Annotated in this window: 94 protein-coding genes and 2 tRNA genes (1 of these 96 running past the window's edge); 60 read left to right on the forward strand and 36 right to left on the reverse strand. The window is 47.1% G+C overall.

The window, feature by feature from the left end:
- Positions 1-21: 21 nt before the first annotated feature.
- The 8 genes from MHN31_RS11665 to MHN31_RS11700 all read left to right on the forward strand — a co-directional run bounded on the left by MHN31_RS11665 (position 22) and on the right by MHN31_RS11700 (position 12,307).
- Positions 22-97 (forward strand) — tRNA-Lys (locus tag MHN31_RS11665).
- Between the two features lie 131 nt (positions 98-228).
- Positions 229-1,272, forward strand: a complete 1,044-nt coding sequence (gene nadA, locus MHN31_RS11670) for a quinolinate synthase NadA (protein ID WP_239444319.1) — start codon at positions 229-231, stop codon at positions 1,270-1,272.
- 109 nt (positions 1,273-1,381) lie between these two features.
- A tRNA-Ser gene (locus tag MHN31_RS11675) sits at positions 1,382-1,472 on the forward strand.
- 156 nt (positions 1,473-1,628) lie between these two features.
- Entirely contained in the window at positions 1,629-2,657 is a 1,029-nt protein-coding gene (locus MHN31_RS11680) for a GGDEF domain-containing protein (protein WP_125561911.1), read from the forward strand.
- A 155-nt stretch (positions 2,658-2,812) separates the two neighbouring features.
- On the forward strand, positions 2,813-6,112 hold the full coding sequence (gene recC, locus MHN31_RS11685) for an exodeoxyribonuclease V subunit gamma (protein ID WP_239444320.1): 3,300 nt from the start codon (positions 2,813-2,815) through the stop codon (positions 6,110-6,112).
- The gene (gene recB, locus MHN31_RS11690; protein WP_239444321.1) at positions 6,099-9,635 is read left to right on the forward strand and encodes an exodeoxyribonuclease V subunit beta; all 3,537 of its coding nucleotides are present in this window, start codon (positions 6,099-6,101) and stop codon (positions 9,633-9,635) included. The genes recC and recB overlap by 14 nt, the downstream gene beginning before the upstream one ends.
- Positions 9,635-11,551: an exodeoxyribonuclease V subunit alpha gene (recD, locus tag MHN31_RS11695; RefSeq protein ID WP_239444322.1), complete on the forward strand. Its 1,917-nt coding sequence runs from the start codon at positions 9,635-9,637 to the stop codon at positions 11,549-11,551. The genes recB and recD overlap by 1 nt, the downstream gene beginning before the upstream one ends.
- A 234-nt stretch (positions 11,552-11,785) precedes the next feature.
- Positions 11,786-12,307 (forward strand): Mpo1-like protein, encoded by a 522-nt coding sequence (locus MHN31_RS11700; RefSeq protein WP_125561903.1) that lies wholly within the window; start codon positions 11,786-11,788, stop codon positions 12,305-12,307.
- Between the two features lie 12 nt (positions 12,308-12,319).
- On the opposite strand, the gene MHN31_RS11705 is transcribed toward MHN31_RS11700, so the two are convergent.
- Positions 12,320-13,276 carry an FHA domain-containing protein gene (locus MHN31_RS11705; protein WP_010382174.1) on the reverse strand — a complete coding sequence of 319 codons (957 nt, stop codon included), beginning with the start codon at positions 13,274-13,276 and terminating at the stop codon, positions 12,320-12,322.
- Between the two features lie 344 nt (positions 13,277-13,620).
- Between MHN31_RS11705 and MHN31_RS11710 the strand changes: the two genes are divergently transcribed.
- Entirely contained in the window at positions 13,621-14,211 is a 591-nt protein-coding gene (locus MHN31_RS11710; RefSeq protein ID WP_010382172.1) for a CBS domain-containing protein, read from the forward strand.
- Between the two features lies 1 nt (position 14,212).
- Here MHN31_RS11710 and MHN31_RS11715 read toward each other — a convergent pair whose 3' ends face one another.
- From MHN31_RS11715 to MHN31_RS11725, 3 genes are all read right to left on the reverse strand, one after another.
- Complete coding sequence (locus MHN31_RS11715; RefSeq protein ID WP_239444323.1) at positions 14,213-15,124, reverse strand: M14 family metallocarboxypeptidase; 912 nt, start codon at positions 15,122-15,124, stop codon at positions 14,213-14,215.
- A 62-nt stretch (positions 15,125-15,186) separates the two neighbouring features.
- Positions 15,187-15,597, reverse strand: coding sequence for a hypothetical protein (locus tag MHN31_RS11720; protein WP_125561898.1), 411 nt, complete (start codon positions 15,595-15,597; stop codon positions 15,187-15,189).
- A gap of 106 nt (positions 15,598-15,703) precedes the next feature.
- Positions 15,704-16,564, reverse strand: coding sequence for a hypothetical protein (locus MHN31_RS11725; RefSeq protein WP_239444324.1), 861 nt, complete (start codon positions 16,562-16,564; stop codon positions 15,704-15,706).
- 227 nt (positions 16,565-16,791) lie between these two features.
- Between MHN31_RS11725 and MHN31_RS11730 the strand changes: the two genes are divergently transcribed.
- Positions 16,792-17,184 carry a hypothetical protein gene (locus MHN31_RS11730; protein WP_125561894.1) on the forward strand — a complete coding sequence of 131 codons (393 nt, stop codon included), beginning with the start codon at positions 16,792-16,794 and terminating at the stop codon, positions 17,182-17,184.
- A 33-nt stretch (positions 17,185-17,217) separates the two neighbouring features.
- On the opposite strand, the gene MHN31_RS11735 is transcribed toward MHN31_RS11730, so the two are convergent.
- The 5 genes from MHN31_RS11735 to MHN31_RS11755 form a co-directional block, all read right to left on the reverse strand.
- Positions 17,218-18,156: a LysR family transcriptional regulator gene (locus MHN31_RS11735; protein WP_049865864.1), complete on the reverse strand. Its 939-nt coding sequence runs from the start codon at positions 18,154-18,156 to the stop codon at positions 17,218-17,220.
- Between the two features lie 12 nt (positions 18,157-18,168).
- Complete coding sequence (gene aceK, locus MHN31_RS11740; protein WP_239444325.1) at positions 18,169-19,893, reverse strand: bifunctional isocitrate dehydrogenase kinase/phosphatase; 1,725 nt, start codon at positions 19,891-19,893, stop codon at positions 18,169-18,171.
- A 114-nt stretch (positions 19,894-20,007) separates the two neighbouring features.
- The gene (locus MHN31_RS11745; protein WP_194868812.1) at positions 20,008-20,481 is read right to left on the reverse strand and encodes a DUF4124 domain-containing protein; all 474 of its coding nucleotides are present in this window, start codon (positions 20,479-20,481) and stop codon (positions 20,008-20,010) included.
- Between the two features lie 83 nt (positions 20,482-20,564).
- Positions 20,565-22,061, reverse strand: a complete 1,497-nt coding sequence (locus MHN31_RS11750; protein ID WP_239444326.1) for a DUF3413 domain-containing protein — start codon at positions 22,059-22,061, stop codon at positions 20,565-20,567.
- 4 nt (positions 22,062-22,065) lie between these two features.
- A complete protein-coding gene (locus MHN31_RS11755) occupies positions 22,066-22,278 on the reverse strand; it encodes a DUF1414 domain-containing protein (RefSeq protein WP_010382154.1) in 213 nt (70 codons plus the stop codon).
- Positions 22,279-22,344: 66 nt separating this feature from the next.
- Between MHN31_RS11755 and yejK the strand changes: the two genes are divergently transcribed.
- Complete coding sequence (gene yejK, locus MHN31_RS11760) at positions 22,345-23,361, forward strand: nucleoid-associated protein YejK (RefSeq protein WP_138539517.1); 1,017 nt, start codon at positions 22,345-22,347, stop codon at positions 23,359-23,361.
- Positions 23,362-23,424: 63 nt separating this feature from the next.
- On the opposite strand, the gene MHN31_RS11765 is transcribed toward yejK, so the two are convergent.
- From MHN31_RS11765 to MHN31_RS11775, 3 genes are read right to left on the reverse strand one after another with little or no spacing between them, the layout of a single operon-like run.
- A complete protein-coding gene (locus MHN31_RS11765; protein ID WP_239444327.1) occupies positions 23,425-24,420 on the reverse strand; it encodes an LPP20 family lipoprotein in 996 nt (331 codons plus the stop codon).
- The gene (locus MHN31_RS11770) at positions 24,410-25,024 is read right to left on the reverse strand and encodes a penicillin-binding protein activator LpoB (protein WP_125561882.1); all 615 of its coding nucleotides are present in this window, start codon (positions 25,022-25,024) and stop codon (positions 24,410-24,412) included. The genes MHN31_RS11765 and MHN31_RS11770 overlap by 11 nt, the downstream gene beginning before the upstream one ends.
- 5 nt (positions 25,025-25,029) lie before the next feature.
- Positions 25,030-26,739: a hypothetical protein gene (locus MHN31_RS11775; RefSeq protein WP_125561880.1), complete on the reverse strand. Its 1,710-nt coding sequence runs from the start codon at positions 26,737-26,739 to the stop codon at positions 25,030-25,032.
- Positions 26,740-26,941: 202 nt separating this feature from the next.
- On the opposite strand from MHN31_RS11775, the gene MHN31_RS11780 reads away from it, so the two are divergent.
- The gene (locus MHN31_RS11780) at positions 26,942-27,520 is read left to right on the forward strand and encodes an LPP20 family lipoprotein (protein WP_046005920.1); all 579 of its coding nucleotides are present in this window, start codon (positions 26,942-26,944) and stop codon (positions 27,518-27,520) included.
- A gap of 48 nt (positions 27,521-27,568) precedes the next feature.
- Positions 27,569-28,882 carry a transglycosylase SLT domain-containing protein gene (locus tag MHN31_RS11785; RefSeq protein WP_125561878.1) on the forward strand — a complete coding sequence of 438 codons (1,314 nt, stop codon included), beginning with the start codon at positions 27,569-27,571 and terminating at the stop codon, positions 28,880-28,882.
- Between the two features lie 625 nt (positions 28,883-29,507).
- On the opposite strand, the gene rne is transcribed toward MHN31_RS11785, so the two are convergent.
- A complete protein-coding gene (gene rne, locus MHN31_RS11790) occupies positions 29,508-32,966 on the reverse strand; it encodes a ribonuclease E (RefSeq protein ID WP_239444328.1) in 3,459 nt (1,152 codons plus the stop codon).
- A gap of 509 nt (positions 32,967-33,475) precedes the next feature.
- On the opposite strand from rne, the gene rluC reads away from it, so the two are divergent.
- Positions 33,476-34,438: a 23S rRNA pseudouridine(955/2504/2580) synthase RluC gene (gene rluC / locus MHN31_RS11795; RefSeq protein ID WP_125561874.1), complete on the forward strand. Its 963-nt coding sequence runs from the start codon at positions 33,476-33,478 to the stop codon at positions 34,436-34,438.
- Positions 34,428-35,096 carry an HAD-IA family hydrolase gene (locus MHN31_RS11800; RefSeq protein ID WP_125561872.1) on the forward strand — a complete coding sequence of 223 codons (669 nt, stop codon included), beginning with the start codon at positions 34,428-34,430 and terminating at the stop codon, positions 35,094-35,096. Before rluC ends, MHN31_RS11800 begins: the two co-directional genes overlap by 11 nt.
- Here the strand turns inward: MHN31_RS11800 and MHN31_RS11805 are convergent.
- On the reverse strand, positions 35,058-35,645 hold the full coding sequence (locus MHN31_RS11805; RefSeq protein ID WP_125561870.1) for a nucleoside triphosphate pyrophosphatase: 588 nt from the start codon (positions 35,643-35,645) through the stop codon (positions 35,058-35,060). The two genes, MHN31_RS11800 and MHN31_RS11805, sit on opposite strands and share 39 nt — an antisense overlap.
- A 120-nt stretch (positions 35,646-35,765) precedes the next feature.
- Between MHN31_RS11805 and yceD the strand changes: the two genes are divergently transcribed.
- From yceD to MHN31_RS11895, 18 genes are all read left to right on the forward strand, one after another.
- Positions 35,766-36,290 (forward strand): 23S rRNA accumulation protein YceD, encoded by a 525-nt coding sequence (gene yceD / locus MHN31_RS11810; RefSeq protein ID WP_125561868.1) that lies wholly within the window; start codon positions 35,766-35,768, stop codon positions 36,288-36,290.
- Between the two features lie 11 nt (positions 36,291-36,301).
- Positions 36,302-36,472, forward strand: a complete 171-nt coding sequence (gene rpmF, locus MHN31_RS11815; protein ID WP_010382129.1) for a 50S ribosomal protein L32 — start codon at positions 36,302-36,304, stop codon at positions 36,470-36,472.
- Between the two features lie 11 nt (positions 36,473-36,483).
- Positions 36,484-37,527: a phosphate acyltransferase PlsX gene (gene plsX, locus MHN31_RS11820; protein ID WP_125561866.1), complete on the forward strand. Its 1,044-nt coding sequence runs from the start codon at positions 36,484-36,486 to the stop codon at positions 37,525-37,527.
- Positions 37,528-37,586: 59 nt separating this feature from the next.
- The gene (gene fabD, locus MHN31_RS11825) at positions 37,587-38,513 is read left to right on the forward strand and encodes an ACP S-malonyltransferase (protein WP_239444329.1); all 927 of its coding nucleotides are present in this window, start codon (positions 37,587-37,589) and stop codon (positions 38,511-38,513) included.
- A gap of 15 nt (positions 38,514-38,528) precedes the next feature.
- Positions 38,529-39,275, forward strand: a complete 747-nt coding sequence (gene fabG, locus MHN31_RS11830) for a 3-oxoacyl-ACP reductase FabG (RefSeq protein ID WP_125561862.1) — start codon at positions 38,529-38,531, stop codon at positions 39,273-39,275.
- A 209-nt stretch (positions 39,276-39,484) separates the two neighbouring features.
- Entirely contained in the window at positions 39,485-39,721 is a 237-nt protein-coding gene (gene acpP / locus MHN31_RS11835) for an acyl carrier protein (protein WP_010374019.1), read from the forward strand.
- 83 nt (positions 39,722-39,804) lie between these two features.
- On the forward strand, positions 39,805-41,043 hold the full coding sequence (gene fabF, locus MHN31_RS11840; RefSeq protein ID WP_138537717.1) for a beta-ketoacyl-ACP synthase II: 1,239 nt from the start codon (positions 39,805-39,807) through the stop codon (positions 41,041-41,043).
- A 114-nt stretch (positions 41,044-41,157) separates the two neighbouring features.
- Complete coding sequence (gene pabC / locus MHN31_RS11845; protein ID WP_239444330.1) at positions 41,158-41,925, forward strand: aminodeoxychorismate lyase; 768 nt, start codon at positions 41,158-41,160, stop codon at positions 41,923-41,925.
- Positions 41,925-42,935, forward strand: coding sequence for an endolytic transglycosylase MltG (gene mltG / locus MHN31_RS11850; RefSeq protein ID WP_125561925.1), 1,011 nt, complete (start codon positions 41,925-41,927; stop codon positions 42,933-42,935). Before pabC ends, mltG begins: the two co-directional genes overlap by 1 nt.
- A gap of 117 nt (positions 42,936-43,052) precedes the next feature.
- Positions 43,053-44,915: a DUF885 domain-containing protein gene (locus tag MHN31_RS11855; RefSeq protein WP_239444331.1), complete on the forward strand. Its 1,863-nt coding sequence runs from the start codon at positions 43,053-43,055 to the stop codon at positions 44,913-44,915.
- A gap of 242 nt (positions 44,916-45,157) precedes the next feature.
- The gene (locus tag MHN31_RS11860) at positions 45,158-48,163 is read left to right on the forward strand and encodes a TonB-dependent receptor (protein ID WP_239444332.1); all 3,006 of its coding nucleotides are present in this window, start codon (positions 45,158-45,160) and stop codon (positions 48,161-48,163) included.
- Positions 48,164-48,220: 57 nt separating this feature from the next.
- Positions 48,221-49,249, forward strand: a complete 1,029-nt coding sequence (locus tag MHN31_RS11865; protein WP_239444333.1) for a proline racemase family protein — start codon at positions 48,221-48,223, stop codon at positions 49,247-49,249.
- Positions 49,246-50,322: a Xaa-Pro peptidase family protein gene (locus MHN31_RS11870; RefSeq protein ID WP_239444334.1), complete on the forward strand. Its 1,077-nt coding sequence runs from the start codon at positions 49,246-49,248 to the stop codon at positions 50,320-50,322. Before MHN31_RS11865 ends, MHN31_RS11870 begins: the two co-directional genes overlap by 4 nt.
- Positions 50,323-50,332: 10 nt before the next feature.
- Positions 50,333-51,271, forward strand: coding sequence for an ornithine cyclodeaminase family protein (locus MHN31_RS11875; protein WP_239444335.1), 939 nt, complete (start codon positions 50,333-50,335; stop codon positions 51,269-51,271).
- A 40-nt stretch (positions 51,272-51,311) separates the two neighbouring features.
- Positions 51,312-51,521, forward strand: a complete 210-nt coding sequence (locus MHN31_RS11880; RefSeq protein ID WP_239444336.1) for a hypothetical protein — start codon at positions 51,312-51,314, stop codon at positions 51,519-51,521.
- 86 nt (positions 51,522-51,607) lie between these two features.
- The gene (locus tag MHN31_RS11885; protein WP_239444337.1) at positions 51,608-52,021 is read left to right on the forward strand and encodes a hypothetical protein; all 414 of its coding nucleotides are present in this window, start codon (positions 51,608-51,610) and stop codon (positions 52,019-52,021) included.
- 154 nt (positions 52,022-52,175) lie between these two features.
- The gene (locus tag MHN31_RS11890) at positions 52,176-53,186 is read left to right on the forward strand and encodes a substrate-binding domain-containing protein (RefSeq protein ID WP_239444338.1); all 1,011 of its coding nucleotides are present in this window, start codon (positions 52,176-52,178) and stop codon (positions 53,184-53,186) included.
- A gap of 61 nt (positions 53,187-53,247) precedes the next feature.
- A complete protein-coding gene (locus MHN31_RS11895; protein WP_125561842.1) occupies positions 53,248-54,012 on the forward strand; it encodes a transporter substrate-binding domain-containing protein in 765 nt (254 codons plus the stop codon).
- Here MHN31_RS11895 and MHN31_RS11900 read toward each other — a convergent pair.
- Positions 53,997-54,701 carry a hypothetical protein gene (locus MHN31_RS11900; protein WP_239444339.1) on the reverse strand — a complete coding sequence of 235 codons (705 nt, stop codon included), beginning with the start codon at positions 54,699-54,701 and terminating at the stop codon, positions 53,997-53,999. The two genes, MHN31_RS11895 and MHN31_RS11900, sit on opposite strands and share 16 nt — an antisense overlap.
- A gap of 130 nt (positions 54,702-54,831) precedes the next feature.
- On the opposite strand from MHN31_RS11900, the gene MHN31_RS11905 reads away from it, so the two are divergent.
- Both MHN31_RS11905 and MHN31_RS11910 read left to right on the forward strand, forming a co-directional pair.
- Positions 54,832-56,022 (forward strand): AraC family transcriptional regulator, encoded by a 1,191-nt coding sequence (locus MHN31_RS11905; protein ID WP_239444340.1) that lies wholly within the window; start codon positions 54,832-54,834, stop codon positions 56,020-56,022.
- Between the two features lie 109 nt (positions 56,023-56,131).
- A complete protein-coding gene (locus MHN31_RS11910) occupies positions 56,132-56,299 on the forward strand; it encodes a hypothetical protein (RefSeq protein ID WP_156202156.1) in 168 nt (55 codons plus the stop codon).
- A gap of 111 nt (positions 56,300-56,410) precedes the next feature.
- Here the strand turns inward: MHN31_RS11910 and MHN31_RS11915 are convergent, their stop codons facing one another.
- On the reverse strand, positions 56,411-57,910 hold the full coding sequence (locus MHN31_RS11915; protein WP_239444341.1) for an alpha/beta hydrolase: 1,500 nt from the start codon (positions 57,908-57,910) through the stop codon (positions 56,411-56,413).
- Positions 57,911-58,056: 146 nt separating this feature from the next.
- Between MHN31_RS11915 and MHN31_RS24390 the strand changes: the two genes are divergently transcribed.
- Entirely contained in the window at positions 58,057-59,586 is a 1,530-nt protein-coding gene (locus MHN31_RS24390; RefSeq protein WP_239444342.1) for a LytTR family DNA-binding domain-containing protein, read from the forward strand.
- A 44-nt stretch (positions 59,587-59,630) separates the two neighbouring features.
- Here the strand turns inward: MHN31_RS24390 and MHN31_RS11925 are convergent, their stop codons facing one another.
- From MHN31_RS11925 to MHN31_RS11965, 9 genes are all read right to left on the reverse strand, one after another.
- Entirely contained in the window at positions 59,631-60,527 is an 897-nt protein-coding gene (locus MHN31_RS11925; RefSeq protein WP_239444343.1) for a TIM44-like domain-containing protein, read from the reverse strand.
- 291 nt (positions 60,528-60,818) lie between these two features.
- On the reverse strand, positions 60,819-61,550 hold the full coding sequence (locus MHN31_RS11930) for a DUF3379 family protein (RefSeq protein WP_138537731.1): 732 nt from the start codon (positions 61,548-61,550) through the stop codon (positions 60,819-60,821).
- Positions 61,550-62,065: a sigma-70 family RNA polymerase sigma factor gene (locus MHN31_RS11935; RefSeq protein WP_010382077.1), complete on the reverse strand. Its 516-nt coding sequence runs from the start codon at positions 62,063-62,065 to the stop codon at positions 61,550-61,552. The genes MHN31_RS11930 and MHN31_RS11935 overlap by 1 nt, the downstream gene beginning before the upstream one ends.
- 51 nt (positions 62,066-62,116) lie before the next feature.
- The gene (locus MHN31_RS11940) at positions 62,117-63,748 is read right to left on the reverse strand and encodes a BatD family protein (RefSeq protein ID WP_239444344.1); all 1,632 of its coding nucleotides are present in this window, start codon (positions 63,746-63,748) and stop codon (positions 62,117-62,119) included.
- Positions 63,742-65,676, reverse strand: a complete 1,935-nt coding sequence (locus tag MHN31_RS11945) for a VWA domain-containing protein (RefSeq protein WP_239444345.1) — start codon at positions 65,674-65,676, stop codon at positions 63,742-63,744. Before MHN31_RS11945 ends, MHN31_RS11940 begins: the two co-directional genes overlap by 7 nt.
- Positions 65,673-66,662 (reverse strand): VWA domain-containing protein, encoded by a 990-nt coding sequence (locus MHN31_RS11950; RefSeq protein ID WP_138537734.1) that lies wholly within the window; start codon positions 66,660-66,662, stop codon positions 65,673-65,675. The genes MHN31_RS11945 and MHN31_RS11950 overlap by 4 nt, the downstream gene beginning before the upstream one ends.
- Positions 66,655-67,083: a DUF4381 domain-containing protein gene (locus MHN31_RS11955; protein ID WP_239444346.1), complete on the reverse strand. Its 429-nt coding sequence runs from the start codon at positions 67,081-67,083 to the stop codon at positions 66,655-66,657. The genes MHN31_RS11950 and MHN31_RS11955 overlap by 8 nt, the downstream gene beginning before the upstream one ends.
- A 6-nt stretch (positions 67,084-67,089) precedes the next feature.
- Positions 67,090-68,028: a DUF58 domain-containing protein gene (locus MHN31_RS11960; RefSeq protein ID WP_239444439.1), complete on the reverse strand. Its 939-nt coding sequence runs from the start codon at positions 68,026-68,028 to the stop codon at positions 67,090-67,092.
- Positions 68,029-68,052: 24 nt separating this feature from the next.
- A complete protein-coding gene (locus tag MHN31_RS11965) occupies positions 68,053-69,009 on the reverse strand; it encodes a MoxR family ATPase (protein WP_010382063.1) in 957 nt (318 codons plus the stop codon).
- 316 nt (positions 69,010-69,325) lie between these two features.
- Between MHN31_RS11965 and fadI the strand changes: the two genes are divergently transcribed.
- The 6 genes from fadI (at position 69,326) to MHN31_RS11995 (ending at position 76,410) form a co-directional block, all read left to right on the forward strand.
- Positions 69,326-70,636: an acetyl-CoA C-acyltransferase FadI gene (fadI, locus tag MHN31_RS11970; protein ID WP_239444347.1), complete on the forward strand. Its 1,311-nt coding sequence runs from the start codon at positions 69,326-69,328 to the stop codon at positions 70,634-70,636.
- Entirely contained in the window at positions 70,636-72,735 is a 2,100-nt protein-coding gene (fadJ, locus tag MHN31_RS11975; RefSeq protein ID WP_239444348.1) for a fatty acid oxidation complex subunit alpha FadJ, read from the forward strand. The genes fadI and fadJ overlap by 1 nt, the downstream gene beginning before the upstream one ends.
- Positions 72,736-72,882: 147 nt before the next feature.
- The gene (locus tag MHN31_RS11980; RefSeq protein WP_239444349.1) at positions 72,883-74,379 is read left to right on the forward strand and encodes a sensor domain-containing diguanylate cyclase; all 1,497 of its coding nucleotides are present in this window, start codon (positions 72,883-72,885) and stop codon (positions 74,377-74,379) included.
- 72 nt (positions 74,380-74,451) lie between these two features.
- Positions 74,452-75,006, forward strand: coding sequence for an elongation factor P hydroxylase (locus MHN31_RS11985; RefSeq protein WP_239444350.1), 555 nt, complete (start codon positions 74,452-74,454; stop codon positions 75,004-75,006).
- Positions 74,996-76,123: an ATP-NAD kinase family protein gene (locus MHN31_RS11990; protein ID WP_239444351.1), complete on the forward strand. Its 1,128-nt coding sequence runs from the start codon at positions 74,996-74,998 to the stop codon at positions 76,121-76,123. Before MHN31_RS11985 ends, MHN31_RS11990 begins: the two co-directional genes overlap by 11 nt.
- Before the next feature lie 8 nt (positions 76,124-76,131).
- On the forward strand, positions 76,132-76,410 hold the full coding sequence (locus MHN31_RS11995) for a YfcL family protein (protein ID WP_049863908.1): 279 nt from the start codon (positions 76,132-76,134) through the stop codon (positions 76,408-76,410).
- Between the two features lie 41 nt (positions 76,411-76,451).
- On the opposite strand, the gene MHN31_RS12000 is transcribed toward MHN31_RS11995, so the two are convergent.
- Positions 76,452-77,627, reverse strand: coding sequence for a divalent metal cation transporter (locus MHN31_RS12000; protein ID WP_239444440.1), 1,176 nt, complete (start codon positions 77,625-77,627; stop codon positions 76,452-76,454).
- A gap of 166 nt (positions 77,628-77,793) precedes the next feature.
- Entirely contained in the window at positions 77,794-78,639 is an 846-nt protein-coding gene (locus MHN31_RS12005; RefSeq protein WP_040644460.1) for an HDOD domain-containing protein, read from the reverse strand.
- Between the two features lie 215 nt (positions 78,640-78,854).
- Between MHN31_RS12005 and MHN31_RS12010 the strand changes: the two genes are divergently transcribed.
- On the forward strand, positions 78,855-80,408 hold the full coding sequence (locus tag MHN31_RS12010; RefSeq protein WP_010382038.1) for an AbgT family transporter: 1,554 nt from the start codon (positions 78,855-78,857) through the stop codon (positions 80,406-80,408).
- Positions 80,409-80,910: 502 nt separating this feature from the next.
- Positions 80,911-81,813 carry a LysR family transcriptional regulator gene (locus MHN31_RS12015; RefSeq protein ID WP_239444352.1) on the forward strand — a complete coding sequence of 301 codons (903 nt, stop codon included), beginning with the start codon at positions 80,911-80,913 and terminating at the stop codon, positions 81,811-81,813.
- Here MHN31_RS12015 and MHN31_RS12020 read toward each other — a convergent pair.
- Positions 81,810-84,029, reverse strand: coding sequence for a GGDEF domain-containing phosphodiesterase (locus MHN31_RS12020; protein ID WP_125561810.1), 2,220 nt, complete (start codon positions 84,027-84,029; stop codon positions 81,810-81,812). The two genes, MHN31_RS12015 and MHN31_RS12020, sit on opposite strands and share 4 nt — an antisense overlap.
- Before the next feature lie 593 nt (positions 84,030-84,622).
- Between MHN31_RS12020 and MHN31_RS12025 the strand changes: the two genes are divergently transcribed.
- The 9 genes from MHN31_RS12025 to MHN31_RS12065 all read left to right on the forward strand — a co-directional run bounded on the left by MHN31_RS12025 (position 84,623) and on the right by MHN31_RS12065 (position 91,749).
- Positions 84,623-85,393: a hypothetical protein gene (locus tag MHN31_RS12025; RefSeq protein WP_125561807.1), complete on the forward strand. Its 771-nt coding sequence runs from the start codon at positions 84,623-84,625 to the stop codon at positions 85,391-85,393.
- 1,089 nt (positions 85,394-86,482) lie between these two features.
- Positions 86,483-86,992: a hypothetical protein gene (locus MHN31_RS12030; RefSeq protein WP_239444353.1), complete on the forward strand. Its 510-nt coding sequence runs from the start codon at positions 86,483-86,485 to the stop codon at positions 86,990-86,992.
- Positions 86,993-87,487: 495 nt separating this feature from the next.
- Positions 87,488-87,877, forward strand: coding sequence for a VanZ family protein (locus MHN31_RS12035; protein WP_239444354.1), 390 nt, complete (start codon positions 87,488-87,490; stop codon positions 87,875-87,877).
- 139 nt (positions 87,878-88,016) lie between these two features.
- Positions 88,017-88,574 carry a hypothetical protein gene (locus MHN31_RS12040; RefSeq protein WP_239444355.1) on the forward strand — a complete coding sequence of 186 codons (558 nt, stop codon included), beginning with the start codon at positions 88,017-88,019 and terminating at the stop codon, positions 88,572-88,574.
- Between the two features lie 345 nt (positions 88,575-88,919).
- On the forward strand, positions 88,920-89,252 hold the full coding sequence (locus MHN31_RS12045) for a hypothetical protein (RefSeq protein WP_239444356.1): 333 nt from the start codon (positions 88,920-88,922) through the stop codon (positions 89,250-89,252).
- Between the two features lie 793 nt (positions 89,253-90,045).
- On the forward strand, positions 90,046-90,669 hold the full coding sequence (locus tag MHN31_RS12050; protein ID WP_239444357.1) for a LysE family translocator: 624 nt from the start codon (positions 90,046-90,048) through the stop codon (positions 90,667-90,669).
- Between the two features lie 51 nt (positions 90,670-90,720).
- Entirely contained in the window at positions 90,721-91,224 is a 504-nt protein-coding gene (locus tag MHN31_RS12055; protein WP_239444358.1) for a hypothetical protein, read from the forward strand.
- A gap of 14 nt (positions 91,225-91,238) precedes the next feature.
- A complete protein-coding gene (locus tag MHN31_RS12060; RefSeq protein WP_239444359.1) occupies positions 91,239-91,424 on the forward strand; it encodes a hypothetical protein in 186 nt (61 codons plus the stop codon).
- A gap of 88 nt (positions 91,425-91,512) precedes the next feature.
- Positions 91,513-91,749, forward strand: a complete 237-nt coding sequence (locus MHN31_RS12065) for a hypothetical protein (RefSeq protein WP_239444360.1) — start codon at positions 91,513-91,515, stop codon at positions 91,747-91,749.
- A gap of 74 nt (positions 91,750-91,823) precedes the next feature.
- Here the strand turns inward: MHN31_RS12065 and MHN31_RS12070 are convergent, their stop codons facing one another.
- Together MHN31_RS12070 and MHN31_RS12075 are read right to left on the reverse strand one after the other, a co-directional pair.
- The gene (locus MHN31_RS12070) at positions 91,824-92,480 is read right to left on the reverse strand and encodes a VC0807 family protein (RefSeq protein ID WP_125561917.1); all 657 of its coding nucleotides are present in this window, start codon (positions 92,478-92,480) and stop codon (positions 91,824-91,826) included.
- A gap of 187 nt (positions 92,481-92,667) precedes the next feature.
- The gene (locus MHN31_RS12075) at positions 92,668-94,206 is read right to left on the reverse strand and encodes a choice-of-anchor A family protein (RefSeq protein WP_239444361.1); all 1,539 of its coding nucleotides are present in this window, start codon (positions 94,204-94,206) and stop codon (positions 92,668-92,670) included.
- A 361-nt stretch (positions 94,207-94,567) separates the two neighbouring features.
- Here MHN31_RS12075 and MHN31_RS12080 point away from each other — a divergent pair, with 361 nt between their 5' ends.
- From MHN31_RS12080 to MHN31_RS12090, 3 genes are all read left to right on the forward strand, one after another.
- On the forward strand, positions 94,568-95,623 hold the full coding sequence (locus tag MHN31_RS12080) for an acyltransferase (protein WP_239444362.1): 1,056 nt from the start codon (positions 94,568-94,570) through the stop codon (positions 95,621-95,623).
- Between the two features lie 286 nt (positions 95,624-95,909).
- Entirely contained in the window at positions 95,910-102,713 is a 6,804-nt protein-coding gene (locus MHN31_RS12085) for an REJ domain-containing protein (protein WP_239444363.1), read from the forward strand.
- Positions 102,714-103,219: 506 nt separating this feature from the next.
- Entirely contained in the window at positions 103,220-104,647 is a 1,428-nt protein-coding gene (locus MHN31_RS12090) for an MATE family efflux transporter (RefSeq protein WP_239444364.1), read from the forward strand.
- A 46-nt stretch (positions 104,648-104,693) separates the two neighbouring features.
- Here the strand turns inward: MHN31_RS12090 and MHN31_RS12095 are convergent, their stop codons facing one another.
- Together MHN31_RS12095 and MHN31_RS12100 are read right to left on the reverse strand one after the other, a co-directional pair.
- Positions 104,694-105,626 (reverse strand): endonuclease/exonuclease/phosphatase family protein, encoded by a 933-nt coding sequence (locus tag MHN31_RS12095; protein WP_239444365.1) that lies wholly within the window; start codon positions 105,624-105,626, stop codon positions 104,694-104,696.
- 318 nt (positions 105,627-105,944) lie between these two features.
- Positions 105,945-106,985 carry a zinc-dependent alcohol dehydrogenase family protein gene (locus tag MHN31_RS12100; protein ID WP_054015710.1) on the reverse strand — a complete coding sequence of 347 codons (1,041 nt, stop codon included), beginning with the start codon at positions 106,983-106,985 and terminating at the stop codon, positions 105,945-105,947.
- 145 nt (positions 106,986-107,130) lie between these two features.
- On the opposite strand from MHN31_RS12100, the gene MHN31_RS12105 reads away from it, so the two are divergent.
- The 4 genes from MHN31_RS12105 (at position 107,131) to MHN31_RS12120 (ending at position 110,479) form a co-directional block, all read left to right on the forward strand.
- Positions 107,131-107,595 carry an Lrp/AsnC family transcriptional regulator gene (locus tag MHN31_RS12105; protein WP_054015711.1) on the forward strand — a complete coding sequence of 155 codons (465 nt, stop codon included), beginning with the start codon at positions 107,131-107,133 and terminating at the stop codon, positions 107,593-107,595.
- 97 nt (positions 107,596-107,692) lie between these two features.
- Complete coding sequence (locus MHN31_RS12110) at positions 107,693-108,301, forward strand: TetR/AcrR family transcriptional regulator (RefSeq protein ID WP_239444366.1); 609 nt, start codon at positions 107,693-107,695, stop codon at positions 108,299-108,301.
- Positions 108,302-108,461: 160 nt separating this feature from the next.
- Positions 108,462-108,935, forward strand: coding sequence for a DM13 domain-containing protein (locus tag MHN31_RS12115; protein ID WP_194868241.1), 474 nt, complete (start codon positions 108,462-108,464; stop codon positions 108,933-108,935).
- 113 nt (positions 108,936-109,048) lie between these two features.
- A complete protein-coding gene (locus MHN31_RS12120) occupies positions 109,049-110,479 on the forward strand; it encodes a glycerophosphodiester phosphodiesterase family protein (RefSeq protein ID WP_010381987.1) in 1,431 nt (476 codons plus the stop codon).
- 49 nt (positions 110,480-110,528) lie between these two features.
- On the opposite strand, the gene MHN31_RS12125 is transcribed toward MHN31_RS12120, so the two are convergent.
- The 4 genes from MHN31_RS12125 to MHN31_RS12140 all read right to left on the reverse strand — a co-directional run.
- Positions 110,529-111,299 carry a MipA/OmpV family protein gene (locus MHN31_RS12125; protein WP_239444367.1) on the reverse strand — a complete coding sequence of 257 codons (771 nt, stop codon included), beginning with the start codon at positions 111,297-111,299 and terminating at the stop codon, positions 110,529-110,531.
- 120 nt (positions 111,300-111,419) lie between these two features.
- Positions 111,420-112,772, reverse strand: a complete 1,353-nt coding sequence (locus MHN31_RS12130) for a DUF1501 domain-containing protein (RefSeq protein ID WP_125561761.1) — start codon at positions 112,770-112,772, stop codon at positions 111,420-111,422.
- Between the two features lie 11 nt (positions 112,773-112,783).
- Positions 112,784-114,640 carry a DUF1800 domain-containing protein gene (locus tag MHN31_RS12135; protein WP_239444368.1) on the reverse strand — a complete coding sequence of 619 codons (1,857 nt, stop codon included), beginning with the start codon at positions 114,638-114,640 and terminating at the stop codon, positions 112,784-112,786.
- Positions 114,641-114,808: 168 nt separating this feature from the next.
- On the reverse strand, positions 114,809-115,343 hold the 3' portion of the coding sequence (locus MHN31_RS12140; RefSeq protein ID WP_239444369.1) for a HAMP domain-containing sensor histidine kinase. 848 nt of this gene lie beyond the right edge of the window; the window shows 535 of its 1,383 coding nt (coding positions 849-1,383); the start codon falls outside the window, past its right edge; it ends in the stop codon at positions 114,809-114,811.

Below are 115,343 nucleotides of genomic sequence, written 5' to 3' on the forward strand. Positions count from 1 at the left end.
ATTACTTAAGTATCTTCGAGCGGGTCATTAGCTCAGTTGGTAGAGCAGTGGACTTTTAATCCATTGGTCGATGGTTCGAGTCCATCATGACCCACCATTCTTGTTACTTCTCTCCTTTATCATAATCTTTTAAATTTTCCTTCAAAATACCGACTTCAACTAGGATTATCGCCCCGATTTTCGTATAATTCGCGGATATCCCGTATATGTGGACTAGTGGTCGAGAGAATGAGTCTAGCAGAACAAATTATGCCGGAGGATTATATTTTTCCTCCAAAACCTGCCCCTTTAACTAAGCAGGAACAAGCCGAATATAAAACCAGAATTAAAGCGTTGTTAAAAGAAAAGAACGCTGTTTTGGTTGCCCATTACTATACCGATCCCGAGATTCAGGCTCTGGCTGAAGAAACGGGCGGATGTGTCGCTGATTCACTGGAAATGGCGCGTTTTGGCGCCAAGCAACAAGATGCTGATATGATCATCGTTGCTGGTGTACGCTTCATGGGTGAAACGGCCAAGATCCTGACACCAGAAAAAACCGTTGTTATGCCAACTCTGGCAGCAACCTGTTCACTGGATGTGGGCTGTCCTATCGATGCGTTTTCTGCGTTTTGTGATCAACACCCGGACAGAAAAGTGGTTGTGTATGCAAATACTTCAACCGCGGTGAAAGCGCGTGCTGACTGGATTGTGACTTCGTCATGTGCACTTGAGATTGTAGAGCACCTGGATTCTGAAGGTGAGAAAATCATCTGGGGCCCGGATAAACACCTGGGTTCTTACATTCAAAAGAAAACCGGCGCGGATATGATCATGTGGAACGGTGCCTGTATCGTTCACGATGAGTTTAAAACTAAGGCACTGAAAGACATGAAGGCATTGCATCCGGATGCTGCAGTGTTGGTACACCCTGAATCGCCGGCTGAAATTGTTGACCTGGCAGATGCCGTTGGTTCAACAAGCCAGTTGATTAAAGCTGCACAGGATATGCCGAATCAGAAGTTCATTGTCGCGACTGACCGTGGTATTTTTTACAAAATGCAGCAGCTGTGTCCTGAAAAAGAGTTCTTTGAAGCACCTACTGCGGGTGAAGGGGCAACCTGTAAGAGCTGTGCACATTGTCCGTGGATGGCGATGAATGGCCTTAAAGCCATAGAAGAAGCGTTAATTGATCCAAGTGGTAAAGAAGTCTTCGTTGATATGGAACTACGTGAAGGTGCTTTGCGCTCATTGAATCGCATGCTGGACTTCTCAGCAAGTTTGCAAAAGTAGGTCAAGTTGCTTAGATACTAAGCACTTAGCCGTGTTTTTACAAAAATTACTTGCTAAAGTGGTACACTTTTCATAGTATTAGCGCCGCACCTTAGCGGTGCTACAGTGCGGAGAGATGGCTGAGTGGCTTAAGGCGCACGACTGGAACTCGTGTATACGTTTATAGCGTATCGAGGGTTCGACTCCCTCTCTCTCCGCCATTCCTAATTTAAAAAAGGCGTCCATCGGACGCCTTTTTGCGTTTTCTTTTTCCTGTCTTAGTGCCTAATAGTTTTTGGTGACGTTATACTTGGTAGTACACAGTTGGCTAAAAAGCCGTTACTATATTCGGCATTAATCGAGTCTGTGAATATCTAATGCAAGAAGAACTTCTCAATTCAGTCATCAAAATAACTAAAACAAGAGACATAGATTCACTCGAATACAGTCTGCTTTCGACGATTCAGGAGCTGGTAGGGTGTAAGCATCTGTGTGTGTATAAAAACTTTAATACTCAGGAAGATCTTGCGGTAGAGCGAAGTATTGGATTAACCATGCATGGTGAGCGGGAATTTGAATGGCTTGACAGGCAAGTAATTGAGCAACCACAGTCTGAGTTGATTTCTTGTTTGCAGTCTTCCTGCATTATTACGGTGCAAAGTGCAGACGGCATAGAAAAGCGTTGGTTGCCTATCAACATCCATGAAACACCGGTGGGTGCAATTGAAGTACACTCAGGTGGCCTGGACAGTAGCGAGCAAGTGTTGCTTAATGCCTTTGTGCGCATTTACGAAAATTATCTGACCATATTGCACGAAAATGAGCGGGATAAACTAACCGGTTTATTGAATCGTCAGACCTTTGAGAAAAAACTCAAGCAGCTGTTAGAGAAACAGGTCATAAAACAAAACCGCCATATTCGCGATGACCAGGACCCACGTACATTCCATCAGGGCGCTACATCTTGGCTAGCTATGGTAGACATAGATCATTTCAAACAAGTGAACGATAACTATGGCCATGTCTGCGGTGATGAAGTACTCCTGCTGGTTGCGCAAAAAATGCAGCAGTTTTTCCGCTCAACGGACCTGTTATTTCGCTTTGGCGGCGAAGAGTTTGTCTTAGTGTTTGAACCCACAGATCAGGCTTCCATCGAGGCAAAACTAGAAAAGTTCTTAGCCCTTATTCGTAACACGCACTTTCCGTTTGTTAAGAAGCTGACTGTCAGTGCCGGGCTTGCGCGGATCAGCCCTTATGATTTCCCAATCAATGTATTGGAGAATGCAGACAGAGCTTTGTACTATGCAAAAGAAAATGGCCGCGATCAGCTGGCGTTTTTTGAGGCGCTGTTAAACGACCATAAGCTGGAGCGTCATGACGAAGGCTCCGGGATCGACTTGTTCTAAACGGCTCGCACATTCAGCGGTAACATCATTCAGTTACCGCGCCCTTTACTCATTTTCCTCAGGTTACAGGCAATCAGGCACGTTGATATTAGCCTGCGAAATCTCTTACACTGACCAAAGCCCGAATACTTGGTTAAAAAGCCAGAGACATCATTATGTTGCATATAATCCAATCAAATCGCATGGAAGCCCTTCAAGCGCAATTTACGACATTATTGAAGCAGGCTCCGCTTACGGATCCTTTTGCCAATGACATTGTACTGGTGCAGTCGCCAGGTATGTCTCAGTGGCTCAAGAATGGACTGAGCCGGGATATTGGGTATGCCGCACAGGTTGAGTTTCCGTTGCCACTGAGCTTTATCTGGCAGCTGTATCAACAGTTTTTGCCAGATGTACCGAAAGAGTCGCCGTTTAATAAAAATAACATGAGCTGGAAGCTTTTCACTTTGCTGCCACAGCAGCTCTCGAATCCGCTTTACGAGCCGCTCAGAGCTTACCTTGAGGATGCCAGTGACCAGTCACAAAGTGAGCTAAAGCGCTTTGCGTTGTGTGAGAAAATTGCCGACGTGTATGACCAATATTTGATGTACCGGCCAAACTGGTTAGAACAGTGGGAGCAAGGCACGGATATGCTTGAGGATGTCGATATTAATATCGCGCCCTGGCAACCAGATCTGTGGCGGATATTGGTAGCACACACCCATCAGCTGGGACAAAGCCCCTATAACCGGGCAAATATGCACCAGCAATTGCTGACAAAACTGGCCGAAGCCGACCCGACAACCTTACCTGAGCGGATCTGCATATTCGGTCTTTCTGCCATGGCGACTAACCAGTTAGAGATATTTACTGCACTGGCGCAAAAGAGTGATGTCATATTGTTCTTTTTTAATCCCAGTGAGCACTATTGGGGCGATCTGGTTGATGAGAAAACCCAGGCTAAGATCCTTGCCAAGTATCAGGTAAGGCCAGCAGTGGATGCCCAGCTGCAAAAACAATCCGGGGAAGCCAGCTATTACAATACGGGCAACCCCTTGTTGTCCTCCTGGGGTAAGCTAGGCCGAGATTATCTGGAGCAGCTATTACAAACTGATGCACGATGGCTGGATGGCTTTGTTGACCAGTTTGGCGACAGTTTGCTGGCTCAGTTACAGCGGGAAATATATCAACTTGCTTTTAAGGGGGAATCCCTGGTCGATGATCCAAATTGGTACGTAAGTGCCCAAGGGCGCCTGACCATAGAGCAGGCTGACAGCTCGTTACTACTGTGTGACTGCCATACCCCTTTGCGTGAAGTTGAGCTGTTGCATGATCATTTGCTGGGTTTGTTTCACGAAGACCCGACACTGACGCCAAAAGACATCATCGTCATGATGCCAGACGTAGGCACTTATAGTCCTTATATTGAAGCCGTATTTGGCAGTGCATCAGGGGTGAGAAAAATACCTTTTGCACTGGCCGATATGAGCATAGATCAAGAAAAGCCTGTACTGAACTCGTTTGTAACACTGGTTGGCCTGCCATTTAGTCGTTTTAGTGTGTCGGATATACTGGACCTGTTGGGGGTTGAACCCATCAGTAACCGCTTTGCTGTTGAGCAGAGCGAGTTTGTTCAGATCCAGACCTGGCTTCAGCAGGTGGCTGTAAAGTGGGGACTCAATGGTGAACATAAAGGTGATTATGGATTGCCGGAAATTGCCCTCAATACCTGGCAGCATGGTCTTAAACGATTGCTTTTGGGTATTGCCAGTGCCGATGAACTGACGGCGTATAATGAGATATACCCGGCAGACGCGGTAGAAGGCATGGCAGTGAATACATTGAGCAAGCTCATTGCTTTTATTGAAGCGCTGGCGCAGGCGCGCGAGCAGCTATTAGTCGCGACACCGCTCGATGAGAAATGCGCAGTGTTGAGGCAGATGCTGGCAGACTTTTACGATCAGGACACAGAGCAGAGCTGGGATCTGATGCAGTTACATAAGGTGATCGACGGACTGGAAAAGCACCATGAGAATGGCGATTTTGCCGGTGCCGTTGACGCTAAAATTGTGTTGCATCAAGTTCGTCAGGGAATAAAAGATAAGGGCGTCGGACAAAGGTTTTTGGCCGGTGCGGTGAACTTTTGTACCCTGATGCCGATGCGGGCGGTGCCGTTTAAAGTTGTTTGCTTGTTGGGTATGAATGACGCCGATTATCCGCGACAAGTGCAACCCATTGGTTTTGATTTAGTGCCGTATTCGCGTCGTCGTAAAGGTGACCGCTCTCGTAAGCTGGATGACCGTTATTTGTTTTTAGAAGCGTTGCTCAGTGCACGCCAGCATCTCTATATCAGTTACCTGGGACGCTCATGTTATAACAATGAGCCTCAGGTACCGTCCATTCTGGTCAGCGAATTATGCGAATATCTGGACCGCGCTTTTTGCTATCCTGATGAGTCACTCAAACCCAGTGAGCAGGTATATCGTCAGGCCCCTTTGCAGCCGTTCAGCAATCAGCATTATCTGCCAGGCACTTTGCACAGTTTCAATCCCAACTGGTGCCCGTCAAACAGTGAGAAAGACACTGAAGTGGCGCAACAGAACACCGAGTCTGCTATTGAGGTTAAGTTGGCTGAAGAGTTGGAATTACCCGATTTTTTGCGCGCCTGTCTGGCACCGCAGCGCTGGTTTTATCAGCATACGCTGGGCGTGCGTCTGGTCATGCTGGAAGAGGACACACCAGACAGTGAACCATTTGCCTTAGACCCTCTGACGCGCTATCAATATCTGGATGAAATTTTGCACAGTGAACTGAACGATGCCCCTTTGCCTGAAGCCCAGCTGCTGCAGCGAGCTCAGCTGCCACAGGCCAATGTGGGGGTGGTGGAACTGCAAAAGCTCAAAGGGCGTGTTGCTGCCATGTCGGGGCGTTTAAAAGACGTTATGACGGAGCATGTGGAACCCATAGAAATATCGCTGCAAATTGGTACAACCCAGTTACTCGGCTGGCTTGCCAATGTCTATCAGAGCAAACAGGTATTTTATCGTACAGCCAGCATCAAAGGTAAAGATCGGATCCGTGGCTATCTGATGCACTTGATAGCTAACTGCGTGACCCAGGATATAGAAACTCATATTTATGGGCTGGACGAGCAAGTTGTGTTTGCGCCGCTTGGCCATGATGAGGCACATAAGCAGCTGTCAAAATGGCTGGCGTTTTATGCCCAGCTGGTTACCCGGGCTGTGCCGTTTTTCCCGGCCACCAGTTACGAATATTGTAAAACGCAAGATATGAGCAAAGCCCTGAATAAATTTGTGGGTGGTCAGTACATAGGGTTTGGTGACAGTGAAGATCCTTATGTCGCTTTGAGCTTCCCGTCTTTACAGGCTTGTGAAGCTGAGTTTGTTCAGTTGAGTAGTGATCTGCTGACTCCCCTTATTGATCTTGCACAGGAGACCCGCTATGAGACGGCTTGATCCCCAAACCATGCCTCTGTCGGGCCATAACCTGATTGAGGCCAGTGCCGGAACTGGCAAAACTTATACCATCACAGGTTTGTATTTGCGTTATTTACTGGGGTTAATTGATAACCAGACCAAAACTCCCCCCCTTAGCGTTGAGCAAATCCTGGTGGTGACGTTTACCGATGCTGCCACCCAGGAGATCAAAGATCGGGTACGCAAACGGATCGTGCAGGCACGGGATGCTTTGTTGGGTAGCGAATGCAATGACACGCTGATCATTGAGTTGCTGGCACAAGTGGTTGATCAGGAAGCTGCGTATCACTTGCTGGATGCTGCCGCTAAGTCCATGGATGAAGCGGCCATTTTTACTATTCACGGCTTTTGCCAGCGAATGCTCAAGCAGCATGCATTTGAATCTAACCTCAGCTTTAATTTGGAATTTATCCTGGATGACAGCGAGTTATTTAACGCGGCAGTGGAGGATCACTGGCGGCGCTTTGTTTACCCGTTAGATTCAGACAAAACTGAGCTGGTTTTATCACATTTCTCTCACCCACAGGCGCTGGCAAAACGCCTCTATCCCTTGCTCAAGCGCGGTGACGCCCGATTACAGCCAGAACTGGATCTGGCAGTTGTGTTGGCGCAGAGGGCCGAATATCAAAGCCGTGCAGATAAGTTTAAACAGCAACTGTTAAACTCAGACTTTTTTCAGGTGCTGCGCGACTCAGGCATTGCGAAGAATAAAGCGCCCGGGCGACCTGCCAATATCCAGGCGTTAATCGACTACTGTATGGGGGATGGCTGGTATTTTGAGTTTGGTACCAGTAAACATTCTTTTGCTTTATGGGGAGAAGCGCAATTAAGTGATCCGAAGAACTACACTAAAACGGGTAAGCCGATTGTGCATCCGGCGATGAGCTGGTTTGATGAAATGGCACAATTACATCAAAGTGTTGCAAAGGGGCTGCCTATTGCGCTATTGCAACATGCATTGAATGAAGTGCGCGCTTTGATGGCGCAGGCTAAGCTCGAACACAGCCTGATCTCGCCGGATGATCTGCTTCAGAATTTGCATCAAGCATTGCACGGCGCACAAGGTGAGGCGCTGGCAGAGAAAATTGCACAGCTCTATCCGGTCGCTATGATTGATGAGTTTCAGGATACAGATCCGATCCAGTTTGGCATATTTTCACGCGTTTATGGCACTGACAGCAGTTGCGGCCTGACCATGATAGGCGACCCGAAACAGGCCATTTATGGCTTCCGGGGGGCGGACATCTTCACCTATATCGGTGCCAAACATCAGGTCGACGAAGCCCGGCAATTCACACTGGATAAGAACTATCGTTCAGCCAAGCGGGTAGTTGCTGCCGTGAATGCGATTTTTACTGCGCAGGCAGATAGTTTTATATTCAATCGCGACATACCTTTTATTGAAGTTGAGGCGGCAGGTAAAGACGCCGACAATACGTTTACCCTGGATGGTGTTGAACCTGCGGCCCTGCAATTCAACGTACTCGAGGACGACGATTCGCCCGTTACGACCAAAGCCACGGCCTACCCACTGCTGGCGCAGGGATTTGCCGCACAGATTGCGCAGATCCTCACAAAGGCTCAGCAAGGGCATGCTTGTATAGGTCAGCGACCTGTGCTGGCAGCAGATATTTGTGTACTGGTTCGTGACAGGGGAGAAGCGGGCGTTATTAAGCACGCTTTACAGGCGGCAGGCGTGAGCAGCGTATACCTGGCCCGGGACAGTGTTTTTTCGCAGCCCGTGGCCGTTGCTGTGTGGCAGTTATTACACGTGGTGCATGGCAGTTATGATGAAGCCGCTTTGCGTGGCGTACTGGCCGGGCCTTTGTTTGCATTGAGTGAACAGCAAATTTTTGCATTGCGTACCCAAGAAGGGCAGTGGCAGCGTTATCTGATGCAGTTTGCCCACTTGAAACAGCTTTGGTATCAACAGGGAGCCATGGCAACTTTGGAGTCTTTACTGGTAGACAACCAATTAGTCAGACTGTGGCAGCAAGCTGGCTTTGAAGTAGAGCGCTGGCTGACTGATTATCGCCACCTTGCCGAGTTGTTGCAACATAAACAGATCGAACTTGAAGGAACGCAGCGGGTCATGCGCTGGTTACAATCTCAGTGCGCTAATCCTAGCTATGAGGGCACCCAGTTACGCCTGGAGAGTGACGCCGATCTGGTTAAAATTGTCACAATGCATGCTTCTAAAGGATTGGAATACCCGCTGGTCTACCTGCCTTTTGCCAGTGCTTATCGGGAGGTCAGCGAAGCAATTTACCATGATAATGGGGAGTTGGTGCTGGATTTGGATGCCGACGATAGCGCACGGCAAAGCGCTGAGCGGGAACGCCTTGCAGAGGATATTCGGCTGCTTTATGTGGCGTTAACACGGGCGATTCATTTTTGCAGCCTCGGTTTGTATAACTTGCCACTGGGGCGCAGCAAAAAGCCAGGGATCCAGCAATGTGCGCTAGGGCACGTGCTGTTTGGCACCGATAAAATTACCGATGCTGCACAGTGGCATGAACAGCTACGCAGCTTATGTTCAGTCCATGAGGGGATGGCTTATCAGTCATTGCAGGTCGCACCTTGTGTTTATCAACCAGAGCGGACAGAGTCACCTCAGCGTTTGCAAAGTCGAGCCGTCGAAGTGGTGATTGAACAAAACTGGCGAATGACCAGCTTTAGTCAGCTGAGTTATCATGAGACAAGTGCTGATCGGCCTGTGGGTGCACAGGATGAAAACCATAAAATAGATTTGCCTGAGTCCAGTGTGATCAAGCGTTACACCCCCTATACTTTTGTGAAAGGTGCCCGGGCGGGGAGCTGTTTACACGAAATCTTTGAGCAGATTGATTTCACAGCGCCACACGCGCCCACCCGGCCGGACAAACTGACTCTGGCCGAGGCGACTCAGACTTGCCTGGAGAAATATCACCTGGACACTGTCTGGCAGGAAACGCTTGAGCATTGGATCGAGGGGTGTTTAAATGCGCCCCTAATGCCCTTACCAGAGCTGACTCTGGGTCAGTTGTCAGTATCTGACTGCCTGGTAGAAATGGAGTTTCAGCTACCCCTGAAACGTTTGTCCTATACCCGGCTAAATAAATTGGTTGCGCAAATCACAGGTGTGCCCAGCCATTTGCGCTTTGATGAGGTGCAGGGCATGTTAAAAGGCTTTATCGATCTGATTTTTGTCTGGCAGGGGCGATATTTTATCCTCGATTATAAATCAAATTATCTGGGTGACACGGCGGCAGACTATCAGGTTGACAATTTGGCCCTGGCGATGAGCTCGCATCAATACCATCTTCAATATCTGATCTATTCTGTTGCTTTACATCGACTACTAAAGCACCGTCTTACAGACTACAGCCCTCAGCAGCACCTCGGCGGCGTGTATTATTTGTTTTTGCGTGCATTACCAGACGGTGCCGGTTGCTTCTTTACGCAACTGGATGAAAGAACGTTATTGCAATTGGACGCCTTATTTGATGCGGGAGAACAATAATGACACAGGGGATGTTTGAATTTCAGTCTGATGATTTGGATCATCAGGCATATATTGCGCTGCTGGTACATACCCAGCGCGTGCGTGCTGCCGATGTCGCCCTGGCAAAGCTGTTGTGTCAGGAGCAGTATGATGCGGTATTCTATCTTGTTTTGTTGCTGCAACGGGCTGAACAAAGTCAGCATACCTGTTTATTGCTGGCAGACATCGACTGGCAGAACCCCTTTTCGTTGAGTGCTGAAGAGATGACGGTATTTGCGGGTATGTCAGGCGCAGCGCATGCTTTGCCCTACACGCCGTTTGATAGTCCGGATGCTGCCCTCGGTGCGTTGCAATCACACCCTGCGGTAGGAGAAAACAAGCCGTTAAGGTTATTTTCAGGCCGGTTATACCTGGCGCGATTAGCAGAATATGAAGCGTACCTGAGTAGCCGTTTTTTACAGATGGCCCGGCAACCTATCCAACTGAATGAATCACAATTAAGTGGGTTGCTGGATCAGTATTTTCCCAGTGGCAATGCTGAGGGGGTAGACTGGCAAAAGGTCGCTTGTGCAATGGCTGCATCGAGCGGGTTTTGCGTGATCACTGGAGGTCCGGGAACCGGTAAAACCACCACCGTGACTAAGTTATTGGCTATCTTGCAATCTCTGTATACCGAGGTGCCACTGAGTATCAAGCTGGTGGCTCCAACCGGCAAAGCGGCTGCCAGGCTCAGCGAATCAATTATTGGGGCGAAAGGGCGTTTGGCGTTGGCCCCCGAACTGGCCAGTCTGATCCCCGAACAGGCGCAAACAGTGCACCGTTTGCTTGGCGTGATCCCACATACCAATCGTTTTATCCATCATGAACAAAACCCGCTGCATATCGATTTGCTGATAGTAGATGAAGCATCTATGGTGGATCTGGCCTTGATGAGCAAGCTGGTCAGGGCATTACCTTCCCATGCCAGATTGATCCTGTTGGGCGATAAAGATCAACTGGCTTCGGTCGATACGGGGAGCATTCTGAGCGATTTGTGTAATCATCTGAAACTGGGATCACAACCCGCCTATACCGCCAGCCGTGCGGCGTTTTTAAATCAGGTGTGCTTTGCTGGGCAAGCCTTATTAAAAGGTAAAGCAACGCGTTATGCACTGGCTGACGCCACGGCGTTTTTGCAACAAAGCCACCGCTTTAAAAGTGACAGTGGGATCGGCCAGCTGGCGAGTGCGGTGAATCATAACCAGCCCGAGCGACTGCAACAGGTGATCAACCATGGCTTCAGCGATTTGAGTTTTTATGGGCTGAGTGTGAGTCAATACAACGCGCTTTTGGATCGAGCGGCTGATCATTACAGTCGATACCTGGCAGCCATTGTGGATAAACGAGAGCCAGAGGAGGTGCACGGGCTGTTTAGTCAATATCAGCTACTGGCTGCTGTCAGAGAGGGTCCTTATGGTGTTTCTGAGCTGAATAAGCGAATTGAACAAAAGCTTGCTCAGCGTGGACTGATAGCGCCGTTTAACCGTTTCTATGCCGGGATGCCGATTATGATCACGCAAAATGATTATCAGCTAAAACTCTTTAATGGCGATATTGGTATTCTATTGCCTGATGAGCAAGATCAGCTCTACGCAACCTTTATCGACGAGCAAAATACTGTCAGGCACTTTTACCCGGCGAGGCTGCCCAGTTATGAGCTGGTATATGCCATGACGATCCACAAGTCGCAGGGGTCGGAGTTTGATTATACCGCGCTTATTTTGCCGCCTATTCAGCGTGCAGGCAAAGGGGTAAATCGCCAGTTGGTGTACACAGGAATTACACGCGCAAAGCGACATCTGGAGCTCAATTGTCAGCCACAAGTATTACAACTGTCTATGCAAGCGCAAGCCGGACGGCATTCAGGAATGTCGGATAGGTTATGTTTTGGTTAAATTTATGTTTTTATCTTGTTTGTTTTTTTCTTTGGTCTACAGTAGTAGATAACGGAGATGACAGACAGTGTTCATCACCGTTGATAACCCAGTGATTTATGCCGCCAGTCGCCTGGCGGCATTTTTATTTTTCCTTCCCGGACCGTTGTGTAGGCCACATAGTGGTACAGTGTTGACTTTTTCAGCAGATTGTTGCTTTATAAAATAAAGTAATTACTCAAAAGAACTAGAAAGATGAAAACACTTGAGCAACACCTGGTCAATTACGCCTTGTACCACAGAGATAAGCGCAACATTGCGACCCACTTTGTTGGCGTCCCACTGATTGTGTTTGCCGTTGTCTGGATGACATTCTGGCCATTGGGAAGCGTTTTTCAGACGCAACTGAGCTTGTCTGGCTGCTTAATTTTACTGGCTAGTATGTACTATTTATATTTGTCGCCCACGCTTGGCAGCTGGATGATAGCCTTTCTGTTGATTTGTCAGGGTGCCGTTACTTTAGCATTCGATGCGGCCACACATGCCGGTCTGGACGTTGTCTGGTTTTATGTCATGGGGCTCGGCTTATTTGTCATTGGCTGGGTTATCCAGTTTATAGGACATTATTTTGAAGGGAAGAAACCCGCTTTTGCGGATGATCTGATGGGGCTGCTGATTGGACCGCTATTTGTCATGATGGAATTGCTTAACAAAGTTGGATGCTTTAAAGCACTGGAACAGCAGGTAAACAATCAGGCCGGTCCGTACCGGCCCTGAACAACGTGTGCGTTAGATTGAAATACGGGTTTCAAGCTGGCAGCCTTTAACAATGGTAATATTCTGACAGTTCAGACGAATCTTTCCGTTGTTGGTTTCCAGCACATAGGCTAACTCGGGTGCTTTGTCGCCGCCAGCTTCTGTCAGTTGTTTACGAGCACGATGCACCATAATGTTCATATGATTGGTTTGCACGCCAAGTGCTTTGGCCAAATCTTCTCGATAAAGCCACCCCTGAGACTCGGTATCCATCCCATTTTGTTTATCGTCAATGCGTGTTCTTGCCAGCAGCAGCATCAGATAGTGGTGAGTACGACAGCCCAGGTCAATTTCCTGCCCTTCCAGCTCCAGTGTTAAATCGGTTTTTTCTTCATCCTGACTAACGCTAAAGTTGAGTGCAATGGGTTTCACAATCGGCTGATTGTCGAGGTGCTTGGTCATGGTTGATGTGTTGGCGCAGTAAAACAACCATTGTTGGCCAAATAAGGAGACCACTCCTCCGTCAATCAGTGCTTGCCGGTCCGAGGTATTTAAATCTTCGAGAAACCAGTAATTCAATAAGGCATCAAAGTAGACGATGTGACTGGCTTCTTCGTCATTGGGCAGCAGTATTTGGTTTTCAAGTTCGATCACCTGATTGGCGTTCGTCTGTGAAACCAGGTACTGGCAATTGGCATTTAAATTTGCCACAACATAAGAATTTTGCCCAGGTGCAGCAAAGTCAATTTTATCATTTTCGGAGAGTTGATAGGGTAGGTTCTTATCAATTTTCTTGTCGTTGATCCAGATCCCATTGGTGCTGACGTCGCGTATCAACCACGTGTTGTTTGCATGTTCAATGATGGCATGGTGCCTTGATATGCCTGGCTTATCGACGAAGGTATCTACATTAAATTTGTAACGCCCAAAAGTGTGATAACTTTTTAGGTAAATTTTTTCTAGTTTCTGTTCATCGATTAAATATGCCATAAGATTTTCCTAACTTTCCGTATAAGTGACGCACACGAATTTGCACTTCGGTGGAGATTCTACCTTGTTGAAGGGACTATTTCCTTAGTTACCTTCAGTTTATAAAAAGAACCCGCCGAAACGGGTACTGTTATTTCAGGAAGTATTCACAATAATAACAACCGAAGAGACAGGCTATTATCGTGTCCGGGCAAAGACAATTGCGAACATTATCATTGTAACGAGTCAGCTCGTATCTTGCCATTACAGTGGATTACACCGAGCGGGTTAGTCCCTTGCATAAAGTGCAACGATGAACCATATTTTCTGTATGGTTCGGCCACAGGGTCGATAGTGGAGGGGATATGAGTGAGTATAAATCGCTACAAACATTAAAGTTGGAAGGGGTCTATCAGTTTTGTGATTACTACGATGCGGAGCCATTGAGTTTATCCAGTCCTGCGGTTAAGGTGATCACAGATTTTGCCAGACGCCAGCCACAAATGATCTTAAAAGACGTGGACATAGATCATGCAGTTTATATGATGCTAAATGGTCATGTACGGTCAAAACTGGTGGTTGATCATGATGACACCTTTCTTGGCGTGGTGAACTCCAAGGACCTATCAGGTCGGCGGGTATTAACCATTGCACAGAAGCGCCAAGTTGCACGCAGTGACTTAACCGTTGAAGACGTCATGACTAAAAAGCAGGATTTGCATGCAATGCGTTTTTCGACGGTGGCAAGCGCCAAGATAGGTGATGTGTTACAGACACTCAGGGAACTTGGCCAGCAACACGTTCTGTTAATGGATGAAAAAGGGGGCTTGAGGGGCATGATATCGTCTTCTGATATTGCCCGAGCGCTGCATGTGCCCGTGAATATATTCCAAAAAGCTCACTCCTTCAGAGACATATTTGAGATCATTCACGAGCATGGGGAGCTGATGGCCTGAATTAGCTTTGGGCTAACAGATAATTCATTGCGCCTTCAATCGCCGCAACCTGACCATCGATACAGTTTTGTGGCGTCGTATTTGGGCTATCCGGGTAGACCTCTGTGGTCGTGACATATGCTGCGTTTGTCATACCCATACACAGACCTAGATTGGTTGCATCGTAGTTGATAACACCGAATTGTTCAATTGGCACGCCAATTAGGGCATCATGCTCGTCCGCATCGGCAATGTGCGTAACCTTTTTTACGCTGTTGATTATTGCTTGTTGAAATGCCGCTTCTGGCTTTTGAGTGTGACCGACCAAATAAAAACCGTCCGGAATATTCCAGTTATGATTGACTTTACCGTCACGGGCTGCGAGGGCTGGGCGAAACTCACTGTTGTCCGTATCGGTTGTTTCGTGCAAGTCTATATGCATCAGAATGGAGGCCATATCCGACTTGATGTATTCCATCGCAAGACGTGACTCTTGAGCCGGACTGTCGGCATAAAATGAGCGATTTGGATCTACCGCCGCCGGGTTCCATCTGTTTATTGTCTCGTAACCCCACGGGCTAATACAAGGCAATATAAGTAGGTTGAACCTGCCTTCATAAGTTTTTGCATGTTTTTTCGCAAATGCCAGTGCACCTAAAATGCCACTGGTTTCATAGCCGTGTACACCACCTGTAACCAGCACCACAGGTAAATCTGGATGCCAGGTAGCAGACTTTAATGCGTACAATGGATAATGTGTTTCATAATTAAGCACACCATATTGTTCAACTTGATAGTCTGCCCTGAGTGCGTTGATTTGAGGCTCAATGTCTTCGAAATAATCACGCTTTTTTGCTTGCTGAGCGAGCCATTGTTGTTTTTCGCTTGCTTGCCAAGGCTTACCAGTTTGTCCGATAGAATACTGCTGTGTCATAACATGTCTCTTTTGTTTTGATATCTGCATGCTAATTAGATTGTGCGCCTTGGGCAAGTGGGTTACGCCAGGTAACCCAGGTTTTTCAAACGCTGTTGCTGCTCTTTACGTACTCTGAATGCCAGTAACTTAATAATCCCGTTGTTAGTCTTAACCTGAGTCATAGTCAGACCAATATAATTGACAAATTCAATGGACTGAATGTTTTCAGCCGGTACGTAACGTTGGCGGCCAGTCAGGCTAAAAAACGACAAACCTTGGTTACACAGTGTCACGCGTTTGTGACCCGCCATGCTCAGTAAAAAGTTGATGGCGAATGCGATGCTAACCACACTGGCAATGGTGATTTGCATGGTTGCGAGAAAAGACAGATTGAGTTCGGTGAACAGCCCTGCCAATGCTAATAGCGCAATAACGAAAGCGCCAACTACACAATAAAAAGTCGTATTGATTTCCAGTTTTAGTTCATTCATTACTTGTTCCTAATTTGACGTATTCCCGAGAGGCAGGAAATTTAGGAGAAGAAAATGGAAGAAATATGAATACCCCAAATTAAAACTAACAATTGCGATTTTAGGGTTAAAGTGTATGCCAATCATCCACCAAAGGGTTGATAAAGCCGCAGTGTCGATAAGACTGATAGATGAAATTCTTTGCTTTTAATTTTGTCAGGCCGCGTTTTAGTGCGTTATACGCCTCTTCTCCTTGCGGGTGAAGTCTGGATACGACGAAATGTCGACTGTCCTGGAGTGCGACTTTAACTCCCTCTATGGCTTCTATCCGATAACCCTGGCCTTCATAGTAAAATGGCCGGGTGTTATTGAAGGAAACCAACATAGCATCTACCCATCCATTGCTCACCAGTTTGGCCATAGTGATCCAGTCATCTTCATGATGTAATTGCTGAGGTGCAAGCGCTGTGAGCGTAACCCAATCAACCAACCATGCTTTACTACTCACGATAGTTATTTGGCTGAGATCTGTGGAAATTTTTTCCCGTAATCGAGTTTTGTTAGAGGCTGACGTATAGATCCCCGCAAAGTATGCCCCTTTGTTAATGATAGGGGGAGAAATATACACCTTTTGAGCAATGGTGTTTGCCTGAGACAGCCAGATAGTGTCAAAGCTCATCAGCAGCAACCCTGATTCAAGCAGTTTTAAGTTTCTTGCATCATAGTTTCCAAGGGTGAAGCTAAAGGTATGCTGGAAGCCTCCTTCCAAAAGTGCGCGTTGTGCGATGAGAAACTCGACGACATCACGTTGGCACCTGGGGTGGTTGAATATCTCCTCCGTGAATTCAGAAATGGATTGATCGGCCAGTATTTCTTTAGCGTATTCATAAATGTCTTGTTCGATTGAAATCGAAATTCGGGCGTGTGTTGAAAAAGAAAGGCCTAAAATAAGTAGCAGTTTCAAGTATAAGCGGTTAAGGCAAGACATAATGACTTCCTGTGTGTATTAAGGCAAGTCTAGTTCAGTGCCCACTAATTGACTATTTTTTAAGTGACAACCTTGAGTTTGTAGAATATGTTTGAATGCTGTGGAGTGTGTTTGTCTAGAAGGCATACGCCTCCATAGATTCAGGCACACCAGCTGGAGGCAGGATACTGAGTCCAGCCTATGTGCATGGCTGTTGGTTGGCGTTATATCAAGTACAAGGAACTAAGATGAAATTTGAACAACTGTTGAACCACTTTGACATGGGTATCTGTGTGGAGCAATTGCAAAAAGAATCCTTGTTGGATATTGCTTTGTTATTTGTTTGCATTGATGAAAAAATAGAAACCGAAGAAATGGACATTGTCCGGGACTGGGCGAATACATTACATTGGAATTCGGCCATTACGTTGCAAGATTACATGGATGATGCGCTGGGCAAGTGCCTAATTGCGATTAAGCAGGAAGAAACAGAGTGCTTTATCCAGCATAGATTGAGTCATATTGTTGATAAACCCATGCGCGAACTTGCGGTGTCAATTGCGCACCGGATCAGTGAAGCGAATGGGGAAGTGTGTGACAGTGAGAAACGTGCTTTGGCCATGTTAGAAAGCGAGATATAGGGCATCCACCCTATATCTGAGCACCTGTAGATGTTATTTCAGGGCTTCCGCTACCTCAGCGATTTTTTGTCTAAGCCAGATATGGCTGGCGTCGCGATGCAATAACGGACTCCAGATCATATCCAACTCGAAGGGGGGGATAGGAAACGGAGGTTCTAAAATAGCCAAATTCGGATCATCGCTATATATGTTTGCCGCTTTTGATGGCAAGGTTGCGATGAGATTTTGCTCTTTTGCCAGGTGAATTGCGACATGGTAATTACGTGTAAATGTGGCAATGTTCCTGTGCTTGCCAAAGTGAGCCAATGCTTCGTCAACCCAACCCAGCTTTTGCACATCAGCCGGGTCCATGCCTACCCCTACACCAAAGCCCGTTTTGCTAACCCAAATATGCCGAGCTTTTAAGTAGGCATCCAGATTAAAGTGCGTTCTGATAGGGTTGTCTGACTTAATCAGGCAGCAAAAACTGTCTTTCCAGATCCGCTTATGATGAAATGATTGAGGTAAGTTTTCAAAGCGGTTAATTGCCATATCGACTTTACCATTTTCCACGTCATGAAAGGTTACATCACTGGGCGTCAGGATATCGAGAGTCGTATCTGGGGCCTCCATGTGCAACTTATTCAATAGCTTAGGTGCTAAAGTGCTGGCTGCATAATCGCTTGCCATAATGCGAAATACGCGTTTGCTCTGCCCTGGTTCAAACTCACGATTGGGTGCCAGAGTTTCTTCCAGCGTCATTAAAATACCGCGGATCACTGGCTGGAGCTCCAGTGCGCGCTCAGTCGGAACCATGCCCTCACTGGTGCGTACAAGGATTGGATCATTAAACAAGTTGCGAAGCCGCTTCAGGCCATTACTCATCGCGGGCTGGGTGATACTTAGCTGGTTTGCGGCACGAGTGACGTTGCACTCTCGCAGTAGCGTATCGAGATAGACCAGTAGATTCAGGTCAATTTTGCTTATGTTCACTGTGTTCCTTTGTTATTTTATATGTCGATAGAAGCGTTGTGAGGCCGGGTAAGGATAGACTTGCTTAACCACGTGAGCCTGTATATCCCGTTGCGCCTGTTGCCAGTATTCCACCTTCAATAAGGCTTCGTGCGACTGTTCAAACACCGCTCTGAGTTTAGGGTCTGTGAGTACAAATGTACATAACTGTTGTGGAAATACGTCGTTTGGTGCTGCCGAGGGCTCGGCCACACCACTATATAGGTCTTCCAAAGATGGGCTGGGCATGGGCCGGAAGTTCATGTCAGTAAGATATTGCACCTCATCATAATCGTAAAATATAACCCTATGGTGCTTAGTGACCCCAAAGTTCTTGAGCAGCATATCGCCCGGAAAAATATTTACGCTGAGCATCTCTTTGATAGCGTGGCCATAATCTTCGATGACTTTGTAAGCGGTTGGCTCATCGGCGGTTTGCAAAAAGAGATTCAGCGGTGTCATTCGGCGTTCAATGTACAGGTGTTTGATCACCAGATAATCCCCTTCGTCTCGCACACTGTTACTGATTGTGGCCTTGAGCGTATCGAGAAGTGATGGAGAGAACTTTCGCTTGGGAATAACGACTTCAGAATACTCGATGGTGTCAGCCATACGGCCAACACGGTCGTGACTTTTCACCAGTTGATAGCGCGCCAGCACCGTATCTCTGCCAAACGGTTTACTTTCGGCAAAAACATCTTTAATCACTTTAAAGACAAAAGGAAAATTAGGTAACGTAAACACCATCATAACCATACCCGGTGTACCTGGCGCTATGGTGAACACGTCTTCGCTGTGTTGTAAGTGAAACAGAAAATCACGGTAGAATTCAGTTTTCCCTTGTTTATGAAATCCGATGGCGTTGTAAAGCTCTGCCGTTGTTTTATTCGGCATCAGCTGTTGTAAAAAGCCCACCATAGCTGAAGGGGCATGAGTTTCTACCAGGAAATACGCTCGGGCAAAACCAAAAATAATCCGCATTTGCGCACTTTTAGTTAACAGCGCATCGATGTACAGGCCGCCCTGAGGGTGATGTAAAAGGGCGATAATAAAAGGCTGGACACCCGATTTGGACACCACCCGGCCTACGATATAAGCGCCTTTATTACGATAAAAGGGGGCTGTGAGAATATCAAAGCGCAGTCCATGATGGCTATGGTGAGTGCTTGGTGCTTGTTTGATAAACGCTTTGACCAGCATTCTGATATCCTGTTCCAGATCGCGAAAACCGCATTGCAAGTCCATGTGTGAAATCATATTGCGAATAGTGGGCTTTAACCCAGAGATGACCGGGAAATAGCTGCGAAATTCCGCTTCTATCGGCAAGGTGGTTGGCTTTGTTAACGTTGTTTCCACAAAAATAAAGTCATTTTTGTAGTAGCGCCGATGAAACAGGCGACAGAAAACAGAGTTAAAAAAAGTCTCTGCCAGCTCTGCCTGGGGATGAAAAGAAAGGAGTTCAGCGTAATGTTGTTTGACCTGGTGCCATAACGCTTCATCAGGCGTATCCTGTGATGTTTGACGCTTCAGAGCTGTGACGGTGTCATTAACACGAACGTCATACAGAGTTATCCGTTGCTTGCTTATTTGCTCGATTTCTCCCCATCTTTGCTGTGCAAATGCTTGGGGAGCGCGCGCCGTTATTTGTTGAAATAACGCGTAGTGAGCGTGAAAACCGGAAAGAATTTGCTCTGTAATTGTTCGAACCTGGTAACTCATCGGACCTCCTAATCTGCGAGTTACTTTAGCGCACAAGTGCCAGTCTCTCAAGTTTGTATTTAGGTCATCCGTTATGCGCCACGCTCTAGAGCGCTTGTCTTGAAATAAGGGCGTTTATTCAAGTCGTTTAAGGCGTTTTTCCAAGCTCGCTATTTCTTTGTTCAGCAGCTTAACTTCCTTGAGGTAAGCTGTATTGATCGATTTGATGTTGCGCTTTACATCTTTAAGTGTTTTTGCTCTCTCACTTTTTTCCATCATACGCGAAATGCGCCGCTGCTCATCTCGGGTGGCTTCGTCTCGTTTTCTACCTAAGATTGCTGCCTGATGTTTTTTGGCTCTAAGTGTCTTTTTTAACCGCAGGACCAGCTGCTGCCGCTCAATATTGTTCAAGGTTTTGGTATGCTGGCCAGTGGGGGCTGGTGCTTGTGGATCGGAGTGGCTTAAAGTATGTTGTTCAGCATTGGCTGCGCACGGATGCTGGCTGTAAACAACCGCCTTATCGGTGACACATTTGTAGTAACTGAAGGTTGTTTTTGCCTGGCTTAGCATAGGCAATAACAGCCAAAACATGATGATCAATATCTTCATAGCGTGTGCTTCCCTGAAATCTATATTTACATTTCAAGATAGTAAAATTGTTCGATATCGCAAGTGTTGTGGCAGACGCCATGCTACTTTACAGCAGGCGTCTGATTGAACTGTTTGAGTCGCTTAATACTCTGAATTAAAAAGGGGACATCCAGTTTTTGATCTAGAGTAAAGCCTTCTTTTGCAGAAATCTGCTTATAGCTCCCGTCCTGTGCTATCAGTGTAATACGGTCTTTCTTGTAAGCAACTAACACACCACGAGAATAGTTTACCCCTTCATTGAGTGTGTCCGTGGCAACATTATTGCCCAGCATACTTGCTGTTGCGAGTGTACTGCACTGGAAATGCTCTGACGCAATGGTTGTCATGACATCGCTGACCTGAATTAGCCCGGTATGTCCTGAAAACGCTGGGATATTGGTATAAAAGCGGGTTGTGGTCACTATATCTGAGCTGTTTGGCTCGACTATGAGGATAGTAGGTGGTGTTTGCTCTGTAATAAGTGGGCTTTGGTCACTATATGACACCCGTACATCCGCATTTTCGACAGTGTTAATGTAATCGAATTTGGGCAGTCCAGAGACCGACAAAGACAGACGGTTTGACCAAACTGGCGGAGCTTTACTTTCCATTAAAGACTGTTTGTAGTAGGCAGGAAGACCATACAGCAGATTAAACCTGAAATCCTCACTCAACGTTGGGGCCAGCAGCTGCTCTGAACCATGCCAGCCAAGTTGTATTAGCTGACTTTCAGTTTGCTCCGACAGTGTTTTTACTATGCTCAGGTTGACTGGAGCATCCTGAGCCGGACACGATGTCAGTGACGCTGGTGGATGATAGTTTACTTCGTTGGGCCCGACATTCAGCGATCTTGCCTGATTATATTCTTGCATATCGAGTAGCTCGTGTCTGGCAAGGAGTGTTTTGGCTGTGGTTGGATAAGATAATGGCAGTACGTTATCCTGCATTGTGATGTCGAAGTAGCTATTTGCATCTGCCCAGATATGCATAATGTGACTGCTTGCAAAGCAAGTGACCAATATCGTGCTGGCGACTTTAGGAAAGGAGTAACTCTTTAACCGCTCAAGGTGACGCCATGCATGATTGCCGACAATCAGTTCAAACCCTAAAATAGCAGCAATCATTGCAAGCACAATCAGGCTATTGACGGCAGGGGAGCTACTGATAGTCTTCCAAAACAAGGAAAGAATTTCAGGCAGTGCCTGAAGGTTCAAGTGGTAGCCAAGCTGGAAATAGACAAATGCATCAACACCCAGTACCGTGATACCTAAGGTTGCAATACAGGCGGCCATTCCTCGAATATGCCTTGGATAGGGGAATATCAGACTGAGTGGGAATATACTCAGTACAAATACACAAAAGGTAATAAAACTGGTGTGGCTGAGCCAGGTCACCAGCATATATAGCCAGCCAAGTAGCGTTGTCGGTGCTTTGTCAGCGGCCAGATAGCTTAAAGTAATGGCTAATACTAAGCCGATGTTGGCAAAGGTAAACCAATGCCCCCAGCTCAAGAGCTGACTGGCCTTTGACGAAAAAGGGCTGTGCGAAGAAAGGTTCATTCAGTTACTTTACCGACTGGGTCAACGCCTTGGCAAAATTTTCAGCAACCGCTTGTCTTTTCTGTTCCGGTACATGCTCTTTGATGATGTGCGTGATAGAATTTCCCAAACACATTAAGCTTAAATCAACGGTTGCCTGATTCTCTGTCAGTACGTTTAACAGTTGGTCGACAATTTGTTCTACTTGTTCGTTGGAATATTTAGACTGGATAGGCATCGGTTGGTTCAAATAAAAAGAGTTATAATTCTTTCTATTCTAACACCAGAGGCGTTAAAAACAAAGATGAGCATTGAGGTGAACAAGCTTGTTGTACACTATGTCGACAAGCAAGACGAAGAAACACAAATTCATTTGCGTGATGATGAGATGCAGGTTAATGACCGGGTAGCAGTTTTCATAGAGCAGCTCCACCATGCTTATAATGGCAAACCTGGAAAAGGCTTTTGTGCCTTCGATCCTGATAAAGATAGTCGCGTCGCGTCGGCAATGCAAAGCTACCGCAATAATGAGCTGGCATTTTGGCATCTAACGCAGCAGGCAACAGAAGTTCTGAAAGAAGAGTTGAACAAATATGCGTTCAATGAGACTGGTTATCTGGTGTTCTGTCATTATCAGTACGTTGCCAGCGATTACTTGCTGATAGCCATGATTAATATTAAAGAACACTATTCCATTACGTCTGATCTGGACCTGGCTGCGTCGAGGCACTTGGATATCTCACGTATGCAGCTTGCAGCGCGCATCGACTTAACTGCGTGGGATACGCAGGCAGATGAAAATAGATATATTTCTTTCATTAAAGGCCGAGCTGGCAGAAAAGTAGCCGACTTCTTTCTTGATTTTCTGGGCTGTGCTGAAGGTATCGACCCTAAGCAGCAGTCGCAAACTATGTTACATGCCGTGGAAGACTATCTGGCCGAGCAGCAGTTTGGTAAAGATGAGAAAGATGCAATTCGCAAAGAAGTCTTTGATTATTGTAATGACTGTATTAATAGTGGCGAAGATGCAGATGTCGAGTCTTTGTCTGATACCGTATCTAAATCATCCGATGTGCAGTTTGAAGACTTTTATAAGCAACAAGGTTATGAACTGGAAGAGTCATTCCCGCTCGATAAAAAAACCGTCACGACTATGGTCAAATTTTCAGGTCTGGGTGGCGGTGTGAGTGTTGGGTTTGAGCGCAAGCATCTGGGAGAGCGTGTGCTGTATGATCCGCAAAGCGATACTTTGACGATTAAAGGCGTGCCGCCAAACCTCAAAGATCAGCTAGAAAAGTTCTATCAGGAAGAGAGTGAGTAAATAAAAAGGGGCTAACATGTGTTAGCCCCTTTTTATGTCAGTTAAATATGTGCTTTGGTACGTCTAAGACTTGCCTGTAACAACAAACTGCGCCAGCTGGGTGCCCAACTTGTTAGCTAATTTGGTCATTGCATTACTCTTAGCAGTGCCCTTGTAGCTCGACGCTGCCTTCACTTTGGTATTAAAGTGCGCCTGTTCTTCGCCATTTTCCATCACCACCAGGTAGCTTTCTGCCACACTGTAAAAGGTACCGGCTTTGTTCATATCCTGCCAGTCAACGGTGAACTTAAGGGCAAAATCGGCCTCACCTGTGGTGACCTTGATCCCCTGAGAGCTGAGCGCTTTTGCTAGGATGTCTCGAACCTTACGGTGTGCCTGGTGATCGCTTTCAATACTAAAGCTGATACTGTTGATAAGCGCATCGGCCTGTTGCTGTTTGTCACGAACAGATGCAGGCAAGGGCAGAGGTGCAGCCTGAAGCTGGGTAAGGTATTGGTTTTGCTTATTTCGTTTTACCAATAGCTCTTTGAGTGCAACGGCTTGTTTCAGTTGTTGTGATTTACTGCCGTTGGCAGCCACTGTGAAGGCTGCAATATCTTCATCCAGAGCCCGTATGGTTAGCTCTGTTTGCATTGCGGCTTCGGTGCGGTTAAAAGCGGCCAGTGCAAAGGCTGTTTGCTGATCTGCACTAACGTATTCATCTTCAATTTTTACACCTTGCAAATGAATATCAGGTACCTGAGAGTTAATTAGCTCATCGACATGAAATTGCATCGACTTTTCGCTGGCCGATTGCTTTATTCTGGTACTGGCAGAAATGGTGACATTCAATTGCTTAGCCAGTGCCAGTCGCGCTGATTCCTGTGCTGCCAGTTTTGCCTGTTGCAAGTCGCCGGTGTTTTGCGCGCTGCCAACACCATAAACCATATAGCTTGAACTCGGCATGTTGGAGATCCATACCGGTTTGTTGTCAACAGGCGCCTGATTGGCGTTGTTTGCACCACAGCCGCTGAGTACAGCGACACTCAGCAGCGTTGCGATCAAGGGGTTAGAAGCCAAAGCGCGAGCGCTCCTGCAGTTTTTGAATTTTCTTCTGTCCATTCCATACCTCACGGTTTGTGGTCATATCGATCAATCTCAGGTCAACCTGATAGAAAGTCACGCGATCACCGCCTTGCTGATCAACGAAAGAGTTAATGGTGCCTGACAGCGCATAATCTGCGCCTTGTTCCTGGCCCATTTCATTCTGTGTACTCAGGCTGGCATTTAGCTCCTGGTCTTTTCTTTCGTCTCGGATCTCCTGACGAACATCTTTGTTCGCAACAAAGTCCGCCTGACCACTGCGTAATATTGAACGCTTTAGGTCATTCAGGAAGGTATCAACAGCGATATGCTGATGTGATTTGTTGCGTACTGACTGGATTATAATAGCAGGACGCGTGCCCTCTTTTTGTAAGTGATCGTTAACCCATGGAAAGCTCAACATATCGTTGATCATGGCCTCTGCAACCAGTTGCGAGTCCTTGCCGTTCCACTTGTCAGAAAGGGCAACCTCTTGATTTGCATCTACTCTTTGTACTTTTGTCGAGGAGCAGCCAGTGATGGCTAAGCTGCATGCAACAACCAAAGGAGTTAGCTTTAAAAGTGTGGTTTTACAGTTCATAACAATTATTCCATTGTAAACAGAGTGGATGGTGCTGTGGATTTGGCACTGTCAATGAAAGTGCGAGTATGCCACAGCGTCATATTTTCATTTATTTCTAATGTGTCAGATTGCTCTATGACTCTGCCTGAGCGCAGTTTAGTCTTGAGCGTAATATTGACTATGCCTTGATTGACAGGCACTTGTGCGAGTTTTATATGAGACGGAAGCGACTGCCATTGACGCAGGTCTGCACTAGCGGTGACCGCGTTGACAACACTGGTTGCTAACTTGGCGAAGCCATCAAATGCCTGAAGACCGGTGCTTTGAATTGCTTTGTGCGCTGTCATCGCTTTTACAACTTCTCGAGTAAGTGCGATCTGCATTTCTCTATTGGCATTTTTAAGTGCGCTTTGTAAAGTCAGCAGGCTGACAGAGTGATAGTTATCCAGCTCCGAGACTTTTTGGCCATCAAGCCACAGTTCCGTTTTTTCTATTTTATGTTCGAACGGCTCCAGATAAGTCACCGCTATGCGACTACCGTGTTCAAGCGCATCAATCAGTCCGGCAGCCTTGGCACTTTGCCACAGTGAATCGCCCAATGGTAAACGCTTAGTTAATGCACCCATTGCTACATCCCCCAGATCACCGGTGGCATAATTCTGCATCATGTCGAATAGGCTGGTATCGGCATATAGCATCTGGAACCACCACATTTGTGCTTTTCGCTCCGAAGACGTGCCCCAGAGAATAGGGGTCACAACGAGCGCTTTGGCATCATGATCGGCTTTCAGTAATAAATTAAATTCTTTGCGTTGTGGACCAATCCCAGCATTTTGAACGACGGTAAGAAGAGGGCTTGATTGTTTCGTTTCGCGAATGCTATTACCCCATTTTTTTTCAAGCGCGCGAAGTTCATTGCCATATCCACCTGCTTTACGCATGACTCGAGCCAAATCAGCATAAGCTTGCTTTGTTACGGTGCTGTCTAAATCGTATTGTTTAGCAAAGCCTTGTTCAAATGCGGATGCGGCTCTTTGATACTGGATACGGGCTGCATCTAGTTCATTGCTGCTTTCATACAGAATGCCACTGATATAGTGGGCAAATGCATCATCTTTGTAGTCGACGTTTTTCAACAGGTCATTAGGAGCCAGCAGCGGTTGTAAAATACGCATAACGCGGTCGGTGAGTCCGTCACCAGTTGGTTTACCATCATAGCCACCTGTTTCGTCGGTGAGTGTCGACAAGTAGGTATCGAGCTGGCGCATTTCAACCAGGGCAGCATCCAGGTAGTACTGTCTTTGAGCAGGGTTTTGGTTTGCAAGCGCGTTATAGTTGAGTGCTTTGAATACATTAATCAGGGGGCGATGAAACTCTTTACCTGAGAACGTGGTGTAAGTTGGGCCACTGAGCAACGCCAGCGCTTGCTCTGAAACACTAATAGTATATTGCTCTTCAATAATGGCTTTTGCCTGGTCAAGGTTATCATTGCTCAGCTTGTACTTTTGCTCGAGGTGATACAATGTGCCTAGTTCAAGATATCGCAGTAATTTGTTTTTACCTGACGCTGAGTAGGTTGTTTCTATCGCCGATTTGGCTTGTTCAAACTGACCTTGTTGAGCAAGTAAAATTGCATTTTTGTTGGCGGGTGTTGTATTGCATCCAGTCAGAACCACAATCAGGGCCACTGTTAACCAAGCTCGATAATGCAAAGTGTTGAATAGAGATAGCATTACGCTTCCTTTGCTTGTAATAAAGTTTACGGTGACTATACCAAAGAAGTTGGATATATTTGCACTAACTTAAAGATTATTTTGCTTTTTTTGAAGCTGAATATTGTAAGAAATCGTTCTTACAATTTATTACTGTAAAGCAATCAGGCTTTTGTTAAATTTAAATCATCGCTTAGCAATCAATAGCTCGAAGGACAATATCATGAAGATCAAACCGCTTATTACTACTATGCTCGTAGCAGGGATGTTAACAGCCTGTAGCTCGACTGGAGAAAAAACTGCCTCTGAGTCGAAGATTAATATACCAGATTGGGTATTAAACCCAGCTGTTGAAAATGGCATCGCTGCTGCGGATTGTGTGAAGTTTTCTGGTAACATCTCAATTGACCAGAAAATGGCTGTCGCTAATGCAAGGTTAGCGCTGGCACAGCAAATTGAAACGCGCATCGAAGGGTTGGATAAGACTTTTTCAAACCGTACTGATGCGAATGAAGAAACAACGGTTGGTGCGACGTTTAGCTCGGTATCAAAGCAGCTAACAAAGCAAACGCTTAATGGCTCTCGCGTAATTAAAGCTGATGTCGTTGAGATTGGTGGTAAAGACTATTTCTGCGCCCTGACCACATTATCACCGGCATTAACAAAATCCTTGTTCAAAGACTTGGTAAAAGAAAGTAAAAAGCAAATTAACCCTCAAGATGAGCAATTCTTGTATCAGGAATTCAAAGCATTTAAGGCTGAAAAAGATCTGGAAAAAGAAATCGCCAGATTAACCAATTAATTGTATGCGCACCTAAAAAGGTGCGCTTTTCATTGATAGGAGTGGGCTGTGAAAACCATACTTGCATTGACGATTGCATCTCAGTTTGCCGCCGCCGCAGCGGTTGCCAGTACGTCCGGTTTGTTTAGTGAACTGGAAGCGGCAATGCAAACCTATGACAGCAGCGCCCAGGAGCAAACGGAATTTGAGCGCTACAAGGCGCAACATTTACAAGAATTTAATGACTATGTTGAGGCGCATTTTGAAGAATTTGATGCGTTTCGAGATCAACTGATCCAACAATGGGGTGAGGCGAAGGTGTCTGACCAAAGCCAGTTTGTTGGCTACTCAGACGATAACCGGGAACGCCTGGAAGTCGACTTCCAGAATAACGAGTTAGTCCTCAGTGTGCGGCACCACGCAGGAACACACGTCTCTGATCAACAGATTTCACAGGCTATCGAAAGGTTTAGGCAGTCTGAACGAGCGTTGTTTCAGTCTTTTCTGAGTGGTGAATCATTAGCAGATGGTGTCAGTGAACGAGAGCAAGTTGCGATAGATAATGGACTTCGTGTCAAATCCATTATTGCCGCAAAAGCTCAGATCAAGCAACAAACACAGGAACAGAAAAAACTGGCAGAGCAGCAGGCCGATGAAGCGCTGGCGTTGCAGTCTGAACCGCAATTAGTTGAAGCTGCAAATAAGCAGTTAGAAACAAAGAAAGCGGAGTTGGATGAGCTGGCAACCAAGCGCATCAAAAACCTGACTAAATCTGTCAGACAAATTTCTAAAACCGAACCGCAGCAGATCACTCAGGTACGGATCAAAATGCCGAAAGATGGTCTGGCACATAAGCGTGCCTCTGAGTATCAAGGTCAAATTGCAAAGCAAAGTGAACGCTTCGAGATTGATACCAGTCTGGTGTTGGCGGTAATGCATACAGAGAGTCACTTTAACCCGCTTGCCAAATCACACATTCCTGCATTTGGTTTAATGCAGATCGTGCCAACTAGTGCAGGCGTTGATGTAAATCGATTCCTCTATGAGCTGGATGAGCCAATGAGCCCGCCATACCTGTATGTAGTTGATAACAATATTGAGGCAGGCACGGCGTATTTACACCTTCTCAACGATCGCTATCTCAGCGCGATAAAGGATCCACTAAGTCGTAAGTACTGTATGATAGCGGCGTATAATACGGGCGCCGGTAATGTCGCCAGTGTGTTTAATGCTGACGGTTCTCGAAACATTAAGCGCGCTGCGCGAGTGATTAACTCATTGTCACCTGAGCGTGTCCTGGAAGCACTGCAGCAAGGCCTGCCTTACAATGAGACACGTAGATATCTGAAAAAAGTACTGGCGACTGAAAAGTTGTATATCTAATCACGATACTGGTTTGCCAGTGCGAATGGCACTGGTATGACCATTCTGTTTTTCTTCTACATATAGGCCATTTCTTGCTCCTTGCGCTTTCCTATGCGGTCCCGTAGGTATCTAATTCAAAGGGATTCGTCTGGACAATTTCCTGAACTAACCTTTATTTTTGTATCTCTTCAAACGCTTTTTATTTTGTTTGACCTGAAGCGGGCTCAGGCTGAGAGGAGCGGCCGTTTTATTTCTACGCTGCTTTCACAGTGGAATTGGTCACAGAGGGGCTTGGTCAAGAGCTTACTTTGCGTAGAGCCTCACAATTATCGCACTGAAACCATTATCCTTTCAAGTAGGTATCATGCTTAGTGTCTAATCAAATCCGGGCTTAAAGCTGCCATTTAAATATGATGGATGTCTCACAATGAGAGCCTGTAAAACTTTTTGCCTTCAAAGCAGACCGGTGCCTCAGCGATAGCAGGACGCGAGAGTGGTGTTATTGAGCCTATTTTCTCACCCCAAAATAGAACACTTAATTAAGCAAATTGGGATTAGTTATTCTGGCTTGCTTAGAACATAAGAACAAGGAGGATCAAAAAGGGCCGCATATGCGGCCCTTTTAAAAGGTTTAATTCAAAACCTATTCGTAGCTGGCTGGTGACGCCATGGCCGAGCTTGCTCTTGCTGTCGGAGACTTAGAGCCGGAGCCCTGACCACTGTCGCTTACTTTCTCGCGCATGGAGTCTGGCATTGCCAGGACGGTAATGGCGATATCAGCGCTTTCATCAGCAGCGGCTTTTGTCATTGGTGCTTCAGCAACATGCTGATAACGCACACGGACCGATACCGCTGATTCAGTGGCCTTTACTAGTGGAGTGGTTTCAACAGCTGCCTCTGCAACTTGTTTAGCAGCAGGCGCTTCGACCACTTGCTCAGAAGCAGGCGCTTCAACAACTTGCTCTGCGGCAGGTGTCTCAACGACTTGCTCGGCGGCAGGCGCTTCAACAACTTGCTTAGCGGCAGGTGTTTCTTCTACTTGCTCAGCAGCAGGTGCTTCAACGGCTTGCTCAGTGGCAGGCGCTTCAACAACTTGCTCAGCGGCAGGTGTTTCTTCTACTTGCTCAGCGGCAGGCGCTTCAACAACTTGCTCAGTAGAAGGTGTTTCTTCTACTTGCTCAGTAGCAGGTGTTTCTTCTACTTGCTCAGTAGCAGGTGTTTCTTCTACTTGCTCAGTAGCAGGCGCTTCAACGGCTTGCTCAGTGGCAGGCGCTTCAACAACTTGCTCAGCGGCAGGCGCTTCAACAACTTGCTCAGCAGCAGGCGCTTCAACGACTTGCTCAGCAGCAGGTGCTTCAACAACTTGCTCGGCGGCAGGCGCTTCTACAACTTGCTCGGCGGCAGGCGCTTCTACAACTTGCTCGGCGGCAGGCGCTTCTACAACTTGCTCAGCGACAGGCGCTTCTACAACTTGTTCAGCGACAGGCGCTTCTACAACTTGTTCAGCAGCAGGTGCTTCTACGGCTTGCTTAGCAGCAGGTGCTTCCTCTGCTTGCTCAGCTGTGGCATTGAGCTCAGCTTCAAACTCCGCAGCAGCCTGATCCGCGACTGGTACAAATGCAGGTGTTGCATCTTTATTCTCAGTACGTTTGCGTTTCTGGCCAGCTGCTCTCAGGTGACGTGGAGAGCGACGAGAGCGAGTGCGCGGCTGTTCGCGTTGCTCTTTGTCTTCTTCCGCTGTTTCTTCACCTTTTTGGCTGTCCTGAGCTTGATTCTGAGGAAGCTTGACCTCTTCATCCGCAGGGGCATCAGACGCAGGTACTTGAGCTTCCACAGCTTGTTGGGTCACTTCTTTTGTGACTGTTTCCGCTTTTTGCTCTGTAGCAGGCTGTTGCACTTGCTTTTGCGTTGAATCGTTTACAGTTTCAGCTTCAACTTCAACTACTTCATTAGCAGTTTGAGTCGTTTTTGATTCTCCCTCAATGCGCACCTTTTTCTTCAGGTTACGACGTTGGCGGCGAGGTTTGTTCGCTTTTTCTTGCGTTGCTTGTTCAGCATTATCCTGCTTCTGTTCAGAACTTTGCTCTGTATTTTGCTTCGCTTTATCAGAATCATTACGACGACGTTGGTTTTGACGACGGCGCTTGTTACGACCTTCGCTGCGTTCCTGATTGTCGTTTTGATCTTCTTTACGTGCCTTATTATCGCTGTTGTCTTGCTCAGCCTTACGGTTGTCATTGCGTTCATCGTTACGGCCATCATTACGACCATCGTTACGGCGGTCATTACGATTGCGATTTTTACGACGCTGCTGATTGCGACGGCGGTTATCCTGACGTTGGCGAGGCTGTTGCTTAGGCTGCTCTTCCTCTTTTTGCTCTTCCTCAGTACCAAACAGACCTTTCAGCCATTTGCCAATGCGGCTTAGCAGGCCCGCTTCCTCTTCCACTTTCTTTTGTGCCTGAGGTTGTTTTGTCTCTTGCGCTGGTTGTGGTGCTGGAGCTGGCGCTGTTGGCATGGCTACGCCTTTCAGAACCGGTTCCTCTTTAACCACTGGTGTGGCAATTGGTGCGGCTACAACTTCAACTTCAGGTGTAACAACCTGATCATAGCTGACGCTTTCCGGCACATCATCTTTGCGCAGACGCACAACGTCATAGTGAGGCGTTTCCATGTGCTGGTTAGGAATGATCACTACATCACAGTTGTGGCGTTTTTCGATGCGCTGAACAGCCCGGCGCTTTTCGTTAAGCAAGTAAGAGCCCACTTTTACCGGTACTTGTGCATTAACCTGAGCGGTGTTCTCTTTGATGGCCTCTTCTTCGATCAAACGTAAGATGGACAAAGCAATCGATTCGTTTGAACGTATGGTGCCCTGACCATCACAGCGTGGACACGTATGCTGGCTGGCTTCACCTAATGACGGGCGCAGACGCTGACGAGACATTTCCAGCAAGCCGAAACGTGAAATCTTGCCGATTTGAACTCGAGCACGATCTGCGCGTACGGCGTCTTTCAGACGATTTTCCACTTCACGTTGGTGACGAGGAGGTGTCATATCAATGAAATCGATGACTATCAGGCCACCCAGGTCACGTAAACGTAATTGGCGGGCAATTTCGTCTGCGGCTTCTAAGTTGGTATTTAATGCTGTTTCTTCGATATCACCGCCTTTGGTTGCTTTTGACGAGTTGATATCGATAGAGGTCAGTGCTTCCGTTGGGTCGATAACGATAGAACCACCTGAAGGAAGACGTACCTCACGCTGGAAAGCAGATTCTATCTGACTTTCGATTTGATAGTGTGTGAATAACGGAACATCATTTTGATACAGCTTAACGCGGTTAATGAAGTCAGGTCTGAAACGCTCAATATGGGCTTTCGCTTCTTCAAATACACGTGCTTTATCAATCAGTATTTCACCGATATCGCGACGTAAGTAATCTCGGATAGCACGGAAAATAACGTTACTTTCCTGATGAATTAAGAAAGGTGCCTTACCGCTGTCTGCTGCATTTTGGATAGCTTCCCAATGCACAAGCAGCGCTTTAAGGTCATACTCTAATTCTTCAAAAGACTTACCAACACCTGCTGTACGGACGATTAGACCCATACCTTTTGGTAGATTCAGGCGGCTCAGCGCTTCTTTCAGCTCGATGCGCTCATCACCCTCGATGCGGCGAGAAATACCGCCAGCACGTGGGTTGTTTGGCATCAATACTAAGTAGCTACCAGCGACACTGATGAAAGTCGTTAGTGCTGCCCCTTTCTGGCCTCGTTCCTCTTTATCGACCTGAACAATGACTTCCTGGCCTTCTTTGATCACATCTTTGATGTTTGGACGACCATTGAAGGTGTAGCCTGATGGGAAGTATGTTTTGGCAATTTCTTTAAGAGGGAGGAAACCGTGGCGCTCAGCACCATAATCGACAAAAGCGGCTTCTAGGGAAGGTTCTATACGAGTGATTTTACCTTTGTAAATGTTGGCTTTTTTTTGTTCATGACCAGGGCTTTCGATATCAAGATCGTACAGACGCTGGCCGTCAACCAGTGCAACGCGCATTTCTTCTTGCTGCGTCGCATTGATCAGCATACGTTTCATATTTTTACTCTACTTAATTTTTTACACTTTGCCTGTGCACCTTAGTTCAGGTGTTTAGTGTTCCTATTTTTATAATGCAGTCTCACGACTGGGAGACGGGAACAATCATTTACTTCCGCATATAACGCTTATGCCACACTGCTTTTAAGTGGCGGGTTACAGAGTGTTTCACTCGGCTTACGGATGTCGCACGGGTCTAAATCTAACCCGACTAATCTACACAAGACATTAATAATTATTGCTTTTAATTTCGGTTATTTAGCTGTGTTTAATCAATACAATGAACTATTACACGCTTCATTTAAGATTAAACGCACGTATTTGTCACTGGGTCGGGTCGATAAAGCTATGGAAATCTCAGCTCTAATCTGTATGATCCTCCACCCAAGATGTGCATCACAGCGGCATCAATGCGATAAAAAGCACGCTCGCAAAGATAGGCGGGCCGATTATCCCACTAATACCCGCGTGATAGCAACTAAATTATTACTCAATTCAGTGATTAGGCAATGTCAGAAAAAACCGGCTTAAAGGTAAGTTTTGTAACCATAACGGAAGACCAACTCGGTCAGCGTATAGATAACTTTTTGCTTACCCATCTTAAAGGGGTACCGAAAAGCGCAATCTACAAAATTCTTCGCAAAGGGGAGGTCAGGGTTAACAAAAAGCGGGTTAAGCCAGTTTACAAACTACAACTGAATGATGAAGTACGCATTCCACCGGTTAAAGTGGCGGAAAAGTCCGAGTTTGTACCAAAGAACCTGGACAAGGTCGCGGGACTGGAAGATGCCATCCTTTATGAGGATAAGTATCTGATAGTTATGAATAAGCCTTCCGGCATGGCGGTTCATGGTGGCAGTGGCTTGAGCTATGGGCTAATAGAGGCCATCCGTGCATTGCGTCCGGATGAAAGAAATCTCGAGTTGGTGCATCGATTAGACCGTGATACCTCTGGTTGTTTGTTGATTTCAAAACGTCGTGCAATTCTAAAAGGGTTGCACGAACAGCTCAGAGAAAAAACCATGGAAAAAAACTACTGGGCATTGGTTTGTGGAGAGTGGTCTGCAAAACATAAAAATGTCACCGAACCGCTGCGGAAAAATACGCTGCAATCTGGCGAGCGCGTGGTACGTGTGGACCATGAAGAAGGCAAAGCCTCTCATACCCGATTTCGCGTGCTAGAGCGTTTTGAAGGCGCAACACTGGTCCAGGCGTCACCGGTAACGGGTCGTACTCACCAAATACGGGTGCACACGCAATGTAAAGGCCACCCAATTGCCTGTGATGATAAGTATGGTGATCAGGTGTTTGACAGTAAAATGCGCCAATTAGGACTGGGTCGGTTATTCCTGCATGCTCGGGAGCTGAGGTTTATTCACCCTAAACACGAAACCACACTGCACGTTGAGGCACCGTTGGACAAAGCTCTGGAGCATTGCCTGAAAACTCTGAGAGGCAATAATGGCGCGTAAATTGGTCATTTTTGATTGGGATGGCACAGTAATGGACACTGTGCCCAAAATTGTGAATACCTTACATAAGGTTGCACAATACCATGCACTGCCTCCTATTTCGGATGATGCAGCCAAATCCATCATTGGCTTGTCGCTCGAAACGGCTGTGGCAACTTTGTTTCCCGAACAAAAAGAAAAAGCCGCCGAGCTAGCAAAGAGCTATAAAAGACTATATAAGGAAGACACAACACCCATTGCCGTGTTTGAAGGGGTCGAAGCATTGTTGGCTAGTTTGAAAGCACAAGGTGTTTTGCTTGCAGTTGCAACCGGGAAAAGCCGGGTAGGGTTAAACAACTTGTTGGCACATAGTGGCCTGGGTCACTATTTTTGCCTGACTAAAACAGCTGATGATGCAAAGTCAAAACCCGACCCTGAGATGTTGCAGCAGATCCTAACCGAGCTTGCGGTAAATGCCTGTGATGCAATCATGGTGGGTGACACTGGCATTGATATGCAACTTGCCACCAATGCAAACGTACCCGCTGTCGCAGTGACATTTGGTGCAGCCAGTGAAGCGCAATTAAGAGAGTATGCACCACTGGCCTTGTGCCATAGTTATGCGCAGTTGAGTGAGTTTTTATTGTCCGAGTACGTCGACGCCGAACTCAGCCAGTGATTTAGTCAGCTCAATCAGGGGAAGACCAATCAGGGTATTGGGATCTTCTCCTTCAAGTTTATCAAATAGGCAAATACCCAGCCCTTCACTTTTAAAACTGCCCGCACAATTGAGTGGTTGCTCTTTGGCAACATAGTGTTTGATCTGTGCCTCGCTTAGCGTCCGAAAGTGGACTTTAAATGGTACGACTTTCGTTATGACTCGCTGTGTTTCAAGCTGATAGACAGACAGCCCGGTCAGAAAAGTCACAACCTGACCACTGAATTGTTGAAGCTGCTTGTGGGCATTTTCGACGGTGTGAGGCTTACCAAGGATTTGGTCATTAAATAGAGCGACCTGATCTGAGCCGATCACCAATCCACTGCTATAATACTGGTGCGCTGTTTGCGCTTTGGCTTCACTTAATCGGGCAACCAGTTCGGCAGGTGTTTCTTTTGGATGTGCCGATTCATCAATGTCAGGCGAAAAACTGTCAAATTGCAGGCATAATTTTGCCAAAATTTGCTGCCTAAATGGTGAGCTGGAGGCTAAGATTAGTGGTGATTTCATAAGTACCGGGACCGCGTTGGAGAAAATTTCCTATAGGATAATCGCAACGTGGCTAAAAACAATATGAAAGTTTAATTTTGCTTTGACTAAAGCAGTAACTATCTATATGATGCAGCCCCTATGCAAAAGGTGAAAATTCCCATCACCATTGATCCTTGCAAAGCGGCACAGCGCCGGGCCAGTTATGACGGTGTTATAGCGCTTGAAGAACTTTCTCGTTTGCAGCAAGTTGTGCAAGATCAAGTAGGTGAAATAGCGGTAACTATTCGTTGCGAAACAGACCAGCAAGGTTTGGTTGTAGTGCGTGGAAGCGTACAAGCCAAAGTCACAGTGTTGTGTCAACGTTGCAACGATAAACTAGGGTTGGATTTGGAACAAGACTTTGCGTATTCGCCAGTCGGATTAGGTGCAGAGTCGGACGAACTTCCTGAGTGCTATGATGTTGTGGAGTTGGATGAAGAAGGTGAAATTAATCTCCGGCAAATTGTCGAAGATGAATTGATACTGGCGATCCCCATCGTTCCTAAGCATGAAGAAGGATCTTGTTCTTTTTCTGATAAGCCAGTTAGCTTTGGTGACATAGAAGAACAAGAGAGCAAACCAAATCCATTTGAAATTTTAAAACAACTTAAGAAAGATTCTTAGGAGATAGGCTAATGGCGGTACAAAAAAGTAAAGTGTCACGTTCACGTCGTGGCATGCGTCGTTCACACGATGCTATTAACGGTCCTACACTAACTGTAGATCAAGTTTCTGGTGAGACTCACCGTCGTCACCACGTAACTGCTGACGGTTACTACAAAGGCGAAAAAGTAATTTCTAAGTAAGAGATTGCTTTATGCACGCTGATCTAACCATAGCGTTAGATATGATGGGGGGCGATTACGGCCCCCGTTCATCAATACCCGCCGCAATCGAAGCGGTAGAAAAACACCCCCGTTTGATACTGTTGCTATGTGGCAACCGTACCGTTCTTGAAAGTGCACTGGAAAAAGCCAATGCGCTGTCTCATCCACGTCTAATTGTTAAACATTGCGATGAAGTCGTCACCAATACATGCGAGCCTGCTCAGGCGCTGCGAAATAAACGCAATTCTTCTATGCGCGTTGCACTTGATCTCGTAAAAGCCGGGCAAGCACAAGCCTGCGTTAGCTCGGGTAACACAGGCGCATTGCTCAGTATGGCCCATTATGTATTGAAAATGCTGCCGGGCATCAAACGGCCAGCCCTTATCACGTCCGTACCAACAGAAAAGAAACAACCCGTATACTTGTTAGATTTAGGTGCTAATGTGCAATGTGATCCTGAGACTTTATTGCAGTTCTCTATTATGGGATCCATTGTAGCGGGCGCAGCGCTTAAGATTGACAGGCCCAAAGTACATTTGCTCAACATTGGATTGGAAGACATCAAAGGGCATGATGGTATCAAACAAGCTGCTAAATTAATGCAGGACTGTCCAGTGATTAATTATCAGGGTTATTGTGAGGGCAGTGATATATTTTCGGGCAAGTCAGACGTCATTGTCTGTGAAGGGTTCGTTGGCAATGTTGCGTTGAAAACCTGTGAAGGGATCGCCAAACTTATCATGTTTAAGTTTACAAAAGCGTTGAAAAAGCATCTTTTTTACCGTTGTTTGGCGTTTTTACTTAGACCCGTCATAAAAAAACTGTATAAACGTGTGAACCCCGACCAGTATAATGGCGCAAGTCTGGTAGGATTGCGCGGTATTGTAGTGAAAAGTCACGGAAATGCGTCGAAGAAGGCATTTATGGCTGCTATCGAAGAAGCGGCCAGAGAGATCGACAGACGTATTCCAGATAAGATCCAGGCGACCTTTGAAGAAATGGCGCCGATTGAAGAGACATCTGCCAGATCCTAGTTTCATCCAAATAGTGTTGCTTAGGAAACGGCAGGATATAGAAATCAAAAGAGCACACTATGTCACAAAAGATTGCTTTACTATTCCCAGGCCAGGGCTCTCAGAGCGTTGGTATGCTGGCGGAATTACTAGAAACCTCCCAAGTTGTTCAGGATACGTTTGCAGAAGCTTCTGCTGCGCTGGGATACGACTTAGTTAAATTGGTATTAGATGGCCCTGAAAGCGAATTGAACGAAACACACCGCACTCAGCCAGCATTGCTGACTGCCAGTGTCGCGATTTTCCGTCAATGGCAGACTGAGCAGGTCGACGCTGAGCTGGTATTGGCAGGCCACAGTCTGGGTGAATATTCAGCGTTGGTATGTGCAGGTGTGCTTGATCTGGCCACGGCTGTTAAGTTGGTAGAGAAACGCGGCCTGTACATGCAACAGGCAGTGCCGGCGGGCACAGGGTCTATGGCGGCAATTATAGGCCTGGACGATGATGCCATTGCGACAATCTGTGAAGAGCAGGCTGAACAGCAAGTGGTAGCTCCGGTTAATTACAATTCACCGGGGCAGGTGGTCATTGCAGGCCATAAAGAAGCGGTTGAGCGAGCATCTGCAGCTTGTAAAGAAGCCGGAGCTAAACGCGCCTTACCATTGGCTGTGAGTGTACCTTCTCACTGTGCGTTGATGAAGCCAGCGGCACAGCAACTGGCAGCAGATTTGGCAGAGATTGAATTCGCCGCGCCGGTTTTCCCTGTCATCAATAATGTTGATGTTGCGCAGCAGCAAAGTGGTGAAGCAATTAAAGATGCACTTGTTCGTCAGCTATACAGCCCGGTTCGTTGGACCGAAACTGTTCAGCAATTGGCGAAAGAGGGGATCACACAGGCTTACGAATTTGGTCCGGGTAAAGTACTAACTGGGCTGGCCAAGCGAATTGATAAATCTGTAGCGTGCAGCGCCGTCAATGATGCGGCTGCAATCACGTCTGCAAAATAAATGACGGAATTATATATGACAAACCTATTTGATTTGACAGGTAAAGTTGTACTTGTCACGGGCGCAAGCCGAGGCATTGGTAAAGCAATCGCTAACGCGATGGTAGCACAGGGTGCAAAAGTAGCTGGTACAGCAACTAGTGAGTCTGGTGCAGATAAAATTTCTGAGTATCTGGGTGACAATGGTAAAGGGTACAAATTAAATGTAACCGACGCAGACTCAATTGAGGCAACACTGCAGGCGATTAAGCAAGACCTAGGTGATGTAGATGTGCTGGTAAACAATGCCGGTATTACCCGTGATAACCTGTTGATGCGCATGAAAGAGCAAGAATGGGATGACATTCTTGATACCAACCTGAGCTCAATTTTCCGTTTGTCTAAGGCTGTTTTGCGTCCTATGATGAAGAAAAAATCAGGTCGTATCATCAACATTGGCTCAGTAGTTGGCACTATGGGTAACGCTGGTCAGACAAACTATGCTGCTGCTAAAGCGGGTGTCATTGGGTTCTCGAAGTCGATGGCTCGTGAAGTTGCATCACGCGGTATTACTGTGAATGTGATCGCACCTGGTTTTATCCAAACTGACATGACTGATGAGCTAACTGACGAGCAAAAAGCGGCAACGCTCGCGAACGTGCCGGCAGGACGTCTTGGTAAGCCAGAAGAGATCGCAGCAGCGGCAGTTTACCTCGCATCAGATGCTGGAGCCTATGTTTCTGGTGAAACTTTGCACGTAAACGGCGCTATGTACATGGTGTAACAATTGTCAGCGAGATTGAAGTTTTTGTGATCTTGCGGCAATCTTACTTGAAATTGCTAGTAAAATAGGCGATAAAAGTAAAAAATATTTAGTAACAGGTTTGACCAGAAAAAAAAGTCATGGTCAATCCTTGAATCACAGTATGATGCGCCGTAAACTACGCCGCAATCTGAAATTAACGCGATAGCGTTTAAATAAAGGAAAGAAGAATGAGCGACATCCAAGAACGCGTAAAAAAAATCATCGTTGAGCAACTAGGTGTTAAAGAAGAAGAAGTAAAATCAGAAGCGTCTTTCGTAGACGATCTGGGTGCTGATTCTCTTGACACTGTTGAGCTGGTAATGGCTCTTGAAGAAGAGTTCGATACTGAGATCCCTGACGAAGAAGCTGAGAAAATCACTACTGTTCAGGCAGCGATCGACTACGTTACTGCTCACGCTGAGTAATTAACGGTTTAAATTAGGGCAGCGTTCGCTGCCCTGATTCTTTGTACCCCCCATCATTTCGAAAATCCCTTTTGGAGGAAACCGTGGCTAAACGTCGAGTCGTAGTAACTGGCTTAGGTATGTTGACGCCGTTAGGTAATGACGTTGAGTCAACCTGGCAGGGCTTGTTAGAAGGCCGAAGTGGTATTCGCAATATCACACACTTTGACACTACTCAGTTCGGTACTAAATTTGCGGGTCTGGTCAATGATTTTGACGAGACTCAATTCATGTCAAAGAAAGACGCCAAGAAAATGGACTTGTTCATTCAGTACGGCATTGCGGCGGGCGTACAGGCGCTTAAAGATTCCGGATTGGAAATCACAGAAGACAATGCCAATCGTGTTGGTGTTGCTGTGGGTTCTGGGATCGGGGGCCTGACACTGATTGAAGAAAACCATGTTAAGTTGCTTAACAGTGGTCCACGAAAACTGTCTCCATTTTACGTACCTTCGACCATTATCAATATGATATCGGGTCATTTGTCGATTATGCACGGTCTGAGAGGTCCTAATATCTCTATCGTTACGGCATGTACTACAGGTTTGCATAATATTGGCCATGCGGCACGCATGATTGCCTATGGTGATGCAGATGCTATGGTTGCCGGTGGTGCTGAGAAAGCATCAACGCCAATTGGTATGGGTGGCTTTAGTGCGGCCCGAGCCCTGTCAACACGTAATGATGACCCTCAAGCTGCGTCTCGTCCTTGGGATAAAGATCGTGACGGTTTTGTGCTGGCTGACGGTGCAGGTGTGATTGTACTGGAAGAGTATGAGCATGCTAAGGCGCGTGGCGCTAAGATTTATGCTGAACTTGTTGGTTTTGGCATGAGTGGTGATGCATACCACATGACATCGCCGCCTGAAGACGGTGCTGGTGCTGCATTGGCGATGGAAAATGCCTTACAAGATGCGGGTGTCAATGCCCAGCAAGTTGGCTACATCAATGCTCATGGCACGTCTACATCGGCGGGTGACAAAGCAGAAACCTCAGCGGTTAAGTCTGTTTTCGGTGATGCTGCAAAAGAGGTGATGGTAAGCTCGTCTAAATCAATGATGGGCCACTTATTGGGGGCTGCAGGCTCTGTTGAGTCTATTATTAGTATTTTGTCACTACAGCACCAAAAAGTGACACCGACTATCAACCTGGATAATCCAGACGAAGGGTGTGACTTAGATTATGTGCCACATACAGCACGTGATGCTAAGTTGGACTATGCGCTATGTAACTCATTTGGGTTCGGCGGAACAAATGGCTCTTTGCTATTCAAGAAAGTCTGATAGTTGATCAATCATAAAAGCCCGGCAGTGCCGGGTTTTTTTTTGCCTTTTTGACGCTGTCTCAGCCATGAATATGATAAAGTTAGGCTAATATTGCAGAGGTGGTAAAGCGTAATGCAGCAGGTAAACAGCCGGGATCGGGGATTGAATTATGGTGATGGCTTTTTTACAACAGTCCGAGTGTGTGAAGGCAAGCTGGATAGGTGGGAAGGACACTTACAGCGCCTTAAGCAATGTGCAAGTGCACTGTACTTTCCTGTGCTTGACCTGAATACGTTGTCAGAACATTGTGAAATCGCTGCCAGGGAGATAAATGATGGTGTGCTTAAGGTAGTGATCACCCGAGGTGAGGGCGGCAGAGGCTATGGATTACCCGATGAGCCGCAGTTAACTACTTTATTATCTTCATCGGCTTATCCAGCCCATTATGAAAACTGGCGTGAAAAGGGTGTGAGTCTTGCCCTATCTGATGTGCGTCTGGGCCACCAACCTCTGTTAGCCGGATTAAAAACGCTGAATCGCCTTGAGCAGGTGCTGATTAAACAAAATGCCGCCACCAAACAAGCTGATGATGTTCTGGTCATGGATCTTCAGGGCGAAGTGATTGAAAGCTCAGCCGCTAATATTCTGATCTGTAAAGATAAACGCTGGTATACCCCGGACTTGTCTCATTGTGGTATACAGGGCGTTTTTCTCTCGAGCCTGCAAATGTACAACCCCATAGAAACGGCCTCGATGGACTTAGCTTTTGTCTATGCCGCTGATGCCGTTTATCTATGTAACAGCCTGATGGGCCTTGTGCCAGTGCGTCAGATAGATCACCAGCAATTTAGTCTGAGTAAAGCACAAGCATTGGCCTCGGAGCTTGTTGTTAAAGCATGATGAAAAAACTGATATTATTTTTTTTGCTTGGGTCGGTTGTTCTTATGCTGACAGCCACACAGTATATATCGCAGCTTAGCAATGCGCCCCTGTTGAGTAATACGCGCTATTTTGAGGTTAAACGGGGTGACACCTTTGTGGCAATTTGCCAGCGTTGGCAACAAGCGCACTGGATTGAGCGCTGTCTGCCTTATCAAGTGTATGGGAAAATGTTTCCTGAGCGGGTTAACGTTAAGGCTGGTGTCTACGAATTACAAGGCCTGAGTGTGCTTGACGCGCTGTCAAAGTTAACCACAGGCGCACAGGCCGACTTTATGTTTACAATCATAGAAGGGCAAACCTTTAAGCAGGTATTGGCAAATCTCAAAGCAGCACCATTTATCGATTTTGACTTGAACGAAACGGATCTGGCCCGGCACTTTTGGGGTGAGATAGAGGAGGTTTTTGGTGCCGCAGATTTTCACCCGGAAGGCTGGCTGTATCCCGAAACCTATCATTATCATGCCTACAATAAAGCATCTACTTTGCTCAAACACGCCAGTGAACGTATGCAAACACAGCTGACCTTGGCCTGGCAACAACGAGCGCAGGATCTGCCTATCAATTCAGCCTATGAAGCATTGATCCTGGCGTCCATTATTGAGAAAGAAACGGGTAAAGCACAGGAGCGCCCAGTGATTGCGTCTGTTTTTGTAAACCGATTAAACCGTAAAATGCGATTGCAAACTGATCCAACAGTGATATATGGCCTGGGAGATAGCTTTGACGGAGATATTAAGCGTCGTCATTTACGTGAATATACGCCATATAATACATACAGAATTAAAGGCTTACCTCCAACGCCTATCGCAATGCCGTCATTTGATGCCATTAAAGCGGCAACTCAGCCCGCACAGACCGACTATCTTTACTTTGTGTCCAAAGGTGATGGCAGTCACTATTTCTCAAAGTCATTAAAAGAGCATAACCAGGCGGTGAAGCGCTACATCTTGAATAAACAAAATGGCTAAGTGGTTGAAAATAAGTGAGTGCTTTAAACTCTGGTCTCAAGCGGCTGTATATTGTAGACAAATATGGTATACCAGCATCATAACACTACACGCAGAATAAAAACTGGAGCTCTGTAAATGAATAAGTTGAACGCGCTCACGCTCGCCGTAGCGATCGCTTTGTCGGGTTGTGCTCAGGATAGCCGGGTCAATCAGACTGATGCTGCGGCCTCTACTGCTGCATCATTGTCACGTACCGATATCGACAAGCAAGTTAATGCATATACGCAAACTTTTATTAATCATCAGCCTGCACTGGCCACTTCGTTAAAGTTGCCCGCAGAGCAATACGGTAGTTACGCCGACAGGTTACCTGACTATTCAGCATCTGGTATGCAGGCACTGCAAATCGATATGAATAACGCCGCGGAAAAATTAAAGCAACTACAATCACACAAAATGAGCGAAGATGATCGCCTGCACCTGCGTGTGAACGAAGTACTGGCGCGTTACTATGCTGGTGACGCACAATTTAGTGGTGGTTATATCGACACTTGGGGCGGGCATCTACCTTATATCGTTAACCAGCTTTCCGGACCTCTGGTGGATATTCCTAACCTACTTAAAGATCAACACAGCGTTGAAAACCTGCAGGATGCACAAAACTACCTAAGCAGGCTGGAAGCGTTTGCAACACTTACAGAGCAGGTCCGAGGTAAGTTAGCAGGTGATGCTGAAAAGGGCATTATTCTACCCAAAGTATTGTTTCCGAATACCTTTGGTTATCTGAATAACTTTATTGCGCATGTAAGTGATAAGCACCCGCTGGTCACTTCGTTCGAGCAGAAATTGTCAGTGCTGACATCGGTGTCTGCCGAGCAACGTACTCAGCTTGTCACAAAGGCGACTGCGCTGGTAAATGAGCAGATTTATCCTGCTTATCGCCGTGTGATTGCTGATCTGGAAGTACTACAAGAAAAAGCACCTGAGAAAGTCGGGATTTGGGCTCAACCTGGTGGTGAAGCTTTCTACCAGCATGAAATTACGTATCTGGCTGACTCAGACCTCAGCGCGCAGCAGATCCATGATATTGGTCTTGCCGAAGTAAAACGGATCACAGAGCGGATGGATCAGATCCTGCGCGAAAATGGCTATACGACAGGCACCGTGGGTGATCGTATGAAGCAGCTCAACGATGAGCCTCGCTTTCTGTACGAAGACAGTGATGCAGGCAGAGAAGCCTTGTTAACCTTTTTACGCGGTGAAATTGAGACCATCAATAAAAAAGCGCCGCAGTATTTCTCGACGTTACCACCCCAAGAAGTCGAGGTGCGTCGTATACCCAAAGAAGTTGAAGCCGGTGCACCAGGTGGCTACTACAGCGCCCCTTCTTTGGATGGCAGCCGTCCGGGGGTGTTTGCCATCAACCTCAAAGATATGAAGGCAGTGCCCAGCTTTGGTATGAAAACGCTGACCTATCACGAGGCGGTTCCTGGTCACCACTTCCAGATTGCCCTAAACATGCTGCAAACAGACATAGGTCTGATGCGTCAGAACGCTTCATTTAATGGTTATATCGAGGGCTGGGCTCTGTATTCTGAACTCGTCGCGTATGAAATGGGCATGTATGAAGGCGATCCGTTCGGTGACCTGGGTCGCTTGCAGGCCGAAGCCTATCGCGCTGCGCGCCTGGTGGTTGATACGGGTCTGCACTATAAAAAGTGGACGCGTCAGCAGGCGATAGAGTACTTTGCAGAGGCAACGGGCTCGGCAATGAGCGATGTAACATCGGCCATTGACCGCTATATTGCTTGGCCCGGACAGGCGCTTGGTTACAAACTGGGTATGATCAAACTCGTTGAATTGCGTGATAAAGCACGCAAGGCGCTGGGTGATAAGTTTGATATCAAAGCCTTCCATGATGTCATTTTGCTTAAGGGCGCAAGGCCACTGGCCATTGTAGAAGATGATGTTGACCGCTGGGTGGCATCACAAAGTTAAAGAAAAGGTGGCGCAGCCACCTTTTTTATCCCTTCATTCAGCCTGAATAGGTTAATCCTAATTTCACTTCTGTTTTTTAATTCCGGCTACTCCATCGTATTACTTCTTTGCTTCTGATCGTTACTTTCATTGCTGATAGTACAATAAATGAATAAAAAATATTGTATACAATATAAATTCATTGTAGGGTGAATAGGTCTGATACAGACAAATCATCAATGGGAACTCAACAGGAATTAGAAATGCGTAACAATAAAAAGAATACGCAGGCGATCCGTCATACTCTGGCTGCGAGTGCTATAGCGCTTGCGTTAGGGAGCGCGGTGCCTGTGCTTGCAGCGGACGGAAATAGTCTGGTTAGAGGTAATATTGTCAGTGGGCAGGGCAGTGAGCTTAACGAAGTCGAACTGGTGTTTACACATAAAGCGAAGGGATTGACCTTCAGCACAACAACCAACGCTCAGGGCGAATATATCCTGCGTAACCTGCCTGTTGGTCAGTATCAGGTAACGATTAGCAAAGATGGCTTTGAGTCGGTCATGGAAGAGCTGGTTCAGGTAAACATCGGCCAGTCAGTACTATTGGATGCACAACTTTATCGTGTGGGTGCCACAGATATTGAGCGTATCGCTGTGTCGGGTACCGCCATTCGTCGGGTTGATATGGCTTCATCAACAGCGGGTGTCACTTACACAGATGAAGAAATCAAAGCCATGCCCGTTAATACTGGTTTTGAAAGTATTGCATTGCTGGCTCCTGGCACTGCAGAACCCGGAGGTTCAGACTTTAAAGGTGCATCTAGCTTTGGCGGCTCTTCGTCTGCTGAAAATGGCTATTATTTTAATGGTTTGAATGTCACCAGTATTCGCACAGGTTTGGGGTCTATTCGTTTGCCCTGGGAAGCCATTGCGCAAACTCAAGTTAAAACAGGGGGTGTCAGCCCTGAATTTGGAGGCGCACTCGGTGGGATTGTGAATGCAGTTTCTAAATCCGGTGATAACGATTTCAAATTGGGTGTCGAAATGCGCTATGACCCGAATAGTCTGCGAGATCAGCATGACTCTATTTACCAGAGTAATGGTGTTGTGGGTTATGACACCAATACCCAGCAGTCAGACGAATCCTTTAAGGAAATTCAGGTGTGGACCAGCGGCGCATTGATTGAAGACTCGTTGTTCTTTTATGGATTACTTGCGCCACGCAGAGAAAACCATACCTGGGCAAGACAAACAGTCTACAACGACCGTGATCGAGAAGAAGATCGCTGGTTTGCTAAGTTAGATTGGTTTATCAGTGAAGACCACTCTGTGGGCTTTTCAGCGATGAACAACAAACGGACTTGGGATACCACATCCTATGGATATGACTGGGAAACCAATGTAATAGGAGAGCAACGTGGTGTTGCTGCCCCCGGCGAAGACGGCGGCAAAGTATACAGTCTTAATTACAACGGTTATATCAATGACTTTTTCTCAGTCTCTGCTGTATTGGGTCGGGTATCGGAAAATGTCGAAAATGTAGTGGCATCCACAGAGCCTGGTGTGTGGGATGAGCGCGATGGCTTTGTCACGGTGTCGTCTCATACCGCGAGCAGTGTCACAGAAGAAGAGTTTGTGCGCGACCAGTTTAAACTCGACTTTACCTGGGATCTTGAAATGCACTCTGTGTCATTTGGTCTGGATTACAGCAAGATTACGGTTGACTATTATGAAGGTCAAAATGGCTTAGGTGAGGCACAGGGGTGGTGGACTATCTTAACCGCGTCAGAAGACGATATTTCTGGTGCGCCACAAGGCACGGATTACATTGAGCGCCGGGTGCGCACCAGAGAAGTGGATTCTGATTCAACTGCATTGGCATTCTATGTAAATGATAGCTGGCAGGCGACGGATAATCTGGTACTGAATTTGGGCTTCAGATACAGCGAATTTGAAAACACGGTCTCCGATGGGCGTGCTTTCGTTGATATGAAAGATCAGTTTGCACCCCGGTTGCAGGCTATTTATGACTTACATGGTGATGGTAGCGCAAAAATCTTTGCAACTTATGGTCGTTATTTTCAGCCCGTCTCGGTCAATATGAACGTAACACAGGGGTCTTCTTCCATTGAATGGTTTGAGTATTATGCATTGGACGAAGTGGATGCCAATGGGCAACCTGTACTGGGGGCAGATGGCTCTCCAAGCCGAGGTGCACAGTTGCGTGATCGTTACTGGCGTCAACGCGGTATTACGGAACCCGGATTGATTGCTTCATCAAGCCTAAAGCCCATGTACTCAGATGAATTCACTTTGGGCTACCAGCAAGAAGTGTTCGGCGATATGGCGCTTGGTATTCGTGCAATCTACAGGGATTTGGGACGCAGCGTAGAAGATACTGATGTAGGTCCGGTGCTAGCTAAAAAGTTGGCTGAAATGGGAATTACAGACAATGTTGGGCAAAGTTCCTACTATGTGCTGAATAACCCGGGCGAAGCCATTACCATGAGTTACGACTTTGACGGCGATGGCCAGGTTGATGAAATTAGCCTGAGCGCAGAGGAACTGGCGTTACAACAAGCTAAGCGTAAGTATCTGGCGCTGGAGTTTACGCTTGAAGGTAGCATCACAGATCGTTTGAGGATCAACTCATCTTATACCTGGTCACATAGCTATGGGAACACCGAGGGATTGGTCAAAACCGACAATAACCAGGCGGATCCAGGTTGGACAACGTCTTATGATTATGCCGATTTAATGGATAATGGTTACGGCAATTTGCCTAATGATCACCGCCATGCGTTTAAATTTGCCGGTGCGTATGAACTGACTGACGAGTTGACACTGGGTATGGTTGCTCGTGCCATTTCAGGTCGCCCGACCAATTATTTATCCCTGCATCCCCGAAATGTTGATAGCTGTAAGAACGGCAGCCCCTGGGATGCGTGTGTGAGCCGTGATTACGGTCATGTTAGTCATTATGATGAGAACGGCAACGCGGCGCCGCGAGGCAGCATTGACACCTTACCTTGGTTGACCAACATAGATTTATCCATGACTTACAACACTGAAATTTCAGGTCATGATTTGATGCTCAAAGCCACAGTATACAACCTGCTGAATAACGATGCTGCGTTGGACATCACTGAAACGAGAACACGAAATAGCTCAGTAGAAGGTCAGGAACTGGAGCTCAATCCAGATTATGGTCTGGTGACCCGCCGTCAGGAGGAGCGCTACATTTCCCTGGTTGCTCGTTTTACTTTTTGATCGTTTGTTTCCCTGGTCAGTCGGGCTTCGTGCCCGGCTTTTCTTTATGGAGAAGTGATGAAACTAGATTTTAGACGGTGTCAGATGCCACAACACTGGACACGAGTAACAGCACTGGATATGCACACGGCTGGCGAACCGCTGCGTATTATTACCTCAGGTTTGCCTGAGCCGAAAGGGAATAACATGGTCGACAAACGCTTGTATTGCCTGACGCACTATGAAGACATGCGCAAAATGCTGATGTTTGAGCCACGCGGACATGCAGATATGTATGGTGCGTTGCTGACTGAACCACAGCGTACAGACAGCGCCTTTGGTGTCTTGTTTATGCACAATGAGGGGTATTCCACCATGTGTGGTCATGCGGTGATTGCACTGACTGAGCTGGTAAGAGCCCAGAGCTCAGAGGCAATGGGTGAGCAACAGTTGAAGATGGATACGCCTGCGGGGCAGATCTGCGCGTTTTATTCTGGCGACAAAAAACAGGTGGGATTTTACAACGTCGCGTCTTTCGTTTGTCAGCTGAATGTGCCGGTAACACTGGCCGGAATGCGCACTGTGTACTGTGATATTGCATTTGGTGGTGCTTATTATGCGTATGTCGACGCCGATCAACTCGATCTGGCTCTGAGCCTGCAAAATAGCGAAGAGATCATTTGTCTGGGCAGGAAAATAAAACGCGCATTAGCAGGCAAGGTTCAACTTGAACACCCTGAAGACGTGTCGTTGGGTTTCTTATATGGCGTTGTGTTCTATTCCAATTCACAGGTGAGCGGAGCGCATTGCCATAGCCGTCACGTGTGCATTTTTGCCGATGGTTCGCTGGATCGCAGCCCCACAGGCACAGGTGTAAGCGGCAGAGCCGCATTGCTGGCTGCGCGGGGAGCGCTTGGCAGGGACGAGACTATCCATATTGAAGGGATCCTGGCATCCGGATTTGATGTCAGTATCGATGCGGTTTGTCAGTATGGTGATCGGGATGCGGTGCGACCAAAAGTAACAGGCGAGGCGTATGTCACCGCGGAACATACATTTTGGCTGGATCCCGACGATCCAATTCAACAAGGGTTTATTCTACGATGAATCAGTATCTACAACGACAAACTCAAATACGCAATTTGCTGAAGTCATCTGGGCACCAGGGCATGGTGGTATTCGGCTACGAAAATATCCGTTACTTGTGCGGGTTTAGCGGGCATGCAGCAACGTTGTTGATCAGCCATGAGCAATGCCAGCTGATCACAGATTACCGCTACTATGAGCGTGCGCAGGCTGAAGCGCAGCAGGCCGAAGTCATATTGAGACACAGAGACACTGAAAGCCTGGGTCAGTGCCTGAGTCGCTTATCCGCAGAGCTTAAGGCACTGGCTTTCGATGCTGCACACATTGATGTAGGTCAGTGGCAAGAGATCAGCCGCGCGCTTTCTGGTCGTGTATTAACCCCCTGCACAGGTTTTATTGAGCAATTACGACAAGTGAAAACTGAGCAGGAAATTTCCTGCATTCGTCATGCCGCTCAAATCGCTGATCAGGCACTGGCGGACACCTTGCAACTCGTTAAAGAAGGGATCAGTGAGCGCGAATTGGCCCTTGAGCTGGATTATCGTATGCAAAAATTGGGGTCTGAGGGGGTTTCTTTTGACACTATTCTCTTATTTGGCCCTCGCAGCGCTTTGCCTCATGGCAACCCCTCGACACAGAAGCTTCAACATGGTGATTTGATCCTGATAGATTTTGGGGCTGTTGTTGGCGGCTATCGTTCTGATATGACACGCACGTATGTTTACGGTAAACCAAGCGCGGAGCAACGCAGCATATTTGATACGGTGCAAAGTGCCCAGCAGGCAGCATTGGCTAGAGCATGTGCAGGTGAAGATTGTCAGGTTCTCAATGCGGCTGCGCATGCGGTCATGATGAACAGTGACTTTGCTCAGTATGCAGGAGAAGGGCTGGGACATGGTCTCGGACTTTTTCTGCATGAACAGCCCTTCATCAAACCGGGCGTTGATTACCGCCTGGAACCAGGCAATGTGATCACCATTGAGCCCGGGATTTATATTCCGGACGTTGGTGGCGTACGACTGGAAGAAGATATTGTGATCACGCACTCTGGCTATGAGTTGTTGACGCATGCCCCACAAGATTTTGAGTTATAAAGGAAGCACAATGAAAATGATAGAGCGAGCGCAGGTGCAACAGGCGCTGAGTTTTCCCACTTTGATTGCTGCGCTGCAGCGGGGGTTTGCTAGTACGCATACTATGCCCAGGCGCAGCGTCTTCGAGCTGGACGCTCAGGCCACTAATCATGACGCATTTGCTGTGTTGCCAGCATGGAATGACGCAGTGATAGGTGTTAAGGCTTTTACCTACTTCCCGGGTAATGAAGCACATGGCAAAGCCAGTTTGTATTCAAAAATAATGCTGTTTAGTCGTGAGCATGGTGAACCTTTGGCGCTGGTGGATGGCACTCAGGTGACGTTATGGCGCACGGCTGCTGTTTCTGCACTTGCGGCGTCTTATTTAGCCAGAGAAGACGCGAGGCACCTGGTGATGTTTGGTGCAGGGAATCTGGCTCCTTATATGGTGCGTGCCCATCTGGCGGTGAGAAATTACGAGAAAGTGACGCTGGTTGCCCGTAACCCGGACAAAGGAGCAACTCTGAAAGCGACTCTGACACAGGCCTTTCCTGAGGTTAACTTTGTGCTCGGCCAGAGTAATGCTGGGCTAATAGGTTCAGCAGATGTAATTTGTACTGCGACGGGCTGTCACACTCCGCTGTTTGACGGGCGTTGGTTGAGTCCGGGGACGCATATAGATCTGATTGGTAATCATCATAAAGATGCACGAGAGATTGATACCGCGACATTGCTTGCCAGCCGGGTATTTGTTGACAGTAAAACCAATGTCCTGAACGAGGCCGGGGAGCTGCTTATTCCCATTGAAGAAGGTGTGTTTAGCGCTGAACAAGTAGCAGGAGAGCTTGCCGATATGGCTCGCAAGAACCGTTTTCTGAGGCTTAATGACAGTGAAATTACGCTGTTTAAGTCGGTTGGTACAGCGCTCAGTGATTTACTGGCCGCGAAACTGGTGCTGGAGCTAAGCTGAGGTGTGGAAATTTACAAGGAGGAATAAACAACGTTGTCGTATGTGTCCAATCATTGAGCTGGTGATTGTCAATGATAAACGATTGCTTAATCCGCTGATTTGCCATCAGAGGCATATACTGGTGACCTATCAATACGATGGACAATCAATGAGTGATACCTTGCTGTATGATCCGATTTTGGTTGAACGATTTAAGTCAGGCCAGCCATGTCAGGTGTTGGCTGATGGCCATGGTATTGTCCAGGCTTAACACTTTCAAACACTCTCTCACTGAAAGGTACGCAAAGACTTTATACACTTTACCCGAATAAAATAAACACAGTCAGGGTAAATATTATGAAAAACTGGATAGCATTCTCTTTGGTCGCCGTATTCGCAAGCGGCTGCGCGCATCACAACAATGTCCGTCCTTCAGCGGATGGCAAGCACTATGTGAACTTGACCGCAGAAACCCGAGAGGCTGCGGGCAAGGAAGCGCTTGAACAGGCAAACCATTATTGCGATGAGCAAGAGCGTGGTTACGCCTATATTCAAAATGAGGATATTACTTACATGGGGTCAATGCCTGAGCAGGAATATTTGCAAAAGCGTAACATTGCAACGGCGGTGGAAGCAGCCGGTACGGCGATGTGGATTTTGGGTGAAAATGCCGTTGATGATGTGGGTGCAGCTATGAGCATTGGCGGTGGTATTGCAGAAGATTCAATGGGCGAACCTTATCAAATCACGTTAGCATTCAGCTGCAAGTAACACCATGTCAGAGATAAAAGCGGGTCTTTGATACTCAGATCTTACTCTGATTTATCACCCGCTCAGGAACTGGCTGGAATCCAAAGGTTGTTGTTTTTTAGAGCGATTTGGTTAAACTATTAACAAGTCGTTAGTTACTGCACCAGGCACTGGCATGCTCATCCGGATTGCTCCGTTTTCACTTCTGTTGATTATCTTGTTGTGCTGGCAAGGTCTGGTCTATGCTGCCACCGAAGTGCAGGAGCCTGTCAATATCGCCGTTGTGGGCAAGACTAAAAATGACAGCTTTTATCAGCAATCTCATAAAGGCTGCCAGCGCTTTGCCCGGGACCACCCAAATGTGCATTGCATTTACGATGGTGCGGATGATTATCAGGACGTCAGAACACAAGTGTTGATCGTCAAAGAGCTGATCCGAAAGGGCATTGACGGATTACTTATTTCAACCACGGATTCTCAATTCCTTGTCGATGGCGCACTCAAATTGGCAGCAAAACATGCCATCCCCGTTATCACTTTTGACTCCGATCTGCTTTCGGAGCATGCAGCCTACCGACTCGCATATGTAGGTACCAATAATTTTGACTTCGGTAAAGCGCTGGGTGAAGAAGCAAAGCGTTTTAAAGTCGAACCACAGCAGTATATATGCCTGCAATCAGGACACCAGACGACACCAAACCTGAACCAACGCATTGCGGGGGTACGCTATGCATTGTCCGGTCAAAGCACGAAAAGACTGTCGGGTGAAAATGGGTGGATTGAACACTATCGCTGTCCGTTGTTTACGTTTGGCAGACGGGCTGATGCATTGGATCAGCTTGTCACTATGATGAAATATCCCGACCCCCCTATTTTTCTTGCTGTTGCCGGGTTTGCGCAGTTTAATCCTGATTACATCACTCGCATGGCACAGTTCAAATCTCTTATTGCTGATGGGAAGCGGGTGATTATTTCCGCCGATACTGAAAATAGTCAGCTAAAGGCGCTGCAAAGAGGGTTATCAGTGACGAACATCGGACAAAAACCCTTTGAAATGGGGCGTCTCGGTGCTGAGCTTTTGCATCAATTTATTACGCAGGGCAGGGAACCTGCTCAATCTCACTATTTTTTGGATTTTCATTATTGCAATAAGGGAAATTCGGAAACTTGTACGACCAACCATTGATATTTGCCTTAGTGGTACTAAAATAATCGAATAAACATAACCTTAAAAGCTCGGTAGGTAGATGAAGAAGTCTCTGTTATTGTTGCTGTTGTTGTGCAACAACGCGTTTGCCGGGCCCTTACACTTTGTGTCAATCAATTATTTGATTGAGCAGGAAGTGGGCCGTCTGGTTTTACCCGAAATCTATCAAAAGCTGAATGTGTCAATTGTCATTACACCTTATCCGGGAAAGCGTGCACAGCAGCTGGTACGCAGCGGAAAAAGACATGGTGAAATCATGCGCATTTTTAGCTACGGTAACGAAAACCCTCACACCATCCGTGTTCCTACGCCGTATTATATGTTAGAGACGATGGCATTTATTCGCAATGATGGCAAAGTTAACATCCAAAGTGAACAAGACTTAAGGCAGTACCGAATTGCAAAAGTACGTGGTGTAAAACACACCAATAACATCACAGAGGGGATGCCCCGAGTTGAGGACACTGATACCACCATCCAGGCGCTTAACTTGGTATCTAAGGGGTTGGCCGACGTTGCGCTGACCAATCGTATTGATGGTTTGGTGATGCTGGCGCAGGCGGGGATTGAAAATGTAATACCGCACCAGCGCAGTTTTCGTGAACTCGCGCTCTACCACTATATCCATAAGGATCAGCAACATTGGGTCGAAGAAGTGGATGCCGTATTACGTGGCATGAAGCAAAGCGGTGAACTGGCAGAGTTAATAAGAAAAGCAGAAAACCAGGTTATTACGCAACACTGTCGGCAAAGCACAACGGCCACTGAACTATGCCGACAGCACATGCTTCAGGAGGAAGACTGAGCTGCGCGATTGGCACGCCACTGGCGTATTTTGTTGCCAAAACTGAGCTTTAGGCGCCAGTAAACAATTATAAGCAAAATGACCAGCCCCGGTAGCTCTAACACTCCTGAGTCGACAAAAGACTGTGGTAGCATCTTGGCGGCACCTTGTGACACAAATGAGCCGACCGATATAAACAAGGCAAAGCACATTCTCCATAAATGACGCATCAATCGCGGTGTGGACGCAAGCCCTTGTGCATACACCAAGCGCATGTCGCCAATAAAAGACAATGCGGCGAGTATTGCAAAAAAGTAGTAGTCATAGGCGCTAATGCCATGTTTTATTTCAGCCTGGCTGGTGCCCGCCTGATTGCTGAAATAAACACAAGCAATCACAATCAGCAGGGAGCATACGGGAAATGTGTAGTCAAACCTTCCCTGTGTATTAGGTGCAGATTTGACGGCCAGCCACCCCGACAGAACCAGGTAGGTTGTAAAGGCGCCAGCGATGGCGGTGATGATCATAGGCTGTAGTATTGCGATCATTGTACCGCTGACAGCCATTATCAGCATGGTATAGACAAACCATGTCCCTGCCGAAGCGTGCAGTGACTTTCCTTTTGCTACGGCGATAGCGGTTGCACCGGCGGCAATGGCAACACTCCCAGTGATTATGTGCGCTAGCATGGTGAATGTAATCTGTTCCATCTTATGATCCTGTATATTGCGATGTGGTTGAGTTGCACTTTATACTGACTAGTCAAAGACTGTCGTCCGATACTAAAGGTTAGGACATGAATAATAATTATAAGTATTTAATTCATAGGGTTGAGTGGTTTTGTTTGAGGCTGAATTAGCGTTTGTGTACACCTTTTTACTCGGTGCTGTTGGACTGGCTTTAACTGTGTTAACTGGCAGGGCGAGGCGCTGGCATTGTTATCGGGCGCTGGTACTGTTTCTTTTTTCGCTGTTTGTTATTTTGTCGGGTCCGTTTGTCTTTACACACTATCCGTCAGCCCAATATATCTATATCGCAGCTATCGTTCCTGCCTGGTTGCTGTTGTTTCCTTGCTTTTATTTATATACGCAAGCTTTAACATCACCCGTCCCCTGGCAATTTAATCGCGCTAGTATGTGGCATTTTATCCCTGCCAGCGTTTCATGTGTGCTGTCAGCGAGTCTGATGCAATTGCCTGAATCCGAGTTATTTGCCATTTTCTTTGCAGAGGATAACGTCGAGCTAACGGCTGACGCACGTTTTACAGTCTGGCTGATCATTATCTTGATGCTGTTTTGGCCGGTGCAAAGTTTGCTTTATGTGCTAAAGGCCTGGCGCAAGGTGATGAACTACAGGCGTAAGTTGCAAGCGGTATTTTCAAATACCCAGGAGCGTGAACTGAACTGGTTAGTTGTGGTACTAATACTGATGTTATTTACCTGGTGTTGGCTGGCACTGACACTCTTTCAGGATTTAAGTGCGCAACCCACGTTACTGCGTGAAGGGGGTATAGCAGTCCTGAGCGCTATTAGCATTTGGTTTGTGCTGTTTTGGTCATTACGACAAAAACCAGGTTTTGACAAAATCTATGGTTTCACCGAGCAGCTTGATGTGACAGGCGATGAGCATCGTGTTGTGACTAAGGAGCGTAGCGAAGTTAAATACCAGCACTCAGCGCTGAGCGATGAGCAGTCAAAACGCATTGCACAGAAGATCCATCGCGCGGTGGTGGCTGAGCAACTTTACCTGGATCCCGATCTGACTCTATACAGACTGGCTGAGTCTATCGGAGTATCAGCCAATTATGTGTCTCAAACCCTGAATCAGACCGTGGGACAATCGTTTTTTGACTATATCAATAAGGCACGGATTGACGCAGCGATTAAGCTGCTGCTGGCTGATGATAAGACTGTACTGGACATTGCTATGGCGGTCGGCTTTAACGCGCGCTCGTCTTTTTATAAGGCATTTAAAGCACATACAGGAATGACACCGGGTGAATATAAAAAAACGGCACGTGCCAGCAGGTAGATATTTCAGTGTATAAATTTTGTTGCATTTTGGTTGATTTAATTTGTTGTGTTTCTAGGGTTCAAGGACTAACGTAAATGTGGCGATTAAATAAACAAGGAAACAAAAAATGAAAGTTAAAATAAATAAACTGAAAAACCTTTCTGGCAATAACCGTTTACCTGCTAATCAAACACCTCAGGTGGCAGGTGGTAAGCATATTGAAATTACTAACTACAGACAGTGTGTTGCCAGTGAACCTAACTGGGGTTGTACAGGCGGTGCATGTCGGGATTGATAGCCAGCACTTGTTAGCCTCAGCGCCTTATTGCGACGCTGAGGTGCTGGCTTATTAAAGTAGCTGCATTGAACTGCAGATTAAAATGGCCTTCCAAAAGTAAACTAATGTTTAGCGTTTAATCAGTAAATCCGGTAGCGGCACACTAATCTTTTGTTTTTTCACTGGCTCGCCAGCCAGAAACCGGCGGATGGTTTGCGTGACCTCTGGTGAACGCATAAACAAATTGTGACCTGCGTTTCCTATAATTACCTGCGTAACGCGACTGAAGTGTTTTACAGCCTCTCGCTGGCTTTGCGGGTAAGTGCGCCCATCTAGTGAACCTGAGAGCAATAATGTTGGTACATCAGATACTGGAGGGGCTCTAAATTCATCACCTAAGTCAAGTTTGTCAATCACGCCCTGAAGTTGTGGCATTGGAAAGTTTAGATACGGTCCAAGCAAAGCTGAACTGCTTTGGTGATTCACTTGTTCCAGCCGTTGTTGTGTAATCCCAGATGCGATGTCCATGGCCAATGGCATCAGTCTGAAGCTGATTTGCGCTTCGCTAAAATAACCTCTGTTTGCGATGTGCTGAAGTGGCTCAATGATCCCCATATCCAAAGCCCGGTAAAGTGCCAGCAGGCGTTTCAGGCCTCGATGTGGATCGGCTATCATCCCAGATGCCAGACGCTGCATATGCCAGCGCTGAAACAGAAAATCTGTTTTCTTTCCTTTATTATCAGAGGTCTGCAAGGTTATTGGTGCCGTTTCAAGGCGCTTGTGAACTCTTCGGATCAGCCCGGCAAGATCTGGGTAGAGAGCTTTGGCTTTTGATTGCGTGTTAATAGCACCCTGAACGCGGGCAAAGTAAGCGTCTGTCTGAGCTGGGAGTTTAACTGTCTGATTGAGCCCCTCGACACTGGCGAGGACCAACTTATCCAGATTGTTAGGCATGGTTTTGGTTGCGGCCAATGCCAGGTGAGTACCATAACTGATCCCCCATAAAGTCAGTTTGTCAGCTTTTAGATGACGTCTCAGGTCATTCAGATCTTGGGCACTTTGCTCTGTCGTATAGCCTTTAATGTCAATTCCCTGCTGTTGCCAGAATGTGGCACACTCAAGCGCAGCGCGTTGGTACAAGTGCGCCACTTCCACATCTGTTTGTTGCTTAGCCGAATGAGTGGAAATGCTCGATTGGCATGCTGGTAGAGCATCGGATTTACCGGTACCACGCTGATCCAGTGCAATCACATCCCCAAATTCACGCAGGGCCATAAACAAAGGAAAACGAAAGTTGGCGTATTCAGCCGTTTTGATGCCAGAACCGCCGGGCCCCCCGGCAAGGTAAATAATAGGGCTGCCAGGTGTTTTAGTGGTGGCAGGAAAGCGTACATAATGAATGTGAATATCCCGGCTGCCAGCCCGGTTACGGTTTTCCGGAACGGTGACAAACCCTGAAAAGGCTGCTACTTGTTGGTTGTCCTGGGTCTTGAAAGTAATAGCCTGTTCATTGTCATATGTCAGTAGGGGCAGATCCTGAGCGAAAGCACCTAAGGTCATTATTGTGCTGAGGAATAGCAGTACGGGTATGATGTAGCTGCGAAAGTGCGTGTATCTGAAGTCTTGCATAGTGATATTCTTGTTTGCTAATTGTGCCTCCAGTTAATCTTGTTCCATTCGAATTATCATGCGATATTCTATCAAATGTATTGATTTTAATAGTAATATCGATAAACGGTTGAATTCAACTGGTCAAAGGTCGAGGTGGGGGAAGTGTGCAGTATTGTGATAACCGGCATTTACGAGTCATATTTTGTACGCTGCTATTATTAGCGTCAGCTAATTCGCTAGCACGAGACTGGGCACACATAAATTATCAACAGATACGTGTCTGTCCGGGTGGTGAAGTAATACCAAATTTTGAAGATGATGCGTGCACAACACAGTCGTTTTTTAGTGCTGACCCACAGGGACGGGCTATCTGGATAGAAGCTTCGCTGCATTTGTCTGAACGCTGGCAAGAAGGCGCTGAACCACTAGCATTTTACTTGTTTGCGAAAGCCTCTAGTAAAGTTTATCTCAATGGCAGGCTATTGGGCACTAATGGTCGTGTTTCACTGGATGGTGAACATGAACTTGCCGGGCGTATGGACACCCGCTTTTATGTGCCCCCGGGTTTGATAAGAACCGGTGAAAACCGGGTGGTCATACATTTGTCTTCTCACCAGAGTATCTTGCGCCTATCTTCTCCTTTACACCTGGCAGCACTGGGCAAGTATCAAAACAGCACTGATTACTTTGGCATTGAGCCGCATATGCAACTCAGTGTGCTATGTATCCTGCTTCTTGGTGGACTTTATTTACTGATGCTGAGGTTAAGCCCTTTGCGGGCTAAGATCCCTTCCGGGTTGATTTGGTTGATTGGTATCGCAGTTGTTCAGCTAGCTGCTGAACAACTACGTGGCTGGTTCAGTTACCCGTATCCTTTGCATGATGTCAGATTAGTGCTGATCTTAGTTTGTGCCATGACCTTTGGCTTTGGACTACTGGTTTATTTACTGCGCCTGTGTCAGTTCGATACCAAAGTCAAGCTGAGTGTTCTGGCACCCGTTATAGGCCTTACCTCGATGTTGGTATTTTTTAGTCCCGGGTTTGATCTAAAAACGACGCTGGCGGTGAGCATCCCTGCGCTTGCCGGAGTGGGGGTTGCGTGCTGGTATTATTATCGGCATCGTACCGGCAAAGCCTTACTATTTGCTGCTACCTTGGGTGTTTTTGTTATGGCAGCAATGCTGAGTCTGCAGTCGTTTCACAGTCTGCTTTTCTACGTTATGGTAACCCTGTTACTGGGTATGTTATTGGGGATGCATATTCGCCAACTGGGTGAACTTCAGATACAGACCATGGCTGATCAGCAGGCCATTGCCAAGTTGCAGGTTAAACTTTCCCAACTGAACAAAACGGGCACGCAGCAGTATCTCACGCTGACTTTTGGTAGTGCGGCTGAACGTATTGATGTCGGACAGATATTATGGTGCCGTGCTGCGGGCGATTATGTTGAGTTACACCTGGACGGAGGCAAAGAGCGCTTATATTCGGGAACACTGAAAAGCCTGATTGATAAACTCCCTGGCACATTCATGCAGGTCCACAGATCTTACCTGGTTGATTTGGATAAGGTCAGACGAGTTGCGCTAAATAAGGATAAAACGGAATCTGGCTATGCGTTTCTTTATCTTAGTGACGGTAATCGCGTGCCCGTCAGTCGGCGTTTGCTAGGTCAGGTGAGGGGAACTATTGAGTGAAATACAGTGTGCTACCAGGCGGTGCTGGTAGCACAGGTGTCGAACTAGTCGATTAAATCTTCTACGCCGACGATAACCCAAGGCGCATCGCCTTGTGTCTTTCTTTCCAGGTGCCAAACTTCGTGAATTGGCTCTTCCTGCTTATCGCCAAGGTCACGATATTTACCTTTGAACATGACACTTACTTCCCAGGCGACCGGTGTGGTTTCCGCACGTACCAACTGAGCATCAACAAACATCACTTCGGTTGCTACCTCACCGTGTTGTGCACGGTCCTGTTTAAACTCTTCGACCAGCTCCGGGCTCAGGTATTCGGCCAGGGTCGCAAAGTCACTCTGGTTCCAGGCATTCTGAACTGTGTGATAGTGATCACGTGCGCCTTGCAAGAAGCCATTTACATCAAAATCTGCAGGCAGGTTAAAGGGTACCTGTTCCTGCTGTTGACCAAATCCACCGCTCAATGGGGCCGACTGTGGTTGCTGACGAAATTGTGGCTGCTGGTTTTGCGGTTGCCCACCATTGTTTTGGCCAAAGTTGCCACCACCAAAGTTACCACCTTGCGGCATACCCGCCATATGGGGTTGTTGGCGTTTGGTCATAAAGGATTTGATCACCTTGAACAACACAAAAGCCAGGATGGCAAACAAGATCATTTCCATAAACTGGAAGCCTTCAAAGTCATCGCCCATCATGGCCGCGATCAGGCCTCCGGCAAGTAAGCCACCCAGTACGCCTGCCATGATGCCTTTTTTATTGGACTTAGGTTTAGCGGTATTAGGTGCCAGAGTCTTAGTATCGACTTGTTTTTTTTGTGCTGTGGTGCTGGTTGCGTGGGTTTTACCCGCACTTTTCTTGCTGCCGAACTTTTTCCGTGCTTCTGCACTGAAGCTGGTAGATACCAGAACGGCGATGAGTGTCATTAAAACAACAAACTGTTTCATGGTGTTCCTCTGAGTTTTAGTTCTGAACGCATTGTAGTTAATCAATGCGGTGAAGCGAAGCGATTTCAAGCGCCTACCCCAGTAACACGGCTTTATAAAATAGGTAAGTATATGAAATTTAGCGTTTTTTTGTGATTTTCGATTAGCGTCGAAATATTCTTGCTAACTGTTCGAAAATATCTGTTATAACTGTATTTATTATCAGCTATTTGTTCTCAAAACTTGGGGAAATGATAAAGCCTCAGCACCCATAACCTGCCTGGGGCTGAGGTATTTATCTGCAAGTGGCGCTTACAACCAACGCAGTGATTCTGTCACGGCGGTTTGATACTGCTCCAGTGGGGTATCGAGATTTGCCACTAAAATGGTATCAGCGCGATCTCCGGGTTTGATGCTGCCGCTGAAGCGTTCATCAGCAAAACGTTCATTGCTACTCTTGGCATCATCGCTATCGGTTGGCACGATAAAAACAGTAACCGGTCCATGATCTGACTGGAAGATCAGGTGCAAGCTGCGTTGTCCTTTAAAATTACAAAATGTCGCGTAGGTCACTTTGCCAGGCATAGCTTCAAGCTTGCCACCAAACATTGCCAGTTTCTCGTTAACTTCCTGAAGTTGCACCTCGCGTGTTAATGCGAGCGCTTCAGCTTCGTAATAGACGTGCTGCAAGGCATGTTCGCCAGCGTGTAATGGTGCATGGACTGACGTGGCGAAGTACAAGGATACTGCCAGTAAAGCCGAGGCCGCGGTGGCAAGCGGCGCCTTGAAGCGTCGGTACCAGGCTAATTGTTTGACTTCGGCGGTTTGCTGCATCGTGGTATCAGTATCTGCCTGCTGTTTTGCCAGAATCTTCTGAGCTAAATCATCAGGCACAGAAATATCTAACGCACTATGCAGCGTCGCATCAAAATCTTGCATCTCTTTGACGAGACGCTGTTTGGCCGGATCGGTGTCTGCCTGAGCAACTACATCCTTATCATTGGGATCGGCAAACAAGCGGCGGCGAAATTCGAGTTCATCCATCAGTTTGATGCCCCTTTTGCTGTTTCGGTCACTTGTGTTAAAGCCTCTTTCAATTGGTTTCTGGCACGATATAGCCTGGTCATCACCGTATTCTTGTTGAGTTCCAGGATCTGTGCGATTTCTTCGCCGGAGCAGCCCATCACGACTTGTAATAGCAGTGGTTCACGGTACTCAGATGACAACAAGCTGATCTGTTTTTGGATCATCATTTGCTCAGTCTGTGAGTCGGGTGATGCACTGCTGGTATCAATCAGAGTGTCCTGCTCAACGTCGGCGTAATCAAATTGTTTGCGTTCAAAACGGCGCGCATTCTCACGCCGCAATATGGTTAATAACCAGGATTTGGCGGCGCTATCGTCCTGCAAAGCGTCAAGTGAACGCCAGGCGCGCAAAAAGGTTTCCTGTACCAAATCCTCAGCAATGGTCGGGTCCTGGCACAACCAATAAGCAAAGCGATAAAGCTCCTTGTTGTAGACCTGGACCAGACTTTCGTAACGTTTTTGTTTTGTGGTCATGCTAATAAGACCTTGTCTCTAGCAAAGTTATTTCATCAAACCGAAGAAAAATTAATATAACGGTTCAAGATGCTGTTTTTTAGAGTTTTTAATCTGCTTATGTTGTGCCGCTAAAAGGCGATACAGCAACACCAGATCAACATTCTCCTGCTTGGCACTATAGAGCGCGCCTTGCAACTTTGCAATTTCGTTTTGCAACTCCTGGCTAAGTTGGTGACGCCAGGTATGAAGTTGCACATGGCCTTGAGCATGGGCAAGGGCTTTTAGCCCTTGATAGCAGGCGGCTAAATCAGCAGCTTTAACGGCACGCTTGATCTGCTGCATTGCTTGTGTTTCGTCCGCTGTTACTGGTGTCTGTTCGGGTGCCTTGACCTTGACTGGTTTTGACTGGCGAGTTAGAAACCAAATCACTAAGGTGACGAGCCACAATAGATAGCCCGACGTAAGCAGTGCCCAGTCAAGCCAGGTTTTTTCTGCATTATGGACGACAATCGGCGGCTCGGAGTTGGTATCTGCTTGCCTGGGGGCTTCGATAACGGGTGCCGGTGCAACGGATACCTGGTTTGGATCGGCCTTTACCTCAATAGTGCGAGATGGCAAGGTTGCATATTGCACTTTGTTAATGACGGTATTAAACCAGGGCACTTTGATCTCAGGCAGAGTGTACGTCCCCGGCGTTTGAGGAAGCAGGGCATAGGAGGCGATCAATTGAGAGATCACCCGACCATCACGTGTCATTTGTTTGCGATCAGTTTCATCTGGATAAGTTCTGAAACCATCTACATCAGGCACCTCTATGTCAGGTAGTTGTTCTTTAGTTACACCGAGTGCTGTGAGTGTCAGAGTACGTGTGATTGGTGTGCCAACCACAACGGCTTGATCGCTTGGCTGCCATTCTTCGCTGAGGTTGACCAGTTCGCTGGGTAGCCAGGTGCCTGAGTAGGTGTCGGGGATTGGCTTGACCTCTACCTCAATGCTGTCACCCATCGCCGATACAGCCAGGCGACGGTAGCCCTCGCGTATTTGGCCATTAAAGATGGGCGGCTCAAGTGTAAAGGTACCGCTTTTTTGTGGTTGGACCAGATATTCTCGAGTCACTACCATATAACGACGACCATTGACGATTTCATAGTCTTCACTTTGTTTGCCCAGCTGGGCAATTTGTGCCTCTTGCATTTGTGGCGCACTGAGCTGACCATCAAGCAGATCCTGACCGATATAGAGTTTAACGGTATACAGGGCAGCTTGCTGCACATGTAAAGTGTCTGGTTTGAGGGCTGTTTTAATAAAGAGGTTTTGCTGCGCTTCGCCATCTTGTTCGCGGGCAAGCACTTTGAGTTTGATAGGACGGGACTGTTGGCCTGCTACCTCAAAGCTGGGAATGGTAAATTCGCCTGCTTTGCGCGACAACAGTTGCATTTGCCAACTGGTCGTGCTGCTCATGCTGCCATTGATGATGCTGGTTCTGGAGCTGGTGCTGATTGGGCTGGTGACAAACTGACCACTCAGCGCACTGGTGTCGGGGATCTGGCCCGAGACCTTGCCGTTGGCTTCTATGGTCAATGTAAAGTATTCACCGACCAACACCGGGTTTTTATCTACACTGGCGCTGAGTTGGTCTACGGCCCAGGCAGGCATCATTGTAATAAGTAAGATCACGGATCCCAGTAATCGCGTTACCATGATTTTTCGACTCCTCGCGGGTGACGCTGGCGCACCCGTTGTTGTGATTCCAATAACATTTTGTTGCGTAGCAAGATGGCCGGATCGTCCGGTACTTTACGAAGTAACTGATCGAGTTGCTGCGCTTTTTCTTTCTCTTGTGGTGTCAGTGGGCGACTTTGCATCAGTTGCTGTGCGCGCTCCGACTGCTCCTCACCGTCAGCAGCCTGTTGCTGAGCTTGTTGTGCAGACTGAGCGGACTGCTCTGCCTGTTCTTGTTGCTCATTTTGTGCAGCAGATTGCGCCAGCTCAGGCGCATTGTCGTTGTCTGATTGTCCAGCGCGATCTGAGTCCGAACTTTGCTGCTCTTGCGCGTCACTGTCAGATTGCTCGCCATTTTGCTGCTCCCCTTGCTGGTTACTTTCTTGTTGTTCACCACCTTGTTGCTGCTGCCCGCTTTCCTGCTGCTGGTCGCTTTGTTGATCATTACCTTGCTGCTGACCATCTTGCTGTTGCTCACCATCTTGTTGCTGATCTTGTTGATCGCCAGATTGATTCTGGTTGTCAGACTGATCGCCATTTTGCTGTTGTGACTCTTGTTGCTGGGCTTTTAGATCTTCAACAAGCTGCTTATTATCTTGTGCTTGTGTGAAATCAGGGTCCAGCTGCAAAGCCTGTTCATAGGCTGCAATGGCCTCGTCCAGTTGCCCTGATTTAGCCAACGCATTGCCATAGTTGTACAGGCCAATGGCTGAAGTCGCGTGTTTAAGTTGTTCCGCTGCCTGCGCGTACTCACCGGCCTTGTACAAAGCGGTGCCTTTTAAAACGGGATCCTGAGCACTTTGCGCTTGTTCGAAGTCACCTTGTTGGTATGACTCCAGTGCTTGTTGGTCCTGATTTTTAAACCAGTTACTCCAGTCTGCACTATATCCGACTTGCGGCTGTATCAGTGCCACGACTAAAATTGCCAGCGTAAGTGGCTGAGAGCGCATTAACCACAGCGCCAGCGGCACTATGATAAATAGCAGGTATTTACCGGCATCCAAATGCCAAAGGGCCTCACCAGGTTGCTCATTGCTGTCTAAGTCCGTAACTTTATTAGGGGCAAATGTTTTGATGTCGCTGTCGCTGTGTGTGTAAGTGGCATAGCGGCCTCCCTGACGTGAGGCGAGGGCTGAAAGGCGCTCAGGGTCGAGTTTAGGGACTACAATTTGCCCGTAGCGATCTTTCAAAAAGCCACCCTCAGGCAGGCCAATTGGTGCACCTTCTAAGGTGCCAATACCATACACATGCAGCGTATAATTTGTGCCATTAAATAAATCTGAAATATCCGCCAGTTCGTCTTGCTCTACCTCATCGCTGATCAGGATAATTTCACCGTCTGCGTAACCTGCCTGATCAAGTAAGATCTTGGCCTGATCCAGGCCTGCCAGCACGTTAGCGCCTTTGCTGGGCATGATTTCAGGACTCAGGCTGGGCACCAGGTTTTCTAGTGTTTTAATATCATCCGTTAATGGCGACACCACAAAGGCATCTCCAGCATAGGCAACCAGTGCAGTATCACCTTCGGTAAATTGACCAATCATATCCAGGGTTTTGAAACGAGCCTGGGTCAGTCGGTTAGGCTGAATATCTGTGGCATACATTGAGTACGACATATCCATGACCAGTACCCGGGCTTGTTTGCTTTTAAAAACGGGTACCGTGTGCTTTTCAAAGCTGGGTCCTGCTGCGGCCAAAATACTGAGTAACAGCAACAGGCTGACCAGCCAGGGTGTACTACTGCCTTGCTTTCGGGGACCATCTTCCAATACGAACTGGGCAAGATGTGGGGCGATCAATTGGCCGTCGTTACTACGATGACGTTTAATCCACTGTATGCCTGTCAGCAGTAGCCAGGGAAGGAGCAACCACAACAAAGCGGGGCGAATAAAAATAAACTCGGTCATAGTGGCTTCACTCGCAATTGTCTGATGGCTTTACTGAGTAACGTCAGGCTCCATAACGCCAGCGCTATCAGTAAGGGGACATAAAAGAGCGACAGTCTGGGTCTGAAGGTTTGGTTTTCATCGGCTATCGGCTCAAGCTTATCGAGCTCCGCATAGATCTGCTGTAGCCCTTTCACATCTTTAGCCCGGAAATACGCACCACCGGTTTCAGAGGCGATGTGTTTGAGGGTATTCTCATCTATGCTGCTGCCAGTCATACCGCCCATGCCAAACAAGCTAAACCCACCCTGACCATCCGAACCGACACCGACGGTATAGATTTTAATGCCTTCTTCGCGGGCGAGGATCAGCGCTTCTTCTGGTTTCAGATTACCGGCAGTATTCTGGCCATCGGTGAGCAAGATTAAAATACGGCTGCTTTGCTCTTTTTGGTTGAAGCGCTTGACCGATAACCCGATTGCGTCACCAATGGCGGTTGCGCGTCCAACCAGACCTATCTGTGCTTCGAGTAACATCTGGCTGACGGTTTGTAAATCCCGAGTCAAAGGGGTTTGTAAAAAGGCGGTATCGCCAAATAAGATCAGGCCCAGTCGATCTCCCTGACGTTCAACGATGAAGTCAGATAAAACCGCTTTTACCACCGACAGGCGGTCGACATATTTGCCCTGGTAAGCCATATCTTGTTCTGTCATCGAGCCTGACAAGTCAACGGCCAGCATAATATCGCGTCCTTCGTTGGGTAAGGTGATTGGGTCATCAAGCCAGCTGGGGCCGCTCAGTGCCACAACCAGGCATAACCAGATCAATGCTTCTAGCACATTAACGCTGCGTTTCGGGCGAGCCATATTTTGTCCGGAGCCGCTTTGTTGCTGATAGCCAGGCATTCGTAAGCGGATCTGAGTTTGTGCAGTGGCTGGCTTAAGGCGTGCAATCAGCCAGGGCAGGGGAAGCAAGAGCAGCGCCAGTGGCCAGTCAAGTTCAAACATTGACGGCCTCCTTGGTTTTAAAGGTTTTAATTGCCGACATCAGCTTAGTGCACGCCAGCGTCGGGTTACTGCTATATAACGAATTGAGGTCCTGCTGGTCGAACTGCTGGCCTGTGAGTTTGTTGAGCAACTTCAGCCACTGTGCTGTAGGCTGAGCTGCGTGCTCATTGCCATAATAGTGCCGGGCCAGACGTTTGAGTATGCCATGTAATGCCAGTGCATCCTGGGCATATTGTTCACTCAGCTGAATGGCTTCGCGTTTGGCTGCATTATGCTGCCATTTTTTGACAGCCAGCCAGATACTGACGCTCACTATCAATATGACTGCAATGATCACCGCCCAGCTGACAGGGGTAAGCGGCCACCAGTCAACCTGCTCGGGTGGGATCACATCATGAAGCGCGTCTAAGGGGTTCTGCATCATCATTTACCTGGAGATCTGGGTTTCAATTGGCGCTGAGGCACAAAACGTTTGCATGGTCATTCCGGCACGCTGCAAGCGTGCCAGTCTGTTCTGAAAAGCTTGCTCAGCTTGCTCGGCAAACTGGGTTCTGAATTGCTTATCCGCTAACGGTAAAGTCCAACTGCCAGACGCGGAGCTGACTTCTACCGCATCCTTATAAGCCGGTAAGGTGTGCTCAAACGGGTCGCTGATCTGGCAGCCAATCAGTTCACAATGCCTGCTAAGGTGCTCAAGCTGCTTAAAACTGGCTTCATTGAGCTGGCTAAAATCTGAGATCAAATAGATAAGACTGCCGGGCTTGGCCAGGTGTGACAAACGTTTCAGATTATTGTCAAAGCTTGAGGCCTGGTTTTCACCGCGCTGAGCAAGGCTTTGTGCATGGATATCACATAGTTGGTGACAAAATGCCAGCACTCCTTTGTCACGTGCGGTGGGTTTAAGTTCATGGTGACCGTGTTCGCTGAACACGACGCCACCGAGTCGATCACCTCGGGCGCACGCAGACCAGGCAACCAGGGCACTCAGGTGGGCAGCCTGAACAGACTTAAGCAACAAGCGACTGCCGAACAGCAACGGGCTGGACAGATCGCAAAAAATAAACACCGGACGCTCCTTTTCTTCCTGATAGAGCTTGGTATGCGCTTCTCCGGTGCGCGCAGTCACTCGCCAGTCTATGGCACGGATATCATCCCCGTACTGATACTGACGTACTTCTGCAAACTCCATTCCCCGGCCTTTATGCGGGGCCAGGTATTGCCCGGCCTGATCGCTGCGAATAGCGCGTTTGGGCTTGAGGTCCAGCAGGCGTGCCTTACTTTTATAGTACAACAGCTCTTTGAGTGTCAGCTCAACACCATTGCTGTGGCTTTGTGTCAGCCAACTAGTGTGATCAACGGATTGCATAGCATGCTTCATAATCGCAACCACTTACGGAACGGGTACCAGTTCCAGAATACGGCTGATCACCTGATCTTTACTGATCCCATCTGCCTGTGCTTCATAGCTCAGAATGATACGGTGACGCAGCACGTTATGCAGAACAGCCTGAATATCATCTGGTGTGACAAAGTCTTGTCCTTGCAACCAGGCATGAGCGCGAGCACATTTATCCAAAGCAATGGTCGCTCGTGGGCTGGCACCATATTCAATCCAGGCGCCCAGCTGCGGGTCCAACTTGGCGGCTTCACGCGTGGCGATGATTAATTGCACCAGATATTGTTCAAGCGGCTCAGCCAGATGCAGTGAAAGTACTTTTTTACGTGCTTCAAACAAGGTTTGTTGTGAAATAGGCGTGAACTGCACGCTTTGTTCTGATAGCGCTTCGCCACGGGTTAGGCGCAGTATCTCCAGCTCAGTGCTGGCTTGCGGGTAATCAATATTGAGATGCAACAGGAAACGGTCAAGTTGCGCTTCTGGTAGCGGGTAGGTCCCTTCCTGTTCCAGCGGGTTTTGTGTTGCCATTACCATGAAGAGCTCGGGCAGTGGATAGGTTGTTTTGCCTACCGTGATCTGCCGCTCCGCCATGGCTTCGAGCAGCGCAGACTGCACTTTAGCCGGCGCACGGTTAATTTCGTCCGCGAGGATCAGGTGGTGAAACAGGGGGCCTTTTTCAAACACAAACTCGCTGGTTTGCTGGCGATAGATGTCGGTACCGGTAATATCGGCAGGCAACAAGTCCGGGGTAAACTGAACGCGCTGAAAGCTTCCTTCAATGCCCTTTGCCAGGGCGTTTACGGCACGGGTTTTAGCCAGTCCCGGCGGGCCTTCAACCAGTAAGTGGCCATCTGCCAGTAAGGCGATTAATAGCGCTTCTGTCAGTGCGCTCTGACCTAAGATTTGCGAGTCGAGGTAGTTTTTCAGTTCACTAAATGCGTTTACTGCCATGGTGCTTTGTCCTTGTTGTGACAAATTTTTTGCTTATTTATAAGGATTGAGGCGCAAAACTCAAGGTTTTGCGGGCGTTTTTTTGTAACTTGATTAGACACTGAATTGGGTAAAAGTTCATAAATCTTCATTTATTTTTCAGTGACTTTTTGAATTGAACAAAAATCAGACTAGATTTAAAAGCGGCAATTGGATAGGCCCTGTGAGTCGTGCTTGAATTACAAGATTTTCTAATTAGCTATTGGCATTAAGGATTCGGTTGTTTAGAATCAAGCGACAATAACAGGTCAGACCTGTCAGCGGGAGAGCAAAATTCATGTCTGAACAAAACATTCTAAAAACAACAACAGGGGATCGCATTGCCATTGTTTCTGGTTTGCGTACACCCTTTGCGAAACAGGCCACGGCCTATCACCATGTACCAGCACTGGACCTGGGTAAGGTCGTCGTCAATGAAATGCTGGAACGTCTGAATATCGATAAAACAGAGATAGAACAGCTGGTCTTTGGTCAGGTGGTGCAAATGCCTGAAGCACCTAACATCGCGCGTGAAATCGTGCTGGGCACAGGCATGCCTGTGTCAGTCGATGCTTATTCAGTTTCACGTGCTTGTGCCACCAGTTTCCAGGCTGTGGCGAATGTTGCGGAATCTATTATTGCAGGTCATACGGCTGTCGGCATTGCCGGCGGTGCAGATTCATCGTCGGTTTTACCGATCGGTGTGAGCAAAAAGTTGGCAGGCAGCCTGGTTGATCTCAACAAGGCGCGTACTTTGTCACAGCGTCTGAAAATTTTCTCAAAGCTGAGACTGAAAGACCTGATGCCGGTGCCTCCTGCGGTTGCAGAGTACTCAACGGGCTTGTCTATGGGCCAGACTGCTGAGCAAATGGCCAAAACCCATGCAATCAGCCGTGCTGATCAGGACGCGCTGGCGCACCGTTCACACACCTTAGCTGCCAAGGCCTGGGATGATGGCTTGTTAAAAGATGAAGTCATGGCAGCGCACGTTGAACCGTACAAAGGCTTTATTGAAAAAGACAACAACATTCGTGCGAACTCGTCACTGGAAGGCTATGCGAAATTACGCCCGGTCTTTGATCGCAAGCATGGCTCAGTCACTGCGGCAAATGCAACGCCGCTTACAGACGGTGCCGCTGCGGTACTGATGATGAGCGAAAGCAAAGCCAAAGCACTGGGTTACGAAATCCTGGGCTATGTACGCAACTATGCATTTACCGCTATCGGTGTGCACGAAGACATGTTGATGGGTCCGGCTCACTCCACGCCACTGGCTCTGGAGCGCGCTGGTCTGACTCTGCAAGACCTGGATTTAATTGAAATGCACGAAGCGTTTGCGGCGCAAACCCTGGCTAACATGAAGATGTTTGCCTCTGATAAGTTTGCTCAGGAGAAGCTGGGTCGCAGCAAAGCGCTGGGTGAAATCGATATGGATAAATTCAACGTAAACGGTGGTTCTTTGGCCTATGGTCACCCGTTTGCGGCAACAGGCGCGCGTTTGATCACGCAAACCCTGAATGAACTGAAACGTCGCGGCGGTGGACTTGCGCTGACTACCGCTTGTGCGGCTGGTGGTCTGGGTGCAGCCTTTGTATTGGAGAGTGCATAATGTCAGTATTTAGTTATGAATTAAACAGCCACCGCGTGGCTATCGTCACCATCGATGTGCCGGGCGAGAAGATGAACACGCTGCGCGACAGCTTTGCCGATGAGCTGTTGACTATTCTGGAGCAAGGCCGCAATGATGATGTCACTGGCATGGTATTTGTCAGCGGTAAAGACGATAATTTCATCGCTGGTGCCGACATCAAGATGTTGGATCAAGCAAAAACGCGCGAAGATGCGCTACGCTTATCTGAAATGTGTCAGCAGGCGTTTTTCAAAATGCAGAAACTGCCATTCCCAACTGTCGCTGCCATTCATGGTGCGGCTCTCGGTGGTGGCCTTGAATTTGTGCTGGCATGTGATTATCGCGTATGTAGCGACGATGACAAAACCAAGCTGGGTCTGCCAGAAGTACAGTTGGGCCTGTTACCGGGCGGTGGTGGTACACAACGCCTGCCTAAACTGGTTGGTATCCAAAAAGCGCTGGAGTGGATGCTCACAGGTAAGCAAGTGCGCGCCAAGCAGGCTAAAAAGGCCGGTCTGGTAGATGACAGTGTACCACACAGCATCTTGCTGGACGTGGCCATTAAACTGGCCCGGGGTAGCAAGCCTAAAGCACGTAAGCCTAAGCTGGACAAACTGAGTCAGCTGCTGGAATCAAATCCGTTTGGTCGCAACATCATCTTTAAAAAAGCGCAAGAAAATGTTGAGAAGAAAACCGGTGGCCACTATCCGGCGCCGCTGGCTATCATCAAGGCGGTCCGTGCATCGGTTGAGTTAGGCGAACTGAAAGCCTATAAAACAGAAGCCGAAGGCTTTGCCGATTTAGTAATGACAGAAGTATCTCAGTCACTACGTGGCATTTTCTTTGCCACCACCGAAATGAAAAAAGAATGGCAAAGTGACGACGCGCCTAAAATCAATCGTGCGGCAGTGCTTGGTGGTGGTCTGATGGGCGGCGGTATTGCCCATGTCAGCGCAGTGAAAGCCGGCGTGCCGGTACGAATTAAAGATGTGGCACATCAGGGGATCAGCAATGCCCTGAGTTACAGTTACAAGATCCTGTCGAAAAAGCAGAAAAAACGTATCTTGTCCAAAGCTGAGTTACAGCTGGCGATGAACCGCATCACAGGCACAACCGATTACACTGGCATGCGTCATACCGATATCGTCATTGAAGCAGTATTTGAAGACCTGGCACTGAAGCAAAGCATGGTCGCGGATATTGAACGTGAATGTACTGAGCAAACGATTTTTGCCAGCAACACTTCGTCATTGCCGATTGCCCAGATCGCTGAAAACGCAGCGCGTCCTGAAAATGTCATTGGTCTGCATTACTTCTCTCCGGTAGAAAAGATGCCATTGGTTGAGATCATTCCGCATGAAGGGACCTCAGAAGAGACTATCGCACGTACAGTTAACTTTGCTCGCAAGCAAGGTAAGACGCCCATCGTGGTAAAAGATAAAGCGGGTTTTTACGTTAACCGCATCCTCGCGCCTTATGTGAATGAAGCGGCGAACTTGCTGCTGGCGGGTGAGCCGATTGAGAAAATTGATCAGGCTCTGGTTGAGTTTGGCTTCCCGGTTGGGCCTTTGGCATTGCTGGATGAAGTGGGCGTAGACATTGGTTCAAAAATTGCGCCAATCCTGGAAAAAGAGCTGGGTGATCGTTTCAAAGCGCCTGATGCATTTGCTCGTATGATTGATAGTAAACGTCTGGGCCGCAAAACCGGAAAAGGTTTTTACAAATACGAAAGCAAAGGCAAAAAAGTGGATGAGTCTGTCTACGATTTGCTGGGTATTACACCGGCTCCGCGTCTCAACAAGCAAGAAATTGCCAGCCGCTGTGTTGCACAGATGCTAAATGAGGCGGCTCGTTGTCTGGACGAGGGCATTATTGCCAGCGCCCGAGATGGCGACATTGGTGCCATTTTTGGTATTGGCTTCCCACCATTTTTGGGCGGACCATTTAGCTACATGGACAAGCGCGGCCTGAACAAGGTGTGTTCTGAGCTCTCTACCTATGCAACCGACAATGCGGTGTTTACACCTGCAGAGCCGCTTTTGGCAAAGGCTGAAGCAGGCGAAGCCTACTATAGTTAACTCCTTGTCTGAGCATGTAAAAAAGCCGCATTTATGCGGCTTTTTTATTTTCGGCTAAAATAAGGGGATAATTGTCGTCACCTTGTTTGCTCATCTTGCAATGGTAATTGCAGGTGATGGTGCGCGTCAGTGGCCCGGGGACAAGGCATGCACAGCAGGTACTTTTTCACTTTTATCGCTACACTTGTTAGCGCGACGGTGTTCGCGAACGTGGTCATGTTGTACATCAGCGATGATGCCAGCGATGTGATCACACGCTTTGAGCAGCACTGGCAGCAGCAGGCCGACATTATTTTGCGAGAAGCACAGCTGCTCGATGAACTGGAACGTCAACTGAGTGACAATGACCCTGAACATCAGGTCAGAGATTATTTGTCTGAGCAGCGAGCGTATAGTATCAATACAGATGCTGATGTCGCTCTGCACATAGTGATGATGATTGCTGAGCTGGACTTGAGTGATGCTGAACGAGAGGCGCTTGATGAAGTACAACGCATTCTGAGTGAGCCTCGACAATCAATCCCAGACAAGTCCTTGGACACCGCACCTTTCAAGTTATCTGAAAACCCCTCATCACCGCGCCATCGCCGGCTGGACATTGCCCTCCAGTCATTACGATTAGGTATGGAAGCGAGAATTGAGGAGACCAAGCGACAGCATCAGGTGGCCCTGAATAGTATTATAAATAAGGGCTCTGTTGAAGCCTGGTTGCTGTTGTCTTTGGTTGTGATACTTGCCTGTGCAGGTGCTGTGGTGTTACGTGGCCAGCTTAGGACCATTGAGGAGCGGGCGTGCTTGTTTGATGCAATCCCGGATGCGCTGCTTTATTGTGAGTATAGTGGCAAGATCACCCGGGTTAATCATTCGTGCACCGAATTGTTTGGCTACTCTGTTCAGGAGCTACTGCGCATGTCGGTAGAAGATCTGATCCCTGCGCGATTTCGTGATTTGCACAGCAAAGAGCGGCGCAATTTTACGGGTCGGGCACAAATGCGTCGTAAAGGGCAAAATGGTTTAAATATTATCGGAGTGCATAAGTGTGGTGATGAAATACCCCTGGACATTGCCATTGCCCGAACGGCATTGGGAAAAGAAACCTACTTTGTGGCGGTGATCCGCGACCTTCGTCACGAGTTACAACTGCAAAAAAAAGCAGAAGTCGATTTTTTAACTCAAGTCTTTAATCGAGGTCAGATAGAGCAAATTCTGAATGACGAGCTGAGTCGGGCGAGGCGCTATCAGCGTCCTTTGTCAGTCATGATAGTCGACATAGATAACTTTAAGATATTGAACGATACGCTGGGCCACCAGGCCGGTGATCGCGCTCTAACCGAGCTAAGTCGTTTTTTGGTTTGCTCAGTGCGCCCCAGTGACGGATTGGGTCGTTGGGGAGGTGACGAATTTGTGCTGGTTTGTCCGGAAATTGATGCACAAGAAGCCTTGCAAATGGCACAACGTCTGGTGCGGGCATATTGCGAACAAAACCAGCATGGGCTGAGTTTAAGTATCGGCGTTACGAGTTGCACACAAGTGAGCGAAAAATCGGATTTAGCACAATTGATTGGGGAGGCAGATCAGGCTTTGTATCAGGCTAAGTCACAAGGTCGTAGCAGAGCGGTGTTATTTGCTGCGGATCAGCACTGACTTTTTACTTTAGCACCAAAAATCCGTACAATCTGCGGCCATTAACCAACCTGAGGACCACCTGCGAGTTGTATGCACCACATTGACGATCTGATCTCGATATTTAATGCCTTATTCTATCCAAAGTACAATACCAAGCTGGTGTCAGGCACAGATGAGCCAATCTATCTGCCAGCAGATACGCAGTGTGATTATCACCGTATTGTATTTGCGCATGGCTTTTATGCCAGTGCCTTGCATGAAGTTGCTCATTGGCTGGTTGCGGGTAAAGCGCGCAGGGCGCAGGAAGATTATGGTTACTGGTACTGTCCTGATGGACGCAGTAAAGATCAGCAACTGGCATTTGAGCAGGTAGAAGTTAAACCTCAGGCTATCGAGTGGGCCCTGAGCACCGCTGCGGGGTTTGCATTTAACGTCTCCGTTGACAATTTAAATGGTGAGCCCACTTGCCGTTTTGCTTTTCAAAAACGTGTTCATACACAGGTGACGGAGATGGTCACAGCCGGCTTCAACGCTCGTACACAGGCTTTACTCAAAGCGTTAGCTCAGTTTTACTCGACCCCCTGGCCACTCAGTGTTGGCCAGTTTGAATGGCATTGTCCACAGGAGTTTGCAGATGCAGTTTAAACTAGGATTGATAGTCAACCCGGTTGCCGGGTTGGGCGGCGCAGTGGCGTTGAAAGGCAGTGATGGTAGCGACACCGCTGAACTTGCCCGATCTATGGGGGCTGAGCCAAAAGCACATAGCCGTACGGCACAGGCGCTGGCTTTGTTACAGCCCTACCGGGATGTGCTGGAGGTCTATACCGTCAGTGGTGAAATGGGGGAGGAGCTTGCCAAAGAGCACGGTTTTACCACCCGGGTAGTCATGACTTGTGGTACGCCATCGACCCCTGAGGACACTGAGCAGGCCGCCAGGTTACTTGCCGAAGCGAAAGTAGACTTGTTGCTGTTTGCTGGTGGAGATGGGACCGCACGAAATATCTGCTCTGCGATCGGGAGCGAGGCCCCCGTGCTGGGGGTTCCTGCTGGCTGCAAAATCCACAGTGGCGTTTATGCCATTACGCCGAAAGCGGCGGGACGGGTCGTTGAAATGCTCATCAAAGGTGAATTGGTCACCATAGACGATGCCGATGTGATGGACATAGATGAAAATGCATTCAGAGCCGGAACGGTGCGCGCCAAGCGTTATGGTGAAATGCAGGTACCCAGTGAATTGCGTTACGTACAAAGCGTAAAAAATGGCGGTAAAGAAAGCGACGAACTGGTGCTGGCCGATATCGCTGCGTATGTGATTTCAGAGATGGAAGAAGACGAGCAATATATCATGGGCTCAGGCTCAACCGTAGCGGCGATTATGGAAGAGCTGGGGCTTGATAATACCCTGCTCGGAGTAGATTTGATCCGCGATCATACTTTGCTAGGGAGCGACCTGACCGCACAACAGTTGCTGGATAATGTTGGGCAGGCACCCACTAAGCTGGTCATCACCTTAATTGGCGGACAAGGGCATATTTTTGGCCGGGGTAATCAGCAGTTAAGCCCGGCGCTGATCCGCCAGATCGGCAAAGATAATATCATCGTGGTTGCGACTAAAAGTAAGTTGCAGGCACTCAATGGTCGCCCTTTGATAGCGGATACGGGCGATCAGGACTTAGATAACGAACTGAGTGGCTACATCAAAGTAGTAACAGGTTATAATGACCATGTAATGTATGCCGTCGGGCATCAGGATTTAATTTAGGAGACAGAATGTCACTTCAAGCGTATATAGAAGCTGCACAGCAGTTTTTTGATGAATTAGTAGAAAGAGCAAGCGATGACGAACTGTTTGCTGGTGGCTACTTACGCGGTCATTTTGACCTGGCAGTTGGATATGCTCAGGTTGAGGAACTGACGTTATCAGTCGATGAGCTGAATGCCAAAGTTGAATCCAGCCTGGTGAAAGCTTACCGCGACGGTGAGCTTAACGAGGAAGATAAGCATCACGTGGTAACCATCTGGGAGCGACTTAAGCAGTTAGGTGCTTAATTTACCCAAACAAAAAGGCGGTTGATACCGCCTTTTGTCATTTACAGTACCCAGCGCCACACCACAAATAACACGGCAAACGCAATCAAATAGGTAAGACCTGTCCAGGTCAATATTTGCACCAGCTTACTTTGCTGTGCAAACAGTTCTTTGTGGATCAGCGAGAAATTAAGCCAGGCAAAAAATGGCGTAGTTAAAAACGCCAGTGTCATGGCAAACATCAGCATGTCTTTGAGATTAGCCTTAAAAAACAGCACCAGCACCATACCGAATATGGCTTGCAGGGCAATAAACAATGACAGGCTGGCTTTGTTTTTATGTGGTTTGATCAGTTTCACAGCATCATCCAGGGTTCTGGCATAGCCATCCAGTACCGTGATGGTGGTGCCAAACATACATAAAAAGGCAATCGTGGCTATCAACCAGCGCGCCCACTCGCCCAGTGTTAGTGCATACATATCTATCAGCTGTTTAGAAAAAGCGACGCCTGCGAGTTCGATTTTTTGACTCTGGCCATACTGTAGTAGCACACCCAGTGAAAAGAATACCACGGCCAGGAACAGCGTCAGAAAGTAGCCAAGGTTAAAATCAAACAAGCCCTGTGCTTTACTGAGCGATTGAGTGCGAGTTTTGGCTTTGAGCCAGAGCGAATTGATGGCTGAGATTTCAATGGGGGCTGGCATCCAGCCCATCAGGGCCACCATAAATCCCAGTAGTGCAAGCGAGTAGGGGGACGGTGCCGGTTGCGGTGACGGGTGGGCCTGACCCTGTGACACTGCGACCAACAAGGCTGCCAGTGTGGTAAAGCACAAGATGGCCATGATCCCCTTGCTGGCTTTGTCGAGCAGTTTATAGTGACCAAACAATAAGATCCCAAGGCAGATAAATAGTAAGGCATAGCATAAAGTGGTCAACGAGATAGACCAGGGTAACGCATATTGGAGCAGTGCAGCCGTGAGCAACAGTACCCCCGCCGTGTTCACAACTGCAGCGATGACATTGAGCACCACAAACAGATAGAACAAAGCCCGGTTTTTATTGTGATAGCCCGTGACCAGGCTGTTACCGCTATGCAGTGTGTATTCCACCCCAAAACGGAAAAAGGGGTACTTGAGTAGGTTAACCGCAACCACTAACCATAATAGTTGCCAGCCAAATAAGGCGCCAGCCTGGGTGGCGGCGACCAGATGAGAGCCTCCGACTGCGGCGGTGGCCATGAGGATCCCGGGGCCCAGGTTCCTGAGTTTAGCAAACATTGATTCCAACACGACGTTCCATGATTTTTGCCACTCATGTTAACGATTTGAAAGCATTTGCCAAGTGGAAAATGACTGGGCTAATGAGGTTGGGAGATCAAAAGCCCTGTCAGGACGTGTAATTGAGCTAACTGGTGAAGTATTCTTCGGTATCGTCTTTGAGGTCCTGGTAGTCGTCTTCATCCAGGTTAAGTGCATCAAGCACGCTTTGTTTCATCAGTGGCCAGTCTGGCGCCGCGACAAAGCGCTTGTTGGTGTGAACCAGATTCTCTGCCATTTTCAATGTTGAGAAGGTCAGCATTTCTTCATCGCTACGTTTTTCCTGAAGATAGGTAATGTCGTGATGGCGCAGAATAAGCTGACAAATGGGCTTGGGCAAATTCCAACTGTTTGCCAGATAATAACCAATCACAGCATGGTTGGTCTGGTAGCGGGCTTCTTCGAACTCAACCAGCAAGGTATCGTAATTTCTGTTTGCGGCGCCCAATACCTCGACATAATCCGGGTAATTGAACGCCATGGCGGGAATACCTGCATCATGGAACAGGCCGAGCATGTACAGGTTTTCGACCGGTACTTTACTTTTTATCTTATTGCCAATCAGTGTCGCCACATCGGCAATTTCTTGAGCACTGTCCCAAAAACGCTCCAGCTTGATGCAGCACTTGGATTGATCAAAGGCTTGTTTGAGCAAATAGCCCGTCACCAGCATGGTAATACTGTTGAGTCCCAGAAACATCACAGCCTGGCGAATGTCCGTAATGGTACGTGAAAAGCCATAGCTGGAGGAGTTAATTACTTTTAATACAGCGGCGGAGGTCGCTACATCTGTTGCTATCAGCGCTGCAATTTCGCCTAGCTCAGGTTCGGGTTGTTGCAGTACCTGATGCAAACTTTGCAACAGCTCGGGCTTTGCTGGCAGGCAAAACCCATGATTCATATCCTTAAGCACGGCGTTGTCTATTTCGATCATAGCGGTCTCGTTGAGAAAAATACTGAAAACACGATCAGCCAGCCCGGAGTCTGGCTGGTTTTTCAAGTATAGTAGCTGAGTTGAATTACGCATTCTTTGCGATAACGCAAAATAACGCATAAATAATACCCACGTAATGGATTAAGGAACAAATGAATTGGCATTGTTACGGTTGTTAAGTTAAAGTTGGCTAATTTTCTTTTTAGGGATTAACTATGGAACAAGCGAAAAACGCGAATAACGACACCAGTTTCGTTATGCGATTCCTCAACAACATTGAAAGGGTGGGCAATAAGCTGCCTGATCCTGCCATGATCTTCCTCGGTGCCATGCTGCTGATTTGGCTATTGTCCTGGATGCTGTCAGGTGTCAGTTTTGATGCCATCGATCCACGCACCGGAGAGGCGATTGTTGTTCATAACCTGCTAAGCGGCGATTCTCTGGCTGGCTTTTTGGCCTCAATGGTTAAAACCTTTACTGGCTTTGCGCCTCTGGGCGTAGTTTTGGTTGCTATGCTGGGCGTCGGTGTGGCCGAGCACTCAGGCTATATTAATGCCGGTCTTAAGCTGATGTTGAAGCGCACGCCTCAGGCCCTGCTAACTCCCTCTATCATTTTGATCGCAATCGTAAGCCACACAGCGACCGATGCCGGTTATGTGTTGGTAATTCCATTGGCGGGTGTGATTTTCTATGCCATGGGCCGTCACCCGCTGGCTGGTATTGCAGCGGCATTTGCCGGGGTAAGTGGTGGCTTTAGTGCGAACTTTATCCCTTCAGGTATTGATCCGTTATTGCAGAGCTTCACTCAAAGCGCAGCCCAAATCATCGATCCTGAAATATCGGTCAACCCGCTGAATAACTGGTTCTTCACGTCGGCGTCGAGCATCTTTATTATTCTGCTTGGCTGGTACATTACTGATAAAATTATTGAGCCGCGTCTGGCATCGACCAAAGTCGACGGTGATACTGATGATCTGCCTGAGTTTAACGAAGTAACCGGCAAAGAGCGTTCGGCATTTTACGCGGCGTCTGCTGTCATGCTGGCTGGTATTGGTTTGCTCATCTATGCGGCCAGTGGTGAAGACTCGGCGCTGCGCAGTGAAAGTGGTGCATTGACCGATTTTAGTGCGCCGTTGATGCAGTCCATTGTACCGCTGATTTTCTTACTGTTCTGGATCCCGGGCGCCGTATTTGGTTTTATGGTCGGTACTTTTAAGTCATCAAAAGACATGATAGATGCAATGAGTAAGTCGATGAACTCGATGTCTTATTATATCGTCATGGCGTTCTTCTGTGCGCTGTTTATTGCGGCATTTAGCCAGTCTAATTTGGGGGCATTATTGGCCATCGAAGGCGCAGAAGTATTAAAGGCAATGGCACTGCCAAGCTCTGTGACTGTGATTGGGATTATCTTCCTGACTGCTTTTGTGAACCTGTTTGTTGGTTCAAGTTCAGCGAAATGGGCACTATTAGGCCCAATCTTTGTGCCTATGTTGATGCAACTGGGTATTTCACCAGATCTGTCTCAGGCGGCGTATCGTGTTGGTGATTCCAGTTCAAACATCATTACGCCATTGATGCCTTACTTCCCGCTGGTGGTGGTTTACTGTCAGAAGTATGTGAAAGACACCGGAATTGGTACATTGCTGGCACTGATGTTGCCTTACTCTATTGCTTTCCTGATTGGCTGGAGCTTATTCCTGCTGGCATACTGGGGCCTGAGCATTCCTCTGGGTTTACAGTCTAGCTATATTTATCCGGCAGGTTAATCTGCTGAACTATGGACGGGGCTCCTATGCCCCATCCTGTTTCTCTCTCAAGCAACTGTTCACGCCCGCTTTCAAAGACATCGAGTCAAAATTTCAGCCTTTCACAGACATCTTTTTACATTCATTCTGACAAAGTAGTGGGTTACTGATAGCAATAAAGAAAAAAGCCGACTTCTGTCGGCTATATGGATCTGCTATTGGTTGGGCCAAAAGCACCAAGGGAAATCTTACTGCCTCCGTGCAGTAAATACTCAAGGGAGGTTGAAAATCCAAGTAACCAATAAGAGTACATACCGGTTAAAAGCAGGCGCATCATACCCTTGTTAGATGACTAAATTATGACAAACTGTGCTGGCCTTTTGGTTTTATTTCGTTTCTGAGGTGAGACTGCTTGAGGTAATGAAAAGTTGAACGCCTTGTGCATCAATAGAGAAAAGTACTTGAATAGATTAGAATAGTTACAGACAAAGGCCCTACAGGGTCAAATGACGAGGAAGGTGAGATGTTACGAGTGACGCTTGAGCAGTGGCGTATGTTTCGCGCTGTCGTGGAGCATGGCGGATTTAATCAGGCTGCTAAGGCTATCCATAAAAGCCAATCGAGCATACATACAGCAGTACAAAAAATAGAAACTGCGTTATCAGTTAAGCTATTTCAGGTGGAAGGCCGCAAAACGCACCTGACGGAAGCGGGCGACATGATGTTGCGTCGTGCCAATTATTTGCTCGACGAAGCTGAGAAAGTCGAAGCTGTTGGCCAGACTCTGGCAAAAGGGGTCGAGAGCCATCTGCGTATCGCCGTCGATGAAATCTTTCCTCAGTCATTGCTCTACAAAGTACTGGAGACAACCTCTCAGGCCTATCCACTGCTGCGTATTGAACTTGTTGAGTCTATTCTGTCAGGTTCGTTTGAGGCGCTTCAGAACGCTAAGGTGGATATTGCGATCTCTCCTATGGTGCTGACAGATGGGTTTAGTGAACAGTTATGTCAGGTGGAGTTTGTGGCTGTTGCCCATCCGGAGCATAAATTACATCAGTTGGACCGTGAGCTGACGCTGGAAGACCTCAAATCATTCAGGCAAATCGTAGTCAGAGATTCTGCGCTGGGTAAGGGGACAGACAGCGGCTGGTTGGGGGCTGATCAGCGCTGGACCGTAAGTCATTTGCGCACTATGGTGGATATGGTGACTCAAGGGCTGGGTTTTGCCTGGTTGCCCTACAGTGCCATTGCAATGCAGCTCAGCACGGGCGCGTTACAACCACTACCCTTGACCCACAATCGCACACGTCAGGCTCAGCTCAACCTGATTTTTAAAGATGGAGATACGCTCGGCCCGGCTGCCAGGGCGTTTCTAGGTGAGCTGAGATATCAATGTATGGCGCTGGAAGACCGACAAAGCAATTAAGTGGCAGAGGCTTCGTGTGTGTTCGCCAGTACCTGTTCAACAGCCACAGGGCGGCTAAACCAGTAGCCCTGAAACTCTTTAACCCCCAGTTCGAGCAGTTTATTCAGCTGCTCCTGAGTTTCCACGCCTTCTGCCAGTGCCGCAATACCGAGGTTATCACACATGGTCAGGATCCCCAGCAACAGCGCCTGCTGTTTTTGATCTGAAGTGATCTGGGTGACCAAAGAGCGGTCCAGTTTAAGCCGCTTAATGGGAGAGGCCAGTACCCGCGCAATATTGGAATATCCTATCCCGAAATCATCAATACTCAGGCTGAACCCCATTTTATCGAGGGCCTCCATGATCTGATTGTGATCATCGGCAAAACTATACTCGGTGAGCTCAAATTCAAACATGCGCGGATTCAGGCCGTAGCTATGCACTATGGCCAGTGTGTTGCGGGCAAACTGTTCGCAGGCAATATCCCGGGAGCTGATATTGATGGCGATAGGCACATGAATATCCGGGTGGCTTTGTAAGGTGTGACACACTTTGTGCAGAATGCGTTGTGTCAGATGATTAACCAGGCCAAATTCCTCAGCAATGGGTACAAACTCCCCGGGAGATACCCAACCCAGCAAAGGGCTGTGCCAGCGGGCCAGGGCTTCATAGCCAATCACGGAGTGGGTGTTATCGTGCTTGCTTTGTAAAACTATTTGTAATTCGTCATGTTCCAGTGCTTTTTCAAGCAGCAGGGCCATTTCGTGACGCGCCAGTGTCTGACGTCGTGTTCCGTGGTCAAAGATGGCCAGGTCATCGCCTGCACCACGCAATTCACAGGCTTGCTGTGCATTTTTCAGCAGGCGTTCCGGGATATAACCATGTTCCGGATAGGTAGCAATGCCTACTGCATAACGGGCGTGGAATTGATGCTGACCCAGTTTGAGCCAGAAATCTAGATGTTGATGCCAGCGTTGTGCCACTTCCAGCACGGGTGCATCGGGCTCGATAATAATAGCCAGCCTTCCGGCACCAATATAGGCAATCTGATCGAGCAAACTGGGGTCGTGCTCAGCTACCTGATTAATGTGGCCATATAAGTGTTTGTGCAGCTCACCATCAATCAGGTAATCCAGTACATGTTTATTGAGGTTTTCAGCAATCAGCAGAGCAAATGGCTGACCGCGATCAATGTGCACCTGTAATTGCTCGGTAAGCCAGGTCTTGTTCGGCAAGTTGGTCCGCGCATCAAAATATTTGGCTTGCTGGTGGGCGACGTCCAGCGCCAGCAGATCCTGCTGAAGCTGATGCTGATCAGAGACGTCATTAAGATACCAGGCACATAGCTGCTCGGAGTGATATTCCCGCGACGCCAGTTCTATCGTGCGTTCGCCGACATGAAAGGTATTCAGGTCAGCATCAATCAGGTCGTTATTGTTCAGCAGTCGACTCAGATCGTCCTGAGTCACACGAGCGAAATTACAGGGCAGGGGTTGAGTTTGGATCCCCAGCAATCGGCGCGCTTTCTCATTGGCTTCAGCAATATTAAATTGTTGGTCTACCAGCACAATGGCGTGAAATGATTTCTGAAAGAAGCGCTGATAGATTTGTTTCTGAGAAGCCAGTAGTTCGTTGTTGCTTGCCATATGTAAATTCAATCGGCTGGCGGCCAGACTGGTGCGCCACACGGCCAGTGGCACTGTACAGTTAAAGAAGAAAAACAATAAAAAATGTATGTAAATGTCTCCGTCTACCAACATGCGCTCACCCGACGGGATCATCGAGACATTAACCTGCTGCACTATCATCAGAAACGGGACGATATTCAATGCTGCGTAAAAAATTGCGGTTCGCTTACCCAGCAGCAGCAAAGCCAGAATAGGCGTAATGTAAACAAAAATAGAACCAAGCTGAGCAAGGGGTAACAAGGGGATAAACAGTTTAATGGCTACACCTGCGGCCACAATGGCAATCATTAGCAAGTGAGCACATAATTTGTAGGCACTGCGGCTCAGTGTAAGCAGCACACCTATGGTGAGTGTAAAGCCCGATGTCAGTGCCAGCACATAATTAAGTTCAAATGCCAGTGCAGCGGGCAAGCTGTTGATAAAGATCCCCAGGCACAACAAAAGTCCGGTCACCAAAATAATGCGCAGTGCACTGACACGCCAGTTAGGCACCTCGCTTGGCGATTGGGTTTCTTCCTCAAGTAAGAAAAAGCGGCTTAAAGAACTCAAAACGTTACAGTTATTATTATTGTTTTTCCCGATACTAAGGCCATAAGGGTCTCAATTCAATGGGTAGAGACAGTAAAAGCTGCGCTAAATCAGCTTAATTGCGGTTTTTTTCAACAGACTGGAGGGGAAATAGTCAAACAAAGGGCTGGCGTTGAAGGGAGAGTCAGTAAGTAATGGGCTAAAAAAAGATTTTTGCTGCCAATACTATGTAGTGTTGTCTGTTTGCATGTGACTATCACAAATTTTCCAGAGGCCCTTAACGATAGGCATGCTGTGTTGTTCATGTCCATGAGCTGGGGTTTGTTAAAAGCCACCCAGAGTCACTCGCTCCACTATGGTCAATTATGTGCATACGAACGGGTATAAGTAACATTATCGTCCTAAACTAATCGAGTGTGCGTTTATTCCAGGCCTCACGTTCAACTGAGCACTTTGGTGTTGAGCAATAAGCTACGTGGTTATAGTTCATAATGTCTCGATGTTATTTTGAGGGGGTATAGCTTGTAGGCTGGTTTAAACCGGTATTCTCAGTAATACCACTGGTATATAACATGAGTGAATCGTGTGGATTTTCAACCTAAAGGAGACTTGATATGTTGAAATTATTGCTAATATTTCTTTTTTTGTTCATCTCTGGGTGTAAAACGAGTGGCGTTCACTCTCCCACTGAAGCGCCATTATTTGATAAGCCGGGAAAACTTACATCGTATAATCCATTTTGGGAAGTCCATCTCCCTGGAACTTTGCTACTTGAAACTGATAATGGATATGATGTGATATCTGACTATAAATGGCTGAAAGAGTTAGATAATCTTCCTGAAGATATCTCGTTTAATAACATGTGGGACATTGAAATGCCCCAGGAATATGATACCGGGAATGGCTTAGTTACAGGTGCAGAGAGCGGAAAAATAAACAGCAAGTTTGTTGCAAACCTTAATGCCAAACTCAGTGAAAAAGTCACTGGCAACGCAAAAGCTTTATTTGCCCAAAGCGCTAGTTATTCGTACGTATCTGCAAGTCACGTACAACCAAAAGGAAGGAGTGCGTTATCAGCATTTTATGAGCTAAAAAGCACGCCACTCTATAGTAAGTATGAAAAAAAGCTGCGCAGTCGAATTGGAGGCAGAACTGGACGGCTCTTTATTGTTAATAAAATTAAGTTTGTTCCTATGGGAGAATATACAGTTACATTTGAAGACCGAATCACAGCAGAAGCAAAGGCTGTTCTCACGGAGACTCTAAAGCTTGAGTCTGATGCTGAGTGGGAGATTCAAGATAATGAGTTCAAACGCCTTGCGAACCCTTTAATGGGGGCACGGGGATTTGCAGTCCAATGGGACTACAGAGAAGTGTCACTTTGAATTTTCAAATAACTAACAAGTACAGCCGACCGTTGATGCGGCGGCTGATTTGGATATTGTTGTACAGCATTGAGAGAGTCATGGAACCGACTGGAGCCCCTACAATAAATAACCTATTGAATGCCGTAACGATTATAGTGTGCTTTCCGCTTGCTTTTGCTCTTTATGGCGTTTTTGGATATCACACCAGCGCAAGCAGCATGAGCATCGAAATGCTGTACTTTGCCGGGTTTATGGGACTCGCTACCTTGGTTGTGTTTATACCATACTTAGTAGCTATTTTAATTAAGTGGCGGCAAGTCAGGATTAAAAATTTAGTTATTTCCATCATTCCGTTTACGTTAATAGTAATGATATGTTGGTATGCTGCTCAGGAGGGTGCCCAGGTTTAGTTACTTTGTAACTGCTAATTCGTTGCTCAAGGGTAGTGCTTAAACTCAACCCGTTAATTGAACGTCATTCGGCTTTTACAATATGAGAACTGTTTCACTGATATTTATTGTTTTTGGCTTCAACACATTTGCTACCGATGACCCTAATTGTTCAGAAAATGACGTGCTCGGGGGAAAATTGTTTGAACTTGAAATGAGCACCTCTTTTCACGGTCGCTATCATTTTAAGTTTTGCTCGGGTGAAGTGAGTTATTTATTGTCAGAGTTTATAGAACCCATTTCAACTAGCTGGCCATTGAAATCCACGATAAAGCATGAATCAAGAGCGAAGTTAGACCCTGATACAGCCATGTACTTGAAAGACTTGTATCGTGTGGTACAAGCCACTCTACAGGAAGACAATGTGAGAGGGTTTGATGGGGCAACTTGGTGTTTTAAGCCCAAAAATGGGCAAAGGTACTCTAAGACATGCGTGTGGGAACCCAGAGCCTCGACGCAAGAAAGAAATTTGCAGAGTCTTGTCTATTTAGGTGATAAGCTCTACGAAATATCTAATTTTAAAAGCCTGGAAAAATAGGCATATAACAAAGTAAATTAAAGGTTCGTAAAAAGCCGTTTGCTTTGTCCCTTGTTCACACATTATAACTAATAATTTTTAGCCATTTGTGTACGGCGCTAATTACTCAGGGAGATCTAGGTGCAAGAAATTATTAATATTTTAAAAGCTAGAGGCGTCAGGGAGGTATTCTTTGGTTCTAATGGATTTAGTATTGCTGACGAGAGCGATATCAAAGATTTTCAGCTTGGCTACAGCGTACATCCTGACGGGTCCGCTTTAAGTGGGCCGCGCGAAGGTGATTGGCAAAGTAGCTGGATTGTTATTGGAACGGATACTGAAGTCGGAGACCCTTTTTTCGTAGATACAAGCGACTCAGCACTGCCGGTGTATACGGCTATGCATGGTATGGGTGAATGGAACCGGGAGCTAGTATCCACCTCATTATGTTCGTTCCTTGAGGCACTTTCCTACTTAAGGGGCCTGAGCAAACAAGATTTCGCTCTCATAGACCCAGATGAAAACACGATTACAGACACCAGTGAGCTAGCTGTCATTAAGAAGAATCTAAATGACATTTCAGGTGAAGAATATTACTGGCGAAACTTTATCGAGGAGCACCAAGAGTGGGTCGAGGAGTCTGGTAGTTAACAAGGCTCCAACTGACAATATGATTGTCTTAATGACTAATGAGTAAAATTTGATTTACCAGAATAGATTAAAAAGTGTTGCTTATAAGGTTTCGGTAACCTCAATAGGTTTACCTATAATCGAAATTTTATATTTCATGGTAATACAACCAGGAAGTAACACTCGTTTTATAGAGACATCATTTTTTATAAATGAATTCATGTTTTATCTCTTCCCTCAAATTTCATTCGTTGTTGCAGTATTGAGTTGTGGTTTATTGATTTATATAGGTGCTCAGTTTTCTCGAGACATCAATCAAAAGTTCTTTCTAATCTTGAGTCTAATGGGGGCCACACTGTCCTATATGCTAATTCCGAAGATAATTGGGTAAATTTTTCCTTCAAAACATGACGAGTTTAGACGGGAAATAAAACGCGGGATGGAGGCCAGACCATTATGCGAATACGATGTAGCTTCAATGATCCCACTACAGTTAGATGAACTGAGACGTAATTTATGCATAAGCTAGTATCTTTTGTTGCAATGAGCTTTTTTGTGTTCATTGTTTGGGTGATCTATCTGGCGAATACTGGGCAAGATAGCATCTTCTTTGATTTGGTAAGGTCAATTCCTAATGGAGATAAACTTGGCCATGTTAGTCTGTGTGGTATTTTGACAGTCCTATTTATTGTTTGCTGTAAATTTAGAAGTTTCGCATTCGGAAATGCGCATGTTTATTATGGTGTAGCGATAGTCTTGACTTTGGTATGTCTGGAAGAGTTAAGTCAGGCATTTATATCCACACGTACTTTTGACTTGTTTGATATGGTCGCAAACATAGTAGGTATTTCATCTGGCGCATTCATTTGTCATCTGGGCAAAACGAGATTTACACAAACAGGTTAACCTGGTTGAAATCATATTCGTGATATTGAACTCAGCGTTGATAAGAAGAAGGCGATAGCACTTTTTAGGCGATAAAGTGTTTTATCTCAATATTGACATGTCCATTTGAAACGGCAGTAGGGAATTTATGCTTCGGTTAATGATAGTTGCAATCGTATCGACATTTTTGCTTATCCCAGTTGCAGGTTTTTCGAGCAACATCATAGGCAATGAGGTTTTACTTGTTGTTATCAGCTGCTTTATTGGTTATGTGATTGTTCCTATAATATTGCTCAGGTTATGGCCTGCCAAACCGGCTACTCTCACATTAGGCACGCTGCAACAGGCTATTGAAAAAGGGCATATTACAACAATAGAGTACGCCATTTCTGAAGTGGTTGAAATTGAAGAGTATGAAGATGAAGGGCTTCATTATCTACTGTCAATTTCTTCAGAAAAAACTTTGAGCTTGCGTGGTCATTATCTTTATCCGTACAGTGAATTGCCAAATTTCCCGGCGACTATAATGCGTTTATTTGTACATACAGAAAACAACCTTTGCTACGGTATCGAATGTGTTGGTAGTAATTTAGGGTCAGTTCGGAAAGTAACGCCAGCCTCAAATGCTGCCGTGGATGCAGAGGTTGTTCCATCTGATATGGAAGTCATTGAAAAACCCATTTCGGATGTTGTCAGTGAAATACAAAAATATGCCTGATAAGCGGCCAAAGCCGATACTTTTCTATTATGGGTTTCAGTGCTTTTTGACTCGCATCAGTAGTCGTTACGAAGCAAATATAAGTATTAATTTGATGACTATGCCATTGAAGCGTGAATAACCTGAACTGTATATCTCTGTCGTTTTGAATGAATAAAACGTCACATTGATTAATATCATGCACTTAACATGTAAATAGCGGAGACATTTCAAGAATACGTATTGAAATATTCATTATTTCCTTATTCACAATTGAGGGGGAATGCGAGCTTTGATAAAATTGATGGATGGGCGTAATTGAGCGCTTTTATTTATGTACTGTTAAAACAGGTTATGGATGAAGTAATGAAAAAAATGATGAAAAAAGTGGTGATGTTAGCTGGCTTGTTTGTATCAAGTTCTTTGTTCGCTGGCAGCGACGATTTTAAGGTTCAAGGTGTTGGCATTAGCACCGCATCCGGGACAATATTTGTAGATGTCACTAAGTACCACTCTCAGTCATCTTGTAGTGATAAAAATTCGTTTAGATTTAAAACGAACCATCCTTTATATCAAGATATTTATGCGACTCTATTAACTGCAAAAGCAACGGACAGTACCGTTACCATAGCATTCACTGATGATGCCAGTTTGTGCGTATATAACTCTCCACAGATACTTTCAGTGTATCTTAAGTAATGCTTTAGCATTGCAAAAAACGGGGTATGTACAATGCTAGTGTGTGCCCCAGCCAAAACTCGTTAAAGATTTCCTGCTGCCGTACAGAGAACTTTCTGTAAATTGAGTTATTCTAGCGTGTAAATACAACTATATAAATGCCTACTCCTTTTTGATGAGACGAATTCTTTTCGCTACTCATAAAATGCCCGCTTAACTTTCAGAGACACAGTGTGGTCAATACCTCTCTAAGGTCAATATATTTAAATGGTATCTCTTTTCTAAATGATCAACCATTTACCTTGAATGTAGACGAATCCAATTTTGTCTCACGTGTGCTGTCCATAGGCTGTAAATTATACCAATTTGCTTAATTAAGTGATCTATTTTGAGGCGAGAAAATAGGGTCGATAACAACGCAAAAATTTTGCTATTTAGTTGTTCTAAATGAAAAATTTTCAACGCTGTTAGCGTCCTATTTGCTTCTTCAAATAGACCAGGTATTAAGTGAAATTGGTATTATGCTTTGTTGTCTCATTGAGCAGTTGGTATCATCAGAAACAGTATAACGGGGAAGGCGCGGTTGCCTATTAAACCGCTAAAGGTGTGAGGATAAAAGTCACGTCATGGCATGCCAACACCTATGTAGGTCAACGACGTTTACCGGTGCTTGAGTTGTTACCAGCGAGCTATAATGAGGCATGCCCCTTGCTCCGAAAGAAAAGTAAGTGCTTTAAAGGCAAGGCTTCCGATGAGGTTATGTCTGTATTTATTTTTGCGAATGACATAAGCAATGATTTGTAGGGAAAACACCATGCAATTTGAAAGCTGGATAACCTTTTGCTCAATTGCGTTACTGGCAACTGCCACACCCGGGCCTGCGGCTTTGTTGGTGTCCATACACAGTATAAGTTTTGGTTTTAGAAAGTCTCTGCTGACCGTACTGGGTAATATCACAGGGCTTTTCATTATGTCCGGGTTATCTGTCCTTGGACTGAGTACGGTGATCCTGCATTCAGCGCTTGCCTTTACCATTATTAAGTTCCTGGGTGCATTATATTTGATCTATTTGGGTGTGAAATTGTGGCGACATGGGCTGAGCAAATTAGATGTTAATGAAGTCAGCTGTGCTAAAAGTAACGCACTCAATTTATACGGTCAGGGTGTCCTGGTCGCGTTAACTAATCCCAAAGCTATCGTTTTTACAACAGCGCTCTTTCCGCAGTTTATTGTTGTCTCAGAGCCATTATTTGCTCAGTTCTCTGTGTTGGTTTTGAGTTTTATGTCTTTGTCGGTGTTGTGTTTGTCTAGTTACGCTTTTGTAGCTCAACGCGCAAAATCTAAAGCACGCAACCTGGTGTCGGGCACATGGCTGGGTAAACTATTTGGTTCCACGTTTATTGGCGCGGGGTGTTTTCTTGCTACAACTTCCAGGTAAGCAAGCAGCGATTAACCGGCCAATTTTCTATATTAAGCTTTGGATATACAGATGAGTAAACATTTTATTCCGGAGTCATTTGAACCGCCAATGAATCTGGATACTGAGTACTTTCATTTCAGGGTACTGGACGTCAGTGTTGCCGAACCTGATTACGAAGCGGTAATGTCGAGTCAGCAAAATTTGCAGGGGATCTTCGGCCCGGATTTTGACTGGCCTAAAGCAGATATGACTCTTGATGAGAGCAGAGCAAGCCTGAAAGTGCATCAGCGCGAATTTGCCGCCCGGGAGGCATTTGCCTACTCTGTTTTTGATTGTTCGCAAAAGCGCTGTCTGGGGTCAGTATATATCGATCCAAGCCGTTCACCTGAATACGACTGTGAAGTGTATTTATGGGTGCGATCAGACAGTCAGGCATTGGATCCCGTGTTGTATAAAACGGTTCAGAGCTGGCTCGGCGACCATTGGCCATTTAACAAGATTGCGTTTGTAGGAAGAGCGATTTCCTGGCAAGCCTGGGGGTTGGAAATCCACAAAGAGCTTAGCGAAACTTAGCAAGGTTAAAGTCCATGAAATGGTTTGTATTGAGCCTGTTTTTGTTCTCATTTGGGCTATTTGCTTGTAACCCTAATGCAACGACGCTTTCCAACGAACGCTGGGAGGAAAGGCAGCTGGAAGAGGCTTTTGCATTGCAGATAGCACAAGAGGCCGACTTTATCGGGATTGGTCGCGCAGTAAAAGTACGTTCTGTTTGATGAAGAAGCCTTGGGTTACCAGCAAAGGGTCTTTTTTACTGTGTTTCGTGTGCTCAAGGGGACTGCAAGCGCTGAGGTTTCCGCGCTGATGTTAAAAACGGATACGCTTTCAGATGCAGAACGCATTGATGATATCTACGTTTGTGGCAAAGCTCAGAAGCCAAGTGTAGACGACGCGTATGCTGTTGAGACTTATAAGTACTTGTTTTATATCAAGGATGGAATTTTGTTACGGACGAATACCTATCCGGAAGCGCCATTGCCAATGAGCCCGGCAGAGGAGGTGGCGTTTTTGCGGCTTAAACAGCAAATTGACAGCCATTAATCACATCAACTCAAAGTGGTTAAAAAAGGGATGCCAGATCAGCATCCCAATTCATTCACCAGCTAATGCGAGGATTATTCCTGGTCGTGAAACATCTCTTCAAGCTTAAGCCCTGAAAGCTTTTTCAAAGAGTTTAGTAAGTAATAAAGCGCGATAAAGAAGACAATCATGGTTGGTACCATAATCACCGGGTAGCTTAGCGCGGTCATTCTGCCCAGTTCACTATTGTAGGCCTCTGTGCCTGCCGGACTGACGACAATCATTTTTGCCAGAATGTAGTTTAGCGCGGACGATAAGAAAAATGCACTGGCGAGGATTTTTGAGGCAACCTGTTGTACTTTGATTAACTTATCGCTGTTGCCTTTTTCTGCCAATGCTTTTTCGATTCCTTCAATGTCCATGACGGTGTCATTGAACATCAGCGTTTTTAGCAAGGGGTATTTAGTATACTGGCTGACAATAATGCCAATCCCGATAAGCCCGGGGATCAAGGCTTCTTTGATGGCGATATATTTTGCATCCAGCTCCAGCAGACTGATCCCGCCAGTGAGCAACACAGAGACAATACCCAAACCAGAGATAAAACTGAACTTTCCTGTGTTTTTACGTTCCCACAGACCAAATCCCAGCGGAAAGGCCAGCGCGACTACAACACCGAGTGCCGGACCCAGGTATTGCTCTCCTGAAAACTTAGTCAGGATAACCACCGGAATAATAATGTTAAAAATCATTTGGCTAAAAAAGCCGCTTTGTTTCTTATTGGACGACGACACTTTGTCCCCTGTAGTTCTAAACAACGAATGGCCTGAGTGTACGGCAAACTGGGGTTAAAGGGCAACTTTGGGCCCAAAGGGAATTTGGGGCAAAAAAGAAGCTGCACCGGGCAGCTTCCTTTTTTGATGAGAGAGTAACCAGAGACTAGTTACAGAAATTCTTCACCCAGGTCAGGTCGTTCACGCGATGCGCAACGTGAAAGAGCTTAGTCGCTTGTGCAGTTTGCGGGTCAAGCTCATAGATTGCTGCATCAGCATTACGCTCACGGCCCGACACATATAGCGTCCCTTCAGGTGAAATGGCCAAACCGGATGCCCAGTTAACGCCATGCTTGCCGATCAGGGTTAGCTCTAAATTTGCGTCTGCGGTATATAGCGAAGTGCCAGTGAGCACGTATAGCGTGTTGCCATCAGCTGAGTAGGCAATATCGCCATTTTTGAAGTCTTCGTTTGAGGCTTTCATTTTGCCCAGTACACGCTTTTCACCCGTGGCTACATCGTAGTCGTAAGCGTATGTGCGACTGGTGGCCTTCAGAACATCACCTGAGATATCGTAGGCAAGACGAATGACTTTGTAGCCATCGGTCACTGATTCCAAGGTTTGCGTTTTTGCAGACAGGTCATAGCTGTAAATGTGTGAGCTACGGGTCTTAGCGCTTTGCTGGTCAATGAAATACAGTTTACCGTTATGTGCAGCGATATTTGACGCTGTGTTGTTCAGGTTGATCACTTTATCCGACAGGCCTGAACTTAGGTCAATCTGGTGTACGTAGCCCTGCTCGGCATCGCCATAATAGTTAATGGCATACAAACCACCGTTACATACAGCGCTGTCATTAGCCAGCTGACCTGTGAAGATTCCGCCGCGTAACTCCATCGAGCCATTAAAGCTGTTTGCAATGATTGGCATAGTTGCGGTGCCGTGCGGTGCTGTGATATCGGCTTTGGGTGCTAGAATCACGCCTTCAGTTTGCAAACCTGCCAGATTCAGCGCAGTGGCATCGGGGAAATTAAAAATGGTGCGTTGTCTGTGGTTGCTCAGAGTTACATAGCTCTTGTTATTGAGCGGCGCAAAATTATTTCCGGCACCTGAAATATTGAACACAATCGTGGCGTTGTCTGGAATACCCGAGACATCAAATGTATGACTTGACTGAACGTCCTGACCTGTTAGGTTAAATACCTGCAGTTCACTGGTGTTATCGCCAGTTAGATATAGACCGCCCCATTGCTTGAGTGCTTCACCCGTTTGTGACAATTCAGCCAGACTGGCAGACAGGGCTAACATATCCGACTGAGCATCAGCAAAGTCGACGGGCAGGGTCGTGGCGTTGGCAATTACCTCTGCACCGGCTTCGAGGCCTAAACGCACGGTTTCGCTAACCTTATCTGTTTGGCCACCAGCAATGATATGACCGACATACTGTCTGCCATTGATGTACTGAATATCGCCACCGGCAACCAGATAATGCGCATTCAATGCACTGTTATGGCCATACCCGATAGAATAGCCATTAAGGCTGACATCATCGCCTGCGAACACGGCACCCATTGCATTTCCCGATGTTGAATAAAAGTCATCAAATACCAGTGCGGCATAGCCTTTATCCAGGTCATGCTCAGATGACGCGCTAACCGAAAATGCACAAGCAACCAGTGCGCCTGCGAACAGCTTTTTCTTCATTAAGTTCTCCACGAGTTAGGTCTGCACTTAGGTTTTTGCGCAGCTGCCTTGTCAAAAATTCGCCTATTCTAGTTCTTTTATACTAATTTGTCTCTATTTTTCTTTCGTTTTGTGTTCGATATGTGCCAATTATAGGGCCTGATGGGGCCTTTTGATTGTAACTGGCATGTTTGCTCGAGTGTGATAAACAGCAGCTAAAATCGTTGACATCGTTCTGGAATAAACCAGCATAAGACGATAAATATTTGATGCGCTTTGGTTAATAAACGCATCCTGTTGTTTATTTCGCTAAATTTAATACAATTTCCTTGCCAGGCTGGGCTGTTGCACGTCATAAAAATAATAATAAAAAGGATCCAGTATGGAGATCAGAAAACTCAATGCCCTGAGAGGCATTGCGGCAATAATCGTGTTTGTAACACATTTCAGCGACATAACACACTGGCTGGATGGGGCGCTGGGAGGCGGAGCTGGTGCCTATGGGGTGATGTTATTTTTTCTGCTGAGCGGTTTTTTGATGTCGCACTTATATCTGGGGACAGGCTTTACCCCTAGAGGTGTAAAACATTACTTTGTAGCGCGTTTTGCGCGTGTTGTGCCACTGTATCTGCTGGTGGTCTTTGCATCATTCACTCTGACTCAGCGAGGCAGTGATCTCCTCTATCATATCCCTGATCACCAAGCGCTGTTGGCGCATGTGTTGTTTTTACATGGCGACAGCGTACTCTGGTCTATCCCGCCTGAAGTGCAGTTTTACGTTTTATTTGTGTTGTTATGGTTATTCGCTGCGACAAGGCGTGGCTATATCTACCTGCTGATAGTCGGAAGCTTACTGCTGTTATTTTTTACTAATTTCCCTCGTATTTACGGCGAAATACAGGGTGTACCTTACAATCAGTTCACTGTGTTGCGTAGTCTGCCTTATTTTTTTATCGGTGTGATCTTCGGGTTACATTATAAAACCTTGACTATTCCTTCGTATCTGAGAAAGCATGGATTTATTTTGGCTTTATGCCTGATTCCGTTGATGTACCCCGAGTTGTCACCGGTGACATCGGATGCAAAAAACCGCATGTGGCTGAGTTACGAGGTACTGTTGGTAATGAGTGTCGTATTTTTTTGTGTGGTTTTTCTGGTGCCAGACAATAATATCCTGCTGGCTAACAAGGTTGGTGATTTCTTCGGCAAAATCTCTTATTCACTGTATTTATTACACATGCCAGTGATCACTTTCATACATCAGTTTGACTGGGTTGTTGAGATTAAACTTGTCGCTTCGTTTGCATTGAGCACTGCGGTTGCGTTTGTGTCTTTTGCTTGTATAGAAAGGCCAATTGCCGGGTTTATCAGGCGCTCAGCTGATGTGGGTAATTTGAAGCAAACTGAAAGAGCGAGACCTAAAGCTAGACCTTTTTAACCGGGTATGCTTTGGAACATTGCGGAATATTGCTACATAAAGTCATCGCGGGTTGAGTACAAACCAGCAGGCGTGCGCTGAGCTGTTAGCCGAACTTAGTCATTTGTAATTTTTACACACCTCATTGTATCTAATATAGAAATAGTTGCTGTTGTGGAATCTGGTGAGCTTTCTCAACAAAATATTGCTTAAAACTACATCATTTTTAATTGACCTGCACGGCAATTCAATTAAAATCGCGCTTTTTTTGTACGAACATCTGTTGCTGAAAGTGAGGCATTGCATAGTGATAAACAACATTGTTGGTGTAGTGAACAGGTCCCTGGTGATCACGCTGCTTGGTTTGGGGCTAAGTGCTTGTGGAGGAGGTGGTGGTGATACATCGAATGGAACCCAGACAAACACTCAGACAGGCAGTGGCGGGTCTACTGTATCTCCGGATAACAGAGTACCGACAGTGTCAATCACCGGAGCGCAAAGCGCCAACGAAAATGAGACGTTGACCCTGACAGCCGTTGCTGATGATCCCGATGGCCATATTAATAGCTACGCATGGTCATATCAGGCCGATTCTGAATTACAGCTAGTCGGTGAAGACAGCCCGACGCTTGAGATTATAAGTAAAGGTGTCGATGAAGATACCGAAGTCAAAGTATCTTTGACCGTTACGGACAACATGGGCGCGCAGGCAACAGCCACTTATCCGGTGACTATCAAGAATGTGTTAGAACCATTCTCGATTGAGGTAACCGGAGAAAGTGTATATACAGAACAAACCGATTTTATACTTACCGTTGTACCTTCTGTAGACGCCAGCCAAATCTCGCAGATCACCTGGACGCACGATGCCGCGATTGAGTTGCTGCTAAGTGGAGCGGGTACGCCTGAGCTCACCGTTAGCGCCCCGGATCTGACGGATAATCTGGGTGTGAATTTCACGGTCAATGTCGAGCATATTGATGGTCGAGTACAATCTGAATCGCATTGGGTACAGATCCAGGCATCACCTAATGCTTTGCCGGCGGTCTCTGTGTCTGCTGATGATGAAGTGACAGAGGGAGTCACTTTCACTTTGCTAGCTGATGCCTCTGATAGTGATGGTCAGATAGCGAGCTACTCGTGGTCATATAACTCTGAGCTGAAACTGGAGGTGTCAGATGTGACAGAGCGAATCTTGCAAGTGACAGCGCCCGATATAACCTCAGACATGACGGCTCACTTTAGTGTCACAGTTGAAGACAATCAGGGGGCAACGGCGACGGCTTCGCATGCTGTCGTGGTTCGGGCACTGCCTAATGTTGCGCCAACGGCAATCATTCAGGGTGAGTCAACTTTGCTTGAAGGGCAACAGCTCATACTCACAGCACAGGCCAGTGATAGTGATGGTGAAATTGAGCAGTATAGCTGGCGTCATACATCATCTGTTGACCTGGTATTAGACACTTCAGTTGAGGGGCAGCTTAGCCTTTCAACACCCGATATTATGCTGGACAGTACTGCCACTGTGTATCTTGAAGTCACCGATAATCAAGGTGCGGTTACTAAAGTTGCGCATAACATTGAGATAAAAGCGCTGCCAAATGCTGTACCGCAAGTGAACATAAGCGGTCCTATACAGATCAGCGAACGCACAGCTTTCTCTCTGGTGGGGGATGCGAAAGACTCGGATGGCGAAATCGTGGCTTATCAGTGGCATCATGATTCAAACCTGGCTCTGATATTGGACGGTAGCGAGCGTGCCAGCCTGTCAGTGACCAGCCCGGATATCGTGCAAGCGCAAGAGGTTACATTTACCTTGACTGTAACGGATAATCAGCAAGCGCAATCCAGTTATACTCATCTGGTAACCATTGAACCAAATAAGGTAGCACTTACCATACAGGGTAAGGTAACAGATGCGCCGATCCCATTTGCCGATGTCGTCCTGGAAGTAGCGCAGAGGAGCTTTACTGCGCAGGCAGATGAGCAGGGCGATTACCAGCTGGCCTTCAGTGTAGATGAGAGTGAAGTAAATGCACTGGGTACTTTGCGTGCCACTGACACCACAACTCAGGGGCGTGTAGAGCTGGTATCGCAGCTGGGCGCCGTGTCAGATCTTCAGGAGGCAGCCGGAGAAGACAACACACTCAACAGTGATGAGCTATTCGATGTGAATGTCACTAACGTGACCACAGCTGAGTACGCCATACTGCGGCGTATGCATTCAGCCGGTTTCAATGATGCGAACGAGCTGAAAGAAGCGCGTAAACACATTGCTACAGGCGAGAAACTGTCAATTGCATCCTTATTAAAAGCGGTAATTGATCATGGGGTTGCGTTACCAGAAGGAGCAACTTCGACACTGGCGCTTGCACAAGATGCCGAGTTGCTCGCTCAGCTGACGGACTCTCTGGACACCGAGCAGCCCGGGTTACTGGCACAAATTGAAGAGGAAATTAAACAGGATGATACCTTAGTTGATGTTTCCAGTTTTTCGCCTTCAGGCACTTATTACTTACTTGAAACCTCAGTGGTTGACGGTTTTGGTGCCAGCATAGAGTTTAATGAAGACCAGACAGGTTCTCTGGCTGGCAGATCTCTGTCTAACTTCACATGGGAAATACAGGGGCAGCAAATCCTAATCAACCTGGAGAATGAGCTTGATGTGAGCACCAGTCAATTTAGCACCCGCGCGGGATTTAAGACTACCCAGCTTACCTTGACTATTTTCGACAGTGCGGAGCACGCTCAGGCTGTCACCATTGATTTTGTGCCAACCCAGGAACTGCCCCAGGCTCCAGAAGGCACCGTTTCTGTCAATGCTCAGTTGTTTGATAGCAACAAGATCACTCAGCTAGCAGACGATGCGTTTATTGGTCAATGGTCGCTGCTTTTCAATGATGAGCTTAGTGAGCAAAGGCGTATTCGTTTTGATATGAATGCCGGTAATCAAAGTGAGATGTTCGCCGATGAACCAATGCTCTCAGATGGAGGGGGCTTTAAACTTATTGGTACTTGGTATTACACCCAGCCCTGGGAAGAAGTCAGGATCAATGCTCCCTTTTATAACTTCGGGTTTGTGCCAGTCAGAGAGACTGAATTCGGTTATCAGGGCTTGATGTTGCAGGGGTTCGATGAACACAGACGGGTAGTTCAGGCAAGTCTAATTAAGCATCAGGAGATTAGCTTTAACGATATCAATTACCAGAAAATGTGGCGCCAGACAGGTAGCAAGGGTGCTCAAAGCAAATTTAAGGTAGATGGCAATGACAACTACCATTATCGCTGGCACAGAGGTATTGAAGGGATTAAAGTGAATGGGTCTTTGCATCAGTATCACTATGAGTTTGCAGGTCAGGCCGTGGCGCACTGTGACACCAGTCAAGCAGAATGTGAGATTAGCAAAGTATTCCGTCACAAACTGCTTGCGGTTCAAGGTGATCACATTGCCGTGGAGTTTGCCGCAGATGAATATAATAGAGATGATTTCGGCATATCTTATGATATCTCAAGAAGTATACATTTCTATCGCCTGTCAGACAGAGACTGGAAACTGGGCCAGTTTGATAAGTCGCTTTACAAGAATGAGCGCTTTGGACGAGCACTGGATCATGGTCTGGGTCTTTATCATGTAACTGATAATGGCGTGTCGCATATTGAGCGAGACTTTCATTGTCCCACTAGCCCGTCACCAGTTCACTTATGTTCCGACACTTTGATTATAGATGGCGTTGAGTACAAGGCTCGGCTGGATGGTACGCGCATAGAACTGGAACACCTAGTCACTGAAGCCCGTTCGTATCTGTTGATCCAGGACGAATCTGAATCTGAAGTAGTCTTGTGTCATGTTGCTGAGGGGGAGTCTTGTAATGCCAATAATACATTCCGCTTTAGCTACATCAAGCCGGCATTAAACATTAGCTTTGCTATTGAAGGCCTGGGTGAGTTATCGCCAAGTACCTCAGAGTACTATTATGGTGAAGCGTTTTTGGTCGCTGTGAACGCACAGGAAGGTTCACGCCTGGCAAATATTGAAGGGTGTAATGGTTATCTTACTGAACGTCAGGGACAAGCCTATTATCGGGTAAATAACCCGGTTGCAGATTGTGAAATCAGCGCCAGCTTTATTGAGGATTTTGTACCGACAGAGTCAACCTTGTTGATAGATACAAGCGCGGAGGTTATCCCAACGGGTTGGTACTATGAAATGACGGGTGATAACCGTGGGGTATTTTACGGTACAGACGCCATGGCTCATTTCTCAGTAACACAGAGTGATGACGTTTCTATCTTTATCTTTGATGATGAGACGAAAATCCCCATACAGCTTAATCACAGTGAGTTAAAGTGGGTGAATGGTTTCACACTCTTCCAGCAGGGCCAGGAAGTGAATATTAGTTGGAGTGCGTCGAACTCTCGTGATGATCCGACTTATAAAACAACTCCACGCACTGTAAACCCTAGTCGCTATCTGGCGTCACTTGACATAGACAGAGATAATTTGATCGGTGAATGGGCAATCACCTCTATTGAGCATGGAAAAACAATTCGACTGACTCTAAATGATGACCATACCGGAGCGGTGTCAAGGTTTGAGCCTGGAATGGAGGTGCTGTCACAGCTTACCTGGGAGCTGACCGCGCAGAATGAGATCCGCTTGTATGGCGAACAATCTGGTTTATCAGCCACATTGAAGCTATTTGAACAAAGGGAAGGCGGTTATGCATTTGCTGTCGAGCAGGTTGAATATGAAGACATGTCAGATAGTACTGAGCATACCTGGTTGAGCCGCGGAGCCGGTTTGCTAATCCCGCTTACAGGCATAACTTTGGATGATTTGGCTGGTAGCTGGCGGTTCAAGCTCGATGACTCGCACCATGGCTTTGAATTATTCAAAGGCGGTGAACTTCGCTCGGGCCGTTTCAACGGCGCCGCTACAGCCAGTTTTGAAAACCATCAACTGACAGTAAGCGCTTTTTACAATGATATTTTAAGAAGACATGATGCGTTATGTAGCGCCGACAGAGATGAGTGCCAGCAGAAAACAGTTGGCTCGTATACAGTTTTAACTATGCTTTCAGGTAGCTTGTATGTTTATGAGCATAATGAATCAGGCGCAGTGGGTACGCTGGTAAAGGTTGATATTGATCCCCGCGGGAAACTCAATGGCATTGAGCGGCACCTAAGGCAACAGGGTAGTCGTTTTTACCAGCAAACAGCGTCTTCACTTCGAAAGTGGTCATTTTATGAATGGGGGCAAGATTCAGGTACGCACAGCGGTTCTTTACAGATCAGCGAGAACAATAGCACTATCGGCTACCAGGTCTATTTTGACAATAAAATAATCAGACTCAGCGAGTCTGACGGCAGTTACATCTCCTACGAAATGATAGACAGTGATGTTGACTCCATTACTTTGTGTCGTCAAATTGATGGGCAATGTGACTCGCAAGAATATATTGTACTGGATTACCAGCCAGCTGTTGTTGAAGTCACTATTTCTGCACCAGAAGGGGTTGAGGTAACAAGTAATCAGACTTCACCTTATTTCAATTATGGTGAACGCCTTGAAGTCATTGTTTACGACGGTTGGAGTAGTGGCTTGTATGTATCTTCTTTTGAAGGGTGTGGCATTGAGCGACCTGTAAATCTCTTTACAGGTCATGTGACTTTTAGGTCGGATGCAGTTATAGAGTCCTGTACTTTTTCGGTTACCGTGGAGCCAGTGCCTGATTCCCATGCAGACAGGTTAGGTATAACAGATGAGTACCTGCGCGAATGTATTGATTACTTCAGCTCTAGGAGTACTTGGGATTCTTCGAATAATAATTACATGGAGTATGAGTCGAGTTTTTATTGTTTCGCTCAGGACAAGCATGCAACTGATTTAGCGGGGTTAGATAAATTTCCGTATCTGGAGAGTTTGGTTTTAGAAGATGCAATTTTGAGTTCAAATGCGCTGCGGTCAATTGAAAAAGTGACAAACTTAAAAGAGCTGACCATCAAACAGAGTGAAAAGGACGATGGGGTGTTTGAGTTAGATCTTAGCAACCTCCATTCAATTCAATCAATTAAGCTAGAAGAGGGAACATTTGGCTCGGTCAAATTGCAAAATGCAGGGACAGTAAGAGAACTATTCTCAACGGCTGATATCAGTGAACTTGATGTAACACAGGCAACTGAGCTTAACTCTCTTACTGTATGGGGCGCTAGCCTGACTAGCCTGGATATCAGTCAAAATACGCAGTTAACAGAATTGAATATTTCTCGCTCTCAGATACAAGAGGTGAGAGGGGTGAGCGAAGCACACGCGTTGGAAACCCTGCTGGCTGACAACTCGCAGTTGAACTACCTGGATTTAAGTCCATTTATACACCTTAAAGAGTTGAATATCCGTGGGACACAGGTAGCAGCACTGGATCTCACTTTTGCAACCAGCCTAACTAAACTGGAAGCGTCCGATTCTGCTTTGGCATCTCTGACGCTCAATGGCGAGTCAAATATTACTGATTTAACAATTAAAAATGTGCCACTGACGCAGCTAAATACTCAGTTCATGAAAAACTTACGTTCACTGGATGCGACTCAGTCTATGCTCTCGAGTATCGATTTATCGCTCAACTCAGAGTTGTATACTATCAAGCTTGCTGACGCCCAATTGACGAACGTTATTATTCCACAAGAAGGGGGCAATATTTCAGATCTATATTTGTCGAACAACCCTCTCACGGAGTTCACCGTTAATACGGGCGTTATAAACAGGTTGTATCTAGATGGCACAGCATTAACTTCGCTTGATTTGACGGCACTAAAATACATTGACACATTAGATATATCTAATAGTCATATTACGCAAACTGTGCTCTCTTCCGTCTTAAGAAGGCTAGAAGCAGACAAGGTCCCAATGACAGAAATCACGATTCCTGACAATTCAAAGCTAACTCATTTGAGTTTTAAAGATAATACACTTAATGCGATTCATGGGCTTGATGCTCTCAATAGCAGGGATCGTTGGCTGGATCTTTATCTATACCTATACGGCACACAGGTTGATGAAACCTTACTACAACGCCTTAAATCTATGGATTCTGTAAAAGTAATAGGCCAATAAAAATCTACTCGAGCGAAACTGGACTGTGTTACCAGTTTCGCTCAGTTCCATCTGTTCGCAAATACCAAATTCACCCAATACCTGTTCTATTTGAAGGAGCGAATCGGACGCTAACGGCGTTAAAAATTTCTTATTTAGAACCTTCACCTGAGGTATCAGTTCGCAAATTTTCGCGACGCCTATATGGACGTAAGTGCCTAAGCGATAGCAGGCCGCGGGAGCGGTGTTATCGACGCTATTTTCTCGCTTCAAAATAGAACACTTGATTAAGCAAATTGGTATCATTGTGTCCGACTTGTTGCCAGCCAAATAAGGCGGTTGGTATATTTAAAAGTTATTCACCCCCCAATCTTGTCCATTAATCGAATTCGCCCTTACTTTTTGTGAACTCTCTCGCCAGATTCGGGTCAGGTTTATTGGTGGCCAGTTACGGTCAGGTTAAATGCTGGCGACGAATTAAATCATATATAAAACACCGTGTTATTCAGGGAGCAAGTTACTACATTATGGGATCAGATAAGTCACCGGCATTGAGCCTGGGCGAGCCGCTTCAGGTGTGTGATAAGCAAAGAAAACGAGCTGTGCGCAAGCGCTGGATATTAACAGGCTCTACCAGCGCAGTACTAAAGCAATTGACTCTGCCTATGCTGTGGGCAATTCTGGCATTGTTTAGCGCCGACTTAATGGAGCTCTATTTTGCTTCTCGTTTGGGTGTAGAAGAACTCACAGCGATGAGTTATACCTTACCTGTTCAGGCCACTTTGTTTGCTTTTGCAATTGGTCTGGGGATTGTTGTGGCGACCCGGTTAACGCAAGCAAAAGAGGTTGAGCAGCTGGCTGCGGTAAGTTTGATATTCACTGTATTGACTGGTGCAAGTTTGGCGATTGCTATATGGCTTGGTTTAAAACCGATATTGACCATGCTGGGGTTTGCTGAGTTTTCTGCTCGTGAGCAAGTCTGGCCGACACTCGAACGCTATATGCAATATCGACTGGGCGCAGTCGTTTTCTTTTTTGTTGTAATGGTAGTGTTTGGCGTACTTAGAGCATTTGGCAATATGCGCGGCGCTGCACAGTTATTGGTGATGTTTGCAGGTTTACAAATCCTTATTAGCGCTGCACTGTTTATGCCCTGGGCGCAATCTGCGTTATCGCTGAGTGGCCTGGAACGACTAGGGGTTGCCCATTTTGCAGCTGCAACGAGTGCCAGTTTTTATGCGCTGTATTTATTGCGTATTAAAGAAAATATCAGGCTCAAAGTACACCTTTTATCACAGCGTAGCCGACAAGCGTTTCGCCGTTTATTCCGGCTGTTTGTGCCCGTCGTGGCTATGCAGTTGCTTACGCCGCTGGCTCAGTCGTTATTAATGATGATCGTTGCTTCGCAGGGGAGTGATGCCGTGGCCGCATTTGGCGTCGTCATGCGTATAGAGCCGCTTGCATTATTGCTGCCTATGGTACTGACAACGTCACTCCCCATTTTTGTTGGTCAAAATTGGGCAGCGAATAAATCTCTACGGGTACGCAGAGGTATTAAGCAGGCACTGGCTGCCTGTTTGGTTTGGCAGAGTCTCATTGCGTTGGTGCTTTTTTGGGGCGCCGACATGTTGGGAGTTGGTTTCTGTAAACAGTCTTTTGTGAGCCACTCTATTGAACTGGCGATGTGTATTTTACCAATATCTTATGCCGCGCTGGCAGGGGTGATGTTGTATGTGAGTTGTTGTAATGCCATAGGTCGCAGTGGGTTAGCGCTGAATGTCACGCTGGTGCGCTTGTTTGTGTTGTCGCTGCCGGGGGCGTTTATTGGCGCTCAGCTCAACGGCTTTCAGGGTATTGTCTGGGCACTGGCATTGGCAAACTTTTTGGTTGGAGCGTGGTTGTTGTATGGGACCATGCATTCACGCAGTATGCAGCCAAGAGTAGCCACAGGCTGATAAGATATGCAGGGCCTGATAAGTCAGGCCCTGTAACCGAGCGGTGTTACTTCAGGTCGATACTTAAAGCGCAATGATCTGCAAGCATATTGTCTGGGGTCATGTCAGCAAAGTAGTGAAACTGAGCACTGTCTGCCTGATAGTTTTCTTTCATGGACTTAGCCACAAGAATATGATCAATCGGTGCCGGATAGTAGGGGTGGCAACCGGTTAGCATTTGATTTGCGTTGAACACGGGTGCTTTATCCATATTATTCGGATGGGCATTTGCAGCACCCTGAGGGTAATACAGATCTCTGCTCAAACGGTTGTAAGGCGCAGTTAACCTATGGTTAAAGTCACCCAGCACGATGAAGTTGGCTTGCGCTTTGGCTTTTTTCTCGACCCAGTTATCTAAAATAGGCGCTTGTTGCGAAAGTATCTTACAAGCTTCTTTGTCGGAGCGTTTGTAGTCATCTACAAAGCAGCCACTTTTCAGGTGCACGTTCAATAGGTGAAGTGCTTCGCCCTGATAATTGAGCTGGATCTCAAGGCCATTTCTGAGGCCCGGTTTAACAGCTGATAAAGTACTATGCTGGACGACTTTATCGATGGTCAGGGACTTTTTCACCACGAAGGCCACTTTTTGTTGCGTTGAGTCGTTACCACTTTTACGGCAGGCATAGGTTTTACTGTCGGCTCTGTCCGACATGACGATATGCCAGTACTTATCCGAAAAAACCTGACTTACGGCAGCAGCAGAAGCGACTTCCTGTAGCGCAATCACATCTGCGTTAAGCGACTGAGCATACTGTTTAAGGGCCTGAATGTCTTTTGCACTTCGAGGCTTACAGCCCGTGTTGTCTGATGCAGAAAGGTGTTCAATATTCCAGGTTGCAACGCGCAGCGTTTGCTTTGATGTTGTCTGTTCCTGATGAGAATGTGACAGTGCGGGTGCTGCACATAGCAGTGCACACAACGCCGCTGCATTTTTTAGCATAGAGGGAGTCATAAAGCGTCTAAATTCATAAAATTGCAATAGTGTTATAGTGTATCAAGATTATTGCTATTTGATGATACAAGTTAGAATATTTGCGTTAAATTCATCAAAAAATCAGACGTTCTGTTACTGGGTTTTCGAACATGCCGCTCGTCCACTGTGGGCCAATAAAAAGTCGCTCAGCACCCGTACGCGCTTGGCTTTGTTAAACTCAGCTTAATGACGAATACAAATATGATTGTGGGAGTTGGCATTAACACTACCCTAACAACCATATTTATGCGCATCTTGCAGGAGCTGAGTGAAATACACTCGTATTTAAAACTCAGTGATTACGGTGACACCAGGTAGCCTTATTTCATCCATGGTCGTCAGGATATTAATTGAACTGGCCAGATCAACCTTACGGCCAATCAGCTGTTCGGGCTGTAATTTTCCTGACAAGATCATTTGCAACATTGCCTCATAGCGGTATGCCTGCATACCATGACTGCCTATGATTTCAAGCTCTTGGGCGATCACTTTGTCCATTGGCAGGTTTGGTTTCGCATGGTCAGCCATTAATAATCCTACCTGAATATGTTTGCCACGGTTACGCAGACTGTTGATTGAGTTTATGCAGGTGGTTGAATGTCCAAGTGCGTCGAGCGATACATGCGCACCACCTTGTGTTAATTCAATGATAGCTTGCGGTAGGTTTTGTGTTGTTCTTGCGTTCAATGTAATCGCAGCACCTACCTGTTTTGCAAGCGATAGAGCTTGGTCTGAGATATCGACAGCAATGACATTAGCGCCTGCTGCATTGGCTATCATTATTGCTGAAAGCCCAACCCCTCCGCAACCATGTACAACGACCCACTGTCCGGCTTGAACCTTACCTTGATCTACAACCGCTCTGAACGAAGTAACAAATCGGCAGCCTAAACTGGCTGCTGTTGCAAAGTCTATCTGTTGAGGCAGGTGGACTAGATTCGTATCTGCGTGGTCTACCGTGACATATTCTGCAAAAGAGCCCCAGTGAGTAAATCCGGGCTGGGTTTGATTTGGGCAGACCTGATGGTCACCTGCGTTACAATCGACACAGGTTCCACAGGCATTGATAAAAGGAACTGTGACGCGCTCACCTACCTTGAAATGTCTTACCTCTTTGCCCACTGCTTCAATGACACCTGAAAATTCATGCCCGGGCACATGGGGTAATTCAATACCTGGATCATGTCCCATCCACCCGTGCCAGTCACTCCGGCAAATTCCAGTCGCTTTTACTTTAACTACAACACCGTGTGAGGCTGGCTCAGGGTCTGGCACTTGAGTGAGTATCGGTAAAGCTGAAAAACTCTCGTAAACAATGGCTTTCATTTGTGACTCCTGTAAGGACAAGCTGATTGAGTATTTAAAAAACTATACGTCAGCGATGTGAAATTACCTTGCTTTTGAAAGTGGAAAAGACATCAGTTGTGAAATACTCTTCTATTAAGATTAGTTGAATTAGAGAGTTCTTTCTATGTACACCTTAGATAAGATAGATAAGCGAATTTTGGCGCGTTTGCAGCAAGATGGTCGACTGACCAACGCCAAGCTGGCGGATGAGCTGTCGCTGAGTGAAACGCCATGTTGGCGTCGGGTAAAAAAGCTGGAAGAAGCGGGCGTGATCGAAGGATATCAGGCTCGTCTGAATCGACAGAGCCTGGGCTTTGGCGTTGTCGCATTCGTTCAGCTAACCTATATTGCACACGATGAGGAAACAACCTATGCCTTTGAGCAAGTTATCCGACATTGTGACTATGTACTGTCATGCCACAATACAACAGGGGAGGCGGACTTTTTGCTACACGTTGTTGCACGCGACCTTGATGATTACAGTAAGTTTGTTGATTCTGTGCTCAGAAAACTCAAAGGGGTTTCATCGATTCGATCGAGCATTTCACTCAAAGAAGTTAAGGGGTCTTCACAGTTACCGGTAGTTTGATGTCGTCCTAGATCGCTTAAGTACGCACTTTATTGAAAAGTAAACTAGCTAGTGTAAAAATACCCTCAGTATAAGCCATAGAAAATAACTCAATACTATGACCGTTAAAGTTACCCGCAGCATGCTGAAACGCCAGGCTATTATTGATGGAGCCCTGAGCGCCTTTCAGCAATATGGTGTCAGTGATACCAGCATGGACAAAATTGCCGAAACAGCCCAGGTTTCAAAGCGCACAGTTTACAATCACTTTGAGAGCAAAGAGCAGTTAGTCACGTATATCATTAAAGAGATCTGGCAGCAGAACATTCTCACATGTGATATCAAATATGACGCTGACAGTGCGCTGGACGAACAGCTGACGGCGTTACTTAAAAATGAGTTGGATTTTCTGAGTAACCAAAATTTGCAGGAGCTGATCCGGGTCGCGATTGGGTATTGTCTGTTTAACCCCGATATTTTTACGGCTGAAATGAGCGAGTTTTTCGACCAGGAAACGGCGCTGATCCGCTGGATAAAGCAGGCCATGTTGCAAGGTCGCCTGCGTCAGGCCGACCCTCAGGTGGCGCATGCACAGCTGATCAGCCTGCTGAAGGGGCAAGCGTTCTGGCCGCAGATTTTGCATCAACAACCTGCATTGACCCAAGAGCAAATTGACGTACTCACAGCGGAAACCGTGGCGTTCTTTCTGGCTTATTATCGGGTCTAACTTTTGCAGCACTCATATGTACGGTGTAGGTAATTGCACTACGGGCAAATATTCAATGTAACCTCAAAAGGTACAGTCATAAAAACACAGTGTGATGAGTACCTGAGTGTGTGCAGAGTTGTACTACACTTTAGCCCATCAGCTATAAGGAAAAGAGACTATGACATTACGTGCGCTTACGCTCATCATTACCCATGGCCTGGTTGGATTCGCCGGTTTCGCGGGTGGCATTTATATGCTGCCCATTCTAACTGCGCCACCTGCACCTAACGAGGGAGCCGTCACAGCCGCCTCTTTAGGGGCAGATTATTCGGCACAATTTCGTAAATCTTTACAAGACAGTGATGCATTGCACTGGGGTGAAGGCATGGTTTCGATCAGCAAAGATCACATTACTTTGCTTGGTGAGCTGGCCCCGGGGCCTGATTATCGTTTGTATTTGTCACCTCAGTTTGTGGAAACAGAAGCCGATTTTAATCGCCTCAAAAGCACCATGGTTGAAGTCGGTGACATTAAAACCTTTAGCAACTTTGTGGTGGATGTACCCCAGCAGGTCAATCCGGCGGATTACAATACTGTGATTGTCTGGTGTGAAGCCTTTGGAGAGTTTATTACAGCTGCACAATATCAGTAGCGACGAGTCATAAAAAGGTCACTGACTGTTCCTACTTCGGTAATAGTGTCCCTCTATTGTTATTTCCTTGAAGAATAAAAACGCTTTATTTGGACGTAAACTTAGGAATAACAATGAAAAAAGTAACATCTCTCTCTGCTGTGATTGCAGCTTTGCTACTTGCTGGTTGTGATGACGACAAAACCGAAGTGGTTGAAGTAGAAAAAGCGGTTGTCACCACAGACACGCAAACTCAGGTAGTGGAAGTTGAAAAGACGATTGTGGTTACCGATACCATTACAGAAATCAAAACGATTGAAGTACCGGTTGTGGTGGAAGTACCCGCTGGTGGTGCCAACAATATGCAAGTTGGTACGCGCCCGGATTTTTTGGTGCAGGACATGGATGAGGGTGAGTTAAAAGACAAACTGGCTCAATGTTCAAATGGTCCTTTCTACAAAACGGACTTTTCAATTGGCCACCGTGGTGCACCAATGCAGTTTCCTGAGCACACTAAAGAGTCGTATCTCGCAGCGGCCAAAATGGGCGCGGGTATCTTGGAGTGTGATGTAACCTTCACCAAAGACAAAGAGCTGGTATGTCGCCACTCTCAGTGCGATCTGCACACCACGACTAACATCCTGGAAACTGACCTGGCACAGAAATGTTCAACGCCGTTTGTACCGGCAGATCCTGAAAATGGCGTTGTGGCTCAGGCTAAGTGTTGTACCAGCGACATTACGCTGGCGGAGTTTATGACGCTTGAAGGTAAAATGGACGCTGCAAACTCTATGGGTACCACAGTGGAAGAATACATGAATGGTACGTCGAACTGGCGCACTGACTTGTATGCCAGCCGGGGTACACTAATGACTCACGCAGAAAGTATTGCTCTGTTCAAAGAGCTAGGTACTAAGATGACGCCTGAGCTTAAGTCTCCATCCGTCACTATGCCATTCGATGGATTTTCTCAGCAGGATTATGCTCAGAAAATGATTGATGAGTACAAGGCTGCGGGTGTTGATCCTAAACACGTCTGGGCACAATCATTTAACCGAGATGACATCAACTATTGGATAGCGCAAAATCCGCAGTTTGGTGCACAGGCAGTTTATCTGGATGACCGATATGAAGCGCAAACGGCGGAGAATGAAAAGGGGGTTACGCCGCAGCAACTGGTCAACAACCCTGAACTATTGGTGCCTACGATGGCTGAGCTGGCAGCAGACGGCGTGAAGATCATTGCACCACCTATGTGGGTGCTGGTAACCGAAGAAAACGGCGAAATGGTGCCATCTGCGTATGCCAAAGCGGCGCGTGATGCAGGCCTTGGTATCATTACCTGGACACTGGAGCGTTCAGGCCACCTGGCAGCTGGCGGCGGCTGGTACTATCAAAGTGTCAACGGCGCACACCGTGGTGAAGGTATGATTAATAACGATGGTGATACCTTTAAACTACTTGATGTACTGGCGAAAGATGTGGGCGTAATGGGCGTATTCTCTGACTGGCCAGCTACAACGACTTACTATGCTAGTTGTATGGGTATGCCAGCAAGTATCTAATCCGACATAACAGGCCGCAGTCTCTATATGAGCTGCGGCTTTTTTGTGTCTAAAAGAACTTGCTGAACAGCAAGCGAACTGAGAAACTGCTGTCACTGTCGACCAGCGGGCTGTCGGTGATGCTGTCATCAAACCAGGTGTAGTCAAACGCAAGTTGGGTAAAGCCGTCAAAAAAGATGGGTGTTGACACTGAGAAGCCCAGCGCGACATTAGTGGCATTATCGCCTTGGTAGTATGGTCTTGCGTTGGTGGCTTCGCTCTGTCTTACTCCGTAATAATAGTCAACATGATTGCTATCCAGATAGCTGACGGTGAGGCTGGGTTCGTAGAAAAACGGACCGGATTTAAAGACCTTACCAAGCCCGGTTGACAGCTCGTAGCCATCCGATTTATCCAGCACATCATGTACCGCAGAGACGTTGAACTTCCAGTTGTTACGCTCGTATTTGATACCAATACCGGCATCCATCGAGAAGTCACGCTCAGCCATGCCTTTAAACACATAGCTGTCCGATTCATCGAAGCCCTGAAAGCGCGGGGCCGCCTGAAGCAGGATCTCTATGTCGTTGACCTCCAGCACTTCATAGCTGATGAGCGGTCCCAGCACGGAGAGTTTATCTCCCCGGTAACCCAAGATGGGTAAGGGGATCACACGCCTGTCGTAGCCCTGGTATATCTCTTCACTGATGCCAAGCCCAATGCCGTACAAGAAACCCTTGGGTTCAAGTTGCGCTCTTGCCGCGCCCCGCTCATCATTTTGAGCCTGAAGAGGCAATGAGGCAGCCAACAGGGAACCAATACAAATTGCGTGTTTAAACATAGTGTGTCCTTATCTGAGTTTATTGTTCTGCTATTGCGTGTGCATGATGAACCGAAGCCTGAACACTGAGCCAGGCTTCTCCTTTTACGTACTATAGACAAGGAACGTTTAGTCTTGATGTCATTTAAACAAAGAAAGTGGTCCGTTGAAGTTATTCAGATTGGGAAAGATGCCGTTGAGCGTGCCCAAATCCAACCCCATCCATTGACCCAGGCTGGCAGCGTACTGATCAACTGAGGTGGTCGGGATGAGACGACCACCACCAGCATCCAGTTCATGGTTGAGCTCTGCGTTGGGAATATCGCCAAAAATGGTACCACCATTGACCGCGCCTCCCATCACAAAGTGGTGTCCTGCCCAGCCATGATCGGTGCCATCACCATTAATGGCCAGTGTTCTGCCAAAATCAGATGCTGTAAATACGGTGACCTGCTCACTGAGGTTGAGGCTTTCCATTGCAGTGTTAAACGCCACCAGCGCATTGTCCAGTGTGGCCTGCAATTTGGGCAGGTTTTGTGCCTGCCCGGAGTGGGTGTCAAATCCACCCATCGCGACTACATAGACTTGTCTTGAGGCCCCCAGTTGCTGGCGCGCAGCAATGCTGTTACCCACGGTTTGCAATTGTTTGCCTAACGAAGTTGCCGGAAACTCTGGCAGTGTGACGGTCGTGTTAGCTTGCGCTGCATTAAACTGGCTGTTGGCCTGATAAGCACTGTTAATGGCGTTGGTGACGTCCTGCTGCAAAAATTGTTGCGCATTCTGAGGTTGGTTGCTGAAATGTGCGACCAGTTCTGGATGGTCGTCAAATTCTTCCAATGCCTCGATGGTGGCGGCCTGTCCGTCACTGACATGGTACGGTGCGGTTTGCTTACCGGTCAGCCATAAAGCGCCATCTGCCGTCGTAATGGCATTAAATGGCGTATTGGCGGTGTGGCCTTGTGTCATCAGGGCATCATTGATCAAGCCTCCCCAGCCAAATTGTGCGCCCTCAGCAGCGCCAGACATCCAGGTTGATTGTTGGTCGTTGTGAGAGAACAACCTGGATGGCAAACGTGCCGTATCCTGTGCAATCATAGCGGCGGTAACCGGACTCAGTAGTGGACCAACATTGCCAACCACGGCCAGCTTATTTTGCTGATATAAGTTTGCCAGCCCGGCTAATTCCGCGGGCAAGGCGAAGCGGCGCGTGCCAAAACGCCCGGGTGTTGCAATCGGTAACAGGTTGGCCAGTGTGCGTGGGGTCGTGTATTTACCCAGCAAACTTTGTCGGTGGCCAGCCCATTGTGTGTAACTGGCCTCGTCATAAGGAATTATGGTGTCATGATTGTCCATGCCACCGTATAAAAATACGCAGACCAGGGCTTTGTAATCATTATCTTGCGACGGACTGTTTGCCAGAGCCTGACCTAACTGAAACATCGAAGAAGCCATTACGGAGGCACCGCTGAGTTTGATAAAATCGCGTCTGTTCATGGGCTTTACTCCTATTTCTGAACTAAGTAATCAGGTGAGGTCATAACCAGTAAAATGGCCAGGTGCACGAGCCGCAGCGGCTCAGCGTCGTCGTTTTGTGCCACCGTTTGTAGTATGTCCTGGATCGATTGCTTGCTGGTGGCACTGAGTTGCCCGGCGCATAGCAACAGGTCCAGGCGAGCTATCAGTGCGCTGAGATCACCTGCCAGCGCCAGTTCTGTGTCGTAGCTTGCGAGGAAGCTCTCTGCGGCGTTTTGAGCATTGAGCGGAATATTTTCTTCGTCATAGATAACTTGCAGTTCCTCGACATCTACTTCTTGTTGTAACCCGGTAATGTAGTAAGTCATGAAGTTGGCGTAGCCGGTAATGGTGCTGGCGTTGGTGATCTGCAGCTCAGGAGCCACCATACCATTGGCTGCGCTCACGCTGCCCGGTGCAGTATAACCGGGGCGGAAGAAGTTAAAGACACTAGGTGAGCGATAGGGGTGTTGGCCCAGCATACTGGCATCTCGGGTGTCCCACAGCATTTCCTGGTATTCCGGGGTGATGTTTTTGACTGCAAACGCCCGTGCCCACTGTGTAAAGCGTAAGATAGGTTCACGGATCTTACCGCCACGCTCTGTGGCGTTCGCTCTGGCATCCGGGTCAAATAAAATTGCTGCCAGTGTTGCGGTTAAATCGCCACGACGGCCATCTCCTACTAAGCTGCCATCGGGCAAAGTTGTGCGGCCGGTGCTAAACGCTGTACCAACACGTGTTACGTAGCCGGGAGAGGGGTTAGACGTGACCAGTCGCTGGATCAGTTGCTTTGCAACGAAAGGGGGCACATTTGGATGGGCAAAAATATGATCCAGCGCCTGTGTCACTGAGGCTTTGGGGCCTGTCCCGGCGGCAATTGTGGTACCCAGGAAGGTTTTACTCTTCTCTGAGTGATTTTCCGGGTAGACAGTCATGGGGAGGGCAAACTCGTTTATCTCCAGCTCTTCAGACGTGTCATAGTCCATATCCAGACCCGTAAACACCCGTGCCAGGCCGGTGATATCCTGATTATTATACAGCTCTTTTGTTGCACCATTCTCATCTTGCTGTTCGGTGCCGTCTGGATTCAGCGCAACAACCCCAACTGTAAACAGTTGCAGTAACTCACGTGCATAGTTTTCATCTGGCATTCTGCCTGTGGCTTCATCCCCTTTAAGGTTACCCATATAGGTCAGATAAAAACCCATGGCGGGAGAGTATGTGACTGCTTCGAGTAACTCCCGATAGTTGCCAAAGGCGTGCTGGATCAAAATATCCTGATAAGAAGCAACGGCTTCAGGGATATCGGTCAGTTCTTCTCCGCCGGCATTGGATACCACCAGCAGTTCGGACAGGGCAAATGCCATCCGTTGACGCATCTGATCGTCACCAGCAATGGCGTTGCGCCAGAATGCCACACTGGTTGATTCGATATACAGCGCATTAAAGTCATCCTCTGCGGTTGGTGGTGGGGTAAACTCGCTCACCACCGGCATGATCAGGCTGGGTGGCAGCTTAAGCTGTGCTTTAAACCAGCTTGATGCGCTTTTTCCTGTCAGGGTATCCAAATCTTGTGGCCGGGCCCCAAAGGTCGCTTGTTGTAAAAATCGTGATGTAGTGAGCGCAGTGGCAAAGGCCGGATCGATTTCGGATGTGTTGTCGTCGGGGGATTCGTCTGCACCATCATCGCCGCCAGAATTGTTGTTAGTATCTCCCTGTGAATTATCGGGCTCCGGCTGTGGGGTGGTCGGGTTGGTTGTGTTGCTTGGGCTGGCATCACTGCCGCCACACCCGGTCAGGCTCAGGCAAAAACTGAGCAGCAGTATGTTAAGCGGGGTTAGTCTGAACATGGTTTCACTCTCTTACTTGCGGATACCTCAAGTTTAGAGTGAAACGGGCGAAGACGGTCATACAGTTGTCATACGGCTTGTTTACAAAATTGTATGCTTTTAGGTTTTACGCATTTTGTTACTCCGAGTTCTTATCTCCGATGCGTGATATTTGGGTATGTTGGCAATTTAGTTACTCAGGACTGAGCGTGTCGGTATCTCAATATTAAACACCGCACCGGGTTGGCTTTCGAGCAGACAAAGCTGGGCCTGGTGGACCTCGCAAATAGCGCGCACAATACTCAGCCCGAGGCCATTGCCAGGGCGACCACGGCTGATGTCGGCACGATAGAACTTATCAAACACTTTGGCCTGATCCTTGACCGGGATGCCAGGGCCATCGTCCCCGATCTGCAGCAGGGCACTCTGGGTATGGCTTTGCAGTCTGAGCCATACGTGCGCATTTGGCTGGCTATGTTCTAGTGCATTTTCCAGCAAGTTACAGATCAACTGACCGAGCAGGTCCTTGTCACCGTGACAGTGCACAGCCGGCACAATGGACACCTCAAAGTGCCGGCCGCTGTCTTCAAAGACCGGTAAGTAACTTTGTGCCAGCTCATCAATGAGTGCGGACAAGTCAAATGTTTTAAAGCCCTGAATGTGTTTTCCTGACTCAATGGCATTCAGCCGCACCAGATTATTAAAGGTGTTGATAACCTGCGCC

It is taken from the genome of Pseudoalteromonas sp. McH1-42, assembly GCF_022347845.1.
GTDB classification, from domain to species: domain Bacteria; phylum Pseudomonadota; class Gammaproteobacteria; order Enterobacterales; family Alteromonadaceae; genus Pseudoalteromonas; species Pseudoalteromonas rubra_D.

Coding starts and splice junctions, on each gene's coding strand:
- MHN31_RS12040 (WP_239444355.1), top strand. CDS start 88,017: ATGATAGTTGCAATCGTATCGACATTTTTGCTTATCCCAGTTGCAGGT.
- rne (WP_239444328.1), bottom strand. CDS start 32,966: ATGAAACGTATGCTGATCAATGCGACGCAGCAAGAAGAAATGCGCGTT.
- MHN31_RS11725 (WP_239444324.1), bottom strand. CDS start 16,564: ATGTCTTGCCTTAACCGCTTATACTTGAAACTGCTACTTATTTTAGGC.
- mltG (WP_125561925.1), top strand. CDS start 41,925: ATGAAAAAACTGATATTATTTTTTTTGCTTGGGTCGGTTGTTCTTATG.
- MHN31_RS12015 (WP_239444352.1), top strand. CDS start 80,911: ATGTTACGAGTGACGCTTGAGCAGTGGCGTATGTTTCGCGCTGTCGTG.
- fadJ (WP_239444348.1), top strand. CDS start 70,636: ATGTCAGTATTTAGTTATGAATTAAACAGCCACCGCGTGGCTATCGTC.
- MHN31_RS11715 (WP_239444323.1), bottom strand. CDS start 15,124: ATGACACAGCAGTATTCTATCGGACAAACTGGTAAGCCTTGGCAAGCA.
- MHN31_RS12035 (WP_239444354.1), top strand. CDS start 87,488: ATGCATAAGCTAGTATCTTTTGTTGCAATGAGCTTTTTTGTGTTCATT.
- MHN31_RS12080 (WP_239444362.1), top strand. CDS start 94,568: ATGGAGATCAGAAAACTCAATGCCCTGAGAGGCATTGCGGCAATAATC.
- MHN31_RS11750 (WP_239444326.1), bottom strand. CDS start 22,061: ATGAACCTTTCTTCGCACAGCCCTTTTTCGTCAAAGGCCAGTCAGCTC.
- MHN31_RS11950 (WP_138537734.1), bottom strand. CDS start 66,662: ATGTTTGAACTTGACTGGCCACTGGCGCTGCTCTTGCTTCCCCTGCCC.
- MHN31_RS11900 (WP_239444339.1), bottom strand. CDS start 54,701: ATGGAACAGATTACATTCACCATGCTAGCGCACATAATCACTGGGAGT.
- recC (WP_239444320.1), top strand. CDS start 2,813: ATGTTGCATATAATCCAATCAAATCGCATGGAAGCCCTTCAAGCGCAA.
- MHN31_RS11890 (WP_239444338.1), top strand. CDS start 52,176: ATGCTCATCCGGATTGCTCCGTTTTCACTTCTGTTGATTATCTTGTTG.
- MHN31_RS12065 (WP_239444360.1), top strand. CDS start 91,513: ATGTTAAAAACGGATACGCTTTCAGATGCAGAACGCATTGATGATATC.
- yceD (WP_125561868.1), top strand. CDS start 35,766: ATGCAAAAGGTGAAAATTCCCATCACCATTGATCCTTGCAAAGCGGCA.
- MHN31_RS11955 (WP_239444346.1), bottom strand. CDS start 67,083: ATGCAGAACCCCTTAGACGCGCTTCATGATGTGATCCCACCCGAGCAG.
- MHN31_RS12125 (WP_239444367.1), bottom strand. CDS start 111,299: ATGTTTAAACACGCAATTTGTATTGGTTCCCTGTTGGCTGCCTCATTG.
- recD (WP_239444322.1), top strand. CDS start 9,635: ATGACACAGGGGATGTTTGAATTTCAGTCTGATGATTTGGATCATCAG.
- nadA (WP_239444319.1), top strand. CDS start 229: ATGAGTCTAGCAGAACAAATTATGCCGGAGGATTATATTTTTCCTCCA.
- recB (WP_239444321.1), top strand. CDS start 6,099: ATGAGACGGCTTGATCCCCAAACCATGCCTCTGTCGGGCCATAACCTG.
- MHN31_RS12095 (WP_239444365.1), bottom strand. CDS start 105,626: ATGCTAAAAAATGCAGCGGCGTTGTGTGCACTGCTATGTGCAGCACCC.
- MHN31_RS11880 (WP_239444336.1), top strand. CDS start 51,312: ATGTGTCCAATCATTGAGCTGGTGATTGTCAATGATAAACGATTGCTT.
- MHN31_RS11935 (WP_010382077.1), bottom strand. CDS start 62,065: ATGACCACAAAACAAAAACGTTACGAAAGTCTGGTCCAGGTCTACAAC.
- plsX (WP_125561866.1), top strand. CDS start 36,484: ATGCACGCTGATCTAACCATAGCGTTAGATATGATGGGGGGCGATTAC.
- MHN31_RS12025 (WP_125561807.1), top strand. CDS start 84,623: ATGTTGAAATTATTGCTAATATTTCTTTTTTTGTTCATCTCTGGGTGT.
- MHN31_RS11855 (WP_239444331.1), top strand. CDS start 43,053: ATGAATAAGTTGAACGCGCTCACGCTCGCCGTAGCGATCGCTTTGTCG.
- MHN31_RS11745 (WP_194868812.1), bottom strand. CDS start 20,481: ATGAAGATATTGATCATCATGTTTTGGCTGTTATTGCCTATGCTAAGC.
- MHN31_RS12135 (WP_239444368.1), bottom strand. CDS start 114,640: ATGTTCAGACTAACCCCGCTTAACATACTGCTGCTCAGTTTTTGCCTG.
- MHN31_RS12120 (WP_010381987.1), top strand. CDS start 109,049: ATGAAAAAAGTAACATCTCTCTCTGCTGTGATTGCAGCTTTGCTACTT.
- MHN31_RS11710 (WP_010382172.1), top strand. CDS start 13,621: ATGAGTGAGTATAAATCGCTACAAACATTAAAGTTGGAAGGGGTCTAT.
- MHN31_RS12130 (WP_125561761.1), bottom strand. CDS start 112,772: ATGAACAGACGCGATTTTATCAAACTCAGCGGTGCCTCCGTAATGGCT.
- MHN31_RS11895 (WP_125561842.1), top strand. CDS start 53,248: ATGAAGAAGTCTCTGTTATTGTTGCTGTTGTTGTGCAACAACGCGTTT.
- MHN31_RS12005 (WP_040644460.1), bottom strand. CDS start 78,639: ATGATCGAAATAGACAACGCCGTGCTTAAGGATATGAATCATGGGTTT.
- yejK (WP_138539517.1), top strand. CDS start 22,345: ATGAGCATTGAGGTGAACAAGCTTGTTGTACACTATGTCGACAAGCAA.
- MHN31_RS12100 (WP_054015710.1), bottom strand. CDS start 106,985: ATGAAAGCCATTGTTTACGAGAGTTTTTCAGCTTTACCGATACTCACT.
- MHN31_RS12045 (WP_239444356.1), top strand. CDS start 88,920: ATGAAAAAAATGATGAAAAAAGTGGTGATGTTAGCTGGCTTGTTTGTA.
- MHN31_RS11755 (WP_010382154.1), bottom strand. CDS start 22,278: ATGCCTATCCAGTCTAAATATTCCAACGAACAAGTAGAACAAATTGTC.
- MHN31_RS12060 (WP_239444359.1), top strand. CDS start 91,239: ATGAAATGGTTTGTATTGAGCCTGTTTTTGTTCTCATTTGGGCTATTT.
- MHN31_RS11925 (WP_239444343.1), bottom strand. CDS start 60,527: ATGAAACAGTTTGTTGTTTTAATGACACTCATCGCCGTTCTGGTATCT.
- fadI (WP_239444347.1), top strand. CDS start 69,326: ATGTCTGAACAAAACATTCTAAAAACAACAACAGGGGATCGCATTGCC.
- MHN31_RS11965 (WP_010382063.1), bottom strand. CDS start 69,009: ATGGCAGTAAACGCATTTAGTGAACTGAAAAACTACCTCGACTCGCAA.
- MHN31_RS11985 (WP_239444350.1), top strand. CDS start 74,452: ATGCACCACATTGACGATCTGATCTCGATATTTAATGCCTTATTCTAT.
- MHN31_RS12055 (WP_239444358.1), top strand. CDS start 90,721: ATGAGTAAACATTTTATTCCGGAGTCATTTGAACCGCCAATGAATCTG.
- MHN31_RS12010 (WP_010382038.1), top strand. CDS start 78,855: ATGGAACAAGCGAAAAACGCGAATAACGACACCAGTTTCGTTATGCGA.
- MHN31_RS11680 (WP_125561911.1), top strand. CDS start 1,629: ATGCAAGAAGAACTTCTCAATTCAGTCATCAAAATAACTAAAACAAGA.
- MHN31_RS11885 (WP_239444337.1), top strand. CDS start 51,608: ATGAAAAACTGGATAGCATTCTCTTTGGTCGCCGTATTCGCAAGCGGC.
- rpmF (WP_010382129.1), top strand. CDS start 36,302: ATGGCGGTACAAAAAAGTAAAGTGTCACGTTCACGTCGTGGCATGCGT.
- MHN31_RS12075 (WP_239444361.1), bottom strand. CDS start 94,206: ATGAAGAAAAAGCTGTTCGCAGGCGCACTGGTTGCTTGTGCATTTTCG.
- MHN31_RS11865 (WP_239444333.1), top strand. CDS start 48,221: ATGAAACTAGATTTTAGACGGTGTCAGATGCCACAACACTGGACACGA.
- rluC (WP_125561874.1), top strand. CDS start 33,476: ATGTCAGAAAAAACCGGCTTAAAGGTAAGTTTTGTAACCATAACGGAA.
- MHN31_RS11940 (WP_239444344.1), bottom strand. CDS start 63,748: ATGGTAACGCGATTACTGGGATCCGTGATCTTACTTATTACAATGATG.
- MHN31_RS11875 (WP_239444335.1), top strand. CDS start 50,333: ATGAAAATGATAGAGCGAGCGCAGGTGCAACAGGCGCTGAGTTTTCCC.
- MHN31_RS11730 (WP_125561894.1), top strand. CDS start 16,792: ATGAAATTTGAACAACTGTTGAACCACTTTGACATGGGTATCTGTGTG.
- MHN31_RS11980 (WP_239444349.1), top strand. CDS start 72,883: ATGCACAGCAGGTACTTTTTCACTTTTATCGCTACACTTGTTAGCGCG.
- MHN31_RS12050 (WP_239444357.1), top strand. CDS start 90,046: ATGCAATTTGAAAGCTGGATAACCTTTTGCTCAATTGCGTTACTGGCA.
- MHN31_RS11930 (WP_138537731.1), bottom strand. CDS start 61,550: ATGGATGAACTCGAATTTCGCCGCCGCTTGTTTGCCGATCCCAATGAT.
- MHN31_RS11805 (WP_125561870.1), bottom strand. CDS start 35,645: ATGAAATCACCACTAATCTTAGCCTCCAGCTCACCATTTAGGCAGCAA.
- aceK (WP_239444325.1), bottom strand. CDS start 19,893: ATGAGTTACCAGGTTCGAACAATTACAGAGCAAATTCTTTCCGGTTTT.
- MHN31_RS12105 (WP_054015711.1), top strand. CDS start 107,131: ATGTACACCTTAGATAAGATAGATAAGCGAATTTTGGCGCGTTTGCAG.
- MHN31_RS11720 (WP_125561898.1), bottom strand. CDS start 15,597: ATGAATGAACTAAAACTGGAAATCAATACGACTTTTTATTGTGTAGTT.
- fabD (WP_239444329.1), top strand. CDS start 37,587: ATGTCACAAAAGATTGCTTTACTATTCCCAGGCCAGGGCTCTCAGAGC.
- MHN31_RS12090 (WP_239444364.1), top strand. CDS start 103,220: ATGGGATCAGATAAGTCACCGGCATTGAGCCTGGGCGAGCCGCTTCAG.
- MHN31_RS11910 (WP_156202156.1), top strand. CDS start 56,132: ATGAAAGTTAAAATAAATAAACTGAAAAACCTTTCTGGCAATAACCGT.
- MHN31_RS11945 (WP_239444345.1), bottom strand. CDS start 65,676: ATGACCGAGTTTATTTTTATTCGCCCCGCTTTGTTGTGGTTGCTCCTT.
- MHN31_RS11700 (WP_125561903.1), top strand. CDS start 11,786: ATGAAAACACTTGAGCAACACCTGGTCAATTACGCCTTGTACCACAGA.
- MHN31_RS11705 (WP_010382174.1), bottom strand. CDS start 13,276: ATGGCATATTTAATCGATGAACAGAAACTAGAAAAAATTTACCTAAAA.
- fabG (WP_125561862.1), top strand. CDS start 38,529: ATGACAAACCTATTTGATTTGACAGGTAAAGTTGTACTTGTCACGGGC.
- MHN31_RS11915 (WP_239444341.1), bottom strand. CDS start 57,910: ATGCAAGACTTCAGATACACGCACTTTCGCAGCTACATCATACCCGTA.
- MHN31_RS11770 (WP_125561882.1), bottom strand. CDS start 25,024: ATGAACTGTAAAACCACACTTTTAAAGCTAACTCCTTTGGTTGTTGCA.
- MHN31_RS12110 (WP_239444366.1), top strand. CDS start 107,693: ATGACCGTTAAAGTTACCCGCAGCATGCTGAAACGCCAGGCTATTATT.
- MHN31_RS11995 (WP_049863908.1), top strand. CDS start 76,132: ATGTCACTTCAAGCGTATATAGAAGCTGCACAGCAGTTTTTTGATGAA.
- pabC (WP_239444330.1), top strand. CDS start 41,158: ATGCAGCAGGTAAACAGCCGGGATCGGGGATTGAATTATGGTGATGGC.
- MHN31_RS11800 (WP_125561872.1), top strand. CDS start 34,428: ATGGCGCGTAAATTGGTCATTTTTGATTGGGATGGCACAGTAATGGAC.
- acpP (WP_010374019.1), top strand. CDS start 39,485: ATGAGCGACATCCAAGAACGCGTAAAAAAAATCATCGTTGAGCAACTA.
- MHN31_RS11990 (WP_239444351.1), top strand. CDS start 74,996: ATGCAGTTTAAACTAGGATTGATAGTCAACCCGGTTGCCGGGTTGGGC.
- MHN31_RS11960 (WP_239444439.1), bottom strand. CDS start 68,028: ATGCAATCCGTTGATCACACTAGTTGGCTGACACAAAGCCACAGCAAT.
- MHN31_RS12070 (WP_125561917.1), bottom strand. CDS start 92,480: ATGATTTTTAACATTATTATTCCGGTGGTTATCCTGACTAAGTTTTCA.
- MHN31_RS12115 (WP_194868241.1), top strand. CDS start 108,462: ATGACATTACGTGCGCTTACGCTCATCATTACCCATGGCCTGGTTGGA.
- MHN31_RS11870 (WP_239444334.1), top strand. CDS start 49,246: ATGAATCAGTATCTACAACGACAAACTCAAATACGCAATTTGCTGAAG.
- MHN31_RS11780 (WP_046005920.1), top strand. CDS start 26,942: ATGAAGATCAAACCGCTTATTACTACTATGCTCGTAGCAGGGATGTTA.
- MHN31_RS12000 (WP_239444440.1), bottom strand. CDS start 77,627: ATGGCCACCGCCGCAGTCGGAGGCTCTCATCTGGTCGCCGCCACCCAG.
- MHN31_RS11860 (WP_239444332.1), top strand. CDS start 45,158: ATGCGTAACAATAAAAAGAATACGCAGGCGATCCGTCATACTCTGGCT.
- MHN31_RS11775 (WP_125561880.1), bottom strand. CDS start 26,739: ATGCTATCTCTATTCAACACTTTGCATTATCGAGCTTGGTTAACAGTG.